This is a genomic window from Pandoraea vervacti, from assembly GCF_000934605.2.
Taxonomy (GTDB): domain Bacteria; phylum Pseudomonadota; class Gammaproteobacteria; order Burkholderiales; family Burkholderiaceae; genus Pandoraea; species Pandoraea vervacti.
Genome location: NZ_CP010897.2, coordinates 3,338,596 through 3,452,153, shown reverse-complemented (window position 1 = coordinate 3,452,153; position 113,558 = coordinate 3,338,596). Strand labels below are relative to the sequence as shown.

The following is a 113,558-nucleotide window of genomic DNA, read 5'->3' as shown; positions in this document are numbered from 1 at the left end:
ACACGCTGCTCAGCGAACGCTCGTCCACACCGCTGTCGTCCGACGCCTCGATATCCAGCTCGGGGTCTCTGAGCTTGAATGTCCCCTCCGTGCCGTACGGCGCCTCGTACGAGAGATGCCGTTCCACGACATCCATGTTCCGGCGGGCTTCCTTCGCGTTCATCCAGTCGATCACGGCCGTTGTGGCGGCATCGCCGAACGCGCGATACGTCAGCGCGGCGAAGCCGATGCAACTCTCCAGCGCGTCCAGATCCTGTGTCCCGGTCTCGGGCGCGCTGGACGCAGACGGCAGACCCAGAGTGCCGGGTGTCGCCGTATCGTCCGCTGTGCCTGGCCGGTCGTGCCGGGCGCCGTGACCGCCGGCAATCTGTCCGGCGCTATTGAGGAAGAGCATCATCGACGTGCCTAGCAAGGTCGACTGATACCTCCCGCCATACGTCTCCAGGTGTTTTGACCCGAGCAGCTTGCCTGCGGACGCGAGCCATGCGGTGTTCTGGATCTGTGAACTCGTAGACGATGGATTGCAGTACTTGCCAACGGCGACGGCCAGGTCCATCAGACTCGAGAGCGACGCCGCCGTGGCGGTAGTCAACGTGATCTTGTGAGCGCTCGATAGCGCACTGGCGTCGTACGTTTCCTTGATGGCGCTCAGGCTCGCGACACTCAACGCGCTGGCGCTGAGCGCGAAGTTGTTCAGATGATGGAGCAACGCGGCGAAGCGGCCGACGCTCGGGGGCGATGGCGCGAGGTCGGTAAGGGAACCCAGAGCGCCGTGGTTTCCCGCCAGCGCGTGAAGCGCTTTGGCTGCGCTGGTCCGGATCGAGGGGGTCTCGGCGTGTGGCGTCGCGCGGTTGGGGGCAAACGAATGCGAAGTGGCGGTCGCGGGGGAGAAGCGAGTGTGCGTCATGGGGGGGAATTCGAAAAAAAGGGGGCGAAGCAGTGACGTCAGTAAGGGACGTCAATGAGGGCATCAATGCGGGACATCCGAGCGGAACGTCAGAGCGTGTCGAGCAGACGCGTGAGCCTGAGATGCAGATCCGGATAGCGATTCGAACACCGCAGCATGTCCATGGCATCGGTGGCCATCTCGCGGGCTGCCTGCGTGTCGCCCGTGTGCTGCATGCAGCATGCGGCGAAGTACAACGGCTCCGGATCACCGTACTCGCGGGCCACGGCCATCATCAGCGGCGCGATCGCATTCGCGTAGTCGCCGAGCTGGCAAAGCACGTAGCCGAAGGCGCGGTACGCCTCGGCGCCTGCGGGAAGCGTGCGGCATATTTGCGCAAACGCGCGTGCGGCGCCTTCGAGATCGTTGTGGGCATGCAGCGCGTACGCATGCGTGAGCGCGCGATGGTCGACCGGTGCGTTGATGGCCGGGGCGCGCGCGTACGTCGCCACGGGGCGCGAGTGCTGATGCGAGCGCGCGCCCGTATCGACAGCGTGCTGTCGGGCTACGGAGGGTCTTGTCATGGTGTCTTTCCTTGCGAATTCGACAGTCGACCGCATGGGTGCGATCGCCACGTAATGTGCGGTCCACACAGGTTGACGGCTTTCGCGCCGCGACAAATGGTGTCGAGAATTCGCGCAGATGGCGTTGGGTTGGGGCGCAACCTAAGGGATCGGGGGCGAGTTGGCGCAAAGCGGTTTTCGTTGGGACAGGGACGGGGAACTGTAGGCAGCCTGCGTCCGCACGACCGTACCGGCGTCGGGGGGGCGGATTGTGCCTTGTCATTCGCCGGGCAGTCGCGCGAACATGACGCGTTCCCACAGGAGACGACATGACCACCGAAGCGCTGTTCCGACAAGACGCCTATCTGCGCCAATGCGAGGCGCGCATCACGCATATCGACGAGACGGGCATCATGCTCGATCGCACGGTTTTCTATCCGCTCGGCGGGGGACAGGCTGGCGACGCGGGCGCGCTCATCCTGGCGAACGGCTCGCGCCTTGCCATTGCCGATACGCGCAAGTCCAAACAGGAGGGTGCGACGCCTGACGACGCCGTGCATGTGCCGGCCGAAGGGCAGGGCAAGGTGCTGGCAGGGCTGGCGGTGGGCGATGTCGTGCGGGCCGAAATCGATTGGGAGCGACGTTTTCGGCATATGCGATTTCACACCGCGTCGCACTTGATGTACGCCGTCTTGCCGCATCCGGTGGACGGGTGCAGCATCACTGCGGAATACGCCCGGCTCGACTTCGTGACGAATGAACCGATCGAGCGCGAGACGGTGGAAGCCGGCTTGGCGGCGCTGGTCGCAGCGGCTCGGCCCGTAGCCATCGACAGCATCAGTGACGAGGAAATGGCGGCGCGTCCTGAACTCGTGCGCACCATGAGCGTGAAGCCGCCGGTCGGTTTGGGAAGGGTACGGCTGGTGCGTATCGAGGGGATCGATTTGCAGCCGTGCGGCGGCACGCACGTGGGCAACACCTCGGAGATCGGGGCGTTGCGCGTGGCGAAGATCGAAAAGAAGACGTCTCGTACGCGCCGGGTGGTGTTGGCTTTCGCTTGAGTCTGGCATCATCCCGCCATCTCCCAGATCTTTCTTTGAGGACTATCGATGGCGACGCCGGCAGCACAGACTCCCTCGCACGCGCAACCGTTGCAACCCTGGCAAGCGGTGCTCGACTTCTGGTTCGGCACGCCCGGCTCCGACGTGTACGGGATGGCGCGTGCGGAGTGGTTCCGTAAGTCGGATGCGTTCGATGAGGAAATTCGTTCACGCTTTGGCGCATTGCACGCGCAGGCAGTGGCGGGCGAGTTGAGTCATTGGACGCAGACGCCGCTCGGCGCCTGCGCGCTGATTGTGGTGCTCGACCAGTTTTCCCGAAACCTCTTCCGGCATCAGGCACAAGCGTTCGCTGGCGATGCGCAGGCGCTGGCCGTCGCGCGTGAACTGGTCGATGCCGGAGACGACCAGCGTCTGCCGACTGCCCAGCATCGTGTCTTCGCGTATCTGCCGTTCGAGCACGACGAATCGCTGGAAAGCCAGCACGTCTCGCTGGTCTTGTACGAGCAACTGGCGCAGGCGTTCGGCCTGGTCGATAACCTCGACTACGCCCGCAAGCACGCGGTCATCATCGAGCGGTTCGGGCGTTATCCGCATCGCAATGCGGCGTTAGGCCGCGAATCCACGCCCGAAGAGCTCGCGTTTCTGAAGCAGCCCGGATCGTCGTTCTGAGCTTGTGGTTCTGCGTTTGACGTATCGGTTCCGTCATGCGCGGACGTCAGGCGGGCGGCGTGGTCCGCACGGGGGCTGCGCGCCGGTGCTGCTGCCAGCGGATGGCGAAGAAGCCGAGAACATACGCAAGCATCCCACCGGCGATGGCAAACGTGGCGAGACCGGCGCCGAGATGCAGGGTCGCGGCGCCGAAGTCGAAATTCGTCAATTTCGTCCAGAAGCTCTCGCCGACCTGACCGGCGGCGGCGACGGTCGCTTCGATCTCGGCCCCGGAAGACCAGTCGAGCAGCCATCGCCCGACGTGATGCGCGCCAAGATACACGAAGGGCACCGTCAACGGGTTCGTGATCAGGGTGCCCATCGTCGCCAGAAAGAGATTCCCGCGCAGCAGGGCCGCCACGAGAATGGCCACCGGCATTTGGGCAACCGGGATCAAGATGCCAAAGAAAACACCGCACGCCAAACCCATCGCCACGCCCTGCGGTGTGGCCTGCCACAGGCTACGGCGCAACAGCACACCGGCATGCGGGCGCAACAGGCGCGAGCGCAGCAGTCGCATCGGGCGAAGCATCTTTAACATCATGGGCAGGTTGCTCGTCGAAGGAGATAAACCCAGGCGGGCGTGGGACGGGTGCATACGAAGGTCCGTATGCTACGGAGGTCTGAGTGCCGGGCCAGACAAGAGTTCAATGATGCCGCGAAGACGGACGTTTCCCGATATTCACGGACGTATCCATGTGATTGACGGGCGATTGGAGGTCGATTGGAAGATGATTGGAAGGTGATTGGCAAGCGATCGAGGCGTGATTGCCGGACGTTCGGCGGGGCGTCGTGCAATCTTCCGGCGGGTGTGCCACGTTAGCCGCGAGGCGTGCGACGTAGCGGCATGCCGCGATGCCAATGCGCTGGCGTCGGACGTTGGAGATGTCGCGAAGACGAGGCTGTGGATTCGTGAGCGGCTGCGCGGCACGCGTACCACGCAGCCTCGGGTGCGACGCTTAGATCTGCGTGCGCTGGTGTGCCCAGCGATCGATTTGCGCCGGTTTGAAATGACGCATCGTGTCGAGCAACGCTTCCGGCGACGTGGCGATCTGCAACTGGTCGAGTTGTGGCGCCTTGAGGAACTGCTCCGTCACCATCGACTTGAGGAACACCATTAACGGGTCGTAATACCGTTCGACGTTGAGCAGACCAATCGGCTTGGCGTGATAGCCGATTTGCAGCCAGGTAAAGACCTCGAACAACTCCTCGCACGTACCGATCCCGCCCGGCATGGCGATGAAGGCGTCCGACAGGTCGGCCATCATCTGCTTGCGCTGGTGCATGTTCTCGACGACATGCAATTCCGTCAGTCCGGTATGGCCGACTTCCTTTTCCATCAGCGCTTTCGGGATGATGCCCACGGCCTGACCGCCGTGCGCGAGCACGGCGTCGGCAATGATGCCCATCAGGCCGACCTTGCCGCCGCCGTACACGAGGCGGATGCCGGATTCGGCCATGCGACGACCCAGTTCACGGGCCGCTTCCGCATACGCGGGCCGCACACCGGTGGCGGCGCCGCAGTAGATACAAATGGATTTGACTTCCGACGACATGCCTTACTGCACTCCCTTGGACGAGGACTCATGGGCCATCTTGTCATACAGCTCGCGTGACTTGCCCTTCAGGTACGGGGCCATTTGCGAGAGGATGTGATAGCTCGATTGATGCAACCCTGCGCCGATTTCTGCAGGATCGTTGTACTTGCGCGGGTTCATCACGAACTGGTAGGACAACCAGTACGTGGACAACACCACCATGTTGGTGGTCACGACATCGATCTGCTCCGGCGTGATCTCCATTTCCCCGTCCGCCACGAGCAGGTCGCACATCTCGCGTGCGAAGCGCTTCTTGTGGCCCACGATCTGCTTGAAGTGTGTTTCGAGCGTGCGATTGCGCGCAAGCAGATCGTTGAGGTCGCGATAGAGAAAACGGAAACGCCACAGGAATTCGGACATGTATTGCAAATAGGTCCAGACTTCGTCGAGCGTGGGCTTGTGATCGTCGGGCAGCCGCAGGCGTCGTTCGATTTCCTGCTCGAACTGCGCAAAGATGCTGTTGATGATGTCGTCTTTGTTGCGGAAGTGATAGTACAGATTGCCCGGGCTGATTTTCATCTCCTCGGCAATCGTGGTGGTGGTGACGTTGGGTTCGCCGATTTCGTTGAAGAGTCGTAGGGACACTTCAAGAATTCGTTCGCGGGTTCGGCGTGGCGGCTTTGCTTCCATGTCTGTCGGCCCCGGTTGGCGGCAAGCTCGGCGAAGGAGGTTCTCCGCTTGCGTTTATGAGTGGAGTATCAGGTATACGGCGACCGATTATACCCGGCAGCCGACCACTGCCAAGCATGGGGACGGGGCGCGACGAGCGATATCAGAAAAACGCCGTACGTACGAGATCGACGATGACGGGGCCCGCAAGGGAGGCCCAGGTGAGCAGGCAAAGGCCCAGGGCGACGAGCACGGCAGCGCTGCCGAAATCCTTCGCACGCTTGGAGAGTTCGTGACGCTCCAGCGAAATGCGGTCGATGGCCGCCTCGATGCTCGAATTGATGAGCTCGATGATGAGCACAAGCAGGATGGAGCCGATCAGCAGTACGCGCTCAACGGCGGTGACAGGCAAAAAGATCGCTGCGGGCAAGAGGATGGCGGCAAGCGCGAGTTCCTGGCGAAAGGCGCTCTCCTCGAAAACGGCGAACTTGAAACCGGACAGCGAGTACTTCAGGGCGCGCCATGCACGCATGACGCCCCGGTTGCCCTTGTACGGATTCGGTTGTTTGTCGCGTGGCGGCGGGTGATCGATGAACAAGCGTCAGGTTCCTCGCCGCAACGGGCTCTGGTGGTGGATCAGACCGCAGGCGCGAGCGACGGCTCAGGCTTGCGCGGGTGCAAATGCGAGGCGAACTCTTCGGAGGCCGCCTGCCACGAGAAACGCTCGGCCCAGGCGCGCGCGCTCGCTCGCGAAACCTTGAGTGCGTCGAGACACGCCTCGCGCAAATCCTCGCGCAACGCGCCGCCTTCGCCCTCGGGGCAACCGTCGAGCACGTCGACCGGACCGGTGACGGGGAACGCTGCTACGGGCAGGCCGCACGCCATCGCTTCGAGCAGCACCAGTCCAAACGTGTCGGTGCGGCTCGGGAAGACGAACACGTCTGCCGACGCATACACCTTCGCCAGCTCCGGCTGCGAGAGCATGCCAAGGTAGTTCACGTCCGGGTAGCGCGAGCGCAGTTCTGCCAGTTGCGGCCCTTCGCCCGCGACCCATTTCGAGCCCGGCAAATCCAGTTTCAGGAAGGCTTCGATGTTCTTCTCCACGGCCACGCGCCCCACGTAGAGGAAAATCGGATGTGCCGAATTTAGCACATGTGCTTCCTGGATACGGAAGATGTCGAGGTCGACACCACGCGTCCACAACACCACATTGTTGAAGCCCGCCGCCTCGAGGTCGCGCTTGACGACCGGCGTGGGCGCCATCACCGCGCGTGACGGTGTGTGAAACCACCGCAAAAAGCGGTAGGTGGTGCTCAGCGGGAAACCGAAGCGTGCCTGCACGTACTCCGGAAATCGCGTGTGATAAGCGGTGGTGAACGGAAAATCGTGGCGCATCGCCCACTTGCGTGCGGCCATGCCGAGCGGGCCTTCGGTGGCGATGTGCAGTGCGTCCGGGGCGAACGCTTCGATGCGGCGCGAGACCCGTCCTCCGGCGAAGAAGGCGAGGCGGATCTCCGGATAGGTCGGACATGGGATCGTGCGGAATTCCTGCGGAGTCAGCAATTCGACACGATGGCCGGAAGCTTCCAACTGAGCGCGCGTGTTTTTCAACGTGCGGACCACGCCGTTGATCTGCGGATCCCAGGCGTCGGTGACGATCATGATTTTCATCGGGCGCTCCTTCGCGCGTCTCGCGCGGGTGGAATTGACACGCGCTGGCGCGTGTGAAGCCGTGCATGCCCGGCGTTCAGCCGCCGTTCGTGCATCGGTTGGATTCATGGCACGGACGTATTGCCCGTCGTGGGCGATCCGGGGCAACGCCCCGTGTGTCTGGGCGGGTTCGATCTCCGCCCGCTCTCAAGCCGATCCCAGTTCGCTTGCATTCAGCGCTCATTCCGCGCTCATTCCGCGCTCAGGCGCTCACGGCCGTGGCTTTCACGTTCACCGGCGTGCGGCGTTTCTGCGTCCAGTAGATGATCTTGAGCTCGCCTTCCATCGTCTCGACAAGGGCGGACAGGCTCTCGACCCAGTCGCCGTCGTTGCAGTAGAGCAAGCCGTCGATCTCGCGGATTTCCGGTTTGTGGATGTGGCCGCAGACCACGCCATCGCACCCGCGGCGGCGCGCCTCGTCGGCCATCACGTTTTCAAAGGCCGAGATGAAGTTCACTGCGTTCTTGACCTGGTGCTTCAGGTACTGGGAGAGCGACCAGTACGGGAAGCCGAAGCGCGTGCGCACGCGATTGAACCAGCGATTGAGCAGCAGCGTGATCGTGTAGAGCGAGTCGCCCAGATAGGCGAGCCACTTGGCGTGCTGGATCACGCCGTCGAACAGATCGCCGTGGGTAATCCACAGACGCTTGCCGCCGAGCGTGGTGTGAAACGCCTCATCGCGCACGGCGATGTCGCCGAACGCCAGTCCGCAGAACTGGCGTGCCGCTTCGTCGTGGTTGCCCGGCACGTAGACGACCTGCGTGCCCTTGCGCGCGCGGCGCAGCATCTTCTGTACGACGTCGTTGTGCGCCTGTGGCCAGTGCCAACCCTTGCGCAGATGCCAGCCGTCGATGATGTCGCCGACCAGATAGAGATAGTCGGAGTCGTGATGGCGCAGGAAGTCGAGCAAATAGTCCGCCTGGCAGCCCTGCGTGCCCAGATGGATGTCGGAGAGCCAGATCGTGCGATAGCGCGTGATGCCTTCGGGCGGCGGATCAAGCGGGTCGGGCGTGTCCGGGGGCAGGTCGATGGCGTAGGGCGGTGCGGCGGGGGGGGCGGCAGGCGGGGTGGCGGGGCGGCCCGGCGGGGCTTCTGCGAAGCGTCCGGCGCGAGCCGCGGGAGGGGAGACCGGCAACTCGAGGGTGGGGGTCGTCGTCATAGCGGCTCGCACGTCGCGTTGAACATGCGTGCATTGCGCCACGGCTTCATGAAGGGACGATGACAGTCACGCGCGTGTCGCGAAAGTGTCTTTTGCCGTCGCGGCGATGCGACAAGCGGACGGCGTGGAGGGGGTGGACAAGGCGGACAAGGCTGCACGTGGCCCGGAAGCCCGGAAGGCGCGGCGACGTGGTGTCGCCGGGCCTAGATGCCGCCGCGCAAGCCCTGCGCAACGCGTTCCAGCGTTTCGAGCACCAGTGCGCGCGAGCGCGGATGGGTGCTGAGCGATACGTGACCGAGTCCGTCCAACGCAAGGTTATGGGCACCGGGCAGAATCGACGTACGCACCGGATAGACGACGTTGTCGTGTGCCGTGTAGATCGACGTGATGCGCGCACGCTGCGCGTCATTCTCACTGCTCGCGAGCGCAACGAGCCAGTCGCTGCCGAGGCTCATCTGACGCACATTCAGACCGATTCCGTGTCGCGCGTGCAGGGTGCCGAAGTGCGGCGAGCCGAGGGTGATCGTGTGGGCGACGGGCAACGTCGGATAACGCCGCAAACAGGCCCGTGCCGCGATCCCGCCCATGCTGTGGCCGACGATCACGACGGGCAGTCTCGTGCGTTCGGCGAGCCCGCGGGCGGCGTTGGCAATGGTCTCGGCGTAATCGTCGATGTCGCCGAAGACCGGCGCGAGGTTGATCGCGTCGCAGTGATAGCCGGCGTCGGCCAGATGGTGGGAAAAGCGCAGCCAGAATGCACGATTGCAACCGTAGCCGTGCAGCAGCAAGACGGCGACGGGGCGGGCCGGACCGCGGGGCGTTGCGAGCGGGGCAGCGCTGAACCAGGGCTGGTAGAGGTCGAGCAGCAGGATGGACGCGGCGCACTCGTAGGCCCAGATGGCGACGTTCGTGGCGGCCGGCGTGCGGCGCTCGGGCGTCGGATCGCCATGGGCCGCCATGACGAAGCCCGCCGCGAGGCCGATGGCGTGCGAGACCGGTAGCCACAGGACCGTCCAGAGGAACGTCGTCCATGGGCTTTGCCATGCCGACCACGTCGCGATCGCCACGATGATCGACAGCCCGATCTCTAAGCCGCCATAGATCAGATGTGGACGCGACGCGCGCAGCACGGGGCGGGGGGACCCTGTCGGCGGAGGGCTCATTGGCGACTCATCGGCGGCTTATTTACCCAATATGCTGACAAGCCGCGTGCCTGCCAGCCGATCATGGAGGAACTGGTGATCCGGCGTCACGTGCATGGTCAGCGCCCAGAGCGCGACCCATCCCCCCAGCAGCGCGACGCTGCTCCAGCCCGTCAGCCCGAATACCCAGTCGATCGCCATGGCCGGGAGCACCCACAGCCATGCCAGGACATAGCGCAGCAGGGCGCGGCCTGCGCGCACCGGCTGACTCTGCGCGTCGACCAGACGGATTTTCCAGGTTTTCATCGCCAGCGTTTGCCCGCCGTGGGTCCAGAACCAAACGAAATACGCGCCGAGGACGAAAAACAGCCACGCCTGCATGGCATGGCGGTACATCAGGCCGCTGCGTTGCTGGGTCAGGGCGCTGAAGAGATAGCCGGACAGAAAGAGCACGCCGAAGAGCAACAGCGATTCGTAGACCATCGACAGCACACGGCGGCGCAGCGTGGGGACGGCATGGCTGTGCGGAGCGCCTTCGGCGGGGGGCGAGGTCTGAGGCGCACGAGGAGAGCGGGACGGCTTGGCGGGCTGAGTCGTAGCGGTGTCGGTCATCGCGGCGTGGTCTGGAGCCTTATGGTCGGAAGTCTGGCGGTGCGCCGGTGCGTTTGTGCTCGTGCGACGGGAGTTCGCGCCGGGGGCGTCGCCCATTATGCGGAAGATTGCGTGGATGAGCCAGCCAGCCGGGGGCGTTTGCGCACGGCGGGCAAAGCCGCGCCCGGCCCGATGCAGGCGGGGCGGCATGGCAAACGAAAACGGCCGCCCGAAGGCGGCCGTCGCGCATCGACACCATGCGACGCAGAGCGGCGCAGCGCGTCAGTTGTGGTGGTACAGGTCCGAATTGAAGACGGCGTCGCCGTTCTTGTCGCCGCTCTTTTCCCCGTTCGCCGGCGCCGCGCTCGCCGTGCCGTTGCTGGCGGCCGCGGGGGCCGGGGCAGACGCCGACGAGGCAGATGCCGTGGTGCCGGAGGTCGCCGTCGGCGCCGAGGCTGTCGGGGCCGGCACCGGCAACGCGCCGTTCTTCGCGGCGGTGCCGGCGTCCTTGCGATGCACGGCGGCGTACGGGTTTTTTACGCCCGAGCGGCCTGACGGCGGCGCGCTGACCACGTTGGGACGGTTGGACAGCTTCTTGTCATCGGCGGCCAGGCGCTTTTTCTGTTCTTCCGTGAGCTGCTGATACTGCTGCCACACCTGCACCTTGCGCTCCGGCGGCAGGGTTTTCGCGTTCTGATAGCTTTCTCGCGCCAGTTGGCGCTGCTCCGGGGTCAGGCGCACCCAGTCGGCCATCCGGTCGTGCAGCCGCTTGCGGCCGTCGGGCGACAGCGTCCGGAAACGTTTGGCGATTTCGATCCACTTCTCGCGCTGGCGCTCGCTCATGCGGTTCCAATCCTGGGAGAGTGGCGCGAGGGCTTCCTGCTGTTCCGCATTGAGCTTCGCCCAGGCGCCTCCCGGCGAGGGCAGGGCGGCTGCGGGGGCGCTGGCGGCGGACGCACTGGTACTGAGCGTGCCGACCGGGGTCGCAGACGCGTTTTGCGCGACGTTGCCGGACGAGGCACTGCTGTCGATGGCCGGCGGCACGTCCGATACCGGTTCCGGCGCTGGCGGGCGGCGCAGCGCGGCCGTGCCGGCAATTGCGGCGACGACCAGCGCGGCGACCAGGAAAAGTACGTTGCGTCGCGTCACTGGGTGGTCTTGGATGGGGGGACTACTGGGCACGCTTCACATACGCGTTGAAACCGTGATCGGCATACGCCGACAGCGGCAGTTCATCGCTCAATACGGCGGCATCGATGTCCGCCAGATCCTGAATATGCTGCTGATGTTCCCAATACGCAATGCCTGCCAGACCGATGACCAGAGCGGCGAGCGGCCAGAGCAGGCCCAGGCGCGCGAGCTTGTCGAATGCGCGACGCGGCCCGCCGATCTCCGGCGATTGCACGGTGCCGACACCCGCGAGCGCCAGCGCCGGTTGCACGATGGCGACCGGTTCGGGCTTCTTGCGGGCGAGCGCCTCCTGGCGTGCGGCGGCCAGCCGGGCCGCGATATTCGGCGACGGCGAATCGGACGCTTCGTCCAATGCCCGTCGCACGCGATGTGCGAAGCGAATTTCCCTCGTTTCCAGATCGTGACTCATAACCTGATCCCTTTTGCCTTCAACGCCTGTGCCAACGCGTGGGTGGCACGCGAACAGTGCGTCTTGACGCTGCCCTCGGAGCACCCCATCGTGGCGGCGGTCTCGGCAACGTCCATGTCTTCCCAATAACGCATGAGGAAGGCTTCTCGTTGACGTGTCGGTAGCTTCTGTATTTCCGCCTCGATGAGCGTGAGGATTTCGGCACGCGAAACCGAGTCTTCGCTGCTCTCGGTCTGCACTGACCCGTCCTCGCCCAGCAAGGTTTCCAGCGGGTCGAAATCGTCGCGCTCGTCGTCGCCCGGACCGGCGAGATTGGAGAATAGCGTCACCCAGGTGTTGCGCACCTTCTGGCGGCGGAAATAGTCGTGAATGGTGTTCTGGAGGATGCGCGTAAACAGCAACGGCAAGTCGGCCGGCGGCTTGTCGCCGTACTTCTCGGCCAGACGGATCATCGCATCCTGAACGATATCGAGGGCGGCCTCGTCGTCGCGTACGGCATAGACGGCCTGCTTGAAAGCGCGCCGCTCGATGCCCGCGAGAAAATCCGCCAGTTCCTTGTCAGATGCCATCCGGTGGGGTACACGCAGCGTCTGCCGCTGCGCCTGTGAAATGCCGTGTAAGCGTAAAGATTACGTAAAGATCGCGTAGTCGGTGCGGATGCTACCAAAAACGCGCTTGCCTGTAACCGCTTTTGCTGTCGGTAATGTCGCGTTTTGTCGCGTGCCATGGCTTGACGATTCCCACGGAGGGAAGTTCGTCAGATTCCTATCGTGTGAAGATTGTGCACCAGCATGGGACGGTATGCCGCAGGTGTGGGAATTTTGCGAAGGGCACTTCGCGATCGTGCTGCAAATGCATAAACATGCTTGACCATTTTGCTGCAAACCAGTAATGTTGCCAGTTCGCAATATCTGTGATTGTCTCAATATCGGCACACCTATCCGGTGGGTCCATCATTCAGACGCGCAGCTTGAGCCCGGACCACAAGTTCGTGGGGAGAGCACCCGATCAAAATTTTTGCCGAAACTTTGAAAGGTCGACGATGAACATGCCAAGCGCGGAATTCTCCGAGGCGGAAGCTACACGCCACCAAAATACTTCCGAAGACATGATTGGCGCCGAGATCCTCGTGCGCTCGCTTCAGGAAGAAGGGGTCGAACATCTGTGGGGTTATCCCGGCGGTTCGGTTCTCTACATCTACGACGAACTCTACAAGCAGGACAAGATCCAGCACATTCTGGTGCGCCATGAGCAGGCAGCCGTGCACGCGGCCGACGCTTATTCGCGTTCCACCGACAAGGTGGGTGTGTGCCTCGTGACGTCTGGCCCGGGCGTGACCAACGCGGTCACCGGGATTGCCACGGCGTACATGGATTCGATTCCGCTCGTCATCATCACCGGGCAGGTGCCCACGGCCGCGATCGGTCAGGACGCCTTTCAGGAATGCGACACGGTCGGCATTACCCGTCCGTGCGTGAAGCACAACTTCCTCGTGAAGGATGTGCGCGATCTCGCCGCCACGATCAAGAAAGCCTTCTACATTGCCAAAACGGGCCGTCCGGGCCCGGTGCTGGTCGATATTCCGAAGGACGTTTCCAAGGCGCGTTGCCGCTTCGAGTATCCGAAGTCGGTGGCGCTGCGCTCGTACAACCCGGTAACGAAGGGCCACTCGGGCCAGATCCGCAAGGCGATGAGCCTGCTGCTCTCGGCCAAGCGTCCCTATATCTATACCGGTGGCGGCATCATTCTGGCTGACGCATCGAAGGAACTGAACCAGTTCTGCGATCTGCTCGGCTATCCGGTGACCAATACGCTCATGGGCCTGGGCGGGTATCGCGCGAGCGATCCCAAGTTCCTCGGCATGCTGGGCATGCACGGCACGTACGAAGCCAACATGGCCATGCAGCACTGCGACGTGCTCATCGCTATCGGTGCACGCTTCGACGACCGCGTGATCGGTAACCCGGAACACTTCTCCTCGAACGCTCGCAAGATTATTCACATCGATATCGATCCGTCGTCGATTTCCAAGCGTGTGAAGGTCGACATTCCGATCGTCGGCGACGTGAAGGAAGTGCTGCGCGAGATGATCGAGAATCTGCAAACGGCCGAGCATGGTCCGGACGCTGCGGCGCTTGCCGACTGGTGGAAGCAGATCGAGCAATGGCGTTCGCGCGATTGCCTCGCGTTCGATCGCGAGAGCGAGATCATCAAGCCCCAGCATGTGGTCGAGACGTACTGGAAGCTCACGGACGGCGAAGCCTTCGTGTGCTCGGACGTCGGTCAGCATCAGATGTGGGCCGCTCAGTACTATCGCTTCAACAAACCTCGCCGCTGGATCAACTCGGGCGGTCTGGGCACGATGGGTTTTGGCCTGCCGGCCGCCATGGGCGTGAAGATGGCGCATCCGGATGCCGAAGTCGCCTGTATCACCGGCGAAGGCTCGATCCAGATGTGTATCCAGGAACTCTCGACGTGTCTGCAATACCGCACGCCGGTCAAGATCCTGTCGCTCAACAACCGCTATCTGGGCATGGTTCGCCAGTGGCAGCAGATCGAATACAGCAAGCGTTACTCCAGTTCGTACATGGACGCGCTGCCGGACTTCGTGAAGCTCGCCGAGGCGTACGGTCACGTGGGCATGCGCATCGAGAAGTCGTCGGACGTCGAGCCGGCACTGCGCGAAGCCCTGGCGCTGAAGGATCGTACGGTATTCATGGATTTCCAAACGGATCCCACCGAAAACGTCTGGCCGATGGTCCAGGCGGGCAAGGGCATCAGCGAGATGCTGCTCGGTTCGGAAGATCTGTAAGACGACGAGGCGCGTTCGCGCTGCCAGCGGCTGCCGGTTCGACCGGCGTGCGGGCGCGGCGTCCCAAACCAGGACAATCCGGGATACACCATGAGGCACATTATTTCTGTTTTGCTCGAGAACGAGCCGGGCGCGCTGTCGCGCGTGGTCGGGCTGTTCTCGGCACGTGGCTACAATATCGAGACCCTTACCGTTGCGCCGACCGAAGATCGGTCGCTCTCACGCATGACGGTGGTCACGACTGGCTCCGATGACGTGATCGAGCAGATCACCAAGCACCTGAACCGACTCATCGAAGTGGTGAAGGTGGTGGATCTGACCGAGGGCGCGCACATCGAGCGCGAGCTCATGCTCATCAAGGTTCGCGCGGTGGGCAAGGAGCGGGAAGAGATGAAGCGGATGTCGGATATTTTCCGCGGCCGCATCATTGACGTTACGGAAAAGACCTATACGATCGAGCTCACCGGAAATTCGTCGAAACTCGACGCATTCATCGAAGGGCTCGACCAGACGGCGATTCTCGAGACGGTTCGTACCGGTGGCTCGGGCATCGGGCGCGGTGAGCGCATCCTGAAGGTCTGACCGGCAACGGCAACGCGGTAAGCGGATTTCGATCCATTCTGATTTCAGTTTATTTTTGGTAATACGGGACACTCCAAATGAAAGTTTTCTACGACAAAGACGCCGACCTCTCCCTCATCAAGGGCAAGCAAGTCACGATCATCGGTTACGGCTCGCAAGGCCACGCCCACGCCCAGAACCTGAAGGACAGCGGCGTGAACGTGACGGTTGGTCTGCGCAAGAACGGCGCTTCGTGGAACAAGGCGGTCAATGCTGGCCTGAACACCAAGGAAGTGGCGGAAGCCGTGAAGTCGGCCGACATCGTCATGATGCTGCTGCCGGATGAGCAAATCGCCGACGTGTACAAGAACGAAGTTCACGCCAACATCAAGGAAGGCGCCGCCCTGGCCTTCGCACACGGCTTCAACGTGCACTACGGCGCCGTGATCCCGCGCGCCGACCTCGACGTCATCATGATCGCCCCGAAGGCCCCGGGCCACACGGTGCGCTCGACGTACTCGCAAGGTGGCGGCGTGCCGCACCTGATCGCCGTGGCGCAGGACAAGTCGGGCGCCGCGCGCGACATCGCGCTGTCGTACGCTGCCGCTAACGGCGGCGGCCGTGCCGGCATCATCGAAACCAACTTCCGCGAAGAGACGGAAACCGACCTGTTCGGCGAACAAGCCGTGCTGTGCGGCGGTACCGTCGAGCTGATCAAGGCCGGTTTCGAAACGCTGGTGGAAGCGGGCTACGCACCGGAAATGGCTTACTTCGAGTGCCTGCACGAACTCAAGCTGATCGTCGACCTGATCTATGAAGGCGGTATCGCCAACATGAACTACTCGATCTCGAACAACGCCGAATACGGCGAGTACGTCACTGGCCCGCGCGTCGTGACGGAAGAGACGAAGAAGGCCATGAAGCAGTGCCTGAAGGACATCCAGACCGGCGAATACGCCAAGTCGTTCCTGCTGGAAAACAAGGCCGGCGCCCCGACCCTGATCTCGCGTCGTCGTCTGACGGCCGAGCACCAGATCGAAGAAGTGGGTGGCAAGCTGCGCGCGATGATGCCGTGGATCGCCAAGAACAAGCTGGTCGACCAGTCGAAGAACTAAGCCGCATGACGTGCCGCCCGGTGCGTGCGTCCGGCAGTGTCGGACCACACGCAGCGGGGGCACACGGTGATGGCGGGCTGGGGCGCATGGCGACATGTGATCCTGTTACGCGTGAACCGTTGCTTCGGGCCGTCCGTTTTGCCGTCGCCAATGGGGTGACGGCAAGGCGGACGGCCTTTTCGTTTGCCGTTCGGCGTTCGGATCGCGCTCGCCGCATTTCCGCATTGTCGCTCGTGCGCGGCGCCGAGGTTGCCTCAGGGGCGTTTGCGCGACGCCATTCACCGATTTTTCCCCGTCTCGGCACAGTGACGCGAGCGTGTCGATTGGGGAAAAGGTGTCGCCACGTCGCGCGCATTGCTACAATGCCGCCACGTCACGGTTTGGTCCAATGCAGGCCAACCCGCTCACTCAACCGTTTTACCAAGGACGCGAGTTCAATCGCATGAATTATCCTCACCCGATCATTGCCCGCGAGGGCTGGCCCTTCCTGGGTATCGCCGTCGCCGTCGCGCTCGTCGTGCATTTTGTGGCCGGCGTGTTTTGGGCCGCGCCGTTCTGGGTGATCGCCCTGTTCGTACTGCAATTCTTCCGTGACCCGCCGCGCGAAGTGCCGCAACAGGCCGGCGCCGTGCTCTCCCCGGCAGATGGGCGCATCGTGGCCATCGAAACCACGCAGGATCCCTACGCAGGCCGTGAAGCACTGAAGATCAGCGTGTTCATGAACGTCTTCAATGTTCACTCGAATCGTGCCCCTGTTGACGGCACGGTGACCAAGGTGGAATATTTCCCGGGTCGTTTCTTCAACGCCGATCTGGACAAGGCATCGCTCGAAAACGAACGCAATGCCCTGGTGATCGATGTGGGCGGCCAGATCGTGACGAGCGTGCAGGTCGCTGGTCTGATTGCGCGTCGCATTCTGTGCTACGTCAAGGCGGGCGATCGCGTCACGCGCGGTCAGCGCTACGGCTTCATCCGTTTCGGTTCGCGGGTGGACGTGTACCTGCCGCTCGGCTCGCGCCCGCGCGTGGCCATCGGCGACAAGGTGTCGGCCACCTCGACGATTCTCGCCGAGCTGTAAGCCACTCGAACTTGCATCGGAGCCGCGCGCGAGGGGGGGGCGAGGTGGCGACTTGACGACAACGGTCGTAGGTCTCCAAGTCGTCACTTCCTGTCCTGTCGGGACGACGCGGCTTGCAACTGCTTTCGCTTTTCGCGTTCCAATAGCGGTGATCCGTCGCGGGTCCGCCCGCAGGCTTGGGGTCTGTGAACCGACCCTAGCATCGTCAAGGAGTTATAGATGCCGGAAAACCATCGCGGCCGCTTGCGCAACAATGTCAGGCATCTCTCGCCCTTCGGCCGTCACAAGCATCCCTCAGAGTCATCGATGAACGAAGACCACGACCCGAGTGTGGACGACGACGTGCCGGTACGCCCGCGCAATCGCGGCATTTATCTGCTGCCCAACGCATTCACGACCGCTGCGCTGTTCTGCGGCTTTTTCGCCATCGTGCAGGCGATGAACGACCGCTTCGAGCAGGCTGCCATTGCGATCTTCTTCGCGATGGTGCTCGACGGCATGGACGGGCGCGTCGCCCGCATGACCAACACGCAGAGCGCCTTTGGCGAGCAGTACGATTCTCTGTCCGACATGACTTCGTTCGGCGTGGCGCCGGCGCTGGTGATGTACGAATGGATTCTGCACGAGATCGGCAAATGGGGCTGGCTGGCGGCTTTCGTGTATGTGGCGGGGGCGGCACTGCGTCTGGCGCGCTTCAACGCCAATATCGGCGTGGTCGACAAGCGCTTCTTCCAAGGGTTGGCCAGTCCGGCTGCGGCGGCGCTGATCGCCGGATTCGTGTGGATTACGATCGATAACAAACTGCCGGTGAACGTCTACTGGATGCCGTGGGTGGCATTTTTCCTGACGATCTACGCCGGGATGTCGATGGTCTCGAATGCGCCGTTCTACAGCGGCAAGGCGCTCGACGTGCGCCAGCGCGTGTCGTTCGGTGTGGTGTTGCTGTTCATGGTGGGCTTCATCCTGGTGTCGTCCGACCCGCCGCTCGCGCTGTTCGGCATGTTCTGTGTGTACAGCATGTCCGGCTATGTGCTGTGGGCGATTCGTTTCGTGAAGGGGCGTCGGCAGCGGATTTTCGGCGAAGTCGACGAATAAGTGAGTTTCAACGGGGGGCGTCCTGACACGCCCCCTGCCACATCCGCCTGTCAGAGTTGTCAGGCATGTCGTCGTCGGGATGTTCTACTCTTGGAGATGGCAGGCATCGAAGTACCCCCAAAGTAACCCCGAAGTATCCCTTACGGCCCGAGTTGGGCAAGGTCGATCTGGCCGACTCCGGCGCTGTTTCCGTAGTTCGACGTGACGAAGGAGAAATCATGGGCATTCTGGACTTCGTGAAAGAGGCAGGCGAAGCACTGCTGGGTAAAGCGCAGGCGGCAGAACCACCGGCACCCGGCCCTGACGCTGATGCGGCCAACCGTGCGGCAGGTGAGGCCATTGAAAATTACATCAAGACGCAAAATCTGGATGTGACTGCGCTGAATGTCGAATTCGACGGCGCGACGCGCACGGTGACCGCCTACGGTGTGGCCGCAGACCAGGCGACCAAGGAAAAGGTGTTGCTGTGCTGCGGCAACGTCAAGGGTGTCGTGAGTGTGGACGACAAGATGTCGGTGTCGACGGCGTCGGCGGAGGCGAAGTACTACACCGTCAAGTCGGGCGACACGCTCTCCGCAATCTCGAAGGCCGAGTACGGCGACGCCAACAAGTACAACGCTATCTTCGAAGCCAACAAGCCCATGCTCTCCAGTCCGGACAAGATTTACCCGGGCCAGAAGTTGCGGATTCCGCCGCTGTAACGAGACGCCCTGGACGACCGTCAGCCCGGCCTCGCGCCGGGCTGTTTCGTTTCGGCGTCGGCACGCCCCGAGGCCCATGGCCACGGGCTTCGCCGCCGCTCCCCCGCGTTGCGAAAACGCCCAATTGCGACTATATTGGCGCTCATGATTTCAGGCGCCATCCCGGCACCGGGCCTTCCTCTCGCACCGCCAACGCCATGCCGTTTCTCCACCTTCGGGCCGGTCATGCCTGCGCGCGTCGCGCGCTGATTCCCCTCCGGTAGTTGCCCGCCGCCGTCGGCCATGGCCGCGAGGGCTTCGGCCTGCGCAGGCGCCGCCGCCGGACATCAAGAACAAACCGACCCCTTCGAGATCCCCACAGGAGCAAAACATGGCTGACAAGCTGATCATTTTCGACACGACCCTGCGCGACGGTGAGCAGTCGCCGGGCGCGTCGATGACACGCGACGAGAAGATCCGCATCGCCCGCCAACTGGAGCGTCTGCGCGTGGATGTCATCGAAGCGGGTTTCGCTGCCAGCTCGAATGGCGATTTCGAAGCGATTCAGGCCATTGCCGGCATCGTCAAGGACAGCACGGTCTGCTCGCTTGCGCGCGCCAACGACCGCGACATCGCCCGTGCCGCCGAAGCCCTCAAGGGGGCGAATTCGTCGCGTATTCACACCTTCATCGCCACGTCGCCGCTGCACATGGAGAAGAAGCTGCGCATGACGCCGGATCAGGTGTTCGAGCAGGCGAAGCTGGCCGTGCGTTATGCGCGCCAGTTCACGGACAACATCGAGTTCTCCCCGGAAGACGGCAGCCGCTCCGACCTGGACTTCCTTTGTCGCGTGCTCGAAGCCGTGATCGACGAAGGAGCAACGACCATCAACGTGGCCGATACGGTGGGCTACGGCGTGCCGGAACTTTACGGACAACTGGTGCGTACCCTGCGTGAGCGCGTGCCGAACTCGGACAAGGCCGTCTGGTCGGTGCACTGCCATAACGATCTGGGCATGGCGGTGGCAAACTCGCTTGCCGGGGTGCAACTGGGTGGTGCGCGTCAGATCGAATGCACGATCAACGGGCTTGGCGAGCGCGCGGGCAACACGTCGCTCGAAGAAGTCGTGATGGCGCTCAAGACCCGAAAGGACTACTTCGGCCTCGATCTTGGCATCGATACGACGCAGATCGTGCCGGCCTCGAAGCTCGTTTCGCAAATCACCGGCTTCAACGTGCAGCCGAACAAGGCCGTCGTGGGCGCGAATGCTTTCGCGCACGCCTCCGGGATTCACCAGGACGGCGTGCTCAAGGCGCGCGACACGTACGAGATCATGCGAGCGGAAGACGTGGGCTGGACCGCCAACAAGATCGTGCTGGGCAAGCTCTCGGGCCGTAACGCGTTCAAGCAGCGCTTGCAGGAGCTCGGTATCGAGATGGAGTCGGAGCAGGACGTGAACGCCGCGTTCGCCCGCTTCAAGGAACTCGCCGACCAGAAGGCCGAGATTTTCGACGAGGACATTCTGGCGATCGTCTCGAACGAAGCGCAGGCCGAAGGCGGCGAGCATTTCTACCTCGTGTCGATGGCGCAGCACTCCGAGACCGGCGAGCGTCCGAGCGCGCGCGTGGTGTTTACTGCACAGGGCAAGGAACTCGTGGGTGAGTCCGACGGCAACGGCCCGGTCGATGCGGTGCTCAACGCCATCGAGTCACAGGTGAAGAGCGGCGCGGAGCAATTGCTGTACTCGGTCAACGCGATCACGACCGGCACGCAGTCGCAAGGCGAAGTGACCGTGCGTCTGTCCAAGGCGGGTCGCATCGTGAACGGCGTGGGTACGGACCCGGACATCGTCGCGGCGTCGGCCAAGGCCTACCTGTCGGCACTTAACAAGCTGTATTCGAAGGCCGAGAAGCTGAACCCGCAACTCACGCCGTGATCGTGCGGGATTTCGCTGCGATGTCTCGTTGATGTCTCGTTGATAGTGCGGTAGTGCGATTGCACACGAAGCGTCACGAAGCGCCACGAAGCGCCCGCACCCTGTTCGTCAGGGGCGGGCGTTTTTGTTACCGCAGCGCGAAATGGCCTGGACCGTGAAGACGTTGCTCGAGCCCCCGCGCGAACGTGCGTGCCGCGACGAGCAAGGCGACACCCAGAAGCACAAGATCCTTGATCAGAAAGCCGAAAGCGCCACCACCCGGATTGGGCGTCGTCAGGATGAACGATAACGTGACGAGAAGCATGACGGCTACGCCCAGACTGCCTGCCAGCCGAATGCGCCAAAGGCCGGTGTACGCCATCGCCGGGGCCGAACGCGTTCGCGGGACGGTGCCAACGATTCGCGCGCGAGTTCGGCCGAGCGTCGAGATGAAGCAAGCGACTGGCTTACCGGCCGCGGAACGTCGCGTCGAGGAAAGACTGGGGCCGATGGGCAGGCTTCGTCATCGAGACCGCTGGCGACATGGTTTTTGCCATCTTGTCGATCGGCGCGGCATCCGGAACAGCGCAGCAGATGGACGCGCACCCGAAGGCGTTGGCCCAGCGTCGGGCGAATCGCAGCAGATCGCGACGAAGATGGACAAGGTACGTGGCGTCCCAATGCGAATTCGCGGAAATAAGGCGCTCCTGTGCTCAGAACAAATTGTTATCCCGCTTCTCGTGCAACGGGTCCGGGCTGATTTGCGTGGTTTTGACGACGCCATCAGGGTCGAAGTAGAAGTTCATCATCGAGAACCACACGTCGTCCTGCTTGAAGCGGTAAGTCCAGACTTCGCGTTTCATCAACGGAAATGCCGAAGTCTCGACCGGTTCGCCAAAGTGATGGAGCACGTCGGTTTTCGTCCATTTGTCGATTTCGACCTTATTGAATTCCTGCGTGGAGAGCACCTGTGTCATCGCCAGCAAGCGGCCCTGCGCATCGAAGTCGGCAGCGATCGTTTCCTCCCCGAACGGCTTCGTCGGGTAGAGCCAGCGCGTGACGCCCGGCGCCAACGGGTACACCTCTTTCGGTTTGCCCAGCCGCGCCTGCACTTCGGCTTGCGACGCCATGGGCGGTAGCGTCTGCCACGGCGCCGTGTAGCACGCCGTCAGCGTCAACGTCAGCGCGCCGACCGCCAGCCAGCGTGCCGGCGCCCGTGCGATCCGGTGTGATGCTTGCATGAACCGGGCAGTCCCGCTGCGGCTGGGCTGACTTTGCGCCGACGCTTCAAAAGTATCCGGGCGCGATTGAGAACGATACGTCATGGTGGGCCTCGTGATGATGGGAAATGCCGCAAACATTGCGCGAGAAGGGAAGACTGTCGCTTTTCGGTAGGATACCGCCGCCGTTGCGCTTCGTGGGGCGTGCTGGCTTGCCGCACCGGGGCGCGGGCGTTATGATGCGCGCCGAGACACTACTGAGGCCTCGATGAAATCTCAAGCCTTGCTTTCGCGAATTTGCACTGTCCTTTGTACTTTCGGCATGCTCGCCGTCGTTGGTGTGGCACATGCGGCCCCGCCGATTCGCCTCGCGCTCATCGAAGGCATGAGTGGGCCATTCGGTAACGCAGGCGCCATGGTCGAACGCAATCTGCGGTTCGCGATCGATCGCGTGAACGCACGTGGCGGTGTGAAGTTGCGCGATGGCGCGCATCCAATGGAATTGACGGTCTTCGATAGCAAGGGCGCTGTCGAGGACAGCCTCGTGCAACTCAAGGCGGCAGGCGATCTCGGCATTCCTTTTGTCCTTCAGGGCAACAGTTCGGCCGTGGCCTCGGCGCTGATCGATGCCATCAACAAGCGAAATGCGCGTGAACCGGGCCAGCGCATGCTGTTTTTCAACTATTCGGCCGTCGATACGGCGCTGACCAACGAGCAATGCAGCTTCTGGCATTTCGCGTTCGACGCCAATGCGGCGATGCGCATGCAGGCGCTGAGTGAGGCCATCCGGCAAGACGACAGCATTCAAAAGATCTACCTGCTCAATCAGGATTACAGTTTCGGGCGTCAGGTTGCCGGACTCGCGCGACAGATGATCGGTGCGAAGCGCCCCGACGTGCAGATCGTCGGCGAACAGTTCAGCCCGGTCGGCCGGGTGAAGGATTTCACGCCGTATCTGGCGCGCATTCGCGCCTCGGGAGCGGATACGGTCGTGACCGGCAGTTGGGGCAACGATCTGACGTTGCTCGTGAAGGCGGCGAGAGAGCAGGGCATGGAACTCAAGTTCTACACCTTCTACGGCAATGCGCTGGGCGCCCCGGCGGCGCTCGGCGACGCCGGCGTCGGGCGCGTGTACGCTGTGGCGGAGTGGCACCCGAATGTGGGTGGCGAGGCGTCGGACGCCTATTACAAGGCGTTTCGCGCGCGCTACCCCGAGGCGCGAGACGACTATCCGCTGCTGCGCATGAGCGTGATGATCGACATGATTGCCTCCGCGCTCGAGCAGGCAGGTACGACGGATGTGACAACGGTGGCGCGTGCGCTCGAGAATCGCCGGGTGCGCGAAGCGCCGGCCGATGCGTGGATGCGTGCCAACGATCACCAGATGATCGAGCCGCTGTATGTCTCCGTGATGCGCCGCGCGGGCGAGCCGAATGTGAAATTCGACAACGAAGGCTCGGGGTACGGTTTCCGGACCGTGATGGAGTTGCCGGCGAACAAGGTCGCTTTACCCAGTACCTGTCGCATGGCGCGCCAGCGCTGACGTTACGCTGGTCATAGCGTCGGTTGATGGGTGGATTGGTCTTGAATTTCGAGATAATCCGCGCGATTTCGGCGGATTATTCTCGATATTTGCCGATTTTTGAGGTTTCGACCGACCATTTCGGTCCGTGTATTGCGGCACAGCGTGGAAAAAAGTGGCAGTAGAAGGCCAGTTCCCGTATAATCGCGCACTTGCAGTTTTGTTTATGTACGGCAACGTACATGTTTTTGTAAGTTCACGGCACGGCCATTCTTCCGTGACCGCGTGTATCCAAAGGAAAGAAAATGTCGAACGCAGATATCAAGAAGTCGGAAGTCGTGGCGCAATTCGCCCGCGCCGCAAATGACACCGGCTCCCCCGAAGTTCAGGTTGCGCTGCTCACCACGCGCATCAACGAACTGACCCCGCACTTCAAGGCACACATGAAGGATCACCACAGCCGCCGCGGTCTGCTGCGCATGGTGAGCCGTCGTCGTAAGCTGCTCGACTACCTCAAGGGCAAGGATGCAGACCGCTATCGCGCCCTGATCGAGAAGCTGGGCCTGCGTAAGTAAGCGATTGCGATTGCGACGAGATGCCTGTATCAGCGTGCTGATGCAGGCATTTTGTTTTTGGGCGGTACCTGATTGATGTCCTGAAGGCGTCGATCGGGCCATTCGCCTGGCCTCGATGGGCTGGGCGGACCGACCGGTTTTCTCCGGTTTTTCCGATTTACGGGGCCTCGTCGGCAAGCAGGGCTTGTGTCATTCCAGGGTCGTCTCAAGGGCGCAATTGTGTGCCTTTTGTGCGGGCTACGCTGGAATGGCATAACACTCCCCCCTGTAAGGCGTCGGGATCACCCCGGCAGCGATATCGCGCCGCTGCTGCATTCGCGCGATTCGATATAGGAGTGCAAATGTTCAATAAAGTCGTGAAGTCTTTCCAGTGGGGACAAAACACGGTTCGCATGGAGACGGGTGAGATTGCTCGCCAGGCGTCCGGTGCCGTGCTCGTCGACATGGACGATACCGTGGTGCTCGCCACGGTCGTGGGCGCGAAGAAGGCCAAGGCTGGCCAGGATTTCTTCCCGCTGACGGTCGATTATCTGGAAAAGACTTACGCCGCCGGCAAGATCCCGGGTGGCTTCTTCAAGCGTGAAGGCCGTCCGTCGGAAAACGAAACGCTGACGTCGCGCCTGATCGATCGCCCGATTCGCCCGCTGTTCCCGGAAGGCTTCTACAACGAAGTCCAGGTCGTGGTGCAAGTCGTGTCGCTCAACCCGGAAGTGCCGGCCGACATCCCGGCCCTCATCGGTGCTTCGGCTGCCCTGGCCATCTCGGGTCTGCCGTTCAACGGCCCGGTCGGTGCCGCTCGCGTCGCCTATGTCGACAGCCAGTACGTGCTGAACCCGTCGCGCGAACAAATCGCCAAGTCGAAGCTCGACCTGGTCGTCGCCGGTACGGAACAAGCGGTGCTGATGGTGGAATCGGAAGCGCAGGAGCTGCCGGAAGACGTGATGCTGGGCGCCGTGGTGTTCGGTCACGAGCAAATGCAAACGGCCATCAACGCCATTCACGACCTGGTGCGTGACGGTGGCAAGGCTGAGTGGGATTGGGCGCCGGCAGCCAAGAACGAAGCGCTGATCGCGCAAGTCAGCGAACTGGCAGAAGGTCCGCTGCGTGCGGCTTACCAGACGCGTGAAAAGCAAGCACGTACGCAACAACTGCGTGCCGTGAGCACGGACGTCATCGCCAAGCTGGCCGAAGCTGCTGCCGCCAAGGGCGAAGCGGCGCCGGACGAAATCGAAGTCGGCAATATTCTGTTCGACCTCGAAGCCAAGATCGTGCGCAGCCAGATTCTGGCTGGCGAGCCGCGTATCGATGGCCGCGACACGCGCACCGTGCGTCCGATCACGATCCGCACCGGCGTACTGCCGCGCGCTCACGGTTCGGCCCTGTTCACGCGTGGTGAAACGCAGGCACTCGTGGTGGCCACGCTGGGCACCAAGAGCGACGAGCAGATCATCGACGCGCTGCAAGGCGAGTACCGTGACCGCTTCATGCTGCACTACAACTTCCCGCCGTTCTCGACGGGTGAAACCGGTCGCGTGGGTTCGCCCAAGCGTCGCGAAATCGGTCACGGCCGTCTGGCCAAGCGCGCCCTGGTGGCATGCCTGCCGGGCGCCGACGATTTCGGCTACACGGTGCGTGTGGTGTCCGAAATCACGGAATCGAACGGTTCGTCGTCGATGGCTTCGGTCTGCGGCGGTAGCCTCGCCATGATGGACGCTGGTGTGCCGCTGACCTCGCCGGTCGCCGGTATCGCCATGGGCCTGATCCTCGAAGGCAACAAGTTTGCCGTGCTGACCGACATTCTCGGCGACGAAGATCACCTCGGCGACATGGACTTCAAGGTGGCGGGTACGTCCAACGGCGTGACCGCACTGCAGATGGACATCAAGATCCAGGGCATCACCAAGGAAATCATGCAGGTCGCGCTGGCGCAAGCCAAGGAAGGCCGTCTGCATATCCTTGGCAAGATGACGGAAGCCCAGTCGGGCGTTCGCACGGAGCTGTCGGAATTCGCACCGCGCATGGTCACCATCAAGATCAACCCGGAAAAGATCCGCGACGTGATCGGCAAGGGCGGTTCGGTGATTCGCGCGCTGACGGAAGAAACCGGCACGAGCATCGACATCTCGGATGACGGCGTGGTCACCATCGCCAGCCCGAGCGCTGAAGGCATTGCGGAAGCGAAGCGCCGTATCGAACTGATCACCGTGGAAGTCGAAGTGGGTCAGGTCTACGACGGCACCGTGCTCAAGCTGCTCGAGTTCGGCGCGATCGTCTCGGTGCTGCCGGGCAAGGACGGCCTGCTGCACATCTCGGAAATCGCCAACGAGCGCATCAAGGACATCAACGAGTACGTCAAGGAAGGTCAGGCCGTACGCGTGAAGGTGATCCAGCAGGACGACAAGGGTCGCCTGCGTCTGTCGCACAAGGCGTTGACCGACGAAGAGAAGCAGGGCGGTTCGCTGCTCGTCAAGCGCGAAGGCGACGCTCAGTAAGACGAGTGTCGTGACGTCATTCGGCGCGGTGCGAATGCGTACTGCCGCCGCTCAAAGACGACGATCGGAAACGGCGACTCATTCGAGTCGCCGTTTTTTCATCGTTCGCACGGATTCGCAAAATAATGCGGAAAAAATGCGAGAAGGGTATTTACAGGAAATGGGTTTGTCATTAGAATCTCATTTCTCTGTTCGGGGGGTATAGCTCAGCTGGGAGAGCGCTTGCATGGCATGCAAGAGGTCAGCGGTTCGATCCCGCTTACCTCCACCACGGATTCCGAAGCTTGATTTTCGGGCTGCGTCGAAAGAGCAAGATTCTTGCAAAAACGATGCAAAAAACTTGAAAATAAAGCTTCACAAGCGAAGAAATGTTGTTTAGAATGGCGTTCTTCGCGAAATGCAGTAAGCAGTTAGCGAAACAGACAAAGTTTTGACGATTTTGTCCCCTTCGTCTAGAGGCCTAGGACATCACCCTTTCACGGTGAGTACAGGGGTTCGAATCCCCTAGGGGACGCCAGAATTGGTGCCGGTAGCGAGTCGGTATCAGTTTGAAAATGCCAAGCAGTTTTTGGCGTAAAGCCCGCTGAAAGTTAAGCGGGTTTTTTTGTCGGTTTTGGAGCGGTAGTTCAGTTGGTTAGAATACCGGCCTGTCACGCCGGGGGTCGCGGGTTCGAGCCCCGTCCGCTCCGCCAAAACCTACGAAGTTCGGTGATCTGCGCGTGAAAACGCTGCAATGCCGGGCAACGAGCAGGAAAGCAAAGTGTGTGACATCGCAATGCTGCAGCAAGTTTGGAGCGGTAGTTCAGTTGGTTAGAATACCGGCCTGTCACGCCGGGGGTCGCGGGTTCGAGCCCCGTCCGCTCCGCCAAACGAAGAAAGCCCAGGCTTAACCGCCTGGGCTTTTTTTATCTTTGTTGCGCCTTTTCGTCGGCGCGTTACGCCGTATCCGGCACCTCGCAATGAGGTTTCGCGGGCGTTTCGATCCCTCATATTTTCCGCATCGTCGTGCCTTGATTTGCCTTGCGGCATTCTCGCGTGTTTTTCGTAAAATTCGCAAAACACGCGCATGGTGCATCAGCGACGCCGGGGCGTCCGGCAATGGGCCTGAAGACGCCCCCGCATTCCCTTCCTTAACGCACGAGACAAGGGCGTTTCGGATCGAATTTCCAGTTCGGAACGAGGTATTGCATGGCAACGCTATCGTCACGCGCACCGAGTCCATGCTCGAGGTAAAGCGCATGCGCAGCTTCGACGGCTTCCATATCGAGCGTGACGCCGAGGCCGGGTGAGGTCGGCACCTGTACGTTGCCGCCAACGATCTGCAGCGGGTGCTTCGTAAGGTATTGGCCGTCCTGCCAGATCCAGTGCGTATCGATGGCCGTGATCCTGCCCGGCGCCGCTGCTGCAACGTGCGTGAACATGGCGAGCGAGACATCGAAGTGATTGTTCGAATGGGAGCCCCACGTGAGGCCCCAGTCGTGGCACATCTGGGCAACACGCACGGATCCTTGCATGGTCCAGAAGTGCGGGTCCGCCAGCGGAATGTCGACCGATTGCAGTTGAATGGCGTGGCCCATTTGCCGCCAATCCGTCGCGATCATGTTGGTTGCGGTCGGTAGTCCGGTCGCGCGACGAAACTCCGCCATGATCTCGCGCCCCGAATAGCCGTTCTCCGCACCGCAGGGATCCTCTGCGTAGGCCAGCACATCATGCTTGTCGCGACACAGCTGCACCGCTTGCGCAAGCGACCAGGCACCGTTCGGATCGAGCGTGACGCGCGCTTGCGGAAAGCGTTTCGCAAGTGCGGTGACGGCTTCGATTTCCGCTTCGCCGTCCAGCACGCCACCTTTGAGTTTGAAGTCGTGGAAGCCGTACCGCGCATGGGCGGCTTCGGCGAGGCGCACCACGGCGTCGGGCGTCATCGCGACTTCGGTGCGAACGCGTTCCCAGTCGTCGCGCGCGTGCCGATTGTCGGCATATGGCAGATCCGTCGCCTGACGCTCACCGATGAAGAACAGATAGCCCAGCATGGCGACCTCGCTGCGCTGCTGGCCTTCGCCGAGTAGCGCAGCGACCGGGACTTCGAGGTGCTGCCCCAGCAGGTCGAGCAGCGCAGCTTCAAGCGCGGTGACGGCGTGGATCGTTGTGCGCAGGTCGAAGGTTTGCAGGCCGCGCCCGCCGGCGTCGCGCTCGGCGAACACACGACGCGTCTGCCCGAGAATCGCCTGAACGTTCGCCACGGATTGCCCGACGACATAGGAGCGCGCGTCTTCCAGCGTGTTGCGAATCGATTCTCCGCCAGGGACTTCTCCAACGCCGACGTGCCCGGCGCTGTCCTGAAGAATGACGAGGTTACGCGTGAAGAACGGTGCGTGGGCGCCGCTCAGATTCAGCAGCATGCTGTCGCGGCCAGCGACGGGAACGACGCGCAATTCGGTGACGATGGGGGTTCGGCTCATGGCGGAGAAGGGATTCAGACCAAGGGGAGTCAATCGTTGCGACATACGGCTATTGTTGTATGTCGTCAGACAACATTCTATGGAAAGTTCTTCGCCTTGACTTTGCGGGTATACCCCGTCTGCCCTTGAACATACTGATGGAAGCCGAAGCGGCGTATCGAATGTACCTCAGGAGTGGCTGACGCGGTGAACCACCATTGTTGTCGTACAACGTGCTGGTGTGGTTCATCGACCAACGATCTCGCTGACGGCGTCGTCAACGGGCTTTGACGTGTACGACCCAGCGCAAGTAAAGCAGCAACCCGATCGCGGCCACGGCCACGCTCGCGCTGTTGGCGGCCCAGAAGCCCGTCGCCCCGTGTAGCCATGCGGGGGAGAGTCCGCCGACATCGAAGCCCAGCACATAGCCGCCGCCAAGACCGACGCCCCACAGCGAGAGCGCGTAGATGACGGTCGGCACGACCGCCACTTTCCAGGCGCGCAACACGAAGACGGCGTTGATCTGAAGGGCGTCGAAGATGTGATAGATCGCAACGATGGCGAGCAGCGGCGTCGTGACGGCGGCGACCAATGGGTCTGACGTGTAAGCGGCAAGGACCAGCGAACGACCGCACCACATCGCGGCGGCCATCACCAGCCCCAGCGTGCCCGCGAGTTCGACCCCTCGGCGTCCGACCAATTGCGCCGCACTGAAGTCGCGTGACCCGATGGCTTGCGCGGTGAGTGTCGCCGTCGCGATGCCGATCGACATGGGCAGCATATACATGAGCGCACCGAGGTTCGCGGCGATCTGATGCCCGGCGAGCGTCACGTCGCCCAGGCGCGCGATGAAGATCGCCATGAACGAGTACGCCGTGACTTCGATCAGGTAACTCAGCCCCATCGGCACGCCGAGTTTGAGCAGCGCACGGATGGCCTGCCATTGCGGCCAGCAGAATTTCGTGAAAACGCCGAATTCGCGCAGCGTCGGGTGACGCGCCATCAGCATGAGCCCCAGCGCGCACGACACCCAGTTGATGGCGGTCGTCGCGATGGCGCAGCCGGTGCTGCCCAGTGCCGGAATGCCGAGCCGTTCGACGCCGTAAATCAGTGCAAGATTAAGCGGCACCTTGAGCGCGAGCCCTGTCACCTGAATGACCATCACGATGCGCGGTTGCGCAACGGCGGTCGAAAGCGACGAATACACACGGAACAACATCGCTGCAGGCAACCCGTAGGCGAGTACGTGCAGATAGGCGCTTGCGCGGGCTTCGAGTTCCGGCGTGGCTTGCGACAGTCGCAGGATGAACTGTGGGTTCGACAGCACCAGAAAGCCGGGGATTGCGAGGAACAGCGCCAGCCAGAAGGTCTGGCGCACTTCCTCGCCGATGGCCGAGCGCTCGCCCGCGCCGTACAACTGCGCGGCGATGGGGGAGAGGGCGACCAGAATGCCCATCAGGCCGACATACACGGTGATGTAGATCGAACCGCCGAGCGCGAGCGATGCGAGGTCGAACGCCGAGGCGCGTCCGACCATCGCCGTGTCCATCACCCCGAAGGCGATGACGGCGAGTTGACCCACCAGGACCGGCCACGCGAGCGCGGCAATGCGTTTGATGTCTTGCCACATGGTGCGGATTGTGGGGTATGCCGGCGATCAGCGCGGGCGCGCTGCTCGCCGCCACGGACGTTCTTGCAGCACGTACAGGCGGAATCGCTCGTCGCGGTCAGCCGCACGGCGGCCCTCCCACAACTGTCGCCACTCGTACGGGGCGAGCGACAGTGGTTCGCTGTAATCCTGAGAGTCCTGACGCAGCAGCACGTCGCAATCGTCGTCGGCCGAGCCGAAGCGCATGTTGCCGAAGTAGGCGAACGACGCGAGCTGTGCGTCGCCCACCCGTGCCGTGCGGATGCAGGTGTAGTCGACCGGCAGATGCGCCGTGATTTGCGCGGCCACATCCCGATACGTTCTGCCGTAGTTCACGACCGGCAGCCAGAGCGTCATGAGCAGCACCCACATGAGCGTGGTGCCGCCGGATGAGAGCACCACGCTGCGCCACAGCACCTTCGGGCTGCGCGACACGCGCCACGCTACGAGTGCAACCCATGCGCCGGTGACGATCAGGGCGCTGATCAGCGTGATCCAGCTGAATTCCGGCTGAAAGCCCGGTACCAGACGCCGCAGGTTGCGCGCGGTCGAGGCGGGAAAGCCTGTGATGCCGGCCAGCCACACGATCCATACGAAGCCGGCCAGTACGGTAAACGAGAGCACGGCGAACCAGTCGATGGCGTTGACCGTGCCGCGTTTGAGGGTGGGCAGGCCGAATGCGGCGATGATCGACAGCGCAGGCAACACGAGCATGAAGAGCTGGTTGCCCTGGTGCGCCTGCAACACGATCAGCACGAGCAGCGTCACGGCAAAGACGAGCGAGATGGCGATGTGCGGCGCGCGTCGCATACCGCGCCACGAATACAGCGACCAGGCGGCGAGCGGCCACGCCGGCCAGGCGAACAGCGCCAGGTTCTTGGCGATGTAGCTAAGCGAGTTGAGTGTCGGACCACTGAACGCGTCGACGCCGATATCGGCCCATTCGCCGAGCCAGCGGCGCGCGCCGTCGGCAAATTTGAGGGCGGCAAGCGGCCAGGCGCAGGCGATGAGCAGGGTGATCGGTGTGGAGACCAGCAACAACATGCGCAGCGGCAGCGCCCGGCAAACGACGGCTGCGACGATGCCGGCGATCCACAGCGAGAGCGTCATCAATGGCGACGACGCGAGCGCCATGCCGCCCAGCGCGAGGCCGAACCACACGGCGCCCTGGCGCGGCTTGTCGAGGCTGCGCACCAGGCCGTAGATCGCCATCGAGATGAGCGTGAGCTGCCCCACGGTGGCTGTCGTCTCGTGACCGCGCTCGGCCAGACCGAAGCAGGCGAGCAGAATCAGCAGCGCGCCGTCAGCCAGCGTGCGGCCATAGTCGCGGGGTTCCGGCTCCCCGCCGAAGGCGTATTTGAACGGTTGGACTTCCGGGCGGCGGCCGAGCAGATAGGTGCCGTACCAGATGAACGTGCACGTCATGTAGAAGCAAAGACCCGTGACGATGCGTGCGGCGTCGGGGGCATCGAGCCACGAGAAGGCGCGGATGGCGAGCGCGCCCAGCCATGACACGAGCGGGCCGTTGTCGTAAATCGGCTTGCCGGCAATGTTCGGCAGCAGCCAGTCTGCCAGATGGCCGTGGGCCATCGTCCACATGATGCCGAACCCGGCAGCGTCTTCGTTTTTCCACGGGTCGCGACCAAACAACCCCGCCAGCACATAAATGACGCAAATGGCGATCAGCAGCGAACGCGGTAGCGCGCTGGTGGCGGAGGCGGTGATGCGAACTCGTTTCATAGGCAGTACGGCAGGACCGGCGGGATGGCCGGATCGGGAAAACTGAGGAGCGGGCCGGAATCGGCGCGCGGGCAAACTCGCGGTCAAGCCCGGAGCGAAGCTCGGTATGTCATCGCACAGGCGCACCCGGGGCACCCGGAAAAGCCGACAGTATGACAGTAACCGGTCGTGTGGCGCAGGGCAGAACCAAGAAAAAAGGGCAGCCTGAGCTGCCCTTTCCAAAGCTTTTCGCAACGCGGGGGTATTGCCCCCGATGCGCTGGCCTGCAAACGTCTGTCAGGCCCCGCATCGCGTTGCGCGGTGCGTTGTGCGGTCTATTGCCAAACTTAGGCGACCTTGCCGCCGGCGCGGGCGCCGAACTTCTTCTTGAACTTGTCGACGCGACCTTCAGCATCCATGATGCGGGTTTCGCCGGTGTAGAAGTTGTGCGATGCCGACGACGTATCCAGCTTCACGAGCGGGTATTCCTTGCCATCGACTTCGATGGTTTCCTTCGTCTGGATCGTCGAGCGCGAGATGAATTGGAAGTCGATGCCCGGGGTCATGTCCTTGAACACGACTTCGCGGTAATTCGGGTGAATGCCTTCTTTCATGATGGACCTTGAGTTAAGTCGGTAGCCAGTCTGCGCGAGCCCCTTGCCCGCTAACGCCATCGCCGTCTTGCGACGGGAAACGCGTCAACCACTTTCCGGATTTGGAAAACGCGCATTATGCCATGAAAATCCCGTTTTTCGCAAAGTTTTCATGGGGTTGCGGCAGTCCCGGGTGGCAGGGACGCCGGCCCGCCGGGCGGCGTGGGGTGCTGCGCCGCCGGATCTTGCAGGAAATAGCGCGAAAAGAGCGCGTATAAGGTCGGATATTCGTTGAGAAAGGCCTCGGGGGCGACAAAGAAGGCTTCGGTGCATACGGCGAAAAACTCCGACTCGTGCTCTGTGGCATACGGGTCGATCAGGGACGTCGACGCGAAGGCGTCCCACTCGGCGTCCGGCACATTCGCCACGTGGTGGCAGAACGCCTCGTAGGCCGGGTCGAAGACCTCGCACCATGTCCCGCTCGTCAGGTCGCCGTGCAGGCGCCGCAGCATCGGCGGCACCCCATCGGCTTCGCCGTCTTCCATATCGATCTTGTGCGCGAACTCGTGGATGACGACGTTGTACGCCAGCACGTCGCTGGCCTGCACGTCCTGCCATGACAGCACGACAGGGCCACCGTCCCACGCCTCGCCACTGGCTTCCCGCGCGACATCGTGTACGACCCCCGCTTCGTCCTGCACCGTCTTGCGGATCAGAAATTCACCCGGATACAGCACGATGCCGGTCCACCCCCGGTACAGCGCCGGCGGCAGATTGAGGATCGGCAGGCAGGCCTGAGCGGCCACGGAGACGCACATGGCGTCCGTGAGCACGAGGTCGTGCGCCGTGGAGAAGTGCTTGCCGGCCAGGAATTCGGCGGCCAATGTCCGAAGCTTGGCCAGGTCCGCAGCGCTTCGTCTGGAGAGAAATGGCAAGGCGCCCACGACCTCATGCCAGACGGCGTCGTCGATGGTCCTGGTGTGGTGGGAGAGTCCGAGGCTGGCGAGCAGAGTCTTGAGCATGACGGGCGTTGCCAAATAAGGCCGGGCGAGGTTGAGCGATGTGCAACCGCGAACGATGACGCACAAATTCTAATTTAGCTGCTTCTGGATTGCCGCAAAAATCGCCCCGCACAATGCGACGATGGCGATGAAGTGAAACCCGTCGATGAACGAGAGAAACGACGCCTGACGTTGAATCATCTGGGCAATCTGCGCGAGCGCGGCGCCGTGGGCCTGCGAGGCGGCAACGCCGGCGTGGGCGAGTGCATTGGCCAGCGACTCCAGCGTCTGGGTGAAGATCGGGTTGTAGGGGTTGGCGACTTCGGTGAGCCGGGTGCGATGCAGGGCTTCGCGATGTTGTTCGAATGCCACGATGGTGGATGCCGCGAACGAGCCCGAGAGTTGGCGAAGAATGTTCTTCAACCGATAGCCATGGACGAAACTCTCGTGATCGAAGGTGCGAAACGTCAGGTTGGCGACCGGCAGGACGGTAAAAATACCGAACACCGCCTTGAGCGCGAGCACGCCGTAGAGCTGCGACTGGCCTGCATTCGGTGGCATGGCGCCGAGCCAGAGACTGGTCGCGATCGTCATCAGGAAGCCGCTCACGATCAGCAGTTTCTTGTGCGTGATGAACTTCGCGACGCGAAAGTAGACGAGCAAGAGAATGACCGTGAGCAACGCCGAATAGCCGAGCAACTGGCCGGTGTGTTGTACCGTAAAACCGAGGCCCTGCTCGAGCAGGCGTGGCATCAGATAGCTTTGCGTGTTGGCCAGGTAGTAATAGGCCGCGTAGAGCAGCAGCCCCACCTGAAACTCGCGGCGGCGCAGCGGCTGCAAGCGGATGAACGGTGCGGGATGCTGCCACTGGTGGTAGCCGAACCACACGAGCGCGCCTACGCCAACCACCGTCAGCAGCGGGAGCGCAGGCGTTTGCAGCCACAGGGTGTAGCGCATCTCCTGGAGCACGACCTGAAACGCGCCCATGGCCAGCGCGAAGGCCATGAACGGTGCGAACGGATAGTGCCCGCCCCCCGCGCGATCGCGCAGACGGCCGACGTCGGGCACGGCGAACCAGGCCAGACCGGCGAGCAGGACGGCCGGCGCAGCGGTGCACAGGAACATTGTGCGCCAGGTGTATTCGGACACGAGCAGCCCGCCGATCAGCGGTGCTGCCGCAGACCCCGTGAACAGCAGTAGGGCGAACGTCTGGATCGTCTTGCCGCGGCGCTCCGCGGGCACGCTGACCTGCGCGAGAATGCGGCATGAGCTCATCCAGCTGCCCGCGCAAAAGCCCTGAAAGGCACGCGCGATCACGAGTTGCGTCACGCCCTCGCTGGTCCCGGCGAGGATGGCGCCGCAGGCGTACAGCAGCAACGACGCGCTGAGATAGCGGCGATAACCGATGCGCTCGACGAACCATTGCTGTTTGAGAATCGCGAGCACTGAGGCGATCCCGTACGCCGTCGTCATCCACACGAATTCCTTCGGCGATGCATCGACGCCGCCCGACACGTAAACGGCGAAGTAGACGAGCAGAGCGTTTTCGAAGAATTCGAGTCCGGGGATCAGGCCGAGGGCATAGCGATAGGCTTCCACCCGCATGGGGCGCAGCGGGTCGGCGCCGCCACCGCCGGTGCCGCCCGTGCCGCCGGACGTCGGCACGCGTGGGGGCGCGGATGCCGCGGTGGCGTTGTCTGTGGGCGGAGCGACGGATGTCATCGGGCGGGTGCGGTGCTAGGAGGATTCAAGAGCGTGTCGGGGCCGCGGCTGAGGCTGAGTCGGGAGGGCGGTTCAAGTTATCGCGAAGACGCCTTGTGCGCTTTCACCGCGCGCTCAGCCAGCAGTTCATCTGCCGGCACACCGCGCAGACGCTGCTCGATGTATTGGAGATCGTGCGCGATCTGCGCTTCGAGCTTTTCCGCCTCACGCAACTCACGTCGCACCTGCGCCGTACGCTCCCGCAATGTTTCGAGCTGTGAGGACAGCGCCTCACGCACCGCTTGCAGGTCCTCCTCGTTCATTCGGGACTTGCCCGCCTCGACCATCCGGCGAGGGCGTTTGAGCATTTCCGTGATCGCCGCAATGGAGAAACCGAGCGAGCGCATACGCAAAATGCGGCCAAACGTTGCCAGGTCGGCTTGCGTGTACATGCGGTAATGTCCGCCGCTGCGTGCGGGCACGACGAGATTCAGTTCCTCGTAATACTTCAACGTGCGGGCGGTGACGCCGAGGGCAGTCGCCGCTTGGCCGACGGTCAGCAACGCGGCGTCGTCTTCGCGTGTCTCGGAGGGCGTAGCAGCGGGAGCGTCGGAAACGAGATCTGCGGACATTGACGTGCCTCCGATCGAACGATGACCGGATGTTAGCACAACCTATACGTGCACGTATAGGTTTGGATGTCGCGAAAAATGGACGGCCCGGCGCCCCGACGTGTGAGTGTCGGGATCGCCGGGCCGGAGGGCGTCAATGTCAGGGCGGTTCAGCGCGACACCGGATGCGTCGCAGTTTCCCAGCGAATGGCGCGCACGCCGGCGGTGTCTCCCAGCGTGGAGACGAGGTGCACGAGCGCGGCGCGGCGGCCGCGATCGCATCGCAGGACATAGTCGAGTTCGAGCAGGTAGCCGCCCGAGCGGTTCGTACGGGTCGCCGTCTCGGGCGAGATCCGCTGGGTGCGCAAGGCGTTGCTTACCACCGCATCGATTGCGTCGGCCTTCGAGGCCAGGGTCAGCACCACCAGGCGGTACTGCGGCGACGCTTGCGCGGTCTGCGCCGTGGTGCGGTTCGGGGTGGCGAAGGTCGACGTCGGCGTTGGCTTCGTCGACAGGCGTGCGCGCGCACGGTCGAACAGCGAAGGGATAAGCATTTGCAGCGTCATGGTGTCCTCCTGAATCAAGGGCCTGAGACGGCGGATGCCGGGGCTTGGCGTGTGCATCGCACGTCGCGTCACGCAACGGCCGATCGCCCCGGTGGGGCAGGAAGGCGTGCGAAACCACATGCGATGCGTAAATTCGACGCAAGCGTCGGCAGGCTTTTCGCAGCCGTTGGCGCTCGACGATGACAGGTCGGACGCGTCGCGGTGCTTTGAGCGTGCCTCGTGCCGGATGAGGGATTCCATCCGTCAAACAAACGCTGAACTGCGGGTAGAGGCGGGACGCGCGGGAAGCTCAAAAAAACCTGAGAAACCTGAAAAACGCGCGAAAACCGGATCGCTGCCGGAGGTGTTGCATGGCGTGAACGCCATCGAAACTCGGTGCGATCGATGCACTACCGCTGCGGCATTGGAACCGGCAGCGGCAGTCGGTGACGACTGCGGGTTACCGGGCCAACGCGTGGTCGGACATTGCCGACGCTTGCGTGCTACTAGAGCAACTGCCCACGGAAAACTCCGTCGTAATTGGAAAGCACTGATTTTAGGGATTTAGCGCGCCTCTGTAAAGGAAGTCGCCGGGTTTCTCGCCATTTTGTCGTGAAATTGACGACATTTCTCCGAGATTTGACGATTTTTGAATGCGAATCGTCCTGCAAGGCATGTCGCTAGGTGACCTCAGTCCGGCAGCACCTTGCCGGGGTTCATCAGCCCGAGCGGATCGAGCGCGGCCTTGATCGCTCGCATCAATGCGATTTCCACGGGCGATTTGTAGTGGGCAGACGCTTCGCGCTTGAACTGACCGATGCCATGCTCGGCGCTGATCGTGCCGCGATGGGCGTGCACGCTGTCATGGACGGCCGCCGTCACCCGCGTTTGGTACTGCTTGAGAAAGGTGGGGGGATCGATGCCCTCGGGCGCCATCACGTTGTAATGCAGATTGCCGTCGCCAAGATGGCCAAATGTCACCATGCGGGCACCGGGGGCGATACGCTGCACGATCGGGTCGGTCGCGGCAATGAAGGCAGGGACTTGCGAGACCGGCACCGCGATATCGTGCTTGATGTTGAGGCCCGTTGCGGATTGCGCGAGCGGAATGCTCTCGCGCAAATGCCAGAGCGCGTTCGATTGCGCAAGACTGTTCGCGACGATGGCGTCGCGCACGATCCCTTGCGCCATCGCGGCGTCGAGCATGCGCTCCAGCAGGTCGCGCGCGTGAGACTCGCTTTCGTTGTCCGACAGTTCAAGCAACACCGACTGGGCATACGCTTGTGCAAAGGGGTAGCGCTGCTGTTCGAAAACCTGCGCCACGAGCTTCAGACAGAAATCCGACATCAGTTCGAAGCCCGTTAGCAGCGGACCGGCCATGCGTTGCGCCAGATTGAGCAGCGCGAGCGCGTGCGCCGGGCTGTCCAGCGCCGCGAGTGCGGTCATGCGAGCGGCGGGCTGGGCAAAGAGTTTGAGCGTCGCCGCTGTGATCAGGCCCAGCGTGCCTTCCGCACCGATGAAAATGTCGCGCAAATCGTAACCGGTGTTGTCCTTGCGTAAGCCGCGTAGTCCGTCCCACAACTCGCCTTGCGGCGTGACGACTTCCAGCCCGAGACATAACTCGCGGGCATTGCCGTATCGCAGCACGGCGGTGCCGCCCGCGTTCGTGGCGAGATTGCCGCCGATGGTGCAACTGCCTTCGGCGGCGAGGCTCAACGGGAAGAGGCGTTCATGGGCGGCGGCGGCGGCCTGCACGTTGGCAAGCAGGCAGCCGGCCTCGGCGGTGAGCGTCATGTTATCGGCGTCCACCTGACGGATGCGGTCCAGCCGTCGCAAACTGACGACGACCTGGCGTCCGCTCGCATCGGGCGTGGCGCCGCCGGCAAGACCGGTGTTGCCGCCTTGCGGGACCATTGGCACGCCGTGCGCAACGCACAGCCGCACGAGCGCAGCAACCTGGGCGGCGTCGGCAGGGCGCATCACGGCGAGCGCGGCGCCCACATAGCGTTTGCGTTGGTCCGTGAGGTAGCCGCTCGTGTCAGCGCTGTCTTGCAGCACGTGGTCGCGACCGAGCAAGTCGCGACAGGCGGTAAGGAAGGCTGCGTCGTTCATGGCAGGGCAGGCATCGCCACGCTTGCACTCGGGGCGTTGCGGGCATTGGGGGCACGCGAGAAGGCCGACATCGGCGGTAGAGACATGGCGTTCATCATGGGCGTTGCCGGAAACGACTACCGCGCTGCCGCCGCACGGGCTTTGGCAGCGCGTTTGAAGGGGCGCAAATAGCAGATCGTCGCCAGGAAGAAAACGAGCGAGAGTGCCGTTTCGATCCAGGCAAGCGAGGCCGACGCGCCGGTATCGGTCATGCCGCGCACCACGCCTTCGGCGAGAAACAGCAGGATGAACATGCTCGACCACTGGAGGGTGTAGAGATTACCGCGCAGCACGCCGCGCAACGGCAACAGCAGCAATACGGCCTTGAGTACGAGCCATGAGCCGCCCGGGCGCAGCGGCGCCAGCCACAGCTCCCACGCCACCGACAACGCAATCAGCGCCAGCAGACTCGCAACGCTTACCTGCCGCAGCCACCGCGCATTGGGCGAATCGGCGTTCGGTCTGTGAGTGTTGTTTTGTACTGCTTCATGCGACGGATCGGGGGGGGTAGCAGTCATTGGCTTGCCTCTGGGGCTGATATTCTGGGGCCGGTCATTTGGCGTCGATACTACTGCGCGCTGACGGGCGAGCCGAAAGCGGGGAGGGGGCCGGCAGAAAGCGACGCATTGCCCCTCTCCGATCTGCGCGCCGATCCGGTATTCGCCACCCCATTCGCTCGGACAGTCGACGCGATCGAGATCGACAGGGATGTCGACACGTCGTGAATGCTCATTCTGCCAGTTTGCAGGCGGCGCGTGCGAGTCGGGCGCCGAGTGCCGTTGCAAGTTGACGTTCGTCCGCCGAGAGCGGGTTGCCGTCATGGGCGAAGTGGGTTGCGCCGTAAGGCGAGCCACCGGTACGCGTGCTGGAGAGCGCGGGTTCGGTGTACGGCAGCCCCATGAGCAACATGCCGTGGTGCAGCAGCGGAATCATCATCGACAGCAGCGTGCTTTCCTGCCCGCCGTGCAGGCTCGCGCTGGACGTAAACACGCAGGCCGGCTTGCCCGCGAGGGCGCCTGACAACCACTGCGGCGTGGTGCCGTCGAGGAAGTACTTCAAGGCCGCGGCCATATTGCCGAAGCGGGTGGGGGAGCCGAGTGCGAGACCGGCACACGCTTCGAGATCGTGCAACTCCACATAAGGCGGGCCGGTATCGGGAATGTCCGGTGCACTGGCTTCGCATACCGTGGACACCGCCGGCACGGTGCGCACGCGCGCCTGAGCGCCCGGCACGCTGTCGATACCGGCTGCGATGCACTGAGCGAGTTGAGCGGTCGTGCCATGACGGCTGTAGTACAGGACAAGGATTTCGGTCATGAAGGTGATTCGATCGGTAAACCAATCGGTCGATCGGTCAGGGACGGGCCGAAAGTCGGGCACTCGGGCGGCAAACGCGCCAAAACCTTGTGTCCGGAGTGAAAAGCCCGCGAAAAGTGCGGGTATTATAGGGGGTTCCCAATGGTGTGACGCCTTGAAAAAGAGCGGCGAAGCGCGAAGCGTGGCGTGCCTGAGGACATGTCTCGTGGTCTTCCGACTTCCGGGACATGCCGATCCCGCGCTTGCTGTGCCGGCGCGTCGCGCTCATGTTGGACCCATGTTCTCGCCGAGGAGCCCGATTTGCGCAAATTGTCCCGCATCAACTGGAGTCACGTTCGCCAACTGCTGAGGTACGCGCTCACGCGTGCGCAGGACGATCGGATTCCGCAAGTGGCGGGCAGTCTGACGTTCACGTCGATCCTGTCGATCGTGCCGCTGTTCGCCGTGACGTTCGCCTTGTTCACCGCGTTTCCGATCTTCAATTCGTTCCGCGACGCCTTGCAGGGCTTCCTGCTTGAGCATCTGATGCCCGAAAGCGTCAACGCGCAGATCTTCAGCTATCTCAATCAGTTCGCGTCGAAGGCGACGAGCCTGACGGCGTTCGGCCTGATTGGTTTGCTGGTGACCGCCGTGCTGACCTTGATGACGATCGAATCGGCCTTCAATGTGATCTGGCGCGTGCCGCGTCCGCGTCCTCTGGCCCAGCGGCTATTGATTTACTGGAGCCTGCTCACGCTCGGGCCCCTACTCTTTGGCGTGAGCCTGTCGATCAGTTCGTACGTCTTTACGCAGTCGATGTCGCTCGTGAGCACGCTACCCCCGGCCGTGGCCTCGATGCTGAGCCTGATCCCGCTGGCACTGACGAGCGTGGCTTTCATGCTGATGTACGTCTACATGCCGAACTGCAAGGTGGATTGGCGCGACGCGCTCGTCGGCGGTGTGGTGGCCGCCCTGGCTTTCGATCTGACCAAGCGCGGCTTCGGCCTGTATATCCGTCAGTTTCCGACATATACCGCTGTCTACGGCGCATTCGCCGCGGTACCGATCTTTTTGCTGTGGATTTACCTGTCGTGGCTCGTAGCGCTCGCCGGCGCCACGATTACGTCGGTGCTGCCGGCATTGCGCCTGGGGCATTTTCAATACCCGCGCTTTCCGGGAAGCGATCTGCTCGACGGCCTCACACTCATCCATCTGCTCAATCAGGACCGCGAGGCGGGCGGCGCAGGCTATACGGCTCAGCAACTGGCGCGCCTGATGAGAACGAGTCTGGAGCATGTCGGCGACTTGCTGGGCCGGCTAGAGCGCATGGGCTGGGTCGGACGTCTCACCATGCAACCGCCCGCCGAACGCTGGCTGTTGTTGACCAACCCTCGCACGACAACGCTCTCGCCGCTCGTGGCCCAACTCGCGCTCAATGTCGACGAACTGGCGCGGCAAATGGAGCGCCATGCGCTGGACGGCGCGCATGTGGCCGAGATCCTCCGTGAAGGGAAGTGGGACGTTCCCCTGGCCGATGCGCTGCCTCGCGATGTTTCGGTGGATGATGCCGATGTCGATGAAGCGGCCGGCGCTGGCGCCCCCACCGACGCCGGTATCCACCGGGACGGACCGTCCGGCCCGACGACACGCTAAAGCTTGATGCGCCCCACGCAGATGTCGCGAAACATTACCCAGTCGCCCATCAGGCTGTAAATCGGGTGGCGAAACGTGGCCGGTCGGTTTTTTTCGAAGAAGAAATGGCCGACCCACGCGAACGCGTAACCACAGACGAGCGCAGCGAGTAGCCACCAGGCGTTGCCCGTAAGCGCGAACGTGACCAGAAACGCGATGACACCCCACGAGCCGACGAAATGCAGGCGTCGGCAGGTGACATTCCGGTGCTCACCGAGATAGAACGGGTAAAAATCCGCAAACCGTTCGAAGGTTTGCGTGGCCGACGGGGGATCCCGTTTTTCACGTTCACCCTGGTTCATGGCAACCCTCCTTGTCCTGTCCGCTGAATCGAGACGTTGACGCGCTCGGTCTCGCTCGCCTTCGCTCACTGACACCCACTTTCGCCCGGTTTGGCTCAATCCCGCATGAAGCGCTTGAGCGCGTCGAGCAGCGCGTCGGGCTGTTCCGTCATGATGGCGTGGCCGGCGTCGACGATCTGCGTCGTGACCGGCACACCGGCCTCGCGCAAGGCGTCGAGCAGCGCCTGGGCAGCGCGAGGCGGTGTCATCTGATCGCGTTTTCCGAGCACGGCAAGCACCGGACACCGGATGCCGGCGGCGACGTCCGTGCCCCGGTCATAGCCGTTGCACGCTTCAAAATCCGTGAGAAACACCTTCGCAGGGTTGCGTTGCGCAACGCGCTCCATCAGCCGTTGATTCCCGCCCCACGTCCAGAATCCCGGCCCCGGCGCCGACGGCTTGGCCGCCAGCGTGCTGTGCGACCAGGCATTGACCATCGCAATGGCGCTCGACTCGCGCTCGGCGGCGGCTTCCAGCAACGTGTCGGAGACCTTCATCGGGTAAGCGGTGCCCACGAGCGCGATGCGCGTGACGCGCTCGGCATGCCGCGCCGCTGCATCCAGCGCGATCAGCGAGCCCATGCTGTGGCCGACCCATGCGGCGGTGTCGATGCCCGCCGCGTCCATCACCGCGACCACGCAATCGGCCATCTCGCCGATCGATTTGAGCGGCGCACCGGTGCTTCGATGATGGCCGGGAAGGTCAAGCGCGAGCACGTTCATGCCGTGATGCGCCAGATAGCGGCTCTGCAGCGCCCAGACGCTGTGATCGTGCTGAGCGCCGTGAAGGAAGACGACCGTCGGCTGTGTCCGAAGCAACGGTTTTCCGCCGGTGTAAGCGTAGACGTTATGACCTGCGATTTCGAAATTCATCGACCTTGCCCCTTCGACGCCGGCTTGACTGCCGCTTTCAGGCCCCGCTTGAGATCCTGAATCAGGTCGTCGGGGTCTTCGAGTCCGATGGACAGGCGCACCGTGCCTTCGCCGATGCCTGCGCCCGCGAGTGCGGCGGCGTCCATGCGGAAGTGGGTCGTGGACGCCGGGTGAATGACCAGCGAGCGCGCGTCGCCAACATTGGCCAGATGCGAGAACAACTGCAACGCCTCGATGAAGCGTCGACCGGCTTCACGGTCGCCCTTGAGATTGAAGCTGAACACGGCACCCGCGCCGCGCGGCAGCAGGCGTTTTGCCAGCGCGTAGTCGGGATGAGACGGCAACTCCGGGTAGGCGACGCTTGCCACGGCCTCATGATCGGCCAGAAATTCGACGACCCGGCGCGCGTTGTCGACGTGACGCGCCATGCGAAGCGGCAGCGTCTCGACCCCTTGCAGCAACTGCCATGCCGCTTGCGGATGCAGGCATGCGCCGAAGTCGCGCAGTCCTTCACGGCGAGCACGTAACAGGAATGGCGCGACGGAGCTCTCCTCGGCGAACACCATGCCGTGGAAACCTTCGTATGGCTCGGTCAGCTCGGGAAATTTGCCGCTTTTCTCGAAATCGAACGTGCCGCCATCGACAAGCACACCGCCAATGGTCGTGCCATGTCCCCCCAGAAACTTGGTCGCCGAGTGATACACGAGGTCCGCACCGTGCTCGAACGGCTGGATCAGCCATGGCGTGGTGAAGGTGCTGTCGACGAGCAAAGGCACGCCCGCGTCGTGTGCGATGGCACTGACCTGCGCGATGTCGAGCACATCCAACCCAGGATTGCCGAGCGTCTCGCCGAAGAACAGCCGGGTTTCCGGCCGCACGGCGGCGCGCCAGGCATCCGGATCGCCGGGACGCACGAATGTCGTCTCGATGCCGAATCGGCGCAACGTGTAATGGAGCAGGTTGTGTGAACCGCCGTAGAGCGCGCTCGACGCGACGATGTGCGAACCGGCGCCCATCAGCGTGGCGATTGCCAGATGCAATGCCGCTTGTCCGCTTGCCGTTGCAATCGCGCCAACGCCGTTTTCCAGCGCGGCCATGCGCTCTTCGAAGACCGCGTTCGTCGGATTGGAGATGCGCGAATAGACGTGCCCGGCGCGCTCCATATTGAACAGTGCAGCCGCCTGATCGGCATCGGAAAAGACGAACGAGGTGGTCTGATAGATCGGCGTGGCACGTGCCCCGGTGGCTGGGTCGGGAGCCGCCCCGGCGTGCAGGGCGAGCGTGTCGAAGTGCGGAACTGACATGTCGGAGAGGGCCTCGCTGAGAGTGTGAAGTGGATCCGAACGACGGGCGCACGATCGGCAGACAACATCCCCCTGGCGGCGCGCGACAAGCGCGCAGTGGGCAGGTGAGCGACGCCGATCCGGCCTGCCCGGCTAATGCACGGCGCAGACTTTACGTATACGGCAATCCTAGCACCACCCTTGGGCGGGACGGCAGGCTTTGTGAGGTTCGTCAGGGAAATTGCGGTGTTGTCCGATGTCCGGGATAAGGCGTTGTCTGACGCCACGCGCAGAATCGGCCGAAAACCCGCATCGCACGGTCATGCGGGCGCCGTTCGCCTTTCCTTTTCGGACGCTTTCCGATAGCATCCATCGAACAGGTTCCAATCGCCATTTGACGCGGAGACAGCGGGCGTACGCGTTGGCGTTCCGTCTCGCAAGCCGAAGTCCGGCGGCATTCGGCGGCGTTCGGCGGCAGCGTTCCGCTACGTTCGCCCGAGCAACACAAAGAGGAGTGTGTGCCATGCGTGTGTCTGACATCCTGAAAGTGAAGGGCAACACCCTTTTCACCGTCACCCCGGAAACTTCGCTGGCCGATGCCGTCGACACGATGGCCGAGCACGACATCGGTTCACTCGTCGTGATGGAGTACGGCGACCTCGTGGGCATGCTCACGTTCCGCGAAATCATCAATACGATCAGCAAGAACGGCGGCACGGTCGGCACGTCCACGATTCGCAAGATCATGGACGACCATCCGCTTACCTGCACACCCGAGACCGACGTCAACGAAGTGCGTCGCATGATGCTCGAGCGTCACGCACGTTATTTGCCGGTCATGGAGAGCCGCACGCTCATGGGCGTGATTTCCTTCTACGATGTGGCCCGCGCCGTTGTCGAAGAACAATCCTTCGAGAACCGCATGCTCAAGGCCTACATTCGCGACTGGCCGGCCGAGGAAGCGGAAAACGCAAAGTGAGCGAGGCCAGTCAGCGCGAGGCTCGCGGCGACGGCCATCAATCACGACTGCTGAGGGAACGCCGGTTCGCACCGTTCTTCTGGACGCAGTTCCTGGGCGCGATGAACGACAACGTGTTCAAGATTGCGTTCACTTCGCTGGTCACCTACCACGCATCGTTGTTTCAGGACGTCGATGGCAAGACTGCGGCGTTCCTCATCTCCGCCATATTCATTGCGCCGTTCCTGCTGTTTTCCGCAACGAGCGGTCAGATCGCCGACAAGTGGGACAAGGCGCGCCTGATCCGATTCGTCAAAACGCTCGAGATCGCCATCATGGTGGTCGGTGCGGGCGGGTTCGTCTGGACGAGCGCGCCACTGCTTTACCTCTGCACCTTCCTCATGGGGCTGCATTCGACGCTGTTCGGGCCGGTGAAGTACGCCTACCTGCCTCAGCATCTCGCTAACCATGAGTTGGTGGGCGGCAATGGGCTCGTGGAGATGGGCACCTTTGTCGCGATCCTCGTCGGCACGATCATCGGAGGCGAGATGGCAGCGCACGGTGGCGGCGCATTGCCCTGGATCGGAGGTGTCTGCGTAGCGCTGGCCGTGCTGGGACGACTCGTGGCGACGTGGGTGCCGCAAACGCCAGCGGCGCAACCGGATCTGCGAATCAACTGGAATCCGTTCACCGAGACGTGGAGGAATCTGCGCATTGCACGGACCGACCGTGCGGTATTTCAGAGTCTGCTCGGTATCTCGTGGCTCTGGTTTCTCGGTGCGACTTTCCTCGCCTCATTTTTCAATTTTGCGCGAGACGTGCTCGGCGCGAACCCGGATGTCGTCACGCTGCTGCTTGCCATGTTTTCGGTGGGCATCGGCGCCGGGGCGCTGCTATGTGAGCGTCTGTCGGGGGGCAAGGTGGAAATCGGGCTGGTGCCGTTCGGGTCGATCGGCATGACCGTGTTCGCCGTCGACCTGTATTTTGCGAGCCGGGGCGGGGTTGGCGGCCCCGCGTTGCAAAGCGTCGGGCAGTTCATCGCGCAGCCGGGACACTGGCGCATTCTGGCGGATCTGTTTCTGCTGGCCATGTTCGGCGGATTCTACAGCGTGCCGTTGTATGCCTTGATCCAGAGCCGCAGCAAGTCGTCGCATCGTGCGCGCATCATTGCGGCCAACAATATTCTTAACGCGCTGTTCATGGTCGTGTCCGCGCTCATGGCGATGGTGCTCACCAAAGCGGGACTTACCATCGATCAGTTGTATCTCGTGACCGGAATTCTGAATGCGCTGGTCGCAGTTTATCTGTACACGCTGCTGCCCGAGTTCCTGATTCGGTTCGTGATGTGGCTGATGCTTCACACTGTCTACCGGATCGACGTCAAGGGGGCAGATCAGATTCCCGGCGAGGGGCCGTGCGTGCTGGTGTGCAATCACGTGAGCTTTGCCGATGCGGTGGTGATCGGTGCATCGATTCGGCGGCCGGTTCGCTTCGTGATGGACCAGCGGATTTTCCAAATCCCGGTGCTGTCCTGGTTCTTCCGTACCGTTGGGGCCATTCCCATTGCGCCCGCCCGCGAGGACGCGGCGGGTCTGGCGCGCGCTTACGAACAAATTGCCAAGGCGCTCGATGCGGGCGAAGTGGTTTGCATCTTTCCGGAGGGCAAACTGACCGCCTCAGGCGAGTTGCAAGCGTTCCGGCAAGGCGTGCAACGCATTATCGAGCGTTCGCCGGTGCCGGTGGTGCCGATGGCGTTGCGCGGGCTATGGGGAAGCTTTTTCTCGCGACATGGCGGGGCGGCGATGACCCGCCCGTTCAAGCGCGGCATCCTGAATCGGCTCGAACTGGTGATCGGAGAACCGGTCGCGCCAGCCCTGGCCACGCCGGAGTCGCTGCGCGACAAGGTGCTCAAGCTTCGCGGCCCCTGGCCGGTATAATGGTCACTTTCCGTCACACCCCACTCTGATCCCGTATGTCTGGCAATACGCTTGGAACCCTGTTTACCGTCACCACTTTCGGCGAATCGCATGGACCGGCCATCGGCTGCGTGATCGATGGATGCCCGCCGGGAATGGCGCTTACGGAAGCCGACATTCAGGTCGAACTGGATCGCCGCCGTCCTGGCACGTCGCGTCACGTCACGCAGCGTAACGAACCGGACGCCGTCGAGATTCTGTCCGGGGTGTTCGAGGGCGTGACGACAGGCACGCCCATCGCGCTGCTCATCCGCAATACTGATCAGCGCAGCAAGGATTACGGCAATATCGTCCAGACGTTCCGCCCGGGCCATGCCGACTACACTTACCTGCAGAAATACGGCGTGCGCGATTATCGTGGCGGTGGCCGTTCGTCGGCACGCCTCACGGCGCCGGTCGTGGCGGCCGGGGCGGTCGCGAAAAAGTGGCTGGCCGAGCGCTACGGTGTCCAGATTCGCGGCTGCATGACGCAACTCGGGGACATTGAGATTCCGCAAACCGATTGGTCGCAGGTGTCGCAGAACCCGTTTTTCGCGGCGAACGCGGAAGTTGTGCCGCAGTTGGAAACCTACATGGACGACCTGCGCAAAGCCGGCGATTCCGTCGGCGCGAAGCTCCGCGTGATCGCGACCGGTGTTCCGGTCGGCCTGGGGGAGCCGCTGTTCGACCGGCTGGATGCCGATATTGCCCACGCCATGATGGGGCTCAATGCAGTCAAGGGCGTCGAGATCGGCGCCGGATTTCGCAGCGTGACGCAAAAGGGATCCGAGCATGGTGACGAACTGACGCCGCAAGGCTTCATCGGCAATAACGCGGGCGGTATCCTCGGCGGCATTTCGACCGGCCAGGACATCGACGTCGCGATCGCCATCAAGCCGACGTCGAGCATTCGTACGCCGCGTCAGTCGATCGACGTGACGGGGCAACCGGCGACGGTGGAAACATTTGGTCGTCACGATCCTTGCGTGGGCATTCGTGCGACGCCAATTGCCGAGTCGCTGCTGGCGCTCGTGCTGATCGACCATGCGTTGCGTCACCGTGCCCAATGTGGCGACGTTCAAGTGACGACGCCGGTGATTCCGGGGCGCGCGCCGGAGTGACTGCGCCGGGCCGACGTTCGTGGGCCAACACCAAGCGTCAAGGCAAAACGCCAGACAGCGACTGTCTGGCGTTTTTCATGTCCGGTTGTTCGCGGGCTTCACTCGCGGCATTGCGTGATGGGTTGTTCGCCCTTGGCCGTGGATAGCGTGCCTTCGGAGCCTTTGCTCCACCAGATGAGCGTTCGTCCGACGTGCTTTTCGCCGCTCGCTGCGCGGGCGGGTTTGAGCACCTCGCGTTTGCCCATCCAATAGAGCGTCACGTCGCCGCCGAGGTTGTGATCGTCGTAGACGACCACGGCGACGTGCTTGTTATCGCACAGGTAGCTCACCGTCTTCGCCTGTGCGGCGCCACCTGCAAAAGCAAGCGCGCCTGCAAGTGCGCCTGCGAGCCATGCTCGCGGCATTCCTTTGGTGACTTTCGACATCATGCCTCCTTGCTTTCGGCGTGGATTCGAAGGGGATTCGACACACACATCGCGGGCAAGTCGCCCAAACAAAAACCGCCGGGCGTACCGGCGGCTGTACAACATTACATATTCGGATAGTTCGGTCCGCCGCCACCTTCCGGCGTGACCCACACGATGTTCTGCGTGGGGTCCTTGATGTCGCACGTCTTGCAGTGCACGCAATTCTGCGCGTTGATCTGCAGGCGTTCCGAGTCGTCGTCGTTCTTCACGAACTCGTACACCCCCGCCGGGCAGTAGCGCTGTTCCGGACCGGCGTATTCGCTCAGATTGATACCGACAGGAACGCTCGCATCCTTGAGCGTTAAGTGCGCGGGCTGGTTCTCTTCGTGGTTGGTGTTGGAGATGAACACCGACGACAGACGATCGAACGTGAGCTTGCCATCCGGCTTCGGATAGACGATCGGCTGGCATTGTGCCGCCGGGAGCAGGCACTCGTGGTCGGCCTTCTTGCGATGGATCGTCCACGGCATCTTGCCGCCGAGCAACTTCTGCTCGATACCGGTCATCAGCGTCGCGATCGTCAGCCCCTTCTTGAACCATTGCTTGAAGTTGCGAGCCTTGTTCAGTTCCTCATGCAACCAGGACTGTTCGAAAGCGGCGGGGTAGGCGGTGAGTTCGTCGCGCTGACGCTCGGCGATGAGAGCGTCGAATGCGGCATCGGCGGCCATCATGCCGCTCTTGATCGCCGCGTGGCTGCCCTTGATACGACTGACGTTGAGGAAGCCGGCTTCGCAACCGACAAGCGCGCCGCCCTTGAAGACCAGCTTCGGCAAGGCGAGCAAGCCGCCGGCGGTGATGGCGCGTGCGCCGTAGGAAATGCGCTTGCCGCCTTCGAGGAAATGACGAATCGACGGGTGCGTCTTGTAGCGCTGGAATTCTTCGAACGGCGACAGATACGGGTTGCCGTAGTCGAGACCGACGATAAAGCCCACGGCGACCTGATGGTTCGGCAGATGGTAGAGGAATGAGCCGCCATAGGTGTTCGCGTCGAGCGGCCAGCCGGCCGTGTGGATCACGAGACCTTCCTTGTGTTTGGCCGGGTCGATTTCCCACAATTCCTTGATGCCCAGGCCATAAGCCTGCGGGTCGCGACCTTCGTCGAGGTTGAACTTGCGCATCAACTGGCGACCGAGACTGCCGCGCGCGCCTTCCGAGAAGATCGTGTACTTGGCGTGCAGCTCCATGCCGAGCTGGAAATTCTCGGTCGGCTCGCCGTCCTTGCCCACGCCCATGTTGCCAGTGGCCACGCCCATGACGGCGCCGTTCTCGTCGTAAAGCACTTCGGCTGCCGGGAAGCCAGGAAAAATCTCGACGCCCAGTGCTTCGGCCTGCTGGCCGAGCCAACGTACGACGTTGCCCAGGCTGATGACGTAATTGCCATGGTTCTGGAAGCAGGCGGGCAGCAGCCACGACGGCGTGGCGGTCGCGCCATTCTCGCTCAGGAACAGGAAACGGTCTTCGACCACGGGCGTGTCGAGGGGGGCGCCGCGTTCCTTCCAGTCAGGGATGAGTTCGGTGAGCGCCTGCGGATCCATGACGGCGCCGGAGAGGATATGGGCGCCGATTTCCGAGCCCTTTTCCAACACACAAACGGAAATGTCCTTGCCTGCTTCCTGTGCACATTGCTTCAAACGGATAGCCGTGGACAGGCCGGCCGGACCGCCGCCAACGATGACGACGTCATATTCCATCGACTCCCTCGGGCCGTACTGCTCAAGCAGCTTGGGATCCATTGATGCTCCTGTTATAAACGTTAGAATTCGTGGGTGCGGCCATTTTCCGGGAATGGGGAACACCTCGCAACCGCATATTAATAGCACGATCGTTCGGTTTGGTAGGTAGGTAGCTCTAGCGGCGGCCTCTCGAGTGTCGCCGTCGTCCAATGCTGGTTCGGGCCGGAGGGAGAAGAAGATGGGGCGTTCGCTGAATCTGGAAGGCAAGGTCGCGATGGTCACGGGCGCGTCGAGCGGGCTCGGCATGCAGTTCGCCAAGGTGCTGGCGCAGGCGGGGGCCAAGGTGGTGCTGGCCAGCCGCCGGGTGGAGCGGCTCAAGGAGTTGCGCGCGGAAATCGAATCGCAGGGTGGGGCCGCACACGTCGTGCCGCTCGATGTTACCGATTACGACAGCATTCGCGCCGGTGTCGCCCATGCGGAAACCGAGGCCGGCGCCATCGACATTCTCATCAACAACTCGGGCGTATCGACACAGCAAAAGCTTGTCGACGTGACACCTCAGGACTTCGACTACGTCGTCGACACGAACACGCGCGGCGCCTTTTTCGTCGCGCAGGAAGTGGCCAAGCGGATGATCCGTCGAAGCAAGGGCGATCCGCAGCGGCAGCACCGGATCATCAACGTGGCGTCCGTTGCCGGGCAGCGTGCGATCTCCATGCTCGGCGTCTATTGCATGAGCAAGGCGGCAGTGATTCACATGACCCGCGCCATGGCGCTCGAGTGGGGGCGCTTCAACATCAATGTGAATGCGCTCTGTCCCGGATACATCGACACCGAAATCAATCACGATCATTGGCAGACCGAAGCCGGCCGCAAGCTGATTCAGATGTTGCCGCGACAGCGTGTGGGCCAACCGGGTGATCTCGATGGGCTGATTCTGCTTCTGGCGTCAGACGATTCCCGTTTTATCAACGGGTCGATCATGACCATCGACGACGGTCTGGCCGTCGGTTAGGACGGCGTCGGGTGACGGCTGAGGCCGAGGTTGACACCCAGGGGATTCGCCCCGGTTGGGCAGGCTCGCTGCAATGCGGCAATCGGGGATTGTCCGAGGCAGTCAGCGCACTGACGACGAGCGCATAATTTCGGGACGTTTACGGGAGTTACACAAAGACACAAGGCGTCGGGTTGACGTCGGATCCCGAATCATCTCGAGGACAACATGCGTAATCAAGGCTGGCGGGGGCTCGTCGGAGTCGCGCTTGCCCTCGCCGCAATCGCGCCACCGCTGGCCGCGCAACCTTACAAGGCCGAATACACGTTGTCGATCGTGCCCGATACGGGCACGCCGTGGGGCAAGGGGACACAACTGTGGGCCGACATGGTGCGCGAACGGACGAACGGGCGCATCAACATCCGGCTGCATCCGAACGCCACACTCATGGGCGGCGATCAGACGCGCGAGTTCACGGCGTTGCGTCAGGGTGTCATCGATATGGCCGTCGGCTCGACGATCAACTGGTCTTCGGCCATTCCCGAGTTCAACGTCTTTTCGCTGCCGTTCCTTCTACGCGGCTATCGTTCGGTCGATGCGCTCACGCAAGGCGACGTCGGGCGCGAGTTGTTTCGCCGTGTCGAAGAGCAGGGCGTCGTGCCGCTTGCCTGGGGCGAGAACGGCTTTCGGCAGTTGAGCAATTCGCGCCGGGCCATTCGTGCGCCCGAGGATATGCGCGGCCTGCGCTTCCGTGTCGTCGGGTCATTGCTCTTCAACGATATCTTCACCGCCTTGGGGGCTGTGCCGACCCAGATGACCTGGGGCGAGGCGATTCGCGCATTGCGCGCGCGCAAGATCGACGGCCAGGAAAATCCGATCACGATTTTCAACAACACGAAGCTCGAGACGGCCGGGCAGCGCTACATCACGGTCTGGGATTACGTGGCCGATCCAATCGTGTTTGTGGTCAACCGTCAGGTGTGGGATAGCTGGTCGCCGCAGGATCGCGACATCGTGCGCGACGCGGCGACGGAAGCCGCCCGCTTCGAAGTGACGCTGGCACGCGAAGATTTGCTCAGCACAGGGCAGGGCATGTGGGAGAACCTGGAGTCGCGTGGCGTCAAGGTGACGCGCCTTACGCCGGAACAGCGTCAGCGCTTTGTCGACGCCACACGCCCCGTCTACGCGAAATGGAAGGCGCTGGTGGGACGCGATCTCGTCGAGAAGGCCGAAGCCGCCGTGAAGGACGATGCGATGACGGGCAAGGCCCAGCCCATTGGCGCGCGCAAGTGACGATGCCCGCGGCGTGCTGACACGGTCCGTGCCGGGCGTGTCGTCACGCGTCTGATCTCGCCCTATCTCGCGCTCCGTGTTGCGCGCTGTATTGCGCATCGTATTTCGCTTCGTGTTGCCCTTCCTTCCCAGCCATCCGGCCCCTTCCGGCCGCCTCGGAAATCTCCGAGGTGGCGTTCTCTCGTCATTCCGAAAGTACCTCCGTTCCGGGCAAATCACGGCGGTGTGCCGCACGTTTGTCAATCCGAAGCGCTACACTTTAGCCCCATGACGCCCGCCACCTCGCGGCAGGGCGCTGATTTTGATCACGGGGAATTTGCAGTGTCGTCAGAGTTCAAGGAAGTGTTTCGCATGAGCATGCCCATTCGCTGGGGCGATATGGATGCATTCGGTCATGTCAATAACACCGTGTATTTCCGGTACATGGAGCAGGTGCGTATTTCATGGCTGGAGACGTTGAATATTGCGTCCGAAGAGAGTGCGACGGGAGAGGGCCCCGTGATCGTCAACGCCAACATGACGTTTCTGCGTCAGTTGCGCTATCCGGGCGATATCGACTGCCGCATGTTCATTGGCACACCGGGGCGCAGCAGTGTCGACACGCGTTTCGAGCTTCGGCGCGCGGACACGCCTGAGATCGTCGTCGCAGAGGGCGGTGCGAAGATCGTGTGGGTGAACTACAAGGCCGAGAAGTCCGTGCCGCTGCCGGAGGCGGTACGGACATTGTTTGCGGCGCAGTAAGTGCTGCAATTGCTGTAAGTGCGGTAAGTACAGCGAGCGCAGCAGGTGCAGTGAGTGCAGTGCGTGCAGTAAGCGCTGTAACCGCGCTAAAGCACGGCGATGTTGCGTTGCGCGGCAAGCAGGGTGCGCAGCCCCGCGCATTTTTTCCGGTGAACGGGTTGTTGCGCGGTGGGTCAGTTGCCCAGCAGTCGCTGAACGAGTTCCGTGGCCGTGCCCGCGCCGTATTTCTGCATCAGACGCGCCCGGTAGATATCCACGGTACGCGGGCTGATGTCGAGAATCTTGCCGATCTGCTTGCTTGTCTTGCCTTGCACGAGCTGCGCGGCGATCTCCCGCTCGCGGGCAGTCAGTGCGACGGCGACGCGGCGCGTAGCGGAGATATCCTCAAAGGTCCAGAGACCGGCGGCATGCGGATCGTTGACGTCGAGGGAACGCCCGGTGACGTGGCACCAGAAGAGTTCTCCGTTGGCGCGCCGCATGATGCGCTCATCGGAATAGACGCCCTGTGCGCTCATGATGGGCGGTATGCGCTCACCAATGCGCTCGAATTCCTTGGGCGACGGATACAGGACCTGGAAAGACTGGCCGATGAGCGTCTCGTGGTCGTAGCCGAAGATCTTGCCGAGTTGACGGTTGCAGTCCTCGATGATGCGCTGGCGCGAAATGACCAGACCGACGGGGGCGATGTGGAAGGCTGTCTGGTAGTCGAACGTCGGCATTGGGGGAGTGCGGATCTGGTCAGGTGGCGCGCCGGTTCGCCGCAGGTAAGCAGGTCGGTGCGCGGGAAGATATGTAATTTCACGTATTGTGCCCCATTTGAGGGGCACCGTAAGCTCTGAGGTTGCATGAGATGCGTGGGTCGTGGCGTTTCGCGGGTCATGGCAAGCCTTGCAACGCGTGAGAGCGCGGCATAATTTCAATTCTCAACCGAGGGAAAGGGACAAACGATGAACAAGGTATACGCCAGCGCCAAGGAGGCGCTTGCCGGTGTCGTCGCAGACGGGCAAACGCTCGCCGTCGGTGGCTTCGGCCTGTGTGGCATTCCGGAGGCCCTGATCGCCGCGCTGCGCGACTCGGGCGTCAAGGGGCTTACCTGTATCAGCAACAATGCCGGTGTCGATGGATTCGGTCTCGGTTTGCTGCTCGAGACCCGTCAGATCAAGAAAATGATCTCGTCGTATGTGGGCGAGAACAAGGAGTTCGAGCGCCAGTATCTGGCGGGCGAACTTGAGCTCGAATTCACGCCGCAAGGCACGCTGGCCGAAAAGTTGCGCGCTGGCGGGGCCGGTATCCCGGCATTTTTCACCAAGACAGGCGTAGGCACTGTCGTGGCCGAAGGCAAGGAAACCCGCGAATTCGACGGGGAAACCTATGTCATGGAGCGTTCGCTGCGCGCCGACGTCGCACTGGTGAAGGCCGCGAAGGCCGATCGCGCAGGCAATCTCGTGTTCAATCGCACGGCGCGTAACTTCAACCCGATGGCCGCCATGGCCGGCAAGATCACGATCGTCGAAGTCGAAGAACTGGTCGAGACCGGTTCGATCGACCCGGACGACGTGCATCTGCCGGGGATCTTCGTTCAGCGCATCGTGCTGAACGCGCATCCGGAAAAACGCATCGAACAGCGCACGGTACGTGCCAAGTAAGCGCCGAGATCAAGGAGATAACCATGGCATGGAATCGTGACGAAATGGCTGCGCGCGCGGCGCGCGAACTGGAAGACGGCTTTTACGTGAACCTCGGTATCGGTTTGCCCACCCTCGTGGCGAACCATGTGCCGGAGGGCATGGAAGTCTGGCTGCAATCGGAGAATGGCCTGCTCGGCATCGGCCCGTTCCCGACCGAAGAGGAAGTCGACGCCGACATGATCAACGCGGGCAAGCAGACGGTCACGACGTTGCCGGGCTCGTCGATTTTCTCGTCGGCCGACTCGTTCGCGATGATTCGCGGCGGTCACATCAACCTGGCGATTCTGGGGGCGATGCAGGTCAGCGAAAAGGGCGACCTCGCGAACTGGATGATCCCGGGCAAGATGATCAAGGGCATGGGCGGCGCAATGGATCTCGTTGCAGGTGTCGGCCGCGTGGTCGTGCTCATGGAGCACGTTGCCAAGGGCGATGCTCATAAGATTCTCAAGGCCTGCGACCTGCCGCTCACCGGTGTTGGTGTGGTCAATCGCATCATCACCGATCTGGGCGTGATCGATATCACGCCGGATGGTCTGAAGGTCGTGGAGCTGGCGCCGGGCGTGACGAAGGAAGAAATTTCGCAGAAGACCGGTGCACCGCTCGACACGAGCGCTGTCTGAGCGATTGGGTGGGACGTGACGCTCGTGTGGTTTGATTCGCCAGGCGTCACATTGACTTGCTGAAGGTCGTTGGGGCCGTTGAACCCGATGACCGACGTTGGGACGTTGGCGGTAGGACTGTAGTGCTGTAGTCCGTAAGACGGGCGGGAGTTTTCCCGCCCGTTTTGCATTTTGCCGTTCTGAAGTCGTTCTGAAGGCGCTTTGCCGCCATTCACGCACCGTGCGCGTGTCCCGCCGACGTCGCCGCAAGCACGTGCCGTCACGGCGCACTGACATCGCGCTTGCGTCGTGCTGAAGTCGCGCTATTGCGCGGCCCAGCCGCCGTCCATATTCCAGGCAGCCCCACGCACTTGTGCGGCCGCGTCGCTGCAAAGGAACACTGCGAGCGCACCCAACTGTTCCGGCGTGACGAATTCTCCCGACGGCTGTTTCTCGCCAAGCAGCGAGCGCTTCGCTTCATCGCCGGAGAGCTTGTCGCGAGCGGCACGATCGTCGACCTGCTTTTGCACGAGCGGCGTGAGCACGAAGCCGGGGCAGATCGCATTGGCCGTAATGCCGGTCTGCGCGTTCTCCAGTGCCGTCACCTTCGTGAGGCCGACAATGCCATGCTTCGCGGCAACGTAAGCCGACTTGCCGACAGAGCCGACGAGCCCGTGCACCGAGGCGATGTTGATGATGCGCCCCCAATTGCGCGCACGCATCCCGGGCAAGGCAAGTCGCGTGGTATGAAATGCCGACGTCAGGTTGATCGCGATGATCGCGTCCCATTTGTCCGTCGGAAAATCCTGAATTTCGGCCACGTGCTGAATGCCCGCGTTATTCACCAGAATATCGACGCCGCCAAACTCGGATTCGGCGTATTGCATCATCGCCTCGATCTCGCTCGCGCGGCTCATGTCGGCGCCGTGGTACCCCACCCGCGTGCCGGCGTGACCCGCTTGCGCGCCCGCAGCGACGATGGCCTCGCGCGCGGCTTCGGCGTCGCCGAAACCATTCGTCACGATCGTCGCGCCTTGCGCGGCGAGCGCCTGCGCCATGCCCAGACCGATGCCGCTGGTCGAGCCGGTCACGAGGGCGATTTTTCCATTGAGCATCACTTGGTCTCCGTGCGCGTAGGGTAGGGAATGGCAATAAGGTCAATCGTCATCGATGAGCGCGACCGCAAAGTGCGGCTTGATGTGGCTCATGAGTGACCTCATTCTAGCGTACGGTTTGCGGCAGGCGCGGTAGAATTCGGATCTGGAAACCGATCCGATGAGTCTGCCATGCCGAGCCACGTGCCGCGTCTGTCGAACGTTCAGTGCCTGAGTCCCTCCGGGTTGCATCGGATGGCTTATGCGGAGTGGGGCGACCCGGACAACCCGCGCGTGTTGGTGTGCGTTCATGGTCTTACGCGAAGCGGGCGTGATTTTGACGCGCTGGCGAGCGCGCTGGCAAACGATTACCGTGTCGTGTGTCCTGATGTCGTGGGACGTGGCCAATCGTCGTGGCTGGTCAATCCCGCCGGCTATGTGGTGCCGCAATATGTCTCGGACATGGTGACGCTCATCGCGCGCCTCGATGTGAGCACCGTCGATTGGTTCGGCACGTCGATGGGCGGGCTCATCGGCATGGGGCTCGCGGGGCTGCCGGATACGCCGATCAGGAGCCTGCTGCTCAACGACGTCGGCCCGCACATCGATGCGGCCGCACTCGCGCGCATCGGCCAATATGTCGGTATTCCGAAGCGTTTTGCGACGTTGGAGGAAGGCGCGGATTACCTCTGGTCGATCTCGTCGGCGTTTGGGCCGCATACGCGGCAGGAGTGGCTTGCCTTGAGCGAGCCGCTGCTCAAAGCCGACGGCGACGGGTATGTGCTGCGCTACGATCCGTCCATCGGCACGGCGTTTGGTGCGGTCTCGCCAGAGGCGATTGCGGCTGGCGAAGCCATGCTCTGGGCGTCGCTCGCGGCGTTCTCGGGGCGCACGTTGATCGTACGGGGCGAGCATTCGGATCTGCTCTCGCGCACGACGCTCGAACAAATGTTGAAGCACGCGCAGCATGCGCGGGCTGTCGAAATTTCCGGCGTAGGACACGCGCCGACATTCGTGCATGCGGATCAGATCGAGATCGCACGCCGTTTTTTCGAAGGCTATGCCGACTGACGCAGACCCATGGGTGTGCCGGCAGATCCCAGTCATAAGAACACGAGGAGTTTTACATCATGGCAGTACAACGTTTTTACGTAGAGAAGCGATGGTCGGATATGGCCGTGCATAACGGCACCGTCTATCTCGCCGGTCAGACGCCCGATGACCGCACGCAGGACATGGCAGGTCAGACGCGCCAGGTGCTTGCGCACATCGACCGGTTGCTTGCGGAAGCCAATAGTGACAAGTCATTGATTCTGTCGTGTCAGATCTTTATTTCCGACATGAAGTACTTCGGTGAAATGAATCAGGTGTGGGACGAATGGGTGCCGGCCGGCAATGCGCCCCCTCGCGCCACGGTGCAGGCGTTGCTCGCCGACCCTGCCATGCTCGTCGAAATCGTGGTCGTGGCCGCTCAGCGCGAAAGCTGAGTGCACGTCCCGCAACATCCGGGGCGCAGGTCGCCCCGTGCACCGACATGAACCAACATCAAGCACCGACATCCACTGAGTCGCCTCAGGCGCCGGGTGTGGGTGATGCGCCTCTGCCCGCCACGCTCGACGACGCTCTCGCGTTCGCCGCATCTCTGTGTGGTGAACACGTGCTGTCGTCCGGCGAACCGATCATGGCGCATGCGCGCGGCATGATTGCCATTCTCGACACGCTGCGTGTCGACGAGGCGACGCATCAGGCGGCAGCGCTCTTTTCTGCCGTCGAATTCCTCCCGGATCCGCAAACCACGCTCACGCAAAAGTTCGGGGCGGAGGTGGCGGCGCTCGTGATTGACGTGCGCAAGTTGCAGCGGCTCTCCGGCGCGGGTGCGCGCGCCGCGCAGGCCATGCCGTCCGACGGTCGCGACCGCGACGCGTCTGCCGAGCGCAAGTCGCAGGTCGAAGGCCTGCGCAAGATGCTGCTCGCGTTTGCGCAAGACATCCGCGTCGTGATGATCCGGCTGGCTTCGCGTTTGCAATCCCTGCGGTGGTATGCCGCAGAGAAGAAGGCGCCGCCGGCGGATATGCCGCATGAGGTGCTCGAAATCTATGCGCCGCTGGCGAACCGTCTCGGTATCTGGCAACTGAAGTGGGAACTCGAGGATCTTGCCTTCCGCTTCCTGGAGCCGGTGACCTACAAACAGATCGCCAAGTTGCTCGAGGAAAAGCGCGTCGAGCGTCAAACGTTCATTGAAGGGGCGATCCAGCGCCTTCAGGACGAACTCGCGCGCGCGGGCGTCAAGGCCGAAGTGTCGGGGCGGCCGAAGCACATTTACAGCATCTGGAAGAAGATGCGCGGCAAGGCCGTCGATTTCGCCGAACTGTACGATGTGCGCGCGTTTCGCGTGATCGTCGAGGACATCAAGGATTGCTACACGGTGCTGGGCATCGTCCATAACCTGTGGCAACCGATTCCGAAAGAGTTCGACGACTACATTTCGCGCCCGAAGCCCAACGGCTACAAGTCGCTGCATACGGTGGTGATCGGCGACGACGGGCGGGCGTTCGAGGTGCAGATCCGTACGCATGAAATGCATCACTTCGCCGAGTACGGCATCGCGGCGCACTGGCGTTACAAGGAAGCCGGCCAGCGAGGTTATGGCGGCGCATTTTCCGCCAACGATGCCTACGACGAGAAGATCGCATGGTTGCGTCAGTTGCTGGCATGGAAGGACGATGTGGCCGACACGGTCGGTGCGGATGGCGCCGTGCAGCCGTGGGAGCAGCTCAAGCGCGCGACCATCGACGATCACATCTATGTCCTCACGCCTCAGGCCCGGGTGATCGCGTTGCCGCAGGGGGCGACGCCGGTCGACTTCGCGTATCACCTGCATTCGGAGCTGGGGCATCGCTGCCGCGGTGCACGGGTCGACGGCGCCATGGTGCCGCTCAATACCCCCCTGCACAACGGGCAGACGGTCGAGATCGTCACGGTCAAGCAGGGCGGGCCTTCCCGAGACTGGCTCAATGCGCAGTTGGGGTATCTGCAGAGCCACCGGGCGCGACAGAAGGTGCGTCAGTGGTTCAATGCCATCGATCTCGAGGAGACGATTGCCCACGGGCGCACGCTGATCGACAAGACACTGCAGCGCGAAGGCAAGACGTCGGTCAATCTCGAGGAACTGGCGGCGCGCCTGGGTTTTCGCACGCCCGACGATCTCTATGCGTCGATCGCGAAGGACGAGTTCAGCCTGCGTCATGTCGAGCAGGCGCTGTCAGGCAATGTGCCGGGGCCGGAGCCGCGTGACGAAGATACGTTGGTCGCGAAGAAGAGTCTCGATACCAGCGTTGTGCAAGGAGCGAAGAGTGGCGTGCTGGTGGTGGGTGTTGGCGCGTTGCTCACGCAACTGGCCAAATGCTGTCGCCCCGCGCCGCCTGACCCGATCGTGGGATTCGTGACGCGCGGCAAGGGGGTGTCGATTCACCGCCAGGATTGCAGTAGTTTTCAGGCGATGAAGTCGCGTGCGCCGGAACGGGTGATTCAGACAGCCTGGTCGTCAGATGTGCTCGAAGGCCGGGGCGTTGCCGCGTATCCGGTGGACATCCAGATCGAGGCGACCGACCGTCAGGGCCTGCTGCGGGACATTTCCGAAGTTTTCTCGCGGGAGAAACTCAATGTGACGGGCGTCAGCACGCAATCGCGCGGGGCGCAGGCGTTCATGCAGTTCACGGTGGAAGTGCGCGACGGCGGGCAGTTGCAAAGAGCGCTGGCACAACTGAGCGGCGTGGCGGGGGTGGTGTCGTCGCGTCGGCGGTAAGGGGAGCGCAAGGGCGGACCGGTATCGACGTCGCTGGCGAGGGGGCAGTGTCCGAGAGGCTGAAGTCGTACCGTTCCCGTGGCGCCGCAACGCGCAAAAGCCTTGAGGGATGCGGTTTTTCGTCGGCAGGCACAATAATCGCTTGGCGATGTGGCCAAACCTTGCTAGAATTTCGTTCTCTTGCAGTAGGCTCGTAGCTCAGTTGGTTAGAGCACCACCTTGACATGGTGGGGGTCGTTGGTTCGAATCCAATCGAGCCTACCAACGAAATTTTATGCATTACAGTCCGCGAAGCCCCGCAGACACAGGCGCTGGAAAACACTCATGTTGAAGACTGCCCGAACTTTCACAGTGGTGAAGGTGCGACGTTAAGTCGAGGGTGTTTTTCGTCTGGATGCAAGGAATGAAGAGACGGCCTCGACGACAGTCGAGGCCGTTTTTTTTCGTGGTTTTCCCGCGTGGCGTGGGCCGCGCGTGACGTTTTTGCGCATGGGAGTGCGACATGATTTCGGTACGTTTGCCTGACGGTTCGCAACGCCAGTACGAAGCCCCGCTCACGGTAGCGCAAGTTGCCGGCTCGATCGGTACGGGGCTGGCCAAGGCCGCCCTCGCGGGCCGCGTCGATGGCAAGCTGGTCGACACCTCCTACCTGATCGATCGCGATGTGAGCCTTGCGATCGTCACGGACAAGGACGCCGACGGTCTGGACGTCATTCGTCACTCGACGGCGCACTTGCTGGCTTACGCCGTGAAGGAGTTGTTTCCGGAGGCGCAAGTCACGATCGGTCCGGTCATCGAAAACGGCTTCTACTACGACTTCTCTTTCCATCGTGCCTTCACGCCGGAAGACCTCGAAGCCATCGAGAAAAAGATGCATGAGCTCGCCAAGAAGGACGAGCCCGTCACACGCGAAGTGATGTCGCGCGATGATGCCGTGCGTCTGTTCATGTCGATGGGCGAGAAGTACAAGGCCGAGATCATCGAATCGATTCCCGCGACGGACGAAATCGGTCTGTATCGCGAAGGCAAGTTCGTCGACCTGTGCCGCGGCCCGCACGTGCCCTCCACGGGCAAGCTCAAGGTCTTCAAGCTCATGAAGGTGGCTGGCGCCTACTGGCGTGGCGACGCGAAGAACGAGCAACTGCAGCGCATTTACGGCACGGCCTGGACGAAGAAGGAAGATCAGGACGCCTACCTGCACATGCTCGAAGAGGCGGAAAAGCGCGATCACCGCAAGCTTGGCCGCGCGCTCGACTTCTTCCATATGCAGGAAGAGGCGCCGGGCCTCATCTTCTGGCACCCGAAAGGCTGGACGCTTTGGCAGCAAGTCGAGCAATACATGCGCCGCGTCTATCGCAACAACGGCTATCAGGAAGTCAAGGGTCCGCAGATTCTCGACCGTTCGCTCTGGGAAAAGTCGGGGCACTGGGAGAACTACAAGGACAATATGTTCACGACGGAGTCGGAGAATCGGGCTTACGCGCTCAAGCCGATGAATTGTCCTGGGCACGTTCTTATTTTCAATTCGTCGCTGCATAGCTACCGCGATCTGCCGCTGCGTTACGGCGAGTTCGGTCAGTGTCATCGCAACGAGCCGTCGGGCGGTCTGCACGGCCTGATGCGCGTGCGCGGCTTCACGCAGGACGACGGTCACATTTTCTGTACGGAAGATCAGATTCTCGACGAGTGCGTGAATTACACGGCGCTGCTGCATTCGGTCTACAAGGATTTCGGCTTCACGGACATGATTTACAAGGTCGCCACGCGCCCTGAGCATCGTGTCGGTTCCGACGAGAACTGGGATAAGGCCGAATTCGCGCTGATGGAGTCGCTGCGCCGGTCGGGTTGCGAATTTGTGATTGCCGAGGGTGACGGGGCGTTTTACGGTCCGAAGATCGAATACACGCTCAAGGACGCCCTTGGCCGTCAGTGGCAATGCGGTACGATGCAGGTCGATTTCTCGATGCCGGAGCGCCTGGACGCCGAATATGTGGCGGAAGACAACAGCCGCAAGCGTCCTGTCATGCTTCACCGCGCCATTCTGGGCTCGCTCGAGCGTTTCATCGGCATTTTGATCGAGCACCATGCTGGTGCATTGCCGGTCTGGCTCGCGCCGGAGCAGGTGATCGTGATGAATGTCTCGGAAAAAACGGCCGATTATGCCCAGGAAGTGACGAAAAAGTTGAAAGAACAAGGGCTTAGGGCTCGGGGCGATTTGCGCAACGAGAAAATTAGCTATAAAATACGCGAGCACTCCTTGCAGAAAGTTCCCTATCTCCTGGTAGTTGGGGACAAAGAGCAGGAGGCGAATACGGTAGCCGTGCGTGCCCGTGGCGGCGTGGATCTGGGTGTGATGCCCGTTGACGCGCTCATCGAACGCCTTGCGCAGGAATGCGCATCGTTCCAATAACGCCTGTCGGACAGCGCGGCTAAATTTTTGACTTTTTTCGAGGATAAGCAACATCGCTACCGATAAGTCGCATCGCATCAACGGCGAGATTACTGCGCCCGAAGTGCGTCTAAATGGCGTCGACAACGAGCCGCTCGGCATTGTGAAACTGGCAGAGGCTTTCCGTCTGTCCGAAGAGGCTGATGTCGATCTGGTGGAAATTGCACCGACCGCGAATCCGCCGGTTTGCCGTCTGATGGACTACGGCAAATTCAAGTATTCGGAACAGAAGAAAGCGCACGAGAACAAGCTGAAGCAGAAGGTTGTCCAGATCAAGGAAGTCAAATTCCGTCCTGGCACCGACGACGGTGACTACAACGTCAAGCTGCGCAATCTGAAGCGTTTCCTCGAAGACGGCGATAAGACCAAGATCACGCTGCGTTTCCGCGGCCGTGAGATGGCTCACCAGGAAATCGGCGCTCGTATGCTGGAACGTCTGAAGTCCGATCTCGAAGAGTTCGGCCAGCCGGAACAGATGCCGAAGATGGAAGGCCGTCAGATGATCATGGTCATCGCGCCGAAGAAGAAATAATGCCGTGGCGGTGCCGAATGGCGCCGCCGGGCAGATAGCATTGCCGCCGCAGCCCGCGAGGGGTGCGGCAGCGATACAGGGTGCGGTTCGGCCCTGAAAATAAGTGGTCTCGGGTTCTAAAAGGGGCGCGATTTTTGGCGTCACACCTGTGATCATGTTAAAAACCCTGGAGTTTTTCATGCCCAAGATGAAAACCAAGAGCGGTGCCAAGAAGCGCTTTCGCGTGCGTCCTGGCGGTACCGTCAAGCGTGGTCAGGCCTTCAAGCGTCACATTCTGACGAAGAAGACCACCAAGAATAAGCGTCACCTGCGCGGTGCCGTCGGCGTTCATGAGTCTGATCTGAACTCCGTACGCGCAATGCTGCCCTTCGCTTAAACCCCGACTTAGATAGGAGAGAAACATGCCTCGAGTCAAACGTGGGGTCACCGCACGGGCCCGCCATAAGAAAGTCATCGCAGCAGCCAAGGGTTTCCGCGGCCGCCGCAATAACGTCTTCCGCATCGCCAAGCAAGCGGTCATGCGCGCTGGGCAATACGCCTACCGCGATCGCCGTAACAAGAAGCGTGTGTTCCGCGCTTTGTGGATTGCGCGTATCAATGCAGGTGTGCGTCAGCACGGCATGACCTACAGCGTGTTCATCGCTGGTCTGAAGAAGGCCTCGATCGAACTCGACCGCAAGGTGCTGTCCGACATGGCCATCAACGACAAGCCGGCGTTTGCCGCGATTGTCGCTCAGGTGAAAGCCGCCGTCGCAGCCTAAGCTGTAGTTAGCGTATAGCGCGTTTTATCGCGCGCCATTCGCCAAGAGGGGGCTCTCATCGGAGCCCCCTTTTGTTTTCCGCCTGCCTTTTTGCTTGAATTTGCGGCCCTTCGGACCGCCTAACTTGAGTCTGTAGCATATGGATCTGGAACTTATCGTCAGCGAAGCGCAGCGTGCGTTCGCCGCCGCTCCCGACGCCGCCGCGCTGGAAAACGAGAAGGCCCGCTTTCTCGGCAAGACCGGCCAGCTGACCGAGTTGCTCAAGGGCCTCGGCAAGCTCGATCCCGAAGCGCGCAAGACCGAAGGCGCACGGATCAATGCGGCCAAGCAACAGATCGAAGGCGCCTTGCAGGCGCGCCGTCAAGCCATGGCCGATGCGCTGCTCGATGCGCGCCTGTCGGCCGAGGCCATCGACGTCACGCTGCCCGGCCGCGGCCTGGGCGCTGGCAGTCTGCACCCCGTGCTCACCACCTGGGAGCGCGTTGAACAGATTTTCCGTTCCATTGGTTTCGACGTGGCCGACGGCCCCGAGATCGAAACCGACTGGTTCAACTTCACTGCACTGAACAGCCCGGAAAACCATCCGGCGCGCTCGATGCAGGACACCTTCTACGTCGAAGGCAACGACGATGCCGGCAAGCCTTTGCTGCTGCGCACGCACACGAGCCCGATGCAGGTGCGCTACGCCCGCATGAACAAGCCGCCGATCAAGGTGATCGCGCCGGGCCGTACTTATCGTGTCGATTCCGATGCGACCCACTCGCCGATGTTTCACCAGGTCGAAGGGTTGTGGATTGCCGAAGACATCAGCTTCGCCGATCTGAAGGGCGTGTACACCGACTTCCTGCGCAAATTCTTCGAGCGTGACGATATTCAGGTGCGTTTTCGCCCGTCGTACTTCCCGTTCACCGAGCCGTCCGCCGAAATCGACATGCAGTTCGAGAGCGGCAAGAATGCCGGCAAGTGGCTGGAAATCTCGGGCTCGGGGCAGGTGCATCCGACGGTAATCCGCAATATGGGTCTCGACCCGGAGCGTTATATCGGCTTTGCTTTCGGCTCGGGCCTGGAGCGTCTGACGATGTTGCGCTACGGCGTGCAGGATCTGCGCCTGTTCTACGAGAACGACCTGCGCTTCCTGCGCCAATTCATGTAATCGATACCGGTAGCCCGTGGCTGGCGCGCGAAGTCGCTGCCGCCGGGCTTTCGGAAGTGAAGACTTAACTGCGAGCGAACTGATCCATGCAATTCTCTGAATCGTGGCTGCGTACCCTGGTCGACCCGGATTTGTCGACGGACGCGTTGGCGCATGCCCTGACGATGTCCGGGCTCGAAGTCGAAGAGACCGATCCGGTCGCCCCGCCGTTTACCGGCGTGGTCGTGGCCAAGGTCCTCGAAGTCGCCCGTCACCCGGATGCTGATCGTCTGAACGTCTGCCAGGTCGATGCGGGCACTGGCGAGACGCTCACCATCGTGTGCGGTGCACCGAACGTTGCCCCTGGCATCAAGGTCCCGTGTGCAACCGTGGGCGCGGCGTTGCCGCCGGCGGAGGCGGGCGGTGCGCCGTTCCAGATCAAGATCGGCAAGCTGCGCGGTGTGCAGAGCTTCGGCATGTTGTGCTCGGCACGCGAGCTCAAGCTCTCGGACGATCACGCCGGCCTGATGATCCTGCCGGACGATGCCCCGGTCGGCATGAACATTCGCGAGTATCTCGACCTCGACGATACGGTATTCGTCGTGAAGCTCACGCCGAACAAGGCGGACTGCCTGTCGCTGCTCGGCGTGGCTCGCGAAGTCGCGGCCATCACCGGCGCGCCGCTCAAGGATCTGCCGGGGCAGGGTGCGCAAGCGGCCACGATCACGGACACGCTGCCGGTCCGTATCAGCTCGCCGGACGGTTGCGGACGCTTCGGCGGTCGCATCATCCGCAATGTCAACGCCGCGGCACCGTCGCCGCGCTGGATGGTGGAGCGCCTCGAGCGCGCCGGTCAGCGTAGCATCTCGGCACTGGTCGATATCACCAACTACGTGATGCTCGAACTGGGCCAGCCGTTGCACGTCTACGATCTGAACCGCCTGCAAGGTGGCATCGACGTGCGCTTCGGTCGTGCCGGTGAAACGCTCAAGCTGCTCAACGAGCAAACTGTCACGCTTGACGAAAGCACGCTCGCGATCACTGACGCCAGCGGCCCCATCGGCCTCGCCGGCATCATGGGGGGCGACTCGACGAAGGCGGGGCTGGAAACGCAGAACATCTTCCTCGAAGGCGCCTTTTTCTTCCCGCAAGCGATTCAGGGGCGCGCCCGCAAGTACAACTTCACGAGCGATGCATCGCACCGCTTCGAGCGCGGCGTCGACTTCGCAGGTAACGTGCGCGCACTCGAGCGCGCCACGCAACTGGTGCTCGAGATCTGTGGCGGCCAGGCCGGTCCGCTGGAAGACCAGGTTGCGAAGTTGCCTGCCCGCCAGCCGGTGAAGATGCGTGTGGCGCGAGCTGTCAAGATTCTGGGCGTGCCCGTCTCCGAACCGGAGATGAGCGCGATCTTCACGCGTCTGGGCCTGCCGTTCACGCTGAGTGACGGCGTGTTCGAAGTCACGCCGCCGTCGTATCGTTTCGATATCGAAATCGAAGAAGACCTGATCGAAGAGATCGCACGCATCTACGGTTTCGATCGCATCCCGGCCAATCCGCCGGTGGCGGCGAGCGAAATGCGCCCGACGCAGGAAGGCCGCCGCTCGCAACACGCTGTGCGTCACGCCGTAGCGGCGCGCGATTATCACGAGACGGTGGGCTTTAGCTTCGTCGATGTCGAATGGGAAACCGACTTTGCAGGCAACGACAATCCGATAAAGTTGCTCAATCCGATCGCGAGTCACCTCGCCGTGATGCGCTCGACGCTCATCGGCAGCCTGATCGCGACGACACGTTATAACCTGAATCGCAAAGCATCGCGCGTTCGCGTGTTCGAGATCGGTCGCACCTATCACCGTGACAACACGGTGGCATCGGGCGAATTGAGCATTGGCGGTTATCGTCAACCGCTGACGGTCGCAGCGCTGGCCTATGGTCCCGTGCTCGAAGAACAGTGGGGCGCTGCCGCACGTCAGGTGGACTTCTTTGACGTGAAGGGCGACCTGGAAGCGTTGCTCGCGCCGCGCACGGCCCGTTTTGTGAAGGCCGAGCATCCGGCATTGCATCCGGGACGCAGCGCTGCGATCGAAATCGACGGCAAACGTGTCGGCTTCATCGGTGAGTTGCATCCGCGTTGGCAGCAGAAGTACGACCTGCCGCAAGCGCCCGTGCTGTTCGAGATCGAAGCCGAGGCATTGTTCGGTCGTGACGTCGCGAGCTACGAGGACATCTCGAAGTTCCCGCCGGTGACGCGTGACCTCGCACTGGTGGTCGATCAGTCGCAACCGGTGCAGGTGTTGCTCGATGCCATGCTGGCCGCACGCCACGACGATCCGGCATGCAGCGTTGTGCAATCGGTGCGCCTGTTCGACGAGTTCCGACCCAAGGCCGGCGCAGCGTCAGGCTCCCTGGGCGCGCAGGACAAAAGCGTGGCGTTTCGTGTTACTCTGCAAGACCCCTCGGGTACGTTGCAGGACGAGACGGTCCAGGGCGCCATTAACGCACTGGTACAACGGGTAGAAGGGTTCGGCGCACGGTTGCGCGCCTAAAGCTCAGTGAAAATCCGGGTGCGAGTGAGTTATCGCACTGTCATCGCCATCGCGTGGGACGTATGAACGAAATGAATCCTGGTGAATTTGAAGCCATGCTCGCGGCGCAGCGCATCGCGCTGGGTCGCAGCGAAGTGAACGAGGTCTCGACCGAGGCGCCGACGCTGACCAAGGCCGAACTGGCCGAGTTGCTGTTCGAGCACGTCGGTCTGAACAAGCGCGAAGCGAAGGATATGGTCGAGGCATTTTTCGAATCGATTCGCGACGCGCTTGAGTCTGGCGACAGCGTCAAGCTGTCCGGCTTCGGTAACTTCCAGTTGCGTGACAAGCCGCAACGCCCGGGCCGTAACCCGAAGACGGGCGAGGCCATTCCGATCGCTGCGCGTCGCGTCGTTACCTTCCATGCCAGCCAGAAGCTCAAGTCGATGGTCGAGTCTGGCGTACTGAGCAAGTAATTCCCCGGCCGCCGCATTTTGTGGCGGCCGTTGGTTTTTCGTCCGCAATTTAACCGTCGTCCCATTCCGCTAACGCCGCGATGGATCACGTTGCCTTGCCGCCGATTCCCGCCAAGCGTTACTTCACCATCGGTGAGGTGAGCGAGCTATGTGGTGTCAAACCGCATGTGCTGCGCTATTGGGAGCAAGAGTTCACGCAACTGCGTCCGGTTAAGCGGCGCGGCAACCGGCGGTACTACCAGCACCATGAAGTCCTGCTGATCCGGCGTATCCGGGAGTTGCTCTATGAGCAGGGCTTTACCATCAACGGTGCACGCAATCGTCTGGAAGCCGACACGCCGCGCGGCGCTCGCGCCTCTGCAGGCGGTGCGGCTCAGCGGGGCGAGGCGGCTGGCGTCGAGCCAGTTGACACGGCACTTGACGTGGGCGACCTGCGCCGCCGTATCGAGTCCGTCCTCGACTTGCTCAAGTCCTGAGCTATCCTGAGCACAGTCCCCGGGCGTCTTGCGCCGCTTTTCCCCAGCGCTTCCCACTATCCGCCGACTTCGGGATTTTCCTAATGCGGCGGGGACCGAAACTTCCGTAATCCGAGATAGAGCACGCTGCGAGGCGGGCTGGCGTTCGTCTGGCCCGATGAAGTCCATACATTCGTCGGTTGAGGCAAGACAGAACGACTTCCGGGGCCGCGGGGATTGCCTTACACTTGCCGGAAATCATGACGTCCATCAATGACGTCCCCTGGATCCTCCTGATAAACGGGCCAATACCGACCTTATCGCGCGCGGGCGCGAGGGCTGAAAGGATCTCGACCTATGGCGGAACCGAGCATGACGGGAGCGCGGCGCGGACGTTGGGCGACCTCCTATCGCTCTATCGTCGCAATCCTGATTTTCGGTCTCCTGATTCTGGTCCTCCTCTGGACGGCCGTGCTATGGCGCGTCTCCATCGAGCACAAGGCCATTCTTCGCGACACGGCGGCGTCAGCCTCCACGGTGTCCACTGCGCTGGAGCAGCAGACGCTGCGTGCGATTCGTCAGGTCGATCAAATCACCCGATTCGTCAAGTACGAATACGAACGCCGTCACAGTGATTTCGATCTAAAGCAGACGCTGGCCCAAGGCATCGTGGCCGAGCGCTTCATGGTGCTCGTCAGTGTGGCGGACGCCAACGGCAATATCGTCGCCGCTACGATGCCGGGCACGGCGGGCGTCAACATTGCGGATCGTGAACACTTTCGCGTGCATCTCGACGATGAGAGCGACGGCCTTTACATCAGCCATCCGGTCTTCGGTCGGGTCTCGCGCAAGTGGGTGCTTCAGTTCAGCCGGCGTCTGAATCATGCCGACGGAACCTTTGCGGGCGTGGTCGTGGTGTCTCAGGAGCCGAGTTACTTCACGTCCGATTTCTATACGAACGCCGTGCTCGGGCAGTACGGCCAGATCGCCGTGATTGCGGACGACGGGGCGCTGCTCGCACGCAGCACCGGGGCGAGCGTTGCGATCACCGGCACGGGCGAGCTGCCGCCATTTAGCGCCGACCAGCGTAGCTCCGGCGTGCAGCGCGATCCGATCGACGGCGTCGAGCGCGTGGTCGCGTATCGCCATTTGCGGGACTATCCTCTCGCCGTGCAGGTCGGATTATCGCTGGACGAGGAACTGGCCGAGTATCGGCACGTCGAGCGCGTCTACCTGACGATGGCGACGTTCATTTCGGTGGCGCTGGTCGTGTTCTTCGGCCTCATTGCGTATCTTATGCAGCGTCTGATCGGGCGCGATCAGCAACTCACTCGCCTGATTTCCTTCGACGCGCTCACCGGCTTGCCGAATCGTTACGCACTGATGGAGTCCCTGCGCCGCGCGCTGTCGAGTCCGGACCAGTTGGGCAAAGTCGCGCTCCTGCACATCGATCTGGACAACTTCAAGAGCGTGAACGACACGCTCGGCCATACGCAGGGCGACGAGATCATTCGTCAGGTCTCGGAGCGATTCATTCCGCGCATGCCTGCCGGGGCGATGCTCGCTCGCTTTGCGGGCGACGAATTCATGGTTCTGCTCGAAGGCGATGGGGCGCCAGAGCAAGCTGAGCCGTTGGGCGAGACGTTGCTCTCGGCACTCAAGGCGCCGATGGTGGCCGACGGTACGTCGTTCGCCTTGCACGCCAGTATCGGCGTGACGTTCTGGACCAAGCCGGAGGAGACGGAAGCCGACCTGATCAAGAAGGCGGATCTGGCGATGTATTCGGCGAAGGAAGCGGGCAAGAGCGTGGTGCGTGTCTACACGCAACAGATGACCCATCAGGCGCATCAGCTTGTCGTGTGGGAGCGGCAGATGGAGCAGGCGCTGGCCAACGGTGAGTTCTTTCTCGCCTACCAGCCGATCATCTCGCTCGGCGCCGATTGTGTGTGCGGCATGGAGGCACTGATTCGTTGGCGTCACCCGGAGCGCGGCGTGCTCAGTGCCGGCGAGTTCATTCCGTTGGCAGAGACGACCGGTCAGATCGTGGCGATCGGTGAGTTCGCGCTGACGCAGGCGTGCCGTCAACTGGTGGCCTGGCGCGATACACCGCTGGGTTCGCTCCGACTGGCGGTCAACGTATCGTCGGTGCAGTTCTGGCGCGGGGACATTGGCGAACTGGTCGAGCGCCTCGTGAAGGAGTACGCAATCGAGCCTCACCGCCTCGAACTGGAAATCACCGAATCGGTGATGGTCAAGAATCCGGCGCTCGTCGAGATGAAGATCGAACAGTTCAAGCGGGCCGGATTGCGTATTGCGCTGGACGATTTCGGCACCGGATATTCGTCGTTGTCCTATCTGACGCGTTTTCCCGTCGACACCCTGAAAGTGGATCGTTCCTTTGTCGAATCGATTCCCGATTCATCGCGTTCATGTCTCATGATTTCGAACATCGTAAACATCGCCCGCTCGCTCGGCATCGATCTGATTGTCGAAGGCGTGGAAAACGATCGACAACTGGATTGGCTGCGGCATTTCGTACCGCTCAGTGCACAAGGCTATTTATTTTCCCGTCCGGTGGAAATCGAGCAACTGGATTCGCTAATTGCCCGCTTCGGTATTTGCCGATAAAAAGATGTAAATAATAAACATCAAATAAAGCTAGTTAATACGTTAAATGGGCATTCATAATTTATCGATTATTTGATGTTTTTCGTGCGGCGGCATCGTCGGAGTACTATAGAATCACTTCGTTCTCGCGAAGCATTCCAACCGCATGAGCGGATGGCCCTATGTCCGGACCGGCAGGAGATCGGGGGAGTGGACGACGGCTGTCAACAGCCTGCAATTGTCGGGGTGGACAATGGTGTGGCAGTCAGGATCCGTAGGCACGGGGCGCGACAAGCCGGGGATCGGAAACGAGGGAAAGTGTTTGACGCGCAGACCAGACTTGGCGGGCATTCGCTGGCACCACAAATGCCGGTCGCGACCAGAAGTTCTGTCCGGGGAAGTGACAGAAACGCGATTCGAATGAGGCGAGGACTTTGCCAACGTAACAAGTGAAAAATATTAGAACGAGCGTTTGATTTTCGGATGAGGATAAGGCATTGGCTTTATGCCGCCTGTGTCTCGGTCGGCGTGCTGGTCGCCTGCTGGGTCGCCGCCGACCGCACGGCCACGTCGCTGGTGGGCGACAAGCTTGCGCAAAGTGTCGACGCGGGGCAGACGGTCGCCGATCGCGTGGCCGACGGCATGGTTCACGCCATCAATACGGACCTGTCGATGGTTCGGGCGATCCCCTCGACGCTGGCCGAAGTGGATCTGCTGCGTGACGTTTTGCCGGGCGGTGGCGCTCGACCTGTCGGCCCGGACGTGACCGGGCGAGCCAACGAATTCCTGCGCGGGGCACAAGGCTACTTTGGTGTTGATCGCGTGTGGGTGATCGACACCAGCGGCGTTTGCGTGGCGGCAAGCAATTATCGCGATGCGCCGTCACCTATCGGCCAGTCGGTGGCCAACATGCCCTATGTCACGCATGCGCTGTTGGGCGAGCGCTTCGAGAGCTATGCCGCTGGTTGGGAGCGCCAGGCGCCCGGCCTTTACTTCAGTGCCCCCATGTACCGCGAAGGTGTACTGATCGGCGTGGTGATGACCAAGATCGGACTCACGCGCCTGCGTCATTGGGTCGGCAGCGGCGAGTCGTTCATTACGGACGGCAACGGTGTGGTCGTCATGGCCAACGACCCTCGCTTCGAAAATCGCTTCATGCTCGACGGAAAGGTCGGATCGCTCTCCGACGCCGAGCGGTTCGCGCTGTACCAGCGGCACGATTTCGCACGGATGCCGATTTCGCAGTTCCAGCGGGCCCCCGGCCGTGCCAATGCCTGGGTTCCCCAGGAGTTGCTCGACCGGATGTCGGCGTTCAATGAGCTGCGCAAGCCGTTCATCATCACGTCGCGACCGAGTTCGAGCAACGATCTCATCGTCTACGCGGTGGAGAGCGTCGACGCCTGGGACGCGCTCACCCGTCAGCACGCGAAAGATCTGGCGCTGTGCTTCTTGCTCTATCTGGGCGGGGTCATCATCGTGACACTGGCTGGGTGGACGTACTGGCGCGAGCGAACGCAGCATCGCGAGACCCGACAGTCGAACGAGGAATTGCGTGCCGCGAACAATCAACTCGCGTTCGAGGCGAGTTACGACGAACTGACGGGCAGTCTGACGCGTCGTTACTTCTTTCACCGCTTCGAGCGGTTGCTGGAAGCCGCACAGCGCAGGAACGAGCCGATGAGCCTCATCGTGGCCGACCTCGATCACTTCAAGTCCATCAACGACACCTACGGGCACGCGATCGGCGATCAGGTGTTGTGCCGGTTCGTGCTCGTCTGTTCATCGACATTGCGCGGCGACGACTTGATCGGCCGTATCGGCGGCGAAGAGTTTGCGATCTTGCTGCCAGGCGCCAGCGAACGAGATGCCTTGCGTGTGGCCGACCGGATTCGCGAGCGCTGCAAGCGCGAGTCGCTTGAAGGCAGCGAACCGCCGCTGCGATTCTCGGCGAGCTTCGGCATCACCGAATGGCAGGACACGGATTCGCCGATGAACATGGTCGAGCGTGCCGACATGGCGTTGTACCGCGCCAAGCGAGCGGGACGCGATCGTTGCTGGGTGTTCTGAGGGAGCGTCCGGCACTGCATTTCACCGCCGTTACCAATGTCACGTTTGGTAACCAAAGAGCGCAGCCTTTCACCGCATTTCGCGGGAACCCGCATGTCTAACGAATCAAGCAAGTGAGGCGAGGCGCAACCCAACGCGTCGGTTCTTGCCTCACCGATTCAGAGCATCAAAGGATTCGTGCGGGAGACTTCATCGTGAAACGCATTCTCATGCTGGCGGGCGGCGCTGCCCTCGCCATGGCGATGGCCGGCTGTGTGGCGGTGCCCTACGGGGCGCCGGCCTATGGCGGCACATATGGCAACGGATACGATTACGCGCCGGGCTATTACGCGCCAGGCTATGCGGTGGCGCCCGCGCCGGTCGTGACGTTCGGCGTGTCGAGCGGTTACTACGGGGGCTACTACGGCGGCGGCTACGGTCGCGGGTGGCGCGATCGTGGCCGCGGGTGGGGCTGGCATCACTGACGCCATGCCCGTGAGCCGAACTGTCGGTGCGGCGGGCACGGCGTCGCAGCCGATGTGCCGGTCAGGCCAGGCGCAGCCTGTGTGGCCGGCCTAACGTCTTCAGAATTCCGACAGCGCGAAATCTTCCTTGGAAACGTCGCACTCCGGGCACCGCCAGTCGGCTGGCACGTCCGCCCAGCGCGTACCAGGGGCAAGGCCGTCGTCCGGCGCACCTTCGGCTTCGTTGTAAATCCAGCCGCAAATCAGGCAAATCCAGCTCTTGAATTCAGTCGGGGTGTCCAGCGTGGTGGTCATGATGTCAGGTCAACAGGGAAAACTCGGGCGACCCGCATTGTAAGGCACACAGGCGACACCGTCCTGTTTGCGGGCGGGCGGCCACGCACAAAGTTAACCCAGATCAATCGATGAGCAGCGGTGGCCGACAAGGCGGGGCGACTGCGAGACACAGTGCTGCACGACGGACAGCGGCAATCGCGGGCAAGCCGTGCCAAGCCTCGGCAAGCCGTGATGGGAATTCCCGGCAACACGCAGAAACAGCGAGGTGGCAGTGACAAGCGGCGCAGCGAAGCCGATGCAAAAGAACGCGCCGGCGATTGCCGGCGCGACAGGCGTTACCAGTGGATCTGGTTCAGGAAGATCGGCGCCATCTGGGCCAGCGAATTGAGCAGGGACATGGCGGTGTCTCGATGGGAAACCTCCTTCCACAGCCGGCTTTCCTTGACAACGCGGTCGCGGTCTTCGGACGTCTTCACGTCAGGCTCGCGCAATCGGTTGATCAGATCGATGACGGAGGCCCGGTCGACGGTTTCCGTGACGGAGTGACGCGCGAGCAGTTCGTCCAGATGGACGCGTTCCGCTTCCGTCACCGGCGCGCTGCTGGCGCGATCCGCGTCGGTGGGCGAGGGACTGACAGACGACTTGTCGGACTGGGTCATACGAGACGTTCTCCTTCGCGAGGTGTCGCATGACTCCATGATAGGCCGATTCCCGGACGCTGCGAACCCTCCGGTGTCCGCGATAACGGCCGCGCCTCGGAGCGCTGCGTGGCCGTCCGAACTGCGTTGTCGTTGTCATCGGGCGGTGCCGGCCGTCATGCCAAAGCCGTGACGATTTCGCACAGCAGCGGGGGCGAAACGTCAAGCGCAATAAATTTTTCCGATCCTGATGCTGAAACGGGCAATCCTCTTGACAGCCTGTAACGGCGGGCATTTTGACGGGGTGCTGCCGGGTTATCCAGTGGGTTATCCACAGAAGCTGTGGGTAACTCCTGCGGGACGACGCGCGTCAATTGCGACGTCGACGCCGTGCTTGCCCGCAGACCCTGTCACCGAAGCAACGGACGTAGCATGAGCAGGGCAAAGAACAGGGCGACGCCCACTGGCAGCAGTCCTGTGAAGAATGCCGGCCATGGCGCACGGCCGCGACGTCGCGCCCCGAACGACGAAATCAGCCCGGCGCAAAGGCACAGTACGCCGACGCCCCAAGTCGGATTCGGGCTTTTGAGCACCCAGGCAGCGGCGCCCAGCAGCCCCACCCACGCGAGCGGGATGGCGCCCGGCGGCGGCGGTGTGACCCCGCCAGCGCCAGGTTTGGCGTTGCGGTCGTTGGCGGTGTTCTGAGGCTCAGGCGTGTTGGCGGACATTACGATTCTTGAAAGGGCGACGTGCGTAGCGGAACCGGGTAGCAACGAAGCCATTGCTCAAGGGCTGAGCAAGCGCTGACGAAGCGGCAGCCGGTGCGGCGCGATACGCGAAAGCCGCAGCATAACAAACGCGGTGCCGGGGCGCTCATGAGGCGACGCTATGCAAGGCCAGCGTGCCCGAGTGGCATCGCTCAGTGGATGATTTTGCGGGAATCGTCGACGTGTTGACGTTGCGCGCGGCCATCTGTCCCGCGTCAAGTGTTGCAGTTCCGAAACGTGCGCCTGAGAATGGGCCAGGGCGTCGTCGATTCGCCGCCGTGTCCATGCTTTCTCCGAGCGGCGCTCAGACTCTTCGAATACTGTATATAATTACAGTACTTCACTCCACGGCGAGACAAGATATCCCATGAAAGCCAATTACTCCATCGCCGACATCGAACAGGCGATCAACTACTGGACCAGCCATCAGGCCGCCGACAGCAACCTGTCGCTGTGCCCGGCGGCGCGCGCATTGGCGAACGTCTATGGCGAGATGATCTACCGTCGTGAGACGAGCGTCGCCGCCGAAGCGCTCAACGGCGAACAGAGTCAGGCCATCGAAACGGCCCTGCATCAGATGGAATTGGGGCTGGCGCCGTGATTCAGGGCTGAACGGAGTGGGGCGTTTGGCGTCGTGCGGACCACCGTTCGAGCCACTGTTCGATGTCTTGCGCCGAGAGTGCGGGGGAGAACAGGTACCCTTGTGCGACGCGATAGCCTTGTGCCACCAGCACGTCGCGCTGTGCTTCGTTTTCCACGCCTTCCGCCACCACGGTCAGATGCAGATTGCGGCCGATGCTGATGATGGCATTGGTCAGCGCACGCACCGTTTCGTCGCGCGTAATGTCGTGCACGAAACTTCGGTCGAGCTTCAGCTCCGAGACCGGCAGGCGCCGCAAATAGCCGAGACTGGAATAGCCGGTGCCGAAATCGTCCATCGACAGGCGCACGCCCATGTGGTGCACTTCCTCGATGATGCGCAGCGTGCTCGGGTTGTGGTCCATCAGCACGCTCTCCGTGATCTCGATCGCCAGACACGACGGCGGCAATTCGTGGTCGGCCAGCGCTTCGGCAATGGTGTGCGGCAAATCGTGATCGTGGAAGTTGGTTGGCGAGAGATTGACCGACACGTTGTCGATACCCACGCCGCGCCGCCGCCAGTCCGCCAGTTGACGGCAAGATTCGCGCAGTGTCCATGTGCCCAACTCGCCGATGAGGCCACACTCTTCCGCAAGCGCAATGAAGCGCGACGGCGGTACGTCGCCGTATTGGGGATGCCGCCAGCGCGTGAGCGCTTCCGCGCCGTACACCGAATCGTCGAGCAGGTTGATCTGCGGCTGATAGAACAACTGAAGCTTGCCCAGACGCAGGGCATCGCGCAGCGCGGTCTCGAGTTCCAGCCGCTCCTGCGCGTGGATGTTCATGTCCTCGTTATAGAAGCGCACGCTGCCCGGGCTGGTCATCTTCGCCTGGTACATCGCCATGTCGGCGTGTTGCAGCAAGACGTCGAATTCTCTGCCGTGGTTCGGGTAAAGGCTGATGCCGAAACTGCCGGACGGCACGAGCGTCACGCCGTTGATCTGACATGGCGCGGTGAGCGCGCTGCGCATGCGTTCGATGGCGATGTCGAGACGCTCCGGGTCGCACTCGGTGAGCACGGCCACGAACTCGTCGCCTGAGAGTCGCGCCACGATATCCGCGCCCCGCAGCGAACGGCGCAGGCGCTGGGCGATCGTGCGCAGCAGCACATCGCCCGCCTGATGGCCGAGCGAATCGTTGACCTGCTTGAAGCGATCGAGATCGATGAAGATGACGGCCATGCGCGTACCCAACTCCGTCGCGCTGGCGATGGCCTGCGCCGCGAGCACGCCGAGCATGCTGCGATTGGGCAGGCCGGTGAGACTGTCCGAGAAGGCGAGCTGACGGATGCGCGTGCGCGATTCGTCGCGCTCGAAGGCGAGTTTGCACAGATGCACGCACACGTCGACGAGACGCTCGTGCAAGGCATTGGGACCGCGCACCGTTCGGTAGTAGAAAGCGAGGACGCCGAGTACGCGCCCGTCGTTCGCGATGATCGGCATTGCCCACGATGCGGCCAGTCCGAACTTCGCGGCCGTCTCGCGGAAATCGGCCCAGCGCGGATCGTTCGCCATGTCGGTGACGATCACCGGTCGCGCGAGAAACGCCGCCGTGCCGCAGGTGCCCACGCTTGGCCCGATGGCCACGCCATCTACGCTCTGATGGTATTGCGCAGGCAAGCTCGGCCCGGCCTGCGGACGCAATTTGCCCTCGCTGTCCACCCGTACAACGGACGCCATGACCTCAGGGGCGATCTGCTCCAGTTCGCGACACACGAGCGTGAGCACTTCGACCAGCGGTGCGTCGCGCACCATCGCCGCCAGGGCCTTGTGTTGCAGCACTTCCTGAATCTTCGATTGCGTGATGTCGGTAAACAGCACCACGGCGTTCACCAGTTTGCCCTGGGCGTCGAGAATCGGGTTCGTCACTACGGAGACCCATATCGGCTGATGCTGGGCCGTGCGCACGAGCACTTCGCAATGGCAACTGCGGCCATCGCGTGCGGCGACGAGACATCCGGAAAGGGCTTGTTTGATGTCGACGGCATAGGCGCCGTCGGCGAATTCGTCCAGCGAGGTGTCGTCAAACGGGGCGAGCGCCGATTTGCCGACCACGTCGTTCGCCGCGTAGCCCAGCATGCGCGTGAAGCCGGCATTCACATAACGCACGCTGCCTTGTGCGTCGGTGATGAGCACCGCATTATCCGTTTCGTCGACACCGAGCGAGAGCAGATGCATGCGCGCGTCGTCCGCTGCCTGGCGTGCCACGCGTTCGGTCACGTCCACGGCGAACTTGATCACGAACGTGAGTTTGCCTGCGTCATCGAACACCGGATTGTAGGTGGCTTCGAGCCACACGACGCTGCCGTCGTGACGAAGACGCCGGACCTGACCGGTGTGCGCGCGTGCGGTGCTCACGACCTGGGCGAGCGCATCGCCGCAGGTGGCGTCGAGCGGATCGCACAACATGCCATGGCGCTGGCCGATCAGTTCGTCGCGCGTGTACCCGAAGACCCCCAGGAACTTGTCGTTGACGTCGACAACGGTACCGTCCGGTGTGAGCGTGAGCATGCCCAGGGAACGGTCGAGGGCGTCGAGCAGCGCGTCGCGCCCGGGCGCCGATGCGGCGCCTGCGGCGGACGGTGAACCGGGCACGACCATCGGGAGGGCCTCCTCGGACGTCCTGCGAACATTGTCGGGTGTGACAGGGGCTGACACGCCAAAATCGCTTTCAAGTATAGCGACCTGCGCAGGCAGGCCCACATGGGAGAAATCGGGAGCGCGTTATAACGATAACGCGCTCCCGGGCAGTCTGGCGGCCTCGGGAAAAGCGGTCGCCTGACGGTATTGATCGAGGGGGCGGTGGCCTTTGCAGGCTTTGCAGCCTGCGCTCGGGTCAGGCCGCTTTGACGCGAATGCGAACGCCGCCCACGGCGACGCTCTGGCCTGCGCGGATCTTGCAGGTTTTGCGCGTTTCCAGCTGGCCGTCGACCGTGACTTCGCCGTTGGCCACCAGCACCTTGCCCGCGCCGCCAGAATCGACAACGCCGGTGAGCTTGAGCAGGTCGTTCAGGGCGACGAATTCGCCCGTCAGTTCAAAAGTTACGTTTTGCATAGTGGAGCGGATACTACGTAAAAAGCCGATGCGCGTCGACTGCCGTCGTGCGCGCGGCCAAACCGGTGAGCCGCGCTGTCTCAGGCGTCGATCACGTGTTCGAGACGACGGTCCGGGATCAGCCATACGGCAGCCATGAGCGCATACAGGGCGAGCGACACAGCCGGGACCACGAAGGCCAGTCCGATGGCCACGGCATAAACGATCACCGACAGTTTTCCCTTGTAGTCGCGCCCGAGTGCGGCTGCGAGCTTCTTGTTGCCACCGTCGTGAACGGCCAGCAGAGCCCGCGAAAGTATGTAGTAGGCAATGGCTGCCATGCAGAGCACCCCGCCGTAGAGCGCCGTCGGCCAGGCGGTGAAGTGGTTGTCCCCGAGCCAGTGGGTGACGAACGGGATCAGCGACAGCCAGAACAGCAGATGCAGATTGGCCCAGAGTACGCCGCCGGATACGCGCTGCACGACCTGAAAAAGGTGGTGATGGTTGTTCCAGTAAAGGCCGACATAGACGTAACTCAGGATGTAGGTGAGAAATGTCGGCGCGACCGGTATCAGGTCGGCCAGTTCGCTGCCATGCGGCGCTTTCATCTCCAGCACCATGATCGTGATGATGATGGCGATCACGCCATCGCTGAACGCTTCGAGTCGGCTTTTGCCCATGGCTTTGTGTTTTTCGTCAGTACCGGATGAATGTCACAGCACGGCCACGCGATTGCGGCCGGCCTGCTTGGCTGCATAGAGCGCCCGGTCGGCGCGTTGCAGCAGGGTGCCGAAATCGGCATCGTCCGGGCTCAGGTCGACTCACGATCGAAAACGTCGGTAACGCTGTCAATTCTGCCCCGCCCGACGCTGCTTGGCAAATTGGGCGATGCCACGCCGGACGGCCCACCCGCGCGCCACCGGGCGAGCGCCATCCGGGGGGTGCCCCTATGTAGTTCGTCAAGCACTGGGGTCCGTTTTGGGTTGATAAAAAGTGCCGTCGCGTAGCATGGCAAAAAGGACGTCGCAGCGCCGGCGAGCCAGCGCGATAAGTGCCTGGTTGTGGCGCTTGCCCTGCTGGATTTTTCGACTGTAGTAAGCCCTTGAGATCGGGTCTCGCAAAGCCGCAAAGGCCGAGAGAAACAGGGCGCGTTTGAGTACCTTATTGCCACGTCGAGAGGGGTGTTCGCCGCGAATCGAGGCGCCAGAGCGCCGGGTCACCGGCGCTAGGCCAGCATAGGCCGCCAGGTGGGCGGCCGAGGCAAAGGCCTTGTGCGCCACCTCGGTCAGGAGTCGCGCTGCGGTCCTGAGCCCGACTCCGGGCATGCTGCTCAGGACCGGCCAAAGAGGGTTGCTTTGCACCAGGCGCTCGACCTCGGCGGCGATCTCGTCGCGTTGCTTGCGTAGGGCGGCCAGTTGCTGGGCCAGACGCGGCATCACCAGCGTGGCGGCATGAGTACCCGGCACGACTACGGTTTGTTCGGTAAGCGCCTGCGCGATGTCGGCGGCCAAGCTCTTGCCAATGCGTGGTGCGAGCTTGATCAGGCGATTCGCCAGCGTTTTTTGGCCCGCGGCCGCCAGTGCTGCGGGTGAGGGGTAGCGCTCAAGCAGATCGAGCACGGCGGGATGATCCAGGCGAGGTCCGAGCACGCGCTCAAGCGCGGGATGAATCTGCGTGAGCAGGCCGCGAATGCGGTTGCTGGTTTGGTTGGCTTGGGCGGCCAGGTCGTCGTCGAAGCCACACAGCATAGTGAGCTCGGCGAGCGGCTCATCGGCCAGACGCAATGAGCGCAGCGTATGCGGCATGGTGCGTGCGGCATCTGCGATGACGGCGGCGTCGCGCGCGTCGGTCTTGGCTTCGCCTGCGTGCAGGTCGGCGATGCGACGCATAGCCAGACCTGGCAAGTAGGCGACTAGCGTACCGGCGTCGCGGGCTACGGCCAGCGGCAGTGCGCCGATGGTAGCCGGCTGATCGACGACGAACAGGAGCTGGCCGTGGGCTTTCAACTCATCGATGAGGGCGCGCAGTTGGGTCTCATCGTTAGGCAGGGCCTTGTTGTAGAGGCGACGGCCGTTGCGATCGAGAGCGACGGCATGGTGGTGGCCTTTGCCGACGTCGACGCCGATGAAGACATCGACGGCGTCATGAAGTGGAAAGTTATGCATTGCAGTTGGCACAAAAAGTGAATTGGCCTGCAAGAACCCTGGTGGCAAGTCTCGGCATCCACGTTACGGACGGCGTCGGAATATCCGTGCCAAACCCCTATCAGCGATCACCAGCCACCCACCAGACCCGGTGACAACACCCCCCGGATCATGGTTACGACTGGGGGCGGGAATCATGCCGGGCCTGGCTGGCCAAAACCTCGATTATCGAGGTGCGAACATAGTAACGGGGGCGTGATGCGTCGTCGACGCTGTCGGTGGCGCGCGGCGCAGGCAACGTGTGGGTCATGAATTGACGTCGGATTCAGGGGCGGGTTTCACTTCGAAGGCGTCGCCCGTCTCGAAGAAATTGCCGCCGGCAATGTAGTGCAGGCTGCGCCATTCGTGTCCGGCGCCGGGGGGCGACTGCCAGTGCCCGTCGCGAAAGGCGCGCGGATCGGCCCAGGCGGCGACCACCTCGCCAAGGAACAGGTCGTAGCGATCCTGATTGTGGGGTTCCGGAATCACGCGGCATTCGAGCCAGGCGAGGCAGCCGTCGATCAGCGGCGCGGCGACGTGCGAGCCGGCAAAGGCGCTCACGCCGGTACCGTCGGCGAACTTGTCGGCGTCGCGCCCCGACACCGAGCCGACGAACAGCGTTTCACGCGCGATGGTGCGCGCGGGCACGTTCAGCGAAAACTCGCCCGAGGCGTCCACCAGCTCACGCGTGAGGGTGTTGCGGTCGATGACGACGGCGACCTTGGGCGGCGAGAAGTCCAGCGGCATCGACCAGGCGGCGGCCATGACGTTGCGACGTCCGGCATGGGCGCTGCCCACGAGCACGGTCGGGCCGTGATTGAGCAGGCGGTAGGCTTTGGCTAAGTCGACAGGCAGGCGTTCGGTCATGGCAATCGTGAGGCATCGTGTAGATCGGTCGGGCCATGATAGCGCGGCGGGCGGCATGCCGAAAAAGGCGGCCCGCAGGGTCAGCTGCGGGCCGCAAACGGCACGGTGCGGGGAGCGCGTGCCGGATCAGATGCAGGTCCAGTATTTCATGCGTTCGTCCCAGTCCGGTCCCATTCCGGTCCCGTTCCGGTCCCGTTCCGGTCCCGGCTTCCGCCTGCCGACCGGTCACCAGACGCCGCGTGTCGCCTTGCCAAAGGATCTGCAATCGGAATTGCCGCCCGGGCCGCGCGCGAACGTTTATTACAAGGACATGTCCGCGCCGCTCATCGACGAAATCTGGCGGCGCTATCTCCAGGCGATCGAACCGCTGCGCGAAGCCGGCAAGCTCGGGCTGGTGCACTTCCAGTTTCCGCCATGGCTCAATGGCGACCGCGCGAGTCACGCTCACGTCGAAGCCTGTGCACAGCGAATGTCGGTCAACTACGACTATCGCGAGGCGGAACTCGCTGCGCTTGTCGACCCGATACGCGTGATCGCGAAGGTGGTGGCGCGTGTGTACGTGGTGTTCAACACCAATTACGAGGATCAGGGCCAGCGCAACGCGATGACCCTGATGCAACTGCTCGACCGGTGACGGGCGTCACCGTGCCGGCGCGTTCCCCGTCAGACGTCGATCGTCTCGATCACCGGTTCGCATTCGATCGGAAAGTTGACCGAGTTGGCGATGTAGCACTTCTCGTGCGCCGTGTGATGCAGATGCTCGGCCAGCGCAACGTCGCCGCCCGCACGGATCGTGACGTGGGGACGTAGCACGATTCGGGTGAAGCGTCCCTCGGTGGCGGTGTCGATCATCGTGCCGAGCGCATCGTCCCGATACCGCTCCACGACGACACCCGCTTCGGCGCATAGATGCAAATACCACAGCTTGTGACAGGCGCTCGCCGACGCGACGAGCAGGTCTTCCGGATTCCAGCGCGAAGCATCGCCCCGAAAGGCCGGGTCGGCGGAGCCGGGAATCGCCGGTTTGCCGTCGACGCGAATTTCATGGTTGCGTCCGTATGCCCGGTAACCCGAGGTGCCGCTGCCCTCGTTGCCAATCCACTCCACGTTGACGCGGTACTCATGTTCACCTGATGCCATGACGGGTCTCCACTTGGGGCCAGCGGTCGAAGATAGGGAAGAGGGAAAAGCGGAATGCGCAGCTTAAGCTTGCCGCCAGGCCTGCTCGCGATTGTCGCAGGAGCACTCGACGCCCGCTGGCCATTTTCGGTCATCAAAAGGTCGATTTCCGGCGACACGCGGGCGGTGCGTGTCGCCTTCGACGGCTCGTGCATCGATGCCCTCAGGCGAGGGGTTCCGTCGTCAGTGCACGCGTGAGACCGTGCATGGGGCGGCGCATCGCCACGTCGAACGGGTTGGTCTGAGGGCCGATCAGTTCCGCCTGGCGCCGCAGCAACTCCACCACCATCGGGAGCCGATCCTGCGAGAGCCGTGCGGCGAGCGTTCCCACACTCAGTGCCGCCACGGCGTGGCCCATGCGGTCGAACACCGGCACAGCGACCCCGGCCATGCCGTCGAGCACACCGCTGTTGCTCCCGGCGTAGCCCAGTTGACGCACCCGTTCGATTTCGGTGCGCAGATAGACTTCGTCGAGCACACCGTAGCCGCGCAATCGGGGCACATTAAAGCGGATGATCTCCTCGCGCTCGGCTTCCGGAAGGAACGCCAGGATCGCCAGACTGCCCTGACCGACGCCGAGCGCCACGCGCCCGCCGATATCGCCGGTAAACGAGCGAATGGGGAACGGGCCTTCGCACATGTCGAGGCACACGGCATCGAAGCTGCTGCGCACCAGCAGAAAGATCGTGTCGCCAAGGCTTGCGCAAAGCCGCAGCAACGACGGACGGCATAACGTGCGCATGCCGCTCGGATTGCCCGCCTGTGCGGCCATGGCGAAAAAGTCGATGCTCAGCCGGTATAGCTTGGATCTTTCGTCCTGCTCCACGACCTGCTCGGCAATGAGCGCGTGAAGAATCCGGTGCACTGTCGCCTGACTGAGGCCGACGGCCTTCGCAATGTGGGTGACGCGCTCGCCTTCGGGTTTGGCAGCGCCCAGGGCACGAATCACGGCGAAGGTGCGCTGCAAAATACCGGCGCCCGCAGACTCCACGGAAGACGCTTCCTTCATGCCGGGTGTGCTGAGTGAATCGGAGGTGCTCATCAGGGTCTCGAATATTCCGTCAAACGGAATACTAACGTAAGCCTGTATGGCTTGAAAACCATCGAGACACCGGGAAAACGGCAGAAACAACCAATAACCACCATAACTTAGGGATTATCCCGAGACGCTGACGCGAAAGAAAAGGGTCTGCGAGAGTGACATGCATTCCGTCAAACGAAATAATATGAAAATTTATCTCGTTTCATGGAATCGTTATCTTGCGACATGCAATTTGGCTCGCTACTGTTCGAGGCAATTGCATTTCATGTGGCGCGTGTGTGCCCCAAAGGTAGTGACCATGTCTTTTCTGACTTTGACGGATGTTTCCAAGACGTTTGGCGAGCTCAATGCCGTCTCGAACGTCAACCTCTCGGTGGAGAAGGGCGAGTTCGTCTCGCTGCTCGGCCCGTCGGGCTGCGGCAAGACCACCACGTTGCAGATGATCGCGGGCTTCGTCGAAGCCACCACCGGGCGCATTACGCTCGACGGACGCGACATCACCCACATGCGTCCGAACAAGCGCGGTCTGGGCATCGTATTCCAGAGCTACGCGCTGTTCCCGCACATGACGGTGGCGGACAACGTTGGCTTCGGTCTGGAGATGCGCGGCGTCGACAAGGCAGAGCGCAAGGAGCGCATTCGCGAGGCGCTTGCGCTGGTGCGACTCGATGCCCTCGGCCATCGCTTCCCGCGTGAGCTCTCCGGTGGCCAGCGTCAGCGCGTGGCCATCGCCCGTGCCGTGGTGATTGCGCCGCCGGTGCTGCTGCTCGATGAACCGATGTCCAACCTCGACGCCAAACTGCGCGAGGACATGCAGTTCGAACTGCGCTCGATCCAGCGCAAGATCGGCACGACCACGATCATGGTGACGCACGATCAGTCCGAGGCCCTGTCGATCAGCGATCGCGTCGTGGTCATGGAAGCCGGGCGCATTACGCAGGTCGACACGCCGTACCGCGCTTACGAGCGTCCGGAAACCCCGTTCGTCTCCCAGTTCATCGGCAAGGCCAACATGCTCGCAGGCCGGGTAGCGGCACGTGACGCCGAGCATCTGCATATCGAACTGGGCGCGCAACTGATCCAGCGCGCCGCGCTCACCGAACTCTCGCCGCGCGACCGCGCCATGGCCGTGGGCGATGCGATCACCCTGTGCCTGCGCCCCGAAAAGGTCCGCCTTTGCGCCCCGTCGGCCGGTCGTCTGTCGGCCACCGTGACGAGCCGCTTCTTCCTTGGCAGCCAGTGGCTCTACCGCGTGGACAGCGCGCTGGGCGAAGTGCTCGTGTGCTGCCAGAACGAAGGCGGTGAACCGCTGGAAGAAGGCTCGCCGGTCGGGCTCGACTGGCACCCGGAAGCGGTGCGCTTCGTTGCTGCGGGAGCGTGCGCGAATGGCTGAGACGCTGCAAGTTCCGCATACCGACGCCGCGCCGAGTACGCGTGCGCCGTGGCACGCCTATTTGCCGATGTGGGTGATGAGTGCGCCGGCCATGCTGCTGTTCGTGGCGCTGGTGCTCATTCCGCTGCTCATGACGCTCGCGCTCACGTTCTATCAATTCGATCCGGCGAGCGGCCCGATCGCGGCATTCCAGTTCGAGAACTACCGTGAAGTGCTGTTCGACTCGTACTTCCATACGATCTTTCTGCGCACGTTCGGCATCTCGCTCTCGGTCACGGCCATTTGCGCGGTCGTGGGCACGTTCGAAGCCTACGTGCTCTCGCGCATGGGCGATCCGTGGCGCTCGCTGTTCCTGCTGGTGATTCTCTCGCCGCTGCTCGTGTCCATCGTGGTTCGTGCTTTCGGCTGGAGCATGCTCATGAGCTCAGGCGGCCTGATCAATCAGGCATTCGGGCTGATCGGCATGGGGCCGTACAAGATGGAATACACGAACTTCGCCATCGTGGTTGCGCTGGCGCACGTGATGCTGCCGTTCATGGTGATTCCGGTGTGGACATCGCTCCAGCGCCTCGACCCGCAGACGGAAAACGCAGCGCTCTCGCTCATGGCGTCGCCGGCAACCACGCTGCGTCGCATCGTGCTGCCGCAACTGGTGCCCGGCATTCTGTCGGGCAGCCTGATGGTGTTCGGCCTGTCGGCGAGCGCCTTTGCGATTCCGAGCCTGCTGGGCGGACGTCGTCTGAAAGTGGCTGCCACCGCGGTGTACGACCAGTTCCTCAGTTCACTGAACTGGCCGCTCGGCGCGACCATCGCCGTGCTGCTGCTCGTGGCCAATCTGATCGTGATGCTGACGTACTACCGCCTGCTCGATCGCCGTTATTCGCGAAGCATGGGCTAAGGCCACCGTAGAACAGAACTCACTCGCCATCATGCGTAAAAACAGTCCCCTGGCGCTCGCGTTCCACGCGCTCGTCATTCTCTTCGTTCTCGCCCCGATGATCATCGTGGTGCTGGTCGCGTTCACGCCCGAGCAAACGCTCTCGCTGCCCACGCGCGGCATATCGCTGCGCTGGTTCCGCGCGATTCTCGACTACCCCGACTTCATCGCATCGTTCTTCACCAGTCTGAAGCTCGCGTTCATTTCGGCCACGCTCTCGCTCGTGATCGCGTTGCCCGCCGCGCTGGCCATCGGCCGTTCGCGCTTTCCTGGACGCAATTTCCTTAACGGTCTGCTGCTCTCGCCGCTGGTGATCCCGGGGCTCGTGCTCGGCATTGCGCTGTTGCGCTTCTTCGCCATGCTCGGCGTGACCGGCTCGTTCGGCGCGCTGATCTTCGCGCACATGATCATCGTGACGCCGTTCATCATGCGTCTCGTGCTCGCCTCCATCAGCGGGCTCGACCGCAGTGTCGAGAACGCCGCCGCCTCGCTCGGCGCCGGGTCGTGGACGACGTTCCGTCGCGTGACCATGCCGATGATTCTGCCCGGCATCACCGGCGGCTGGCTGCTGGCGTTCATCAACAGCTTCGACGAACTGACGATGTCGGTCTTTCTGACGGCGCCGCAAACCGTCACGCTGCCGGTGCGCATGTACATGTACGCGACCGAATCGATCGATCCGATGATGGCGTCGGTCTCGGCGCTCGTGATTGCCGTGACGCTCGGCGCGATGCTGCTGCTCGACCGCATCTACGGCCTGAACCGCATTCTGATCGGCCAGCATTGAACGCGCGCACAACGACTCCTATGTCCAGTTCCTCCCAATACGCTTCACAGGACGCGCGCGCGCCCGGACAACCGGCGGCTCACGCGCAGCTCACACGCCTGAGCGAGACTGCACGCGCGCCGGTAACGTTCTACATCGACGGCGCGCCGGTCCAGGCGCTGGCCGGTGACACGGTACTCACCGCAATCCTCACGCACCAGCGCCACGTGCGCATCAGCGAGTTCAGCGGTACGCCGCGCGCGGGCTTTTGCATGATCGGCGCGTGCCAGGACTGCTGGGTGCGTTGCGAGCCGACGACCGCGCTCGCCGGTGAAGATCGTGGCGACGCGCAACTCACGCGGTTGCGCGCGTGCTCGACCACCGTCCAGCCCGGCATGCGCATCGTCACGCGCGCCGCCGACATCAACGAAATCCACGAAATCCACGGAGGCCCGCATGGCTGAGCGCGCCCCCAGTCTGGCGAATCCGATGGCGGCCCGGGATCTCAACGTGGTGATCGTCGGTGCGGGCCCCGCGGGCATTCGTGCCGCACAAACGCTTGTCACGGCGGGCGTGCGCCCGGTCGTGCTGGACGAGAACATGCGCTGGGGTGGGCAGATCTACCGTCAGCCGCCGGAAAACGCCGGCTTCACACGCAGTAAGCAAGCGCTTTACGGTTTCGAAGCCGCGAAGGCCGACGCCGTGCACAACGCAATGGCGGCGCTGTTGCCGCAGGTCGACTATCGACCCGAGACGCTGGTATGGGCGTGCGATCCGAAGCGACTGCATACCATGCACGGCGGGCGCGAAATACCGGTCGCGTTCAGTCATCTGATCATCGCGAGCGGCGCGACCGATCGCGTGTTGCCGTTGCCGGGCTGGACCCAGCCGGGCGTGTACACGCTGGGCGGTGCGCAGGTCGCGCTCAAAGCTCAGGGGTGTGCGATCGGTGAGCAGGTCGTGTTCGCGGGCACCGGACCGTTGCTGTATCTGGTGGCTTACCAATACGCCAAGGCGGGGGCCAACGTCGTGGCCGTGCTCGACACCAGCGCATTCGCCGCGCAGGCCAAGGCCGCCCCGCGACTGCTCAACCAACCGGCCACGTTCGCCAAGGGGCTTTACTACGTGGGATGGTTGCGGGCGCGAGGCGTGCGCATCGAGCACGGGGTGACGCTCGAAGGGATCGACGGCACGAACGGCGTGCGTGCGATCCGCTGGCAGCGCGCCGGTCGCCGGCACGCTCTCGAATGCAGCGCGGTGGGGCTCGGTTACGGCCTGCGTCCTGAAACGCAACTGGCCGATCTCGCTGGCTGCCGCTTCGTCTTCGACGACCTGAACCGTTGCTGGCTGCCCGAGCGCGATGCAGCCGGACGCAGTTCGCAACCCGGCATTTATCTGGCGGGCGACGGTGCGGGGATTGCCGGTGCCGACGCCGCCGAACTCGCCGGTCGTCGCGCAGCGCTCGCCTTGCTCGAAGACATCGGCATCGCCGCGCCATCGGTGCCGGGCGCGCCCGACGCCGCGACGCTGGAGCGCAAACTCGCGAGCATCCGGCGCTTTCGCGAGGGCATCGAGCAGGCCTTTGCCTTGCCCGAAGACCCCGCCGCGCGCTGGCCGGACGACATGCTCGTGTGCCGTTGCGAGGAAGTCAGCGCGCGCACGTTGCGCGAGTGCGTGCGTGTGGACGGCGTGACCGAAGTCAACCGCCTCAAGGCGCTGACCCGGGTCGGCATGGGACGCTGTCAGGGGCGCATGTGCGGCGAAGCCGCTTGCCATGTGCTGGCCGACGCGAGCGGGCAGACGTTCGCGCAAGTGGGGCGTTTGCGTGCGCAGGCCCCGATCAAACCGATTCCGATTGCACCGATGCTGTTCGACGAAAACGTGGCGGCCATTCCCGACGAGGCCCGCGATGAGTAAGCCATTGCATTACGACGTTGTGGTCGCCGGCGGCGGGCTGGTCGGCGCCTCCGCCGCGCGCGAGCTTGCCGCACGGGGGATGAAGGTGGCGTTGTTCGAGCGTCGCTACTGCGGGGCGCAGGCCAGTGGCGTCAACTACGGCGGCGTGCGTTGCCAGGGCCGCCCTGAGGCGCAACTGCCCCTCGCGATGCGTGCGCGCCGCGTGTGGGACCGCTTGCCGGAACTGATCGGCATCGACGGCGAATTCGTGCGCTCGGGCCATTTGCGCCTCGCGCGTCGCGAGAGCGATCTCGAACCGCTCGATGCGTGGGCTGCGATGGCCGCGAACTATGGTCTGTCCTCCACGGTGTTTTGCGGCGCGCAATTCCGTGAGCGATTCCCGTGGCTCGGCCCGGGGGCCGTGGGCGGATCGCTGTGCATGAGCGACGGGCATGCCAATCCGCGTCTCGTGTCGCCTGCCTTTGCCCGTGCGGCGCGCGCCCTCGGCGCGGACGTTCGCGAACGCACGCCGATCACCGCGATGGCGCACGACGGCGTGCGTTTCCAACTGACGGCGCAGCCCGAGCAGGGCGACGCCGTGCACGTGAGCTGCGACTGGTTGCTCAACACGTCCGGCGCATGGGCCAATCACATCGCCGGCGCGTTCGGCGAGCGTGTGCCGATGCATGCCATCTACCCGAACATGTGGGTGACCGAGCCGCTGCCGATGTTCGTGGGCCATAGCCTCGGCGTCTACGGTGGCGGTGTCTACGCAAGACAAGTCGAGCGCGGCAACTGCGTGATCGGCGGCGGACGCGGCACTGGCGACGGCGAGTACGCCCAGCCCTCGGCCGAGACCACGCGCGCGGTCATGCGCGAGGCCTGTGCCTTGCTCCCGGCGTTGCGCAATGCGCTGCTCATTCGCACCTGGAGCGGTGTGGAGGGTGAGACGCCCGACGACAACCCGATCATCGGCATGAGCCGCACGACACCGCGTCTGGTGCATGCCTTCGGTTTCTCGGGCGGCGGTTTTCTGCTGGCCCCCGGTGTCGGCGAAGTGCTGGCCGATCTCGTCACGCTGGGCGAGACGCCGACGCCGATCGATGCCTTTGCCGTCGACCGGTTTGCCAAGGTCGGCGTCGAGGCTTGAGGAACCGCCGTGCACCGCAAACATTCAGAGTCCGTCCCCCAACAACATTTCTATTCCCTGGAAACGCAAGGAGAACCACGATGAAGCTATCTGTTAAGGTCGTCATGTGCGCTGCGGCGCTGGCATTGGGCGCGAGCAGCGCGGCCTGGTCGCAGTCCAAAACGCTTTACATCGGCATGAATGGCGGCCCGATGGAAAAGGCTTACACGAGCCAGGTCTTCCCGGAGTTCGAGAAGGCCAACAACGTGAAGGTCGTGGTGGTGCCGGGCACGTCCTCGGACGTGCTGGCCAAGCTGCTTGCGAACCGTAACAGCCCGCAGATGCACGTCGTTTTCCTGGACGACGGCGTGATGGCGCGCGCGATCAGCATGGGCGTGTGTCAGAAGCTCGACGATTCGCCCGTGCTCAAGGAACTGATGCCGTCGGCGCGCGTGAAGGACGACATGGGCGCCGGTGTGCAGCTCGGCATGACCGGCATCGGCTACAACACCAAGCTCTTCAAGGAAAAGGGCTGGGCGGCGCCGACCTCGTGGACCGACTTCGCCGATCCCAAGTACAAGGGCAAGGTGGTGTTCCAGTCGGCGTCGAGCAGCACCTTCGGCCTGCATGGCTTTCTCGCACTGAACCGCATCTGGGGCGGCAGCGAGACGAACGTCGAACCCGGTTTCACGAAGTGGGCCACGACCGTCGGCCCGAACGTGGTCGAATACATCCCGAACTCGGCCAAGCTCTCGGAAATGATCCAGACCGGCGAAGCCGCGATCTTCCCGCTGACCCCGACGGCCGTGAGCGACCTTCAGGACAAGGGTATTCAGGTCGGCTACGTCGCCCCGAAGGAAGGCGCGGTGCAGTTGCTCGTCGACCTGTGCGTGGTGAAGAACAGCCCGGACAACGCCATGGCGCAAAAGCTCGCGCAGTATCTGCTCTCGGCCAAGGGGCAATCGCTGGCCGCTGCTGCCGGCGCCTATATCCCGACCAATCCGCAAGCGACGATTCCGCCGGCGATGCAAAAGCGTCTGGGCAAGCTCGACGATCTGACCCGTAACATCAAGACGGTCGATTGGGACGCCGTCAACCAGCGCCGCGCTCAGTGGGATCAGCGCTGGAATCGCCAGATCGAGCAGTAACCCCGAGAGGGCGGCGCGCGCGGGGCATGTGCGACGCGCGCCTCGCATGTCTCGAGCCGTTCGAATGAATCACGCCGGGCGCCCTCAGGGCGACCCGGCGTTTTCTTTGGCGAGGCAGGCGCTGCATAGGCAGCACGGCATCGATGGCGTCGATGGCGTCGATGGCGTCGATGGCATTCACGGCACGCTGGGCATCCACGGCATGCGCGGTGATGGCGCCCCGACCGGTCTACATCACATCCGCCTGGGCGGCGAGGCCGTTGAAGGCGCCGATCAGTTGCGCGTGATCCGCGGGCATGACGAACGCATGCAGGGCATGCGCCGGTTCGTCGAGCATGAGGTAGCCGAGGCTCCACGTCGAAAATGCGCCGGGATTGCGGGGTGTGCCGTCGAGCAGCACCTGAATCGCGCCATGATGACGTGAGGCTTCGATCCGCTCGCGGGCATCCGACACGGCGTTGGCGGGACCTTCGATGTACTGATAGAAGGTGGCGCCGTCGTAGAGCAGCACGCCGGTTACGCCGTGGGCCTCGTTAAACCCGCGCGAATGGACGATGATTTTCGAAAGCGCGACCGGATCGAGGTCAGGCAGGGCACGGCTGATGTACGCGTAACACTCTGTCATTATTTTGTTAGGTCCCCATATCATTGGGCCCGCGCCGCGATGTCGTCAGGGCCGTTGCGGGAGATTGGCGTCGACTTTGCGTCCACGCGCATTAGAATACCCCAAGTGCGATGCCCGGGAGCCTCACGCGCCATGCCCATCAACTATCTACGCGGTTTCACCCAGCCAGTGCGCACCGACGCCACGAACCGACGTCTGGGCTGCTCGCTCGCCTTCGTGGCGGGCGCGGCGAACGCGGGGGGCTTTCTCGCCGTGGGACAATACACGTCTCACATGTCGGGCATCGTGGCGTCGCTCTCCGACAATCTGGTTCTGGGGCAGTTGGTGTTCGTGCTCGCCGGGTTGAGCGCCTTGCTGGCGTTTCTGTTCGGCGCCGCCACGTCGGCCGTGCTGATTCACTGGGGGCGGCGACACCATACGCACAGCGAATACGCGGCGCCGCTCATGTTCGAAGCGCTCCTGTTGCTGAGCTTCGGCGTGATGGGCGCCAATCTCGAAGATCAGCGCTGGTTCTACGTGCCCGCCACCGTGGGATTGCTGTGCTACGTGATGGGGTTGCAGAACGCCATCATCACCAAAATATCGCGTGCCGAAATCCGCACGACGCATGTCACCGGGCTGGTCACGGACATCGGCATCGAGCTGGGCAAGATGGGGTACTGGAACCGGCCAGGCGTGGCGCAGGACCTCCCGCGCGTGACGGGGGACCGGCAGAAGCTGCGGCTGCTCTGCGCCTTGCTGGGGATGTTCTTTCTGGGGGGACTCACGGGCGCATTGGGTTTCAAGTACCTCGGCTTCGTCTCGACGATTCCGCTTGCGGTCGTGCTCGTCATGCTGGCCATCGTGCCGCTGCTCGACGATTTTTCGCACGGCGCGCGCAGTCTCCGCGGCCCGCGCGATTGACGTCATTTACACGTTTTGGGGCGTCTCCACTCATTCACACGTCGGTATCCCTGTCGGGCCATTCGTTATGACCACACGTTTGGGTGTACCTCATTTTCGCCACTGGGCGACAAAGCGACTTCGCGCGTGCTTCGACGGGTTCGATGACAGACCTTCGATGGTCGGTGTCATCGGCACGGCCGTTGCAGTGACGATGCTCGTCGGGGTGGCGTTATTGCTTCGGGCGGATCGTCAGGCGCGGTACACGCATGCACTGGAGCGAGCACAGAGCGTGGCGTCGGTGGTGGCGGCAAGTCTTGGCGGGAATATCGCCGTCTACGATGCATTGCTCAGGGAGATGGTGCGCGAGGCCGAGGATCCGACGACACCGCTTTTTCCCGAGCGCGTGCGCGATCGGGTGCGGTTCGGGCAGACGCTGAGCCGCGATTTTCTGGACGATGCGTATGTCGTCGACAAGCACGGGCGTATCGCGGCGCCGCTGGATCGGTCGCAAACCCCCTCGCTCAACGTTGCCGATCGCGACTATTTCCGCTCGCACGAATCCAGCCCGTCGCTGGGCCTCTACATCTCCCAACCCTATGCTTCGCGAGCGCACGGGGGCGTGCTGTCGGTGGCGCTCACACGGCGCATTGCTGCGCCGGATCGGTCGTTCGCCGGGGTGGCCGTGCTGGCATTGCGTCTCGACCATCTGAGCACACTGGTCAACGACGTCGATTCGGCCGATCTGCAATCCATCGACATCGTGGAAGAGAAGGGGACGGTGCTGGCCTGTGACCCATGCGCGGGCGCGCGTCCGGGCAAACTGGTGACACTGCCCGGCGAGGCCGCCCGGCGCGGCGACCTGACGACGGCGTTGTCGTTCCCTCAGGGCATGAGCGCAACGGATTACCGGTCGGTGCGGGTGCCGGGCGTGTCGATGTACGTGGTGGTGACGCCGTCGACAGAGGTGCTCATGCGAGAGTGGTTGCGGCATACCGTGCTGTTCAGCGTCATCGCAGGGATCTGTGCCGCCACGCTCATCGTCGGTTCATGGCTGCTCGTGGCGGCGATGCGCGCGCGAGCGAATGCCACGGCGCGGCTTGCGAGCCTGACGACGACCGACGGCCTCACGGGACTGGCCAACCGTCGCGCGCTCGACGCCAAACTTGCCGCGGAATGGCGGCGGGCGAAACGTTCCGGCTCGCCGTTGTCGATCCTGTTCGTCGACATCGATCACTTCAAGCATTTCAACGACACTTATGGCCACGCGATCGGGGACGACGTGCTGCGCGCCGTCGCCAAGAATGTCGGCGGTCATGTGCGGCGCGACAGCGACATGGCCGCGCGGTACGGCGGTGAGGAATTCGCGGTGATCCTGCCCGATACCGACGCGCACGCCGCGGCCGTGATGGCCGAACAGGTGCGCCGCGACATCGAGCGTCTGCACATCGATCATGCCGGCAGCGCCAACGGCATGGTGACGGTGAGCGTCGGGGCCGCGACGGGCGTCGCCAGCGAATGCGACAGCGTCGAGGCAATCCTGAAAGCGGCCGAAGAGCAACTGTACGTCGCCAAGCAAAGCGGCCGGAATCGAATCAGCACGATCGTGCTGAGCGGGCAGGTATCGGCTGGTGAGATGTCGGAAACGGCATCGGGCGGCGGATAGCGGTGCGCAACGTTACGGTGCCAGCATGGCGGCCAACCGCAGCAACTCGCCCTGGCGGCGGCACCCCGTCTTGCGCAGAATGGCCGATAGCTGGGTACGCAGCGTGCTCGTCCCCAGGTTCAGCACTTCACTGCATTCCCCAATGGTCAGGCCCGCCACGAGGTGGTGAAACAGGCGCGCTTCGGCCTGCGTCAGTGCGAAGTGCTCCCGAAGGGCAGTCTCGCCAGGCACGTTGAAGATACTGCGTCGCTCGATGCGCACGCCAACGGCGGCGCGCAGGCCATGATTCATTGGCTTGCCCAGACCCCGCAACGTCAGCCGGTAGGCATGGCCCCAGGAGTCGGGCAGTACCAGCGAGACCGGTTCCCCGTTGGCGCCGACCTGTCGCAGGGCGGCCTGCAAACGGGTTTGCCATTCGGGCTGACGGTGCGTCAGGCGCCGTTGCTGGAGCGTCAATTGGCTGTCGTGACTGCCGAGCAGCGTTTCCAGCCCCGGCGCAAATTCCAGCGCCCGGCCGTCGGGCGAAGCGATGAGAAAGCCTTCACGTGCGGGGTCGAGCATCTGGCTCAGGGCGTAAAGGCTGGCGCGCGTGCTCGCGCGTCGCGCCGCAAAGGCGGCAGCGAGTTGGCGTTCGTACTCCGCGAGGCGCGCCGCATGCGCGAAGCTGGGTTGCACGATGTGCATGCGCTGGACACTTAGCGCAGTGACAGCGTCGTCGTCATTGCAGATTACGACCCCGACCAACTGCTGGAGTTGATAGGGGCGCATGAACTCGTTCCAGAATATCCGGTCGTTCTCGGATTCGTGTTCGAGGGCGACGTTCGAGTCGTACCAGGTACCGGCAGGGGCATGCCAGAAGCGCCGGGTGGCATCGTCGTACTGATAGAAGTGCTGTGCGTATTCCTCGATCAGACGTGCTTCATGCCCGGATTGCTCGACGAAGCGCACCGAGCGGCTTTGCTTGTCGTGGCAGAGAAACGTGGCAGCGTCCGCGCCGAGAAACTCGCGTGCGGTGTGTACGACGTCGAGCCAGTCTGCGTCTCCGGCCCCCACGGCCCGAACCGCGTCCGATGCTCGGCGAAAACTGACATCGTCCGACATGGGATCCCCCGTTGTTGCTTTTCTTCTCTTGAGCCTTCGGCTCTTTTTTGCGAAGTGTAGCAGAACAGGCTATTAAATCTGACAGTCAGTCGAGCGTCTGAGAATGAGCGTCAACTGTGATTAATTCAGGGCGACAAGACGCCATGTGGCTGAGACAATTCGGTCATCCACACAAACCAACGCACCTTAACAAGCCGAACGGGGGGCACCATGAACCAGATCAACGTCTTTGCCGTCTGCCTGTGCCTGACCGGCACGCTGGCATTCGGTCATGCCAACGCGCAGTCGTATCTCGGGGCGGGCGACCTCGGTAGCATCCGGCAATCGAATCAGACCCCGGCAGTGAGCCCGGCCGTGGCGGCGCTCGGCGCCCGGAGCACCGCGGTGACCGACGCGCACAGCGCGAGCGCCAGCATCAACCGCACAGCCAGCGAGCGTAATGGTCCCGCCACGGGGCCGAGCGTTCAGGAAGTGCTCGCGCAGCGCCGTGCACTCGATACGCGGGATCTGCAACATCCGCGCCAGACGAAGACGTTCGACAGCATTCTCCGCCCGTCGCGTCCGGAGTAGAGCGCTTCACTCCGCCATCGCCGGGATTGCCCCGTCCTGAAAGAGAATGCGCGGGGCATCCATCGTGCCATCTTCCTCGTCGACCAGAACTTCGTAGGCCGCAATGCCCGCGAAGCCGGAAGCTATCGACTGCGCGATGCGCACGGCGCCGAACTCGGTGCTCGCCTGACGCAGCTCGCCGGGTTGCAACACACCGTCCTTGTTCTTGCGATACGGCACGACGATGAACTTGATGGATTTGGCGTCGCTCATGATCTCACTCACGATGAAGTTGAATGATTCGGAATGTAGCATGAGCACTGTATAAAAATACAGTGTTTCTTAGCATTTTTTTCGCCTAACAACATCTCGTAATGACGACATAACTAGTGAATATTCGTATATTCCTTCGCGTCTTGATAGCCTGCGGTTCTAATCGCGAATTGTTTCCCACCAACTCGCGGCCAAAATGACAGGTATTGAGAGCATCGAATGAATGCAGGCAATCTGATTTCGGCGAACCGACTCCAAGACGGTCTGGTCGTCTGGCTGGACCAGCAACATCACTGGGTGGACGATCTGACGCAGGCACATGTGTTCGACGAGCACAGCCTCGATCAGGCGCAGGCCGCCGCCAAGGCTTCCGTTGCCGCCAATCTCGTCGTGGACCCGGTGCCGCGTCCGGCCGAAGTCGCCGACGCCGGCCCCGTGCCCGTCGATTTTCGCGAGCAATTGCGCGCGCGTGGCCCGTCGGTTCGGGAAGATCTCGGCAAGCAGGCGTCCGACGGCGCCGTCCAGGCCGCGTTGGCTCACGCCCCCGCGCTGAGCGTTGCCCCGGAACATGCGGGCATCTATCGCTACGATCCGTCCGAGCGCGAGTACCTCAAAGACCGTGCGAAGGAATTCGGTCAGCAGGTGGCGCGACGTCTGAGTGGCGAACTGAGCGAAGACGACTTCAAGGTCTACCGTCTGATGAACGGCCTGTACCTGCAACTGCACGGCTACATGCTGCGTGTGGCGATTCCGTACGGCACGCTGAGCGCGGTCCAACTGCGTCAGCTCGCGTACGTCGCGAACCGTTACGACAAGGGGTACGGTCACTTCACCACGCGTCAGAACCTGCAATTCAACTGGCCGACGCTCGTCGATTCGCCGCAGATCCTCTCGGCGCTTGCCGACGTCGATCTGCATGCCATTCAGACCAGCGGCAACTGCATCCGTAATGTGACGACCGACCAGTTCGCCGGCGCCGCGAAGGACGAACTGCTCGACCCGCGTGTGTACGCCGAAATCCTGCGTCAATGGTCGACGGATCACCCCGAGTTCACCTATCTGCCGCGCAAGTTCAAGATCGCCATTACCGGCGCTCAGACGGACCGTGCTGCCGTGCGTTTCCATGACATCGGCATTCTGGCCCGTACCAACGACCAGGGCGAAGTCGGCTTCCAGATCTATGCGGGCGGTGGTCTGGGCCGCACGCCCATCGTTGGCACGCTCGTGCGCGAGTGGCTGCCCGAAGCCGACCTGCTGCGCTTCGTCGAGGCGATTCTGCGCGTGTACAACGCACTGGGCCGTCGCGACAACATCTACAAGGCGCGCATCAAGATCCTCATCAAGGAAATGCAGCCGGCGAAGTTCATCGAGATGATCGAGGAAGAGTTCGCACGCATCGCACAAACGCATCGCCCCCTGGCGCAAGACGTCGTCAAGGCCATTGGAGAGCGTTTCGTCGTCCCCGAGTTTGCGACGCTGCCCGAAGCGTCCAGCGTGTTTCAGCAGGCTTACGAGAGCGACATCGACTTCAAGCATTGGGTCGACACATGCACGCACGAACACAAGGTGCCGGGCTATATCAGCGCGGTCGTCTCGCTCAAGCCCTCGGGGGGCATTCCGGGTGACGCCAGTTCGCAGGAAATGCTGTTGCTGGCCGATCTGGCCGACGAATACTCGTTCAGCGAACTGCGTGTGACGCACGAACAGAACCTCGTGCTGCCGCACGTGCAGCGCGACGCGTTGTATGCACTGTGGAAGCAACTGCGCTCGGCGGGCCTGGCGACACCGAACATCGGGCTGATCTCCGACGCCATTGCGTGCCCGGGTCTGGACTACTGCGCCCTTGCCAATGCCCGTTCGGTGCCGGTCGCACAACGCATCGCATTGCGCTTTACCGAAGAACAGCAACGCGACATCGGACCGGTGACGCTCAACGTGTCGGGTTGCATCAACGCTTGCGCGCATCACCACGTGGCGCACATCGGCATTCTCGGTGTGGACAAGGCGGGCAAGGAAAACTATCAGATCACGCTGGGTGGCTCGGCGGACGACAATGCGGCCGTGGGCAAGATTCTCGGTCCGGGGGTGTCATACGAAGCCGTGCCGCAAGTGATCGAAAACATTCTCGAGCGCTATCTGAAGTTGCGCAACGAGGGTGAGCGTTTCATCGACACGCTCGGTCGTGTCGGTGCCGAAGCATTCAAGGGAGCTTTGCATGTTGATTGACCGTAACGGATTGCCGGCCGAAGACACCTGGACGTATCTCGGTGCGGACGCCCAGATCCCGGGCGATGCTGCGAACGACGCGCGCCACGACACCGTGCTGCCGCTTGACGCATGGCTTGCCGCGAACGAGCGGGGCGTGGCCCCGGCGGGCATTCGCGTGCAGGGTCACGACGATCCGGCACGCATCGCGGCGCTGCTGCCGCAGCTCGAACTGGTGGTGATCGAATTCCCGAAGACGCGCGACGGGCGCGGCTTCACGCTCGCCAAGGTCCTGCGTGAGAAGTGGAATTTCCAGGGTGCCATCCGGGCAGCGGGGCCGTTGCTGCCGGACCAGCTGGCCATGTTGTGGGCATGCGGCTTCGACAGTCTGCTTTCGCCGTCGGAAGTTCCGACGGCACGCTGGCGCGAGGCGGCGCTCGCCGCACAGGCGCGTGCCGGGCGTCCGCGCACGTTGCTCGCACGTCTGACGGCTTGATGGCCTGACGGCCTGACGCGGCGGCTGCCCGTCGCAGCGCCCTTCGGGCGCGATATGCGGCAGGCCATATTGCAAGCCGTCCAGGAGGCACGAACCGGTTCGCCCGGTCGTGCCTTTTTCTTTGGTGCATCCCGATCCCAATCCCCCATCCCGATTCAACGGCAATCCGCAGCATTCGGTACGCGCAGCGATGCTGTATGAAAAAACAGTCTTTTAAAGTTGCAAACTTGCCCTATCTTTCTGTTGGCGACACGGTCGGGCGTTAGTTTTCTTGCGCCCGTTTTTCATGGACATATGCAAATTGCGGTGCCGGACAGGGCGCTCAATGTTGGAGAATTGGCCCGACGGCGCGAAGTACGCGAGGAGTGATTTCAGATGCCGGTGGTCAGGTCGTTTTCTTATAAAGGTTTCCGAATCGTATGCACGGTCATGCCAGCCCCCGATGGTAAAGTCCGGGGCATGGCAGAGATATTGAAAGTGGCGGATGGACTGGGCCAGGACCAGCCGGTGAGTCAGGTGGGCGGCGCTATTTTCCATGAGGAGAGGAATGCGCTGGAGTCCGTCGGCACCCTGGCCAGAGACTGGGTGGACGGCCGGTGGTGATCGGTGACCTTCCAGACGCAGCGTCGTTAGTTGACACAGGAAAGCTATGAAGACTGTCGCGGTTCAGGCAAACCTCGATGAGACGGTAGATCTCGTCCGGAAATTCGCGCATGACGAGTTCGCGCGCGCCATCGGTGTAGAAACGCCTTCGGAGCAGGACGTGCGCGGATTCATTCTTGACCGCTTGCGATCCATGCGGCTACAGGCGCCGGCCTCCGGTGAGGACCCCGTGGTGCAACGCGTATTCGATTGCGTCTACGTGCTGCCGGTCAAGACGCGTGTGGAAGGCATGAACGTCGTCGAGGCGCGCCTCGTCGTCATGCCGGACGCCCGCTACACCATGAAGGTCTATATCCCGGTGTCCGACTAAGTCTCGGGTTTGTCTGCCGACGCCGGTGCAATGCAGGTATCCAGCCCCTCCGACGATGGGCGTAATGGTGGATCCGAGGGGCGCTGTCCGCGCGGCTTCGTTCTGGATTTCCTGATGGCTTCGGTGTCGTCTCCCGTCGTTGAAATGCCATCCGACAGCGGTTCGGGTGCAACAGGCGATATCGGTGGCGCCGACGCTTCGTGCGACGGCCAATAGCCGTTGCCGACGCGCCCGTGATGCGTGCCGATCGTCTCTTCGTCTCCATCTTCGTGCAGCAGCCGATACGCCAGGCGCTCCTCTTGCGTCGGGAGCCTGTCGAATTCGTCGGGCGTACCGAGCGTGTCTTCGCGCGCGTTCTGATCGGTCTGGTCGTTCTCCGGCTTGGTTGCCACGGCTTGCTCCTTGGATGTAGCGAACTAGGGGAAGTCGTCATGCTCCCCTCGCCGTAAGCAAGTTTCCTTCCTTCATCGGCCATCGTGCCGTCGCCGCACCGACGCCCCTCCTGTGCGACACACAACGTCGTGCGGTCGCCCTTTCTACAGAATCGTGCAGTTTTTCCATCGCGAGCGTTCCTGTGCGCGGCCCCGGCGGGGCGGCGGCCGTGGCACGGCAATTGCGTCGCAGACGTGGCGCGACCGTTGCGCACGAGTTGCTTCGAATCGCTCACGAGGAGAGGGTATGGAAAGCTTGACGAACTTGCTGGACGCCAAAGGCACGCCGCTCGACAGGCAGCGGTTTAAGTGGAAAGGTAAAGATGCCAACAACATCCTTCAGGGCTATGCGGACATCGTGCCGGGCCGACCTACACGCGTTGAGCACCGCGCGCCGCAAGACGACATTCGTGCGAATTGTTCAAGCAACACGAGCAGCGTGATCCGGCGGAAGTTCTTGTAGGTCCGATGCGCCCCCGTCATCGATTGCCAACATGCGCGCCACCTGTGCCGCCGAGGCGGACGCGATCGGGTCGATGCCGACGGATGGCATCTCGGGTATGCGGCCTGCAGGCACATCGACGAGCCTCACGGCGACCGCTGCGTCACCGATGTTCCTCGACCGTCTTGGAGAGCGGCTTGCTTTCGAGCGCAGCGGCGTGCGCCTGTACGAAGCCCTGATCAGTAAAGTCGAAAACTGCGGTGACGACTATGGGCCAATGCAGGCGCGGCTCTCGCACTTCCGGGCGGAGGAGGCGGCGCATTTCGCGATGCTCGCCGATTGCATCCACCAACTCGGGGCCGATCCTACTGCGCAGACCCCGGCGGCTGATGTCTGCGGTGTCATGAGCATGGGATTCATCCAGGTCTTGTCGGACCCGCGTACCGACGTTCCTCAGGCGCGCACGGCGCTAGTTGCCATCGAGGCCGCAGATCAATGTGGTTGGGAATTGCTCATCGAGATGGCGAACGCGGAAGGGGTGCCCGAGATGGCGCAGGCATTTGGCGAGGCGCTGAAGCAGGAAAACGAGCATCTGAGCAGCGTCAAGCAATGGCTTTCCGAGATCGCGACAGCTGGCGTGTGAGCCGTATGTCGGATTACAGGACGGATTTACAGATTTGCCGATTTTCAACGCAAACGGAGAGGTACATGGACGAATCACTTGACCATCTGATCGACTGGCTTCGGGACGCGTATGCGATGGAGAAGCACGCCGAAACCATGTTGAAAGCACAAGCGTCGCGGCTTGAGCATTACCCCGAGCTCAAGGTGCGAATCGAGCAGCACATCGAGGAGACCGTCGACCAGCAGAAATTACTGGAGACCTGCCTTGATGGGCTGGGTAGCAGTCCATCCACGATGAAAGATCTCGCCGGCCGAGTGGGCGCATTCGGGCAGGCGCTCGGCGGTGGTCTGGCGTCGGACGAAGTGGTCAAGGGTGCGATGGCGGGCTATGTCTTCGAGAACATCGAAATTGCAGCGTACACGACGCTCATCGCAGCGGCCAGGCAATGCGGACGTGACGACGTGCGCAAGACTTGCGAAATGATCTTGCCGCAGGAGATCGAGATGGCGCGCTGGTTGCTTGCCCACCTTCCGCAAGTAACGCAGACCTATCTGGCCCGCGACGCGGTCGACGACGACACGGCAAAGCGCTGAACTGCCGCGACACCGGGTCCGGGACGGTCGAAGTTGCATGGGGCGACTCGATCTCCGCAAGCGTTCCCTCTTGTTCCCTCTTTGCCGCAGCATCGTCTGCGGCTTTTTTTGTTTTGCCGGGGGCGTCCGTTTCGTCCGGAACGGAAGACCGCATTGCGATCGACTGGCCCTTCTTCGTGCTAATACTGATTTTCGTCAGAAAAACCAGTTTGCTATTCTCGCGTCATTAAAGGGCTTTTTAATAAGTTCGTCTGCTTTTTTGTGGCAGATTCAATTTCGAATAAATCCCGAAAGAGGAGTTTGTCGATTGCGAGAAGACCGGATAAGAACATCATTTGCTGTTTCCACCTCCAGTCTATGGGACGGCAATTTGCGAAAGAAGGGGTTGTTGGGTTCGAGTGTTTATCATCGTGCTGTCCTGACCACAGCGGTGACGGCGCTACTGCCGTCGGCGCAGGCGTTTGCGCAATGTGCAGCCGCGCCGGCCGCGCTTAGCGTCACGTCCGGGAGTTGCGTCGATGTGGCGTTCACGGCGCGAGACAGTGCCGGACCTGCACCTGTCGTCGAGGTCTCCGGCGCTGGAACTTACACCGGCAACTCGGTCGTCCTGACGGCCACCGGCACCAACTACGGGGCGCGCGCCACGGCGGGTGGCACGATTTCTCTGGTCGGCACGTCCTCGGATATCGCTTCGGTCAGTACGTATGGCGCGTCGGGACATGGCCTTTATGCCGATGGCGGGGGGCAAATCACCGGAAGCCATACGTCCGTCGACACCAGTGACCTCGGCGCTTATGGCGTAGCGGCCGTCGGCGCGGGCAGCAGCGTGTCGCTCACCGATAGCGCGGTGAGCACCGGGGCGGACAACGCTCACGGCGCCTATGCTGCCGGCGGTGGTTCGGTCAGCTTGACCCACACCGATGTTACGACGTATGGGACGGGCGCCTCTGCCGTCTTTGCCGACGCCGCAGGGACGGTGACCCTCAACAACCTGAACACATACAGTTTTGGCGACAACGCCCCCGGCGCCGTCGCGTCGGGTACAGACAGCAGTCTTACCCTGAACAACACCTACGTGAACATCTACGGCAATGACAGTGCCGGGCTGTTCGCTGCTGGTGGCGGGAAAATTACTGTCAACGGCGGCGCCATCGCGACCGGGGACTATTACGGAAGTATCGTCATTGCGAACGCTCCCGGTGTGCTTGCCCGAGGTGCGGGCAGCAGCATTCGGATGAGCAATGGTGCGACGTCGGCGACGTATGGCGCCAACAGTCCCGGCCTGTGGGCAGACGCCGGGGGGCGAATCGACTTCTCCGGCTACGGGATCTTTACGTACCAACCCGATTCCGCCGGCGTCGTGGCGAGCGGCGCCGGCAGCGCCGTCGCGCTGACCAGCACCATCGTGCGCACGTCCGGGCCTTCCGCATCTGGCGTGCGTGTCACCGACGCCGGTACGGTCGTCGTGACCGATACCGAAATCACCACCGGGTTCAGGGTGACCGGAAGCAACCCGCCTGTCCTGCAGTTTCCGGACGCGCAGATTGGCTTGCAGGCGCATGGCGTCGATGTGGTGGGGGCGGGAAGCCAGGTGCAGGCCGAGCGGAGCCGCATCACCACGCACGGCGATGGTGCCGTCGGCGTTCGGGTCAGCCAGGGCGCGACAGCCCTGATCACCGGCGGCGCCATCACCACCGCGGGTAACGCCGCGCACGGGATCGCCGTCGTCGATGGCGGTGCGGTTGCCGCCTCGGGGACGACCGTTGCAGTGAACGGTGCTGGCGCCGCCCCGATCTACATCGCGGGCAGCGGGCCGAGCACGGTGACGGTCACCGGTGGCAGCCTCGGCGCCGCCAACGGCGCAATCGTGCTGGCCGAAGGCGGGACCGGTACGGTGTCGATCAATGGCGGTACGGCGATAACGCCCGCTGTGGTTAACGGCCGACGCTTGCTCGCTCGCGTGACCGAGGACACAGCGGGCACGTCGAGCCGCCTCATGCTGAACATTACGGGTCTTCCCTCGCTGACTGGCGACATTGTCGTTGACCCGTCAACCCTCACCTACAACCTCGCCAATAGCCAATGGACCGGCAATCTGGCGCTGATCGGCGCGGGCAACACGGCCAGCGCCAATCTGAGCGCGTCGCAGTGGACGGGCGACTTGCTGGCCGATGCCGGCAATAGCGCTGACGTGACGCTGGCCCAGGGCAGTGTCTGGACCGGGCTGGCGCGCAATGGGACCCGTGTCTCGATCGATGCCTCGAGTGTCTGGAACGTCACGGGCGATTCGAACGCGACGGGCGCGGTGACCAATGCGGGGTTGGTCCAGTTCGTCCCGCGCCCCGGCGCCTACACCACGCTGACAGTGGGCAGCTATACGGGCAGCGCAGGAAGTCGCATCGGCTTTAACACCTATCTGGGTGCGGATAACTCGCCGACCAATCTGCTGGTGATCGATGGCGGCCGGGCCAGCGGTACGACGTCCGTGATCGTCAGCAACACGGGCGGCGCCGGTGCGCAAACCGTGGCGGACGGTATTCGGCTGGTGCGGGTCAACGGCGGGGGCACGACCACGGCGGGCGCCTTCACGCTGGGCCAACGCGTGGCGGCCGGCGCGTATGAGTACCAACTCTTTCGCGGCGGCAGCACGGACCCGAACGACTGGTTCCTGCGTTCGCATCTCGTCGACACATCGACAGGTTCTGCTCCGTCGGGCAGCACGGAGATTCCACTCTACCGACCGGAAGTGGCGCTCTACTCGCCAGTCCCGGCGATCGCGCGACAGATGGGGCTCTCGACGTTGGGCACGCTGCACGAGCGCGTCGGTGAGGAAGAGAATTTGCGTGACTTGCCCGAGTCGCGGGCCTATGCGAACGGCGCCTGGGGACGGGTGTTCGGGGCGCGCGTGAGCAACCGGTGGAGCGGGACGGTGGATGCGAGCGCGACGGGGAATCTGATCGGATTCCAAACGGGCCTCGACGTCTACCGGCGCACCGCGGACAGCGGCCATCGGGACCATGCTGGCGTGTATGTGGCTTACGCCGACTACAACTCGCCGTCGGTGCAGGGCTTCGCGCTCGGCACGCAGAACCTCACGGTGGGGCGTCTGGTGATGAAGGGTCCGTCTGTCGGCGGCTACTGGACACATTTCGGTCCGAGCGGCTGGTACCTCGATGCGGTGATGCAGGGCAGTTGGTACGACGCGAAAGCAACGTCCGACTATGGCGCTGGGATATCGACCAACGCCACGGCGTATGCGGGGTCGCTCGAGGCAGGCTATCCGATGCGTTTTGGAGAAGGGGGCGACTGGCTGGTCGAGCCGCAAGCGCAGATCGTCTATCAGGGGGTATCGGTGGGCCAGTCACGAGACCAGTATTCGAGTGTGGACTGGAGCGCGGGCGGCGCGTGGACCGGGCGTCTGGGGGCGCGGTTGCAATACACGACGCGCGACGGGCATGGCACGCTCTGGCAGCCCTACGCGCGAATCAATCTCTGGCACGTCTTCTCCGGCACGGACAACACGCTTTTCGGGCAATCGTCTCCTACCGTCGAAGCGCGCTTCGGCGACACGGCGATGGAACTCGGCGGCGGCGTCACTGCACAGGTGAATCGGAAGCTGAGCTTCTACGCTCAGGCCAGCTACCGCTGGTCGCTCGACAGCGGCCGTAATCGTCGTACCGCGACCGCTGGCACGTTAGGTATTCGCTACAACTGGTAACGCGGTTGCCGTGCCAATGCTGAGATCTGCGTAGCTTTTCTGACCCGCGCGCAGATTCTCGGGCGACATCGTGAAGCCGGTCGATCTGCGTCGGGAAACGTTGCCCAAGAAAAAACCCGCACAGCCAAAAGACTGTGCGGGTTTATCTATTCTGGTCGGGGCGAGAGGATTTGAACCTCGTCGGAATGACCGTAGATCAAGGGTTCCCGGCTGTTGTGTCTGTCGGATCCGCAGTGCTAATTGACACAGTCCACGTACGATGTCACGAATTCATTAGCGTGCTGAAGTCCGCGACGCCATCGGCCTCTGTGATAACCGATAGGATCGCTTGAGCGGGGACTTGGCCGCTTAAAAATCGCGAGAACGCATAGAAAAAGTCGATAGTAGACACAAGAGAGACGCCGAATTGCTGCGCCCGCAGTATCACGTTGTCCGGGAAAATGGGGCAATCTTTCGTATTCCGTTCGGCTGGCGGCAGCCCCCTCCATGCATTCCCAAAAAGTAGGCCTTTCCCGTTCGAGTTTTCGTCTTCCTCGTACCTCAGAACATAATCTTGAACCTGTCGCAAATTCGCCAACGAGATACTTTTGCTGACTCCCTTGCATTCCGCCAAAAACACGGAGTTGTTCCATTCCATCACGAACTCTTCCTGCGAGTATCGCGCTGGGGTGATACTTGCGCCCAGAACGCCAAGACATTCTGCGACTAAGTCCTCCAGTTCAAAACTCGACACGTACAGCAGCCGCTTGTACCGTTCCAGCCTAGCCTTCTCGGCCAGTTGCTCGTTCACTTGCTGTTCTAACGCTGCTATTTCCTGTCGTAGCGTCAACAGCCGCTGGTCGATTGGAGCAACTGCTTGCATCGGGATAGCGGTCAGCCATTCGGGAACCCCTTCCGACTGAGGTTTGCCCAGGATGTCGGCTAAGGCTGTAGACACTACGTCATGTGGCTCGTCGCCGGGGAAATGCGGTAGCACAGTCATTGAACCCGGGAACTGATGCTGGTCACCGTTGCGGTTTCTCGCGTAGGCAAAAATGCGGGCGGCCAAGATGCCGCCGGCACGGTTCCGTGCGTACCATTCGCCTTCAAAGCTCAATTGAATCCCGGGAACGCCTTTTGAAAGCACCATCGAGAGCGTCATTGTCTGCCCATGCTCATCGATCCTATATACGCAGTCCCATGCTTTGAGTCGACTCAGGAGCTTGGAGAAACCCTCCCCCTGCGTTTCGATAGTGTCGCCTCTTTGAGCTATCGATCTGATCGGGATCGGACACCATAACCACTGCCCGAAGTCTGCCCCTTCGAGCGGGGGGGCACCGAGTACATAGATATCCCCATCGGAGGCCAAAAGCTCGGCGAATGCGCGTTGCATTTTGAATAACTCTTCGGTCCCAACCTCGTCTATTGTTTCCTTATTCAGGCTGGGAAGAAACAGCACAACTGAATCGAAGTCGAGCACGTTGACGGTCGTTAGTTTTGTCCACGGCACTGACGTCACATGGTCATGGCGAAGAGACCCAACGACTAGCGTCTTTGTATCGTTCATTTGGATAGCTGTTAATGAGGAGACTGGCCGAATGGCACTCTGCCTGCGAAAGGCGCGTCTGGTCAGTTTATGTACCCAAGTTGGCATCGTGGAATGGGGCTTTCGAAGGTCGCCTATCTTACGATTAATTTGCTTGAATATGGAAACCAGCGGCGGTGCTCATCGTCCCTATAGGGACTGGCCCGTAGGCCACGACCGCCATAGCGAGCGGCGGTTATTACGGCATTTGCCCTCGCACGAGTCGGGGCGCTCGCGCCGCGCCTACCTTGGCTTGTTGGTAGAGGAGTTCCATTTCGCGGCGATTGTCGGTGCTGGCATAGCTCATAGTGTTCCCTTTGTCCGTAGGAGATTGCCGCTGTTGTTGATCTGCCATTGATTTGGCGCTTTACAGAACGAATGGTTGGACCGGCCAGAGTTTCATAGACACTCACGAGCCGTTTAGCGCGTAGCGCCGCTCAAACTCAATCGGTGAAAGATCGCCGGCGGAACCATGCCGACGAACGTAAGCGCTCGATGTGTACCGTAGATCGGGTTGTTGACGCGGCGGTAAATGGCGGTTAGCGAATGGGTTCGATCTTGGCGATGTCAGGCAGTTGCTGCGCCACGTTCCATGGCAGCAACTCGTCGATCCGATTGACCGGGTGATCGGCGATGCGCTCGAGCACGTAGGCGAGGTAGGCTTCGGGGTTGATGCCGTTCAAGCGTGCCGTGCCGATCAGGCTGTACATCGCCGCAGCACGCTCACCGCCCGAGTCGGCGCCGGCAAACAGATAATTGCGGCGGCCAATCGCCACGCCGCGCAGCGCACGCTCGGCAATCAGGTTATCGATCTCCGCCTGCCCGTCCTCGCAGTAATAGGCGAGCGCGGGCCAGCGGTTCAGGGAGTACTGAATCGCGCGGGTGGTGTCGGACTTCGCAGAGAGTGTTGGCAGCACTGATTCGTACCACTGCCGTAACGCTTCGAGCCGAGGTACAGCCTGTGCCTGTCGCACTTGCCGTCGCTCGTCCGGTGGTTTGCCCCGGATTTCGGCTTCTATGCGATATAGCTCGCCGATGCGGTGCAGAGCTTCTTCTGTAATGGCGTTGGGGCGTACCGCATGCAGGTCGTAGATCTTGCGTCGCGCGTGCGCCATGCACGCCGCTTCGCGGATGCTGTCGTTTTCATAAAGTGGCGCGTAACCGGCAAACGCATCGGCTTGCAGCACCCCGTTAAAGCTTGCCAGATGTCGCTGTGGGTGCTCGCCCCGTCGATCAGGCGTGTAAGCAAACCAAACGGCAGGTGCCTCATGGGAGCCGCACGGCCGGTCATCACGCACGTACACCCAGAGCCGTCCAGTCTTGGTGCTACCTCGCCCGGGCTCTAACACCGGCAATGGTGTGTCATCGCCGTGGACCTTGGTGCCGCCCAGCGCGTAGGCACGCACAGCATCCACCAGCGGATTTAACAACCAGCTCACGCGCCCCAGCCAATGCCCCATCTGCCCGGCCTCGAGTTCCACACCGTCACGGGCATAGATCGCCTGCTGGCGGTACAGCGGTTGGTGATCGAGGAATTTGCTGGTAATGATGTGCGCGAGCAGATGGGGGCCAGCCACGCCACGCTCAATCGGGCGACTCGGTGCCGGCTGCTGCACAATCGTGTCGCAGCACGCACAAGCGAGCTTGGGGCGGCGGTGGCGAATCACACGGAAGTGCGCTCGCACGTATTCGAGCTGCTCCGAGACGTCTTCTCCCAGCGGCTTGAGTTTGCCGCCACAGGCCGGGCAATCTTCGGCCTCGGGTAGGTAGACGCGCTCTTCACGCGCAAGGTGTTCTGGCAGCGCCTGGCGCTCGGATCGGACTTTTACTTGGGACTTAATCGGCGTGGCAGCCTCGGTGGCACCTTCGGCGGCTTGCAAGTCCTCCAGACGCAGCTCGAGTTGTTCGATCTGGCGTGCGAGCTTCTCGGATTTTCGTCCAAACTGCATGCGCTTGAGCTTGTCGATGAGCAGCTTCAAATGCGCAATCTCTTGCTCGCGCGATGTGAGGCGCGTTTGCAGCGCGGCGAGCTGTATTTCGCGCTCGTGCAAAACCTGCTGGCTAGCCAACACCAACGCCTTGAGGGCATCGATGTCGTCAGGCAGATTGGCGCGGGAGAAGCTCATGACGTAAGCCTATCGTCCAGTGCGCCCGCTGCCTATCGGATATCTCCCAAAAAATACGTTATCTCGCACTGCGTGGGCGAGCCGCGTCGATGGGCTCGCGCCAATCGAACCCTTCAAGCAAGAGTGAGAGCTGCGCAGTGGTGAGTGCCACGACACCACCATCGGCCCGTGGCCACGCGAAGCGACCTTTCTCCAGCCGCTTGGCCAGCAAGCACAATCCGCCATCGCTCCAGCACAGCGCTTTGAGCAAATCACCACGACGACCACGAAACAGGAAGATGTGCCCCGAGAACGGATCCTTATGCAGCACCGACTCGACCTTGGCAGCTAAACCATTGAAGCCGCAGCGCATATCTGTCACGCCAGCGGCGATCCACACACGCGTGTTCGAGGGCAACCCGATCATGTGCGTAGCTCCGAAATCAACTCGCGCAGTAACTCCAAACTCAGCGGACCATCGAAGCGCATTGTGCCGCCACGCATCACCAACTCGATCTTCCCCTCGTGCCTCGATGAACATCGTGAGGTCGGGACTGCTTGGTCTGCCGTCGGCGTGGCGATGCCAACGAGAGCCTTCGTGATCGTCACGGGAACAAACTCGGTCACCGAAGCCGCGGAACTCTGGCGAGTAACAAGCTCAGGTGTGACATCACCGTAAGCGCCAGCCAGATAATGCCGGCGCCATTTGAATAACAAGTTGGCGTTGATGCCTGCCTTGCGCGCTGTCAAAGCAACCGACGCACCTGGCCTTAACGTTGCCTCGACCGTCGCGCGCTTGAACTCCATTGGGAAATTCGCTCGTCGGTAAGGTACCGTGGAGCGGCCCCACGTATCTGAGGACACGAGGACTCTCTTAAAATAAGGGATAGTCTTGTGCCTATCAGTAAGCCTAGTCATTACGTGGAAAGCATCGAAATTCTGACCGAGCCGGAGCGCCGTCGTCGGCGCACGGCGCAGGAAAAAATCGCCATCGTGCAGGAAACATTGGAGCCGGGAGCGTCGGTGTCGGCCGTTGCACGTCGGCACGGCGTCAATGCCAACCAGGTGTTCGGCTGGCGCAAGCAATACCAGGAAGGCAGTCTGGCGGCGGTGAAGGCGGGTGAAACCGTTGTACCGGCATCTGAGCTAGCCGCCGCCATCAAGGAAATCAAGGAGTTGCAACGGCTACTCGGGAAGAAGACGTTGGAGGTCGAAATCCTGAAAGAAGCCGTGGAATGGGGCCGGTCAAAAAACCTGATTGCGCGCTCGCCCTTGCTGCCGGGGGACGACCGATGAAGACGGTCTGCGAAGTTCTCGGCGTGGCGCGCTCTGCCGTGGCGGTCAAGCGAGCTCGCTCGTCCGACTGGCGCGATGGTCGCCGTGCCCGCGTGACCAACGATGCCGGGCTGGTCGAGGAGATTCAGGCCCATGTGGCGCACCTTCCTACCTATGGCTACCGGCGTGTCTGGGCGCTGCTGCGCCGCAGTCGGGAGCAGAGCGGTGCGCCGTGCATCAACGTCAAGCGCGTGTATCGGGTCATGCGGGAGCATCAGTTGCTGCTGCGCCGCCCCGGCGTGCGGCAAGACAAGCGGCGGCATGACGGTCGCGTTGCCGTGGAGCGCAGCAACACCCGCTGGTGCTCCGATGGCTTCGAGTTCCGGTGCGACGATGGTACGCCGCTGCGCGTGACGTTTGCGTTGGACTGCTGCGACCGCGAGGCGATTAGCTGGGCCGCAACGACCGGCGGGCATAGCGGTGATGTGGTGCGAGACGTGATGCTGGCCGCCGTCGAACAGCGCTTCGGCACCACGCAGGCCGCGCACCCCATCGAATGGCTGACGGACAACGGCTCGGCCTACATCGACTACCGCACGCGCAGCTTCGCTCGCGAACTGGGTCTTGAGCCGCTGACCACGCCGGTCCGTTCGCCGCAGAGCAATGGCATGGCCGAATCGTTCGTGAAGACCATGAAGCACGATTACGTCGCCTATATGGACAAGCCTGACGCACCAACAGCGCTCTCGCGTCTGGCAATCGCGTTTGAACACTACAATGAGCGCCACCCGCACAAAGCCTTGAAATACCGCTCGCCTCGCGAGTTCAGGCGTAATGCGGTGTCATCAACCTAACAGTGTCCGCCTGTCCTGAGTTACAGGGGCAACTCCATACCGCTTCCACAGCCACACTCAAAACCTTGTCCACTTTTGTGCCCACCATTTCATTTGGTGGACGCAAAAGTACCCACATACTCTCCTCGCATCAAGACGGTACTCCTCGAGCCTTTACCGACGAACCGGGTTATAAAACATTTCGATGTAATCGAACAGGTCCGAGGTAGCGGTCGCCCGACTCGGATAGATGCGCCGCTTGATTCGTTCCTTTTTTAGGGCGCTAAAGAAGCTCTCGGCCACGGCATTGTCGTGGCAATTACCGCGCCGACTCATGCTTGGCACCATATGGTGCGCCGTCAGGAGTGACTGCCAGTTATCGCTCGTGAATTGCTTAGGTTCAAGGAGTCGTCGCAACATCCATCGTTATGTTGCGGATAACAGTGCGTGGAACGCTTCCGCTGGCGTCTTCCATCCGAGCGTTTTACGTGGTCGACAGTTCAGTGTGCTCGCCACCGCGTCGAGTTCGCGCTGGGTATATCGACTCATATCTGTGCCTTTCGGAAAGTACTGTCTCAGTAGGCCGTTCGTGTTTTCATTGGTCCCGCGTTGCCATGGACTCTGGGGATCACAGAAGTAGATTTCCAGATCTGTGTCGATTCGTAGCTGTACATGCTGGGCCATCTCTGCGCCTTGATCCCATGTCAGTGATCGCCGCAAATGCTCGGGTAGTAGCACGATCTTTGTCGCGATAGCGTTGCGAACCGCCTCTGCCCCGTGACCTGCCAGCGCCGGGCCGTTCTTGGCACGCACCCCGACGCCATGACCCTCCATTGGAGGAAGATACAGCAGCATCGTGAACCGGGTGGT

General features: G+C 62.5%; 105 protein-coding genes, 5 tRNA genes and 4 pseudogenes (2 of these 114 only partly in view). 61 read left to right on the top strand and 53 right to left on the bottom strand.

Annotation, left to right across the window (positions count from 1 at the left end):
• Window positions 1–907 carry the 5' portion of a hypothetical protein gene (locus tag UC34_RS15165; RefSeq protein ID WP_044456195.1) on the bottom strand. The gene continues 32 nt to the left of window position 1, outside the view, so only the first 907 of its 939 coding nucleotides appear in the window; it begins with the start codon at window positions 905–907; its stop codon lies beyond the left edge, outside the window.
• Window positions 908–996: 89 nt separating this feature from the next.
• The gene (locus UC34_RS15160; RefSeq protein WP_044456194.1) at window positions 997–1,470 is read right to left on the bottom strand and encodes a tetratricopeptide repeat protein; all 474 of its coding nucleotides are present in this window, start codon (window positions 1,468–1,470) and stop codon (window positions 997–999) included.
• A gap of 308 nt (window positions 1,471–1,778) precedes the next feature.
• Here UC34_RS15160 and UC34_RS15155 point away from each other — a divergent pair, with 308 nt between their 5' ends.
• Together UC34_RS15155 and UC34_RS15150 are read left to right on the top strand one after the other, a co-directional pair.
• Window positions 1,779–2,510 carry an alanyl-tRNA editing protein gene (locus tag UC34_RS15155; RefSeq protein ID WP_044456193.1) on the top strand — a complete coding sequence of 244 codons (732 nt, stop codon included), beginning with the start codon at window positions 1,779–1,781 and terminating at the stop codon, window positions 2,508–2,510.
• 48 nt (window positions 2,511–2,558) lie between these two features.
• Window positions 2,559–3,179, top strand: coding sequence for a DUF924 family protein (locus UC34_RS15150; RefSeq protein WP_044456192.1), 621 nt, complete (start codon window positions 2,559–2,561; stop codon window positions 3,177–3,179).
• A 46-nt stretch (window positions 3,180–3,225) separates the two neighbouring features.
• Here UC34_RS15150 and UC34_RS15145 read toward each other — a convergent pair whose 3' ends face one another.
• The 11 genes from UC34_RS15145 to UC34_RS15095 all read right to left on the bottom strand — a co-directional run bounded on the left by UC34_RS15145 (window position 3,226) and on the right by UC34_RS15095 (window position 12,196).
• Entirely contained in the window at window positions 3,226–3,762 is a 537-nt protein-coding gene (locus tag UC34_RS15145) for a DUF2062 domain-containing protein (protein ID WP_052811079.1), read from the bottom strand.
• Window positions 3,763–4,177: 415 nt separating this feature from the next.
• Window positions 4,178–4,774, bottom strand: coding sequence for an LOG family protein (locus UC34_RS15140; protein WP_044456191.1), 597 nt, complete (start codon window positions 4,772–4,774; stop codon window positions 4,178–4,180).
• 3 nt (window positions 4,775–4,777) lie between these two features.
• Complete coding sequence (locus UC34_RS15135; RefSeq protein ID WP_044456190.1) at window positions 4,778–5,446, bottom strand: TetR/AcrR family transcriptional regulator; 669 nt, start codon at window positions 5,444–5,446, stop codon at window positions 4,778–4,780.
• Between the two features lie 142 nt (window positions 5,447–5,588).
• Window positions 5,589–6,023 (bottom strand): diacylglycerol kinase, encoded by a 435-nt coding sequence (locus tag UC34_RS15130; protein WP_044456189.1) that lies wholly within the window; start codon window positions 6,021–6,023, stop codon window positions 5,589–5,591.
• A 38-nt stretch (window positions 6,024–6,061) separates the two neighbouring features.
• A complete protein-coding gene (locus tag UC34_RS15125) occupies window positions 6,062–7,096 on the bottom strand; it encodes a glycosyltransferase family 4 protein (RefSeq protein ID WP_044456188.1) in 1,035 nt (344 codons plus the stop codon).
• Between the two features lie 241 nt (window positions 7,097–7,337).
• On the bottom strand, window positions 7,338–8,294 hold the full coding sequence (locus UC34_RS15120; RefSeq protein WP_418303905.1) for a UDP-2,3-diacylglucosamine diphosphatase: 957 nt from the start codon (window positions 8,292–8,294) through the stop codon (window positions 7,338–7,340).
• Window positions 8,295–8,497: 203 nt separating this feature from the next.
• Window positions 8,498–9,457: an esterase/lipase family protein gene (locus UC34_RS15115; protein WP_157123204.1), complete on the bottom strand. Its 960-nt coding sequence runs from the start codon at window positions 9,455–9,457 to the stop codon at window positions 8,498–8,500.
• Between the two features lie 18 nt (window positions 9,458–9,475).
• On the bottom strand, window positions 9,476–10,048 hold the full coding sequence (locus tag UC34_RS15110; protein ID WP_084070686.1) for an RDD family protein: 573 nt from the start codon (window positions 10,046–10,048) through the stop codon (window positions 9,476–9,478).
• Between the two features lie 261 nt (window positions 10,049–10,309).
• Window positions 10,310–11,176: a DUF3106 domain-containing protein gene (locus UC34_RS15105; protein WP_052811077.1), complete on the bottom strand. Its 867-nt coding sequence runs from the start codon at window positions 11,174–11,176 to the stop codon at window positions 10,310–10,312.
• Window positions 11,177–11,198: 22 nt separating this feature from the next.
• On the bottom strand, window positions 11,199–11,627 hold the full coding sequence (locus UC34_RS15100; protein WP_044456186.1) for a DUF3619 family protein: 429 nt from the start codon (window positions 11,625–11,627) through the stop codon (window positions 11,199–11,201).
• On the bottom strand, window positions 11,624–12,196 hold the full coding sequence (locus UC34_RS15095) for an RNA polymerase sigma factor (protein ID WP_044456185.1): 573 nt from the start codon (window positions 12,194–12,196) through the stop codon (window positions 11,624–11,626). Before UC34_RS15095 ends, UC34_RS15100 begins: the two co-directional genes overlap by 4 nt.
• Before the next feature lie 473 nt (window positions 12,197–12,669).
• Between UC34_RS15095 and UC34_RS15090 the strand changes: the two genes are divergently transcribed.
• The 7 genes from UC34_RS15090 (at window position 12,670) to UC34_RS15060 (ending at window position 20,904) form a co-directional block, all read left to right on the top strand.
• Complete coding sequence (locus tag UC34_RS15090; RefSeq protein WP_044456184.1) at window positions 12,670–14,439, top strand: acetolactate synthase 3 catalytic subunit; 1,770 nt, start codon at window positions 12,670–12,672, stop codon at window positions 14,437–14,439.
• A gap of 90 nt (window positions 14,440–14,529) precedes the next feature.
• Window positions 14,530–15,021, top strand: coding sequence for an acetolactate synthase small subunit (gene ilvN / locus UC34_RS15085; protein WP_039397629.1), 492 nt, complete (start codon window positions 14,530–14,532; stop codon window positions 15,019–15,021).
• A 77-nt stretch (window positions 15,022–15,098) separates the two neighbouring features.
• Window positions 15,099–16,115, top strand: a complete 1,017-nt coding sequence (gene ilvC / locus UC34_RS15080) for a ketol-acid reductoisomerase (RefSeq protein ID WP_044456183.1) — start codon at window positions 15,099–15,101, stop codon at window positions 16,113–16,115.
• A 442-nt stretch (window positions 16,116–16,557) separates the two neighbouring features.
• A complete protein-coding gene (locus UC34_RS15075; protein WP_044458230.1) occupies window positions 16,558–17,193 on the top strand; it encodes a phosphatidylserine decarboxylase in 636 nt (211 codons plus the stop codon).
• Window positions 17,194–17,412: 219 nt separating this feature from the next.
• Window positions 17,413–18,288, top strand: a complete 876-nt coding sequence (gene pssA, locus UC34_RS15070; protein WP_044456182.1) for a CDP-diacylglycerol--serine O-phosphatidyltransferase — start codon at window positions 17,413–17,415, stop codon at window positions 18,286–18,288.
• A gap of 218 nt (window positions 18,289–18,506) precedes the next feature.
• Complete coding sequence (gene lysM / locus UC34_RS15065; RefSeq protein ID WP_044456181.1) at window positions 18,507–18,989, top strand: peptidoglycan-binding protein LysM; 483 nt, start codon at window positions 18,507–18,509, stop codon at window positions 18,987–18,989.
• A 370-nt stretch (window positions 18,990–19,359) separates the two neighbouring features.
• On the top strand, window positions 19,360–20,904 hold the full coding sequence (locus tag UC34_RS15060; protein WP_044456180.1) for a 2-isopropylmalate synthase: 1,545 nt from the start codon (window positions 19,360–19,362) through the stop codon (window positions 20,902–20,904).
• A 127-nt stretch (window positions 20,905–21,031) separates the two neighbouring features.
• Here UC34_RS15060 and UC34_RS15055 read toward each other — a convergent pair whose 3' ends face one another.
• Window positions 21,032–21,265, bottom strand: coding sequence for a DUF417 family protein (locus tag UC34_RS15055; protein ID WP_044456179.1), 234 nt, complete (start codon window positions 21,263–21,265; stop codon window positions 21,032–21,034).
• A 331-nt stretch (window positions 21,266–21,596) separates the two neighbouring features.
• Complete coding sequence (locus UC34_RS15050) at window positions 21,597–22,124, bottom strand: hypothetical protein (protein ID WP_052811303.1); 528 nt, start codon at window positions 22,122–22,124, stop codon at window positions 21,597–21,599.
• 301 nt (window positions 22,125–22,425) lie between these two features.
• On the opposite strand from UC34_RS15050, the gene UC34_RS15045 reads away from it, so the two are divergent.
• The 7 genes from UC34_RS15045 to UC34_RS15015 all read left to right on the top strand — a co-directional run bounded on the left by UC34_RS15045 (window position 22,426) and on the right by UC34_RS15015 (window position 27,560).
• The gene (locus UC34_RS15045) at window positions 22,426–23,646 is read left to right on the top strand and encodes a branched-chain amino acid ABC transporter substrate-binding protein (protein WP_052811076.1); all 1,221 of its coding nucleotides are present in this window, start codon (window positions 22,426–22,428) and stop codon (window positions 23,644–23,646) included.
• Between the two features lie 284 nt (window positions 23,647–23,930).
• Complete coding sequence (gene rpsO, locus UC34_RS15040) at window positions 23,931–24,200, top strand: 30S ribosomal protein S15 (protein WP_044456177.1); 270 nt, start codon at window positions 23,931–23,933, stop codon at window positions 24,198–24,200.
• 335 nt (window positions 24,201–24,535) lie between these two features.
• Entirely contained in the window at window positions 24,536–26,692 is a 2,157-nt protein-coding gene (gene pnp / locus UC34_RS15035) for a polyribonucleotide nucleotidyltransferase (RefSeq protein WP_044456176.1), read from the top strand.
• A gap of 195 nt (window positions 26,693–26,887) precedes the next feature.
• Window positions 26,888–26,963, top strand: a tRNA-Ala gene (locus UC34_RS15030).
• Window positions 26,964–27,133: 170 nt separating this feature from the next.
• Window positions 27,134–27,209, top strand: a tRNA-Glu gene (locus UC34_RS15025).
• A gap of 98 nt (window positions 27,210–27,307) precedes the next feature.
• Window positions 27,308–27,384, top strand: a tRNA-Asp gene (locus UC34_RS15020).
• Between the two features lie 99 nt (window positions 27,385–27,483).
• Window positions 27,484–27,560 (top strand) — tRNA-Asp (locus tag UC34_RS15015).
• Window positions 27,561–27,822: 262 nt separating this feature from the next.
• On the opposite strand, the gene gudD is transcribed toward UC34_RS15015, so the two are convergent.
• The 11 genes from gudD to wrbA form a co-directional block, all read right to left on the bottom strand.
• On the bottom strand, window positions 27,823–29,151 hold the full coding sequence (gudD, locus tag UC34_RS15010) for a glucarate dehydratase (protein ID WP_157123203.1): 1,329 nt from the start codon (window positions 29,149–29,151) through the stop codon (window positions 27,823–27,825).
• Window positions 29,152–29,407: 256 nt separating this feature from the next.
• Complete coding sequence (locus UC34_RS15005; protein ID WP_044456174.1) at window positions 29,408–30,760, bottom strand: MATE family efflux transporter; 1,353 nt, start codon at window positions 30,758–30,760, stop codon at window positions 29,408–29,410.
• A gap of 27 nt (window positions 30,761–30,787) precedes the next feature.
• Window positions 30,788–32,518: an ArnT family glycosyltransferase gene (locus UC34_RS15000; RefSeq protein ID WP_044456173.1), complete on the bottom strand. Its 1,731-nt coding sequence runs from the start codon at window positions 32,516–32,518 to the stop codon at window positions 30,788–30,790.
• 326 nt (window positions 32,519–32,844) lie between these two features.
• Window positions 32,845–33,111 (bottom strand): type B 50S ribosomal protein L31, encoded by a 267-nt coding sequence (locus UC34_RS14995; protein WP_044456172.1) that lies wholly within the window; start codon window positions 33,109–33,111, stop codon window positions 32,845–32,847.
• Between the two features lie 149 nt (window positions 33,112–33,260).
• Window positions 33,261–34,112 carry a M90 family metallopeptidase gene (locus tag UC34_RS14990; RefSeq protein WP_084070682.1) on the bottom strand — a complete coding sequence of 284 codons (852 nt, stop codon included), beginning with the start codon at window positions 34,110–34,112 and terminating at the stop codon, window positions 33,261–33,263.
• Between the two features lie 69 nt (window positions 34,113–34,181).
• Window positions 34,182–35,813, bottom strand: a complete 1,632-nt coding sequence (locus tag UC34_RS14985) for an MFS transporter (protein ID WP_052811075.1) — start codon at window positions 35,811–35,813, stop codon at window positions 34,182–34,184.
• A gap of 77 nt (window positions 35,814–35,890) precedes the next feature.
• Window positions 35,891–36,424, bottom strand: coding sequence for a MerR family transcriptional regulator (locus tag UC34_RS14980; RefSeq protein ID WP_084070680.1), 534 nt, complete (start codon window positions 36,422–36,424; stop codon window positions 35,891–35,893).
• A gap of 149 nt (window positions 36,425–36,573) precedes the next feature.
• Entirely contained in the window at window positions 36,574–36,969 is a 396-nt protein-coding gene (locus UC34_RS25430) for a hypothetical protein (protein ID WP_157123202.1), read from the bottom strand.
• Window positions 36,970–37,638: 669 nt separating this feature from the next.
• Window positions 37,639–39,060, bottom strand: coding sequence for an FAD-binding oxidoreductase (locus UC34_RS14970; protein ID WP_044456170.1), 1,422 nt, complete (start codon window positions 39,058–39,060; stop codon window positions 37,639–37,641).
• Between the two features lie 116 nt (window positions 39,061–39,176).
• Window positions 39,177–39,617 (bottom strand): DUF2069 domain-containing protein, encoded by a 441-nt coding sequence (locus UC34_RS14965; RefSeq protein ID WP_084070679.1) that lies wholly within the window; start codon window positions 39,615–39,617, stop codon window positions 39,177–39,179.
• Between the two features lie 211 nt (window positions 39,618–39,828).
• Complete coding sequence (wrbA, locus tag UC34_RS14960; RefSeq protein ID WP_044456169.1) at window positions 39,829–40,416, bottom strand: NAD(P)H:quinone oxidoreductase; 588 nt, start codon at window positions 40,414–40,416, stop codon at window positions 39,829–39,831.
• Between the two features lie 300 nt (window positions 40,417–40,716).
• Here wrbA and UC34_RS14955 point away from each other — a divergent pair, with 300 nt between their 5' ends.
• Entirely contained in the window at window positions 40,717–42,048 is a 1,332-nt protein-coding gene (locus UC34_RS14955; protein ID WP_084070677.1) for a YihY family inner membrane protein, read from the top strand.
• On the opposite strand, the gene UC34_RS14950 is transcribed toward UC34_RS14955, so the two are convergent.
• From UC34_RS14950 to UC34_RS14940, 3 genes are all read right to left on the bottom strand, one after another.
• Entirely contained in the window at window positions 42,045–42,389 is a 345-nt protein-coding gene (locus tag UC34_RS14950; RefSeq protein WP_044456168.1) for an Mpo1-like protein, read from the bottom strand. The genes UC34_RS14955 and UC34_RS14950 overlap by 4 nt on opposite strands.
• A gap of 95 nt (window positions 42,390–42,484) precedes the next feature.
• Window positions 42,485–43,300, bottom strand: coding sequence for an alpha/beta fold hydrolase (locus tag UC34_RS14945; protein WP_044456167.1), 816 nt, complete (start codon window positions 43,298–43,300; stop codon window positions 42,485–42,487).
• Window positions 43,297–44,604 (bottom strand): O-acetylhomoserine aminocarboxypropyltransferase, encoded by a 1,308-nt coding sequence (locus UC34_RS14940; protein WP_044456166.1) that lies wholly within the window; start codon window positions 44,602–44,604, stop codon window positions 43,297–43,299. The genes UC34_RS14945 and UC34_RS14940 overlap by 4 nt, the downstream gene beginning before the upstream one ends.
• A gap of 502 nt (window positions 44,605–45,106) precedes the next feature.
• Between UC34_RS14940 and UC34_RS14935 the strand changes: the two genes are divergently transcribed.
• Genes UC34_RS14935 through aroC form a run of 3 tightly spaced genes read left to right on the top strand, consistent with a single transcriptional unit; the run spans window position 45,107 to window position 48,617 of the window.
• A complete protein-coding gene (locus UC34_RS14935) occupies window positions 45,107–45,562 on the top strand; it encodes a CBS domain-containing protein (RefSeq protein ID WP_044456165.1) in 456 nt (151 codons plus the stop codon).
• Window positions 45,559–47,478 carry an MFS transporter gene (locus tag UC34_RS14930; RefSeq protein ID WP_044456164.1) on the top strand — a complete coding sequence of 640 codons (1,920 nt, stop codon included), beginning with the start codon at window positions 45,559–45,561 and terminating at the stop codon, window positions 47,476–47,478. The genes UC34_RS14935 and UC34_RS14930 overlap by 4 nt, the downstream gene beginning before the upstream one ends.
• A 35-nt stretch (window positions 47,479–47,513) precedes the next feature.
• Complete coding sequence (aroC, locus tag UC34_RS14925; RefSeq protein WP_044456163.1) at window positions 47,514–48,617, top strand: chorismate synthase; 1,104 nt, start codon at window positions 47,514–47,516, stop codon at window positions 48,615–48,617.
• A gap of 98 nt (window positions 48,618–48,715) precedes the next feature.
• On the opposite strand, the gene UC34_RS14920 is transcribed toward aroC, so the two are convergent.
• Both UC34_RS14920 and UC34_RS14915 read right to left on the bottom strand, forming a co-directional pair.
• Window positions 48,716–49,045, bottom strand: a complete 330-nt coding sequence (locus UC34_RS14920; RefSeq protein ID WP_044456162.1) for an MliC family protein — start codon at window positions 49,043–49,045, stop codon at window positions 48,716–48,718.
• A gap of 101 nt (window positions 49,046–49,146) precedes the next feature.
• A complete protein-coding gene (locus tag UC34_RS14915) occupies window positions 49,147–50,817 on the bottom strand; it encodes an electron transfer flavoprotein-ubiquinone oxidoreductase (protein ID WP_044456161.1) in 1,671 nt (556 codons plus the stop codon).
• Window positions 50,818–50,995: 178 nt separating this feature from the next.
• On the opposite strand from UC34_RS14915, the gene UC34_RS14910 reads away from it, so the two are divergent.
• From UC34_RS14910 to UC34_RS14900, 3 genes are all read left to right on the top strand, one after another.
• Complete coding sequence (locus tag UC34_RS14910) at window positions 50,996–51,772, top strand: SDR family oxidoreductase (protein ID WP_044456160.1); 777 nt, start codon at window positions 50,996–50,998, stop codon at window positions 51,770–51,772.
• Between the two features lie 207 nt (window positions 51,773–51,979).
• Window positions 51,980–53,044, top strand: a complete 1,065-nt coding sequence (locus tag UC34_RS14905) for a DctP family TRAP transporter solute-binding subunit (RefSeq protein ID WP_044456159.1) — start codon at window positions 51,980–51,982, stop codon at window positions 53,042–53,044.
• Window positions 53,045–53,395: 351 nt separating this feature from the next.
• Window positions 53,396–53,785 (top strand): acyl-CoA thioesterase, encoded by a 390-nt coding sequence (locus UC34_RS14900; protein WP_044458223.1) that lies wholly within the window; start codon window positions 53,396–53,398, stop codon window positions 53,783–53,785.
• 173 nt (window positions 53,786–53,958) lie between these two features.
• On the opposite strand, the gene UC34_RS14895 is transcribed toward UC34_RS14900, so the two are convergent.
• The gene (locus UC34_RS14895; RefSeq protein WP_044456158.1) at window positions 53,959–54,504 is read right to left on the bottom strand and encodes a PAS and helix-turn-helix domain-containing protein; all 546 of its coding nucleotides are present in this window, start codon (window positions 54,502–54,504) and stop codon (window positions 53,959–53,961) included.
• Window positions 54,505–54,732: 228 nt separating this feature from the next.
• On the opposite strand from UC34_RS14895, the gene UC34_RS14890 reads away from it, so the two are divergent.
• Together UC34_RS14890 and UC34_RS14885 are read left to right on the top strand one after the other, a co-directional pair.
• Window positions 54,733–55,431, top strand: a complete 699-nt coding sequence (locus tag UC34_RS14890; protein WP_044456157.1) for a CoA transferase subunit A — start codon at window positions 54,733–54,735, stop codon at window positions 55,429–55,431.
• Between the two features lie 23 nt (window positions 55,432–55,454).
• Window positions 55,455–56,093: a CoA transferase subunit B gene (locus UC34_RS14885; protein ID WP_044456155.1), complete on the top strand. Its 639-nt coding sequence runs from the start codon at window positions 55,455–55,457 to the stop codon at window positions 56,091–56,093.
• A gap of 302 nt (window positions 56,094–56,395) precedes the next feature.
• Here UC34_RS14885 and UC34_RS14880 read toward each other — a convergent pair whose 3' ends face one another.
• Complete coding sequence (locus tag UC34_RS14880; protein ID WP_044456154.1) at window positions 56,396–57,187, bottom strand: 3-hydroxybutyrate dehydrogenase; 792 nt, start codon at window positions 57,185–57,187, stop codon at window positions 56,396–56,398.
• Window positions 57,188–57,358: 171 nt separating this feature from the next.
• Here UC34_RS14880 and UC34_RS14875 point away from each other — a divergent pair, with 171 nt between their 5' ends.
• The 15 genes from UC34_RS14875 to UC34_RS14805 all read left to right on the top strand — a co-directional run bounded on the left by UC34_RS14875 (window position 57,359) and on the right by UC34_RS14805 (window position 74,439).
• The gene (locus tag UC34_RS14875; RefSeq protein WP_044456153.1) at window positions 57,359–58,237 is read left to right on the top strand and encodes an alpha/beta fold hydrolase; all 879 of its coding nucleotides are present in this window, start codon (window positions 57,359–57,361) and stop codon (window positions 58,235–58,237) included.
• 59 nt (window positions 58,238–58,296) lie between these two features.
• Window positions 58,297–58,653, top strand: coding sequence for a RidA family protein (locus tag UC34_RS14870; protein WP_044456152.1), 357 nt, complete (start codon window positions 58,297–58,299; stop codon window positions 58,651–58,653).
• 47 nt (window positions 58,654–58,700) lie between these two features.
• A complete protein-coding gene (locus UC34_RS14865) occupies window positions 58,701–60,971 on the top strand; it encodes a RelA/SpoT family protein (RefSeq protein WP_044456151.1) in 2,271 nt (756 codons plus the stop codon).
• A gap of 187 nt (window positions 60,972–61,158) precedes the next feature.
• A tRNA-Val gene (locus UC34_RS14860) sits at window positions 61,159–61,235 on the top strand.
• A 238-nt stretch (window positions 61,236–61,473) separates the two neighbouring features.
• A complete protein-coding gene (gene thrS / locus UC34_RS14855) occupies window positions 61,474–63,381 on the top strand; it encodes a threonine--tRNA ligase (protein ID WP_044456150.1) in 1,908 nt (635 codons plus the stop codon).
• A 52-nt stretch (window positions 63,382–63,433) separates the two neighbouring features.
• Entirely contained in the window at window positions 63,434–63,952 is a 519-nt protein-coding gene (gene infC, locus UC34_RS14850; protein WP_072617484.1) for a translation initiation factor IF-3, read from the top strand.
• A 178-nt stretch (window positions 63,953–64,130) separates the two neighbouring features.
• The gene (gene rpmI, locus UC34_RS14845) at window positions 64,131–64,328 is read left to right on the top strand and encodes a 50S ribosomal protein L35 (RefSeq protein WP_010806049.1); all 198 of its coding nucleotides are present in this window, start codon (window positions 64,131–64,133) and stop codon (window positions 64,326–64,328) included.
• Window positions 64,329–64,353: 25 nt separating this feature from the next.
• Window positions 64,354–64,713, top strand: coding sequence for a 50S ribosomal protein L20 (gene rplT / locus UC34_RS14840; RefSeq protein WP_010806048.1), 360 nt, complete (start codon window positions 64,354–64,356; stop codon window positions 64,711–64,713).
• 139 nt (window positions 64,714–64,852) lie between these two features.
• Window positions 64,853–65,866, top strand: a complete 1,014-nt coding sequence (pheS, locus tag UC34_RS14835; protein ID WP_044456148.1) for a phenylalanine--tRNA ligase subunit alpha — start codon at window positions 64,853–64,855, stop codon at window positions 65,864–65,866.
• A gap of 86 nt (window positions 65,867–65,952) precedes the next feature.
• Complete coding sequence (gene pheT / locus UC34_RS14830; protein ID WP_044456147.1) at window positions 65,953–68,391, top strand: phenylalanine--tRNA ligase subunit beta; 2,439 nt, start codon at window positions 65,953–65,955, stop codon at window positions 68,389–68,391.
• Between the two features lie 62 nt (window positions 68,392–68,453).
• Complete coding sequence (locus UC34_RS14825; protein WP_044456146.1) at window positions 68,454–68,846, top strand: integration host factor subunit alpha; 393 nt, start codon at window positions 68,454–68,456, stop codon at window positions 68,844–68,846.
• 80 nt (window positions 68,847–68,926) lie between these two features.
• A complete protein-coding gene (locus tag UC34_RS14820; protein WP_044456145.1) occupies window positions 68,927–69,322 on the top strand; it encodes a MerR family transcriptional regulator in 396 nt (131 codons plus the stop codon).
• A 336-nt stretch (window positions 69,323–69,658) separates the two neighbouring features.
• The gene (locus tag UC34_RS14815) at window positions 69,659–71,929 is read left to right on the top strand and encodes a putative bifunctional diguanylate cyclase/phosphodiesterase (protein WP_044456144.1); all 2,271 of its coding nucleotides are present in this window, start codon (window positions 69,659–69,661) and stop codon (window positions 71,927–71,929) included.
• Between the two features lie 462 nt (window positions 71,930–72,391).
• On the top strand, window positions 72,392–73,975 hold the full coding sequence (locus UC34_RS14810; RefSeq protein ID WP_084070668.1) for a sensor domain-containing diguanylate cyclase: 1,584 nt from the start codon (window positions 72,392–72,394) through the stop codon (window positions 73,973–73,975).
• A gap of 194 nt (window positions 73,976–74,169) precedes the next feature.
• A complete protein-coding gene (locus UC34_RS14805; RefSeq protein ID WP_052811074.1) occupies window positions 74,170–74,439 on the top strand; it encodes a hypothetical protein in 270 nt (89 codons plus the stop codon).
• A 99-nt stretch (window positions 74,440–74,538) separates the two neighbouring features.
• Here the strand turns inward: UC34_RS14805 and UC34_RS14800 are convergent, their stop codons facing one another.
• The 3 genes from UC34_RS14800 to UC34_RS14790 form a co-directional block, all read right to left on the bottom strand.
• Window positions 74,539–74,733: a rubredoxin gene (locus UC34_RS14800; protein ID WP_039397716.1), complete on the bottom strand. Its 195-nt coding sequence runs from the start codon at window positions 74,731–74,733 to the stop codon at window positions 74,539–74,541.
• A 317-nt stretch (window positions 74,734–75,050) separates the two neighbouring features.
• A complete protein-coding gene (locus tag UC34_RS14795; RefSeq protein ID WP_044456141.1) occupies window positions 75,051–75,374 on the bottom strand; it encodes a hypothetical protein in 324 nt (107 codons plus the stop codon).
• Between the two features lie 389 nt (window positions 75,375–75,763).
• A complete protein-coding gene (locus tag UC34_RS14790; RefSeq protein WP_044456140.1) occupies window positions 75,764–76,081 on the bottom strand; it encodes a hypothetical protein in 318 nt (105 codons plus the stop codon).
• Window positions 76,082–76,487: 406 nt separating this feature from the next.
• On the opposite strand from UC34_RS14790, the gene UC34_RS14785 reads away from it, so the two are divergent.
• Window positions 76,488–76,721, top strand: a complete 234-nt coding sequence (locus tag UC34_RS14785) for a DUF3717 domain-containing protein (protein WP_044456139.1) — start codon at window positions 76,488–76,490, stop codon at window positions 76,719–76,721.
• A gap of 1 nt (window position 76,722) precedes the next feature.
• Here the strand turns inward: UC34_RS14785 and UC34_RS14780 are convergent, their stop codons facing one another.
• From UC34_RS14780 to UC34_RS14760, 5 genes and pseudogenes are all read right to left on the bottom strand, one after another.
• Window positions 76,723–79,359: a sensor domain-containing protein gene (locus tag UC34_RS14780; RefSeq protein ID WP_044456138.1), complete on the bottom strand. Its 2,637-nt coding sequence runs from the start codon at window positions 79,357–79,359 to the stop codon at window positions 76,723–76,725.
• Window positions 79,360–79,594: 235 nt separating this feature from the next.
• On the bottom strand, window positions 79,595–79,813 hold the full coding sequence (locus UC34_RS14775; protein WP_044456137.1) for an RNA-binding S4 domain-containing protein: 219 nt from the start codon (window positions 79,811–79,813) through the stop codon (window positions 79,595–79,597).
• Window positions 79,814–79,893: 80 nt separating this feature from the next.
• The gene (locus UC34_RS14770; RefSeq protein ID WP_044456136.1) at window positions 79,894–80,472 is read right to left on the bottom strand and encodes a TMEM175 family protein; all 579 of its coding nucleotides are present in this window, start codon (window positions 80,470–80,472) and stop codon (window positions 79,894–79,896) included.
• Between the two features lie 279 nt (window positions 80,473–80,751).
• Window positions 80,752–82,015 (bottom strand): annotated as a pseudogene (locus tag UC34_RS14765) (IS110 family RNA-guided transposase).
• A gap of 227 nt (window positions 82,016–82,242) precedes the next feature.
• Entirely contained in the window at window positions 82,243–82,842 is a 600-nt protein-coding gene (locus tag UC34_RS14760; RefSeq protein ID WP_044456135.1) for a flavin reductase family protein, read from the bottom strand.
• Window positions 82,843–82,990: 148 nt separating this feature from the next.
• Between UC34_RS14760 and UC34_RS14755 the strand changes: the two genes are divergently transcribed.
• Window positions 82,991–83,476, top strand: a complete 486-nt coding sequence (locus UC34_RS14755) for a DUF72 domain-containing protein (protein WP_237165116.1) — start codon at window positions 82,991–82,993, stop codon at window positions 83,474–83,476.
• A 29-nt stretch (window positions 83,477–83,505) separates the two neighbouring features.
• Here the strand turns inward: UC34_RS14755 and UC34_RS14750 are convergent, their stop codons facing one another.
• Together UC34_RS14750 and UC34_RS14745 are read right to left on the bottom strand one after the other, a co-directional pair.
• Window positions 83,506–83,982: an OsmC family protein gene (locus tag UC34_RS14750; protein WP_044456134.1), complete on the bottom strand. Its 477-nt coding sequence runs from the start codon at window positions 83,980–83,982 to the stop codon at window positions 83,506–83,508.
• Window positions 83,983–84,184: 202 nt separating this feature from the next.
• Window positions 84,185–85,030 (bottom strand): IclR family transcriptional regulator, encoded by an 846-nt coding sequence (locus UC34_RS14745; protein ID WP_044458220.1) that lies wholly within the window; start codon window positions 85,028–85,030, stop codon window positions 84,185–84,187.
• A gap of 331 nt (window positions 85,031–85,361) precedes the next feature.
• On the opposite strand from UC34_RS14745, the pseudogene UC34_RS14740 reads away from it, so the two are divergent.
• From UC34_RS14740 to UC34_RS14710, 8 genes and pseudogenes are all read left to right on the top strand, one after another.
• A pseudogene (locus tag UC34_RS14740) lies at window positions 85,362–86,088 on the top strand (ABC transporter ATP-binding protein); the annotation flags it as partial.
• 92 nt (window positions 86,089–86,180) lie between these two features.
• Window positions 86,181–86,456: pseudogene (locus tag UC34_RS26185) on the top strand (TOBE domain-containing protein); the annotation flags it as partial.
• A complete protein-coding gene (locus UC34_RS14735; protein WP_044456133.1) occupies window positions 86,449–87,354 on the top strand; it encodes an ABC transporter permease in 906 nt (301 codons plus the stop codon). The pseudogene UC34_RS26185 and the gene UC34_RS14735, both read left to right, overlap by 8 nt.
• A 31-nt stretch (window positions 87,355–87,385) precedes the next feature.
• Window positions 87,386–88,180, top strand: coding sequence for an ABC transporter permease (locus UC34_RS14730; protein ID WP_044456132.1), 795 nt, complete (start codon window positions 87,386–87,388; stop codon window positions 88,178–88,180).
• A 20-nt stretch (window positions 88,181–88,200) separates the two neighbouring features.
• Complete coding sequence (locus tag UC34_RS14725; protein ID WP_044456131.1) at window positions 88,201–88,623, top strand: (2Fe-2S)-binding protein; 423 nt, start codon at window positions 88,201–88,203, stop codon at window positions 88,621–88,623.
• Window positions 88,616–90,076, top strand: a complete 1,461-nt coding sequence (locus UC34_RS14720; RefSeq protein WP_237165114.1) for an FAD/NAD(P)-dependent oxidoreductase — start codon at window positions 88,616–88,618, stop codon at window positions 90,074–90,076. Before UC34_RS14725 ends, UC34_RS14720 begins: the two co-directional genes overlap by 8 nt.
• The gene (locus tag UC34_RS14715) at window positions 90,069–91,205 is read left to right on the top strand and encodes an NAD(P)/FAD-dependent oxidoreductase (protein WP_044456130.1); all 1,137 of its coding nucleotides are present in this window, start codon (window positions 90,069–90,071) and stop codon (window positions 91,203–91,205) included. The genes UC34_RS14720 and UC34_RS14715 overlap by 8 nt, the downstream gene beginning before the upstream one ends.
• An 80-nt stretch (window positions 91,206–91,285) precedes the next feature.
• The gene (locus UC34_RS14710) at window positions 91,286–92,332 is read left to right on the top strand and encodes an ABC transporter substrate-binding protein (RefSeq protein WP_044456129.1); all 1,047 of its coding nucleotides are present in this window, start codon (window positions 91,286–91,288) and stop codon (window positions 92,330–92,332) included.
• Between the two features lie 229 nt (window positions 92,333–92,561).
• Here the strand turns inward: UC34_RS14710 and UC34_RS14705 are convergent, their stop codons facing one another.
• Window positions 92,562–92,957, bottom strand: a complete 396-nt coding sequence (locus UC34_RS14705; protein ID WP_052811072.1) for a BLUF domain-containing protein — start codon at window positions 92,955–92,957, stop codon at window positions 92,562–92,564.
• A gap of 132 nt (window positions 92,958–93,089) precedes the next feature.
• On the opposite strand from UC34_RS14705, the gene UC34_RS14700 reads away from it, so the two are divergent.
• Together UC34_RS14700 and UC34_RS14695 are read left to right on the top strand one after the other, a co-directional pair.
• Window positions 93,090–93,860: a YoaK family protein gene (locus UC34_RS14700; RefSeq protein ID WP_044456128.1), complete on the top strand. Its 771-nt coding sequence runs from the start codon at window positions 93,090–93,092 to the stop codon at window positions 93,858–93,860.
• A 157-nt stretch (window positions 93,861–94,017) separates the two neighbouring features.
• Entirely contained in the window at window positions 94,018–95,505 is a 1,488-nt protein-coding gene (locus UC34_RS14695) for a GGDEF domain-containing protein (RefSeq protein ID WP_052811071.1), read from the top strand.
• A 12-nt stretch (window positions 95,506–95,517) separates the two neighbouring features.
• Here the strand turns inward: UC34_RS14695 and UC34_RS14690 are convergent, their stop codons facing one another.
• Window positions 95,518–96,606, bottom strand: a complete 1,089-nt coding sequence (locus UC34_RS14690; RefSeq protein ID WP_044456127.1) for a helix-turn-helix transcriptional regulator — start codon at window positions 96,604–96,606, stop codon at window positions 95,518–95,520.
• A 210-nt stretch (window positions 96,607–96,816) separates the two neighbouring features.
• Between UC34_RS14690 and UC34_RS14685 the strand changes: the two genes are divergently transcribed.
• Window positions 96,817–97,176: a hypothetical protein gene (locus UC34_RS14685; RefSeq protein ID WP_044456126.1), complete on the top strand. Its 360-nt coding sequence runs from the start codon at window positions 96,817–96,819 to the stop codon at window positions 97,174–97,176.
• 6 nt (window positions 97,177–97,182) lie between these two features.
• Here the strand turns inward: UC34_RS14685 and UC34_RS14680 are convergent, their stop codons facing one another.
• Complete coding sequence (locus tag UC34_RS14680; RefSeq protein ID WP_044458215.1) at window positions 97,183–97,428, bottom strand: hypothetical protein; 246 nt, start codon at window positions 97,426–97,428, stop codon at window positions 97,183–97,185.
• Between the two features lie 219 nt (window positions 97,429–97,647).
• Here UC34_RS14680 and UC34_RS14675 point away from each other — a divergent pair, with 219 nt between their 5' ends.
• The 3 genes from UC34_RS14675 (at window position 97,648) to UC34_RS14660 (ending at window position 101,102) form a co-directional block, all read left to right on the top strand.
• Window positions 97,648–99,654: a DUF2849 domain-containing protein gene (locus UC34_RS14675; RefSeq protein ID WP_044456125.1), complete on the top strand. Its 2,007-nt coding sequence runs from the start codon at window positions 97,648–97,650 to the stop codon at window positions 99,652–99,654.
• Window positions 99,644–100,129 carry a DUF934 domain-containing protein gene (locus UC34_RS14670; RefSeq protein ID WP_044456124.1) on the top strand — a complete coding sequence of 162 codons (486 nt, stop codon included), beginning with the start codon at window positions 99,644–99,646 and terminating at the stop codon, window positions 100,127–100,129. Before UC34_RS14675 ends, UC34_RS14670 begins: the two co-directional genes overlap by 11 nt.
• Before the next feature lie 649 nt (window positions 100,130–100,778).
• Window positions 100,779–101,102: a hypothetical protein gene (locus UC34_RS14660; protein WP_044456122.1), complete on the top strand. Its 324-nt coding sequence runs from the start codon at window positions 100,779–100,781 to the stop codon at window positions 101,100–101,102.
• Here UC34_RS14660 and UC34_RS14655 read toward each other — a convergent pair.
• Window positions 101,099–101,494 (bottom strand): hypothetical protein, encoded by a 396-nt coding sequence (locus UC34_RS14655; RefSeq protein ID WP_044456121.1) that lies wholly within the window; start codon window positions 101,492–101,494, stop codon window positions 101,099–101,101. The two genes, UC34_RS14660 and UC34_RS14655, sit on opposite strands and share 4 nt — an antisense overlap.
• 286 nt (window positions 101,495–101,780) lie before the next feature.
• Between UC34_RS14655 and UC34_RS14650 the strand changes: the two genes are divergently transcribed.
• The 4 genes from UC34_RS14650 to UC34_RS14635 all read left to right on the top strand — a co-directional run bounded on the left by UC34_RS14650 (window position 101,781) and on the right by UC34_RS14635 (window position 106,911).
• Window positions 101,781–101,996 carry a hypothetical protein gene (locus UC34_RS14650; RefSeq protein ID WP_044456120.1) on the top strand — a complete coding sequence of 72 codons (216 nt, stop codon included), beginning with the start codon at window positions 101,781–101,783 and terminating at the stop codon, window positions 101,994–101,996.
• Between the two features lie 148 nt (window positions 101,997–102,144).
• Complete coding sequence (locus UC34_RS14645; RefSeq protein ID WP_167370664.1) at window positions 102,145–102,618, top strand: ferritin-like domain-containing protein; 474 nt, start codon at window positions 102,145–102,147, stop codon at window positions 102,616–102,618.
• 65 nt (window positions 102,619–102,683) lie between these two features.
• Window positions 102,684–103,193 carry a ferritin-like domain-containing protein gene (locus UC34_RS14640; protein ID WP_044456119.1) on the top strand — a complete coding sequence of 170 codons (510 nt, stop codon included), beginning with the start codon at window positions 102,684–102,686 and terminating at the stop codon, window positions 103,191–103,193.
• Between the two features lie 430 nt (window positions 103,194–103,623).
• A complete protein-coding gene (locus UC34_RS14635; protein WP_052811069.1) occupies window positions 103,624–106,911 on the top strand; it encodes an autotransporter family protein in 3,288 nt (1,095 codons plus the stop codon).
• Between the two features lie 262 nt (window positions 106,912–107,173).
• Here the strand turns inward: UC34_RS14635 and UC34_RS14630 are convergent, their stop codons facing one another.
• The 4 genes from UC34_RS14630 to tnpA all read right to left on the bottom strand — a co-directional run bounded on the left by UC34_RS14630 (window position 107,174) and on the right by tnpA (window position 111,387).
• Entirely contained in the window at window positions 107,174–108,457 is a 1,284-nt protein-coding gene (locus tag UC34_RS14630) for a hypothetical protein (protein ID WP_157123201.1), read from the bottom strand.
• Between the two features lie 557 nt (window positions 108,458–109,014).
• Window positions 109,015–110,601 (bottom strand): IS66 family transposase, encoded by a 1,587-nt coding sequence (tnpC, locus tag UC34_RS14625; protein ID WP_044453172.1) that lies wholly within the window; start codon window positions 110,599–110,601, stop codon window positions 109,015–109,017.
• A 58-nt stretch (window positions 110,602–110,659) separates the two neighbouring features.
• A complete protein-coding gene (gene tnpB / locus UC34_RS14620) occupies window positions 110,660–111,007 on the bottom strand; it encodes an IS66 family insertion sequence element accessory protein TnpB (protein ID WP_044453173.1) in 348 nt (115 codons plus the stop codon).
• Entirely contained in the window at window positions 111,004–111,387 is a 384-nt protein-coding gene (gene tnpA / locus UC34_RS14615; protein ID WP_167370622.1) for an IS66-like element accessory protein TnpA, read from the bottom strand. Before tnpA ends, tnpB begins: the two co-directional genes overlap by 4 nt.
• 123 nt (window positions 111,388–111,510) lie before the next feature.
• On the opposite strand from tnpA, the gene UC34_RS14605 reads away from it, so the two are divergent.
• Window positions 111,511–112,709 (top strand): IS3 family transposase gene (locus tag UC34_RS14605; protein ID WP_167370682.1). Its coding sequence is split into 2 segments (ribosomal slippage): window positions 111,511–111,826 and window positions 111,826–112,709, totalling 1,200 coding nucleotides; the frame shifts between segments, so codons are not numbered across the junction.
• A gap of 153 nt (window positions 112,710–112,862) precedes the next feature.
• Here UC34_RS14605 and UC34_RS14600 read toward each other — a convergent pair.
• A pseudogene (locus UC34_RS14600) lies at window positions 112,863–113,081 on the bottom strand (IS3 family transposase); the annotation flags it as partial.
• 33 nt (window positions 113,082–113,114) lie between these two features.
• Window positions 113,115–113,558, bottom strand: partial view of an IS30 family transposase gene (locus UC34_RS14595; protein WP_072617483.1) — the final stretch only. Its footprint extends 927 nt past the window's final position; the window shows 444 of its 1,371 coding nt (coding positions 928–1,371); its start codon lies off the right edge, out of view — the gene reads right to left on this strand; it ends in the stop codon at window positions 113,115–113,117.

Bases quoted from the DNA above. Each gene is read 5' to 3' on its own strand.
- UC34_RS14725 (WP_044456131.1), top strand. From the start codon at position 88,201: ATGTCCAGTTCCTCCCAATACGCTTCACAGGACGCGCGCGCGCCCGGA.
- UC34_RS14890 (WP_044456157.1), top strand. From the start codon at position 54,733: ATGAACAAGGTATACGCCAGCGCCAAGGAGGCGCTTGCCGGTGTCGTC.
- UC34_RS15090 (WP_044456184.1), top strand. From the start codon at position 12,670: ATGAACATGCCAAGCGCGGAATTCTCCGAGGCGGAAGCTACACGCCAC.
- UC34_RS14795 (WP_044456141.1), bottom strand. From the start codon at position 75,374: ATGACCCAGTCCGACAAGTCGTCTGTCAGTCCCTCGCCCACCGACGCG.
- UC34_RS14675 (WP_044456125.1), top strand. From the start codon at position 97,648: ATGAATGCAGGCAATCTGATTTCGGCGAACCGACTCCAAGACGGTCTG.
- UC34_RS14990 (WP_084070682.1), bottom strand. From the start codon at position 34,112: ATGCTCAAGACTCTGCTCGCCAGCCTCGGACTCTCCCACCACACCAGG.
- gudD (WP_157123203.1), bottom strand. From the start codon at position 29,151: ATGAGCCGAACCCCCATCGTCACCGAATTGCGCGTCGTTCCCGTCGCT.
- UC34_RS14790 (WP_044456140.1), bottom strand. From the start codon at position 76,081: ATGTCCGCCAACACGCCTGAGCCTCAGAACACCGCCAACGACCGCAAC.
- UC34_RS14785 (WP_044456139.1), top strand. From the start codon at position 76,488: ATGAAAGCCAATTACTCCATCGCCGACATCGAACAGGCGATCAACTAC.
- UC34_RS14945 (WP_044456167.1), bottom strand. From the start codon at position 43,300: ATGAATTTCGAAATCGCAGGTCATAACGTCTACGCTTACACCGGCGGA.
- UC34_RS15055 (WP_044456179.1), bottom strand. From the start codon at position 21,265: ATGGCGTACACCGGCCTTTGGCGCATTCGGCTGGCAGGCAGTCTGGGC.
- UC34_RS15135 (WP_044456190.1), bottom strand. From the start codon at position 5,446: ATGGAAGCAAAGCCGCCACGCCGAACCCGCGAACGAATTCTTGAAGTG.
- UC34_RS15005 (WP_044456174.1), bottom strand. From the start codon at position 30,760: ATGTGGCAAGACATCAAACGCATTGCCGCGCTCGCGTGGCCGGTCCTG.
- UC34_RS15045 (WP_052811076.1), top strand. From the start codon at position 22,426: ATGCTCGCCGTCGTTGGTGTGGCACATGCGGCCCCGCCGATTCGCCTC.
- UC34_RS15050 (WP_052811303.1), bottom strand. From the start codon at position 22,124: ATGCAAGCATCACACCGGATCGCACGGGCGCCGGCACGCTGGCTGGCG.
- UC34_RS14710 (WP_044456129.1), top strand. From the start codon at position 91,286: ATGAAGCTATCTGTTAAGGTCGTCATGTGCGCTGCGGCGCTGGCATTG.
- UC34_RS14685 (WP_044456126.1), top strand. From the start codon at position 96,817: ATGAACCAGATCAACGTCTTTGCCGTCTGCCTGTGCCTGACCGGCACG.
- UC34_RS14865 (WP_044456151.1), top strand. From the start codon at position 58,701: ATGAACCAACATCAAGCACCGACATCCACTGAGTCGCCTCAGGCGCCG.
- thrS (WP_044456150.1), top strand. From the start codon at position 61,474: ATGATTTCGGTACGTTTGCCTGACGGTTCGCAACGCCAGTACGAAGCC.
- UC34_RS14885 (WP_044456155.1), top strand. From the start codon at position 55,455: ATGGCATGGAATCGTGACGAAATGGCTGCGCGCGCGGCGCGCGAACTG.
- UC34_RS14935 (WP_044456165.1), top strand. From the start codon at position 45,107: ATGCGTGTGTCTGACATCCTGAAAGTGAAGGGCAACACCCTTTTCACC.
- UC34_RS14630 (WP_157123201.1), bottom strand. From the start codon at position 108,457: ATGAACGATACAAAGACGCTAGTCGTTGGGTCTCTTCGCCATGACCAT.
- UC34_RS14650 (WP_044456120.1), top strand. From the start codon at position 101,781: ATGGAAAGCTTGACGAACTTGCTGGACGCCAAAGGCACGCCGCTCGAC.
- UC34_RS14800 (WP_039397716.1), bottom strand. From the start codon at position 74,733: ATGACCACCACGCTGGACACCCCGACTGAATTCAAGAGCTGGATTTGC.
- UC34_RS14680 (WP_044458215.1), bottom strand. From the start codon at position 97,428: ATGAGCGACGCCAAATCCATCAAGTTCATCGTCGTGCCGTATCGCAAG.
- UC34_RS14690 (WP_044456127.1), bottom strand. From the start codon at position 96,606: ATGTCGGACGATGTCAGTTTTCGCCGAGCATCGGACGCGGTTCGGGCC.
- UC34_RS14995 (WP_044456172.1), bottom strand. From the start codon at position 33,111: ATGAAAGAAGGCATTCACCCGAATTACCGCGAAGTCGTGTTCAAGGAC.
- UC34_RS15000 (WP_044456173.1), bottom strand. From the start codon at position 32,518: ATGAAACGAGTTCGCATCACCGCCTCCGCCACCAGCGCGCTACCGCGT.
- UC34_RS15110 (WP_084070686.1), bottom strand. From the start codon at position 10,048: ATGACCGACACCGCTACGACTCAGCCCGCCAAGCCGTCCCGCTCTCCT.
- UC34_RS14985 (WP_052811075.1), bottom strand. From the start codon at position 35,813: ATGACATCCGTCGCTCCGCCCACAGACAACGCCACCGCGGCATCCGCG.
- UC34_RS14720 (WP_237165114.1), top strand. From the start codon at position 88,616: ATGGCTGAGCGCGCCCCCAGTCTGGCGAATCCGATGGCGGCCCGGGAT.
- UC34_RS14730 (WP_044456132.1), top strand. From the start codon at position 87,386: ATGCGTAAAAACAGTCCCCTGGCGCTCGCGTTCCACGCGCTCGTCATT.
- UC34_RS14820 (WP_044456145.1), top strand. From the start codon at position 68,927: ATGGATCACGTTGCCTTGCCGCCGATTCCCGCCAAGCGTTACTTCACC.
- lysM (WP_044456181.1), top strand. From the start codon at position 18,507: ATGGGCATTCTGGACTTCGTGAAAGAGGCAGGCGAAGCACTGCTGGGT.
- UC34_RS15060 (WP_044456180.1), top strand. From the start codon at position 19,360: ATGGCTGACAAGCTGATCATTTTCGACACGACCCTGCGCGACGGTGAG.
- UC34_RS14810 (WP_084070668.1), top strand. From the start codon at position 72,392: ATGAGGATAAGGCATTGGCTTTATGCCGCCTGTGTCTCGGTCGGCGTG.
- UC34_RS14645 (WP_167370664.1), top strand. From the start codon at position 102,145: ATGTTCCTCGACCGTCTTGGAGAGCGGCTTGCTTTCGAGCGCAGCGGC.
- UC34_RS14755 (WP_237165116.1), top strand. From the start codon at position 82,991: ATGCGTTCGTCCCAGTCCGGTCCCATTCCGGTCCCGTTCCGGTCCCGT.
- UC34_RS25430 (WP_157123202.1), bottom strand. From the start codon at position 36,969: ATGACGCTGCAAATGCTTATCCCTTCGCTGTTCGACCGTGCGCGCGCA.
- UC34_RS14775 (WP_044456137.1), bottom strand. From the start codon at position 79,813: ATGCAAAACGTAACTTTTGAACTGACGGGCGAATTCGTCGCCCTGAAC.
- UC34_RS15095 (WP_044456185.1), bottom strand. From the start codon at position 12,196: ATGGCATCTGACAAGGAACTGGCGGATTTTCTCGCGGGCATCGAGCGG.
- UC34_RS14910 (WP_044456160.1), top strand. From the start codon at position 50,996: ATGGGGCGTTCGCTGAATCTGGAAGGCAAGGTCGCGATGGTCACGGGC.
- UC34_RS15120 (WP_418303905.1), bottom strand. From the start codon at position 8,294: ATGACGACGACCCCCACCCTCGAGTTGCCGGTCTCCCCTCCCGCGGCT.
- UC34_RS15160 (WP_044456194.1), bottom strand. From the start codon at position 1,470: ATGACAAGACCCTCCGTAGCCCGACAGCACGCTGTCGATACGGGCGCG.
- UC34_RS15145 (WP_052811079.1), bottom strand. From the start codon at position 3,762: ATGATGTTAAAGATGCTTCGCCCGATGCGACTGCTGCGCTCGCGCCTG.
- UC34_RS14700 (WP_044456128.1), top strand. From the start codon at position 93,090: ATGCCCATCAACTATCTACGCGGTTTCACCCAGCCAGTGCGCACCGAC.
- UC34_RS15150 (WP_044456192.1), top strand. From the start codon at position 2,559: ATGGCGACGCCGGCAGCACAGACTCCCTCGCACGCGCAACCGTTGCAA.
- aroC (WP_044456163.1), top strand. From the start codon at position 47,514: ATGTCTGGCAATACGCTTGGAACCCTGTTTACCGTCACCACTTTCGGC.
- UC34_RS14750 (WP_044456134.1), bottom strand. From the start codon at position 83,982: ATGGCATCAGGTGAACATGAGTACCGCGTCAACGTGGAGTGGATTGGC.
- UC34_RS14780 (WP_044456138.1), bottom strand. From the start codon at position 79,359: ATGGTCGTGCCCGGTTCACCGTCCGCCGCAGGCGCCGCATCGGCGCCC.
- UC34_RS14965 (WP_084070679.1), bottom strand. From the start codon at position 39,617: ATGACTGCTACCCCCCCCGATCCGTCGCATGAAGCAGTACAAAACAAC.
- pheT (WP_044456147.1), top strand. From the start codon at position 65,953: ATGCAATTCTCTGAATCGTGGCTGCGTACCCTGGTCGACCCGGATTTG.
- UC34_RS14920 (WP_044456162.1), bottom strand. From the start codon at position 49,045: ATGATGTCGAAAGTCACCAAAGGAATGCCGCGAGCATGGCTCGCAGGC.
- UC34_RS14900 (WP_044458223.1), top strand. From the start codon at position 53,396: ATGAGCATGCCCATTCGCTGGGGCGATATGGATGCATTCGGTCATGTC.
- tnpC (WP_044453172.1), bottom strand. From the start codon at position 110,601: ATGAGCTTCTCCCGCGCCAATCTGCCTGACGACATCGATGCCCTCAAG.
- tnpB (WP_044453173.1), bottom strand. From the start codon at position 111,007: ATGATCGGGTTGCCCTCGAACACGCGTGTGTGGATCGCCGCTGGCGTG.
- UC34_RS14875 (WP_044456153.1), top strand. From the start codon at position 57,359: ATGCCGAGCCACGTGCCGCGTCTGTCGAACGTTCAGTGCCTGAGTCCC.
- UC34_RS15100 (WP_044456186.1), bottom strand. From the start codon at position 11,627: ATGAGTCACGATCTGGAAACGAGGGAAATTCGCTTCGCACATCGCGTG.
- tnpA (WP_167370622.1), bottom strand. From the start codon at position 111,387: ATGGAGTTCAAGCGCGCGACGGTCGAGGCAACGTTAAGGCCAGGTGCG.
- UC34_RS14745 (WP_044458220.1), bottom strand. From the start codon at position 85,030: ATGAAGGAAGCGTCTTCCGTGGAGTCTGCGGGCGCCGGTATTTTGCAG.
- ilvC (WP_044456183.1), top strand. From the start codon at position 15,099: ATGAAAGTTTTCTACGACAAAGACGCCGACCTCTCCCTCATCAAGGGC.
- rpmI (WP_010806049.1), top strand. From the start codon at position 64,131: ATGCCCAAGATGAAAACCAAGAGCGGTGCCAAGAAGCGCTTTCGCGTG.
- UC34_RS15115 (WP_157123204.1), bottom strand. From the start codon at position 9,457: ATGAGCCCTCCGCCGACAGGGTCCCCCCGCCCCGTGCTGCGCGCGTCG.
- UC34_RS14895 (WP_044456158.1), bottom strand. From the start codon at position 54,504: ATGCCGACGTTCGACTACCAGACAGCCTTCCACATCGCCCCCGTCGGT.
- UC34_RS14705 (WP_052811072.1), bottom strand. From the start codon at position 92,957: ATGACAGAGTGTTACGCGTACATCAGCCGTGCCCTGCCTGACCTCGAT.
- UC34_RS14670 (WP_044456124.1), top strand. From the start codon at position 99,644: ATGTTGATTGACCGTAACGGATTGCCGGCCGAAGACACCTGGACGTAT.
- ilvN (WP_039397629.1), top strand. From the start codon at position 14,530: ATGAGGCACATTATTTCTGTTTTGCTCGAGAACGAGCCGGGCGCGCTG.
- UC34_RS14905 (WP_044456159.1), top strand. From the start codon at position 51,980: ATGCGTAATCAAGGCTGGCGGGGGCTCGTCGGAGTCGCGCTTGCCCTC.
- UC34_RS15155 (WP_044456193.1), top strand. From the start codon at position 1,779: ATGACCACCGAAGCGCTGTTCCGACAAGACGCCTATCTGCGCCAATGC.
- wrbA (WP_044456169.1), bottom strand. From the start codon at position 40,416: ATGACCGAAATCCTTGTCCTGTACTACAGCCGTCATGGCACGACCGCT.
- UC34_RS14980 (WP_084070680.1), bottom strand. From the start codon at position 36,424: ATGTCCGCAGATCTCGTTTCCGACGCTCCCGCTGCTACGCCCTCCGAG.
- UC34_RS14870 (WP_044456152.1), top strand. From the start codon at position 58,297: ATGGCAGTACAACGTTTTTACGTAGAGAAGCGATGGTCGGATATGGCC.
- rpsO (WP_044456177.1), top strand. From the start codon at position 23,931: ATGTCGAACGCAGATATCAAGAAGTCGGAAGTCGTGGCGCAATTCGCC.
- UC34_RS14950 (WP_044456168.1), bottom strand. From the start codon at position 42,389: ATGAACCAGGGTGAACGTGAAAAACGGGATCCCCCGTCGGCCACGCAA.
- UC34_RS14760 (WP_044456135.1), bottom strand. From the start codon at position 82,842: ATGACCGAACGCCTGCCTGTCGACTTAGCCAAAGCCTACCGCCTGCTC.
- UC34_RS15140 (WP_044456191.1), bottom strand. From the start codon at position 4,774: ATGTCGTCGGAAGTCAAATCCATTTGTATCTACTGCGGCGCCGCCACC.
- UC34_RS14970 (WP_044456170.1), bottom strand. From the start codon at position 39,060: ATGAACGACGCAGCCTTCCTTACCGCCTGTCGCGACTTGCTCGGTCGC.
- UC34_RS14880 (WP_044456154.1), bottom strand. From the start codon at position 57,187: ATGCTCAATGGAAAAATCGCCCTCGTGACCGGCTCGACCAGCGGCATC.
- UC34_RS14735 (WP_044456133.1), top strand. From the start codon at position 86,449: ATGGCTGAGACGCTGCAAGTTCCGCATACCGACGCCGCGCCGAGTACG.
- UC34_RS15075 (WP_044458230.1), top strand. From the start codon at position 16,558: ATGAATTATCCTCACCCGATCATTGCCCGCGAGGGCTGGCCCTTCCTG.
- UC34_RS14715 (WP_044456130.1), top strand. From the start codon at position 90,069: ATGAGTAAGCCATTGCATTACGACGTTGTGGTCGCCGGCGGCGGGCTG.
- rplT (WP_010806048.1), top strand. From the start codon at position 64,354: ATGCCTCGAGTCAAACGTGGGGTCACCGCACGGGCCCGCCATAAGAAA.
- UC34_RS14770 (WP_044456136.1), bottom strand. From the start codon at position 80,472: ATGGGCAAAAGCCGACTCGAAGCGTTCAGCGATGGCGTGATCGCCATC.
- UC34_RS14825 (WP_044456146.1), top strand. From the start codon at position 68,454: ATGAACGAAATGAATCCTGGTGAATTTGAAGCCATGCTCGCGGCGCAG.
- UC34_RS15125 (WP_044456188.1), bottom strand. From the start codon at position 7,096: ATGAAAATCATGATCGTCACCGACGCCTGGGATCCGCAGATCAACGGC.
- pheS (WP_044456148.1), top strand. From the start codon at position 64,853: ATGGATCTGGAACTTATCGTCAGCGAAGCGCAGCGTGCGTTCGCCGCC.
- pssA (WP_044456182.1), top strand. From the start codon at position 17,413: ATGCCGGAAAACCATCGCGGCCGCTTGCGCAACAATGTCAGGCATCTC.
- UC34_RS14915 (WP_044456161.1), bottom strand. From the start codon at position 50,817: ATGGATCCCAAGCTGCTTGAGCAGTACGGCCCGAGGGAGTCGATGGAA.
- UC34_RS14815 (WP_044456144.1), top strand. From the start codon at position 69,659: ATGGCGGAACCGAGCATGACGGGAGCGCGGCGCGGACGTTGGGCGACC.
- UC34_RS14640 (WP_044456119.1), top strand. From the start codon at position 102,684: ATGGACGAATCACTTGACCATCTGATCGACTGGCTTCGGGACGCGTAT.
- UC34_RS14940 (WP_044456166.1), bottom strand. From the start codon at position 44,604: ATGTCAGTTCCGCACTTCGACACGCTCGCCCTGCACGCCGGGGCGGCT.
- UC34_RS14695 (WP_052811071.1), top strand. From the start codon at position 94,018: ATGGTCGGTGTCATCGGCACGGCCGTTGCAGTGACGATGCTCGTCGGG.
- UC34_RS14660 (WP_044456122.1), top strand. From the start codon at position 100,779: ATGAAGACTGTCGCGGTTCAGGCAAACCTCGATGAGACGGTAGATCTC.